General features: G+C 52.4%; 94 protein-coding genes. 31 read left to right on the forward strand and 63 right to left on the reverse strand.

Features of this window, described 5'->3' with window-relative positions; translation table 11 throughout:
- From ON16_RS15765 to ON16_RS07310, 10 genes are all read right to left on the reverse strand, one after another.
- On the reverse strand, window positions 1–499 hold a 499-nt coding region (locus ON16_RS15765), incomplete at its 3' end, for a prepilin peptidase (RefSeq protein WP_202949447.1).
- A 1-nt stretch (window position 500) separates the two neighbouring features.
- Complete coding sequence (gene hxsD / locus ON16_RS07275) at window positions 501–857, reverse strand: His-Xaa-Ser system protein HxsD (RefSeq protein WP_051131598.1); 357 nt, start codon at window positions 855–857, stop codon at window positions 501–503.
- 72 nt (window positions 858–929) lie between these two features.
- On the reverse strand, window positions 930–2,489 hold the full coding sequence (locus tag ON16_RS07280; RefSeq protein WP_040660731.1) for an AlbA family DNA-binding domain-containing protein: 1,560 nt from the start codon (window positions 2,487–2,489) through the stop codon (window positions 930–932).
- 30 nt (window positions 2,490–2,519) lie between these two features.
- Entirely contained in the window at window positions 2,520–5,234 is a 2,715-nt protein-coding gene (locus ON16_RS07285) for a UvrD-helicase domain-containing protein (RefSeq protein WP_040660733.1), read from the reverse strand.
- 50 nt (window positions 5,235–5,284) lie between these two features.
- On the reverse strand, window positions 5,285–5,491 hold the full coding sequence (locus ON16_RS15320; protein ID WP_081579618.1) for a helix-turn-helix domain-containing protein: 207 nt from the start codon (window positions 5,489–5,491) through the stop codon (window positions 5,285–5,287).
- Window positions 5,492–5,690: 199 nt separating this feature from the next.
- Complete coding sequence (locus ON16_RS07290) at window positions 5,691–6,290, reverse strand: hypothetical protein (RefSeq protein ID WP_040660735.1); 600 nt, start codon at window positions 6,288–6,290, stop codon at window positions 5,691–5,693.
- Window positions 6,291–6,360: 70 nt separating this feature from the next.
- A complete protein-coding gene (locus ON16_RS07295; RefSeq protein WP_040660737.1) occupies window positions 6,361–6,882 on the reverse strand; it encodes a hypothetical protein in 522 nt (173 codons plus the stop codon).
- 83 nt (window positions 6,883–6,965) lie between these two features.
- Window positions 6,966–7,433, reverse strand: a complete 468-nt coding sequence (locus ON16_RS07300; RefSeq protein WP_040660739.1) for a GNAT family N-acetyltransferase — start codon at window positions 7,431–7,433, stop codon at window positions 6,966–6,968.
- Between the two features lie 650 nt (window positions 7,434–8,083).
- Window positions 8,084–8,284 carry a DUF3006 domain-containing protein gene (locus ON16_RS07305; RefSeq protein ID WP_040660741.1) on the reverse strand — a complete coding sequence of 67 codons (201 nt, stop codon included), beginning with the start codon at window positions 8,282–8,284 and terminating at the stop codon, window positions 8,084–8,086.
- 291 nt (window positions 8,285–8,575) lie between these two features.
- The gene (locus ON16_RS07310) at window positions 8,576–9,343 is read right to left on the reverse strand and encodes a GmrSD restriction endonuclease domain-containing protein (RefSeq protein WP_081579619.1); all 768 of its coding nucleotides are present in this window, start codon (window positions 9,341–9,343) and stop codon (window positions 8,576–8,578) included.
- A gap of 133 nt (window positions 9,344–9,476) precedes the next feature.
- On the opposite strand from ON16_RS07310, the gene ON16_RS15555 reads away from it, so the two are divergent.
- Entirely contained in the window at window positions 9,477–9,848 is a 372-nt protein-coding gene (locus ON16_RS15555) for a hypothetical protein (protein WP_144032063.1), read from the forward strand.
- A gap of 222 nt (window positions 9,849–10,070) precedes the next feature.
- On the opposite strand, the gene ON16_RS07315 is transcribed toward ON16_RS15555, so the two are convergent.
- A complete protein-coding gene (locus ON16_RS07315; protein ID WP_243441789.1) occupies window positions 10,071–10,739 on the reverse strand; it encodes a magnesium chelatase domain-containing protein in 669 nt (222 codons plus the stop codon).
- A gap of 381 nt (window positions 10,740–11,120) precedes the next feature.
- On the opposite strand from ON16_RS07315, the gene nifJ reads away from it, so the two are divergent.
- A complete protein-coding gene (gene nifJ, locus ON16_RS07320; RefSeq protein ID WP_040660745.1) occupies window positions 11,121–14,654 on the forward strand; it encodes a pyruvate:ferredoxin (flavodoxin) oxidoreductase in 3,534 nt (1,177 codons plus the stop codon).
- Window positions 14,655–15,056: 402 nt separating this feature from the next.
- On the opposite strand, the gene ON16_RS07325 is transcribed toward nifJ, so the two are convergent.
- On the reverse strand, window positions 15,057–17,477 hold the full coding sequence (locus tag ON16_RS07325; protein ID WP_040660747.1) for an efflux RND transporter permease subunit: 2,421 nt from the start codon (window positions 17,475–17,477) through the stop codon (window positions 15,057–15,059).
- A 35-nt stretch (window positions 17,478–17,512) separates the two neighbouring features.
- Window positions 17,513–19,876, reverse strand: a complete 2,364-nt coding sequence (locus ON16_RS07330) for a YhgE/Pip domain-containing protein (protein ID WP_040660749.1) — start codon at window positions 19,874–19,876, stop codon at window positions 17,513–17,515.
- A 314-nt stretch (window positions 19,877–20,190) separates the two neighbouring features.
- Here ON16_RS07330 and ON16_RS07335 point away from each other — a divergent pair, with 314 nt between their 5' ends.
- From ON16_RS07335 to ON16_RS07355, 4 genes are all read left to right on the forward strand, one after another.
- Window positions 20,191–20,814 (forward strand): TetR/AcrR family transcriptional regulator, encoded by a 624-nt coding sequence (locus ON16_RS07335; protein WP_051131599.1) that lies wholly within the window; start codon window positions 20,191–20,193, stop codon window positions 20,812–20,814.
- 244 nt (window positions 20,815–21,058) lie between these two features.
- A complete protein-coding gene (locus ON16_RS07345) occupies window positions 21,059–21,250 on the forward strand; it encodes a DUF1540 domain-containing protein (RefSeq protein ID WP_040660753.1) in 192 nt (63 codons plus the stop codon).
- A gap of 109 nt (window positions 21,251–21,359) precedes the next feature.
- Window positions 21,360–21,710 carry a TSUP family transporter gene (locus tag ON16_RS07350; RefSeq protein WP_040660755.1) on the forward strand — a complete coding sequence of 117 codons (351 nt, stop codon included), beginning with the start codon at window positions 21,360–21,362 and terminating at the stop codon, window positions 21,708–21,710.
- Window positions 21,707–22,111: a sulfite exporter TauE/SafE family protein gene (locus ON16_RS07355; RefSeq protein ID WP_081579620.1), complete on the forward strand. Its 405-nt coding sequence runs from the start codon at window positions 21,707–21,709 to the stop codon at window positions 22,109–22,111. Before ON16_RS07350 ends, ON16_RS07355 begins: the two co-directional genes overlap by 4 nt.
- 202 nt (window positions 22,112–22,313) lie before the next feature.
- Here ON16_RS07355 and ON16_RS07360 read toward each other — a convergent pair whose 3' ends face one another.
- Both ON16_RS07360 and ON16_RS07365 read right to left on the reverse strand, forming a co-directional pair.
- Window positions 22,314–22,496: a hypothetical protein gene (locus ON16_RS07360; protein ID WP_040660756.1), complete on the reverse strand. Its 183-nt coding sequence runs from the start codon at window positions 22,494–22,496 to the stop codon at window positions 22,314–22,316.
- Entirely contained in the window at window positions 22,493–23,203 is a 711-nt protein-coding gene (locus ON16_RS07365) for a hypothetical protein (protein WP_040660758.1), read from the reverse strand. The genes ON16_RS07360 and ON16_RS07365 overlap by 4 nt, the downstream gene beginning before the upstream one ends.
- A 364-nt stretch (window positions 23,204–23,567) precedes the next feature.
- Here ON16_RS07365 and ON16_RS07370 point away from each other — a divergent pair, with 364 nt between their 5' ends.
- From ON16_RS07370 to ON16_RS07395, 6 genes are all read left to right on the forward strand, one after another.
- Window positions 23,568–24,161 carry a flavodoxin family protein gene (locus ON16_RS07370; protein ID WP_040660760.1) on the forward strand — a complete coding sequence of 198 codons (594 nt, stop codon included), beginning with the start codon at window positions 23,568–23,570 and terminating at the stop codon, window positions 24,159–24,161.
- Window positions 24,162–24,271: 110 nt separating this feature from the next.
- Window positions 24,272–24,841, forward strand: a complete 570-nt coding sequence (locus ON16_RS07375; protein WP_040660762.1) for an NADH peroxidase — start codon at window positions 24,272–24,274, stop codon at window positions 24,839–24,841.
- Window positions 24,842–24,854: 13 nt separating this feature from the next.
- Window positions 24,855–25,016 (forward strand): rubredoxin, encoded by a 162-nt coding sequence (locus ON16_RS07380; protein ID WP_040660764.1) that lies wholly within the window; start codon window positions 24,855–24,857, stop codon window positions 25,014–25,016.
- A 201-nt stretch (window positions 25,017–25,217) separates the two neighbouring features.
- Window positions 25,218–25,874 carry an HAD hydrolase-like protein gene (locus ON16_RS07385; RefSeq protein WP_040660766.1) on the forward strand — a complete coding sequence of 219 codons (657 nt, stop codon included), beginning with the start codon at window positions 25,218–25,220 and terminating at the stop codon, window positions 25,872–25,874.
- A 348-nt stretch (window positions 25,875–26,222) separates the two neighbouring features.
- Window positions 26,223–27,890, forward strand: coding sequence for a peptide ABC transporter substrate-binding protein (locus tag ON16_RS07390; RefSeq protein ID WP_040660768.1), 1,668 nt, complete (start codon window positions 26,223–26,225; stop codon window positions 27,888–27,890).
- A 159-nt stretch (window positions 27,891–28,049) separates the two neighbouring features.
- Window positions 28,050–29,156 (forward strand): M20 metallopeptidase family protein, encoded by a 1,107-nt coding sequence (locus ON16_RS07395; protein ID WP_040660770.1) that lies wholly within the window; start codon window positions 28,050–28,052, stop codon window positions 29,154–29,156.
- Between the two features lie 171 nt (window positions 29,157–29,327).
- On the opposite strand, the gene ribF is transcribed toward ON16_RS07395, so the two are convergent.
- From ribF to ON16_RS07470, 14 genes are all read right to left on the reverse strand, one after another.
- Window positions 29,328–30,224, reverse strand: coding sequence for a riboflavin biosynthesis protein RibF (ribF, locus tag ON16_RS07400; protein ID WP_040660772.1), 897 nt, complete (start codon window positions 30,222–30,224; stop codon window positions 29,328–29,330).
- A 3-nt stretch (window positions 30,225–30,227) separates the two neighbouring features.
- The gene (gene truB, locus ON16_RS07405) at window positions 30,228–31,094 is read right to left on the reverse strand and encodes a tRNA pseudouridine(55) synthase TruB (protein WP_040660774.1); all 867 of its coding nucleotides are present in this window, start codon (window positions 31,092–31,094) and stop codon (window positions 30,228–30,230) included.
- Window positions 31,095–31,187: 93 nt separating this feature from the next.
- A complete protein-coding gene (locus tag ON16_RS07410) occupies window positions 31,188–32,150 on the reverse strand; it encodes a DHH family phosphoesterase (protein ID WP_040660776.1) in 963 nt (320 codons plus the stop codon).
- Entirely contained in the window at window positions 32,147–32,527 is a 381-nt protein-coding gene (gene rbfA, locus ON16_RS07415; protein ID WP_040660778.1) for a 30S ribosome-binding factor RbfA, read from the reverse strand. Before rbfA ends, ON16_RS07410 begins: the two co-directional genes overlap by 4 nt.
- A 137-nt stretch (window positions 32,528–32,664) precedes the next feature.
- Window positions 32,665–35,127 (reverse strand): translation initiation factor IF-2, encoded by a 2,463-nt coding sequence (gene infB / locus ON16_RS07420; protein ID WP_051131600.1) that lies wholly within the window; start codon window positions 35,125–35,127, stop codon window positions 32,665–32,667.
- A gap of 180 nt (window positions 35,128–35,307) precedes the next feature.
- A complete protein-coding gene (locus tag ON16_RS15990; protein WP_051131601.1) occupies window positions 35,308–36,705 on the reverse strand; it encodes a hypothetical protein in 1,398 nt (465 codons plus the stop codon).
- Window positions 36,702–36,974 carry an RNase P modulator RnpM gene (gene rnpM, locus ON16_RS07435; protein WP_040660780.1) on the reverse strand — a complete coding sequence of 91 codons (273 nt, stop codon included), beginning with the start codon at window positions 36,972–36,974 and terminating at the stop codon, window positions 36,702–36,704. The genes ON16_RS15990 and rnpM overlap by 4 nt, the downstream gene beginning before the upstream one ends.
- 24 nt (window positions 36,975–36,998) lie before the next feature.
- A complete protein-coding gene (gene nusA / locus ON16_RS07440; RefSeq protein ID WP_040660781.1) occupies window positions 36,999–38,171 on the reverse strand; it encodes a transcription termination factor NusA in 1,173 nt (390 codons plus the stop codon).
- 58 nt (window positions 38,172–38,229) lie between these two features.
- Window positions 38,230–38,694, reverse strand: a complete 465-nt coding sequence (gene rimP, locus ON16_RS07445; protein WP_051131602.1) for a ribosome maturation factor RimP — start codon at window positions 38,692–38,694, stop codon at window positions 38,230–38,232.
- Between the two features lie 250 nt (window positions 38,695–38,944).
- On the reverse strand, window positions 38,945–39,913 hold the full coding sequence (locus tag ON16_RS07450) for a DUF3298 and DUF4163 domain-containing protein (RefSeq protein WP_051131603.1): 969 nt from the start codon (window positions 39,911–39,913) through the stop codon (window positions 38,945–38,947).
- A complete protein-coding gene (locus ON16_RS07455; RefSeq protein ID WP_040660783.1) occupies window positions 39,910–40,398 on the reverse strand; it encodes an RNA polymerase sigma factor in 489 nt (162 codons plus the stop codon). The genes ON16_RS07450 and ON16_RS07455 overlap by 4 nt, the downstream gene beginning before the upstream one ends.
- 197 nt (window positions 40,399–40,595) lie before the next feature.
- Entirely contained in the window at window positions 40,596–41,414 is an 819-nt protein-coding gene (locus ON16_RS07460) for a metal ABC transporter permease (protein ID WP_040660785.1), read from the reverse strand.
- Window positions 41,414–42,127: a metal ABC transporter ATP-binding protein gene (locus ON16_RS07465; protein WP_051131604.1), complete on the reverse strand. Its 714-nt coding sequence runs from the start codon at window positions 42,125–42,127 to the stop codon at window positions 41,414–41,416. The genes ON16_RS07460 and ON16_RS07465 overlap by 1 nt, the downstream gene beginning before the upstream one ends.
- Window positions 42,114–42,536, reverse strand: a complete 423-nt coding sequence (locus tag ON16_RS07470) for a Fur family transcriptional regulator (RefSeq protein ID WP_040660787.1) — start codon at window positions 42,534–42,536, stop codon at window positions 42,114–42,116. The genes ON16_RS07465 and ON16_RS07470 overlap by 14 nt, the downstream gene beginning before the upstream one ends.
- A gap of 207 nt (window positions 42,537–42,743) precedes the next feature.
- Here ON16_RS07470 and ON16_RS07475 point away from each other — a divergent pair, with 207 nt between their 5' ends.
- The 10 genes from ON16_RS07475 (at window position 42,744) to ON16_RS07520 (ending at window position 58,490) form a co-directional block, all read left to right on the forward strand.
- Window positions 42,744–43,661, forward strand: coding sequence for a nucleotidyltransferase family protein (locus tag ON16_RS07475; protein WP_040660789.1), 918 nt, complete (start codon window positions 42,744–42,746; stop codon window positions 43,659–43,661).
- A 171-nt stretch (window positions 43,662–43,832) separates the two neighbouring features.
- Window positions 43,833–45,440 (forward strand): sensor histidine kinase, encoded by a 1,608-nt coding sequence (locus tag ON16_RS07480; protein ID WP_040660791.1) that lies wholly within the window; start codon window positions 43,833–43,835, stop codon window positions 45,438–45,440.
- Complete coding sequence (locus tag ON16_RS07485; RefSeq protein ID WP_040660794.1) at window positions 45,440–46,117, forward strand: response regulator; 678 nt, start codon at window positions 45,440–45,442, stop codon at window positions 46,115–46,117. The genes ON16_RS07480 and ON16_RS07485 overlap by 1 nt, the downstream gene beginning before the upstream one ends.
- A gap of 193 nt (window positions 46,118–46,310) precedes the next feature.
- Window positions 46,311–47,561: a sodium/glutamate symporter gene (locus ON16_RS07490; protein WP_040660796.1), complete on the forward strand. Its 1,251-nt coding sequence runs from the start codon at window positions 46,311–46,313 to the stop codon at window positions 47,559–47,561.
- Window positions 47,562–47,864: 303 nt separating this feature from the next.
- Window positions 47,865–48,863 (forward strand): TAXI family TRAP transporter solute-binding subunit, encoded by a 999-nt coding sequence (locus tag ON16_RS07495; protein ID WP_040660798.1) that lies wholly within the window; start codon window positions 47,865–47,867, stop codon window positions 48,861–48,863.
- Between the two features lie 175 nt (window positions 48,864–49,038).
- Window positions 49,039–51,048: a 5'-nucleotidase C-terminal domain-containing protein gene (locus tag ON16_RS07500; RefSeq protein ID WP_040660800.1), complete on the forward strand. Its 2,010-nt coding sequence runs from the start codon at window positions 49,039–49,041 to the stop codon at window positions 51,046–51,048.
- A gap of 180 nt (window positions 51,049–51,228) precedes the next feature.
- A complete protein-coding gene (locus ON16_RS07505; protein ID WP_051131605.1) occupies window positions 51,229–52,416 on the forward strand; it encodes a M20 family metallopeptidase in 1,188 nt (395 codons plus the stop codon).
- A 17-nt stretch (window positions 52,417–52,433) separates the two neighbouring features.
- A complete protein-coding gene (locus tag ON16_RS07510) occupies window positions 52,434–53,282 on the forward strand; it encodes a patatin-like phospholipase family protein (RefSeq protein WP_040660802.1) in 849 nt (282 codons plus the stop codon).
- A gap of 170 nt (window positions 53,283–53,452) precedes the next feature.
- The gene (locus ON16_RS07515; protein ID WP_040660804.1) at window positions 53,453–55,201 is read left to right on the forward strand and encodes a Na/Pi cotransporter family protein; all 1,749 of its coding nucleotides are present in this window, start codon (window positions 53,453–53,455) and stop codon (window positions 55,199–55,201) included.
- A gap of 520 nt (window positions 55,202–55,721) precedes the next feature.
- Window positions 55,722–58,490, forward strand: coding sequence for an S-layer homology domain-containing protein (locus tag ON16_RS07520; RefSeq protein ID WP_040660806.1), 2,769 nt, complete (start codon window positions 55,722–55,724; stop codon window positions 58,488–58,490).
- Between the two features lie 462 nt (window positions 58,491–58,952).
- Here ON16_RS07520 and ON16_RS07525 read toward each other — a convergent pair whose 3' ends face one another.
- Complete coding sequence (locus tag ON16_RS07525) at window positions 58,953–61,370, reverse strand: O-antigen ligase family protein (protein ID WP_040660808.1); 2,418 nt, start codon at window positions 61,368–61,370, stop codon at window positions 58,953–58,955.
- A gap of 325 nt (window positions 61,371–61,695) precedes the next feature.
- Window positions 61,696–63,075 (reverse strand): undecaprenyl-phosphate glucose phosphotransferase, encoded by a 1,380-nt coding sequence (locus ON16_RS07530; protein WP_040660810.1) that lies wholly within the window; start codon window positions 63,073–63,075, stop codon window positions 61,696–61,698.
- Between the two features lie 152 nt (window positions 63,076–63,227).
- On the opposite strand from ON16_RS07530, the gene ON16_RS07535 reads away from it, so the two are divergent.
- From ON16_RS07535 to ON16_RS07555, 5 genes are all read left to right on the forward strand, one after another.
- A complete protein-coding gene (locus ON16_RS07535; protein ID WP_051131606.1) occupies window positions 63,228–64,373 on the forward strand; it encodes a glycosyltransferase in 1,146 nt (381 codons plus the stop codon).
- A 128-nt stretch (window positions 64,374–64,501) separates the two neighbouring features.
- On the forward strand, window positions 64,502–65,539 hold the full coding sequence (locus ON16_RS07540) for a LacI family DNA-binding transcriptional regulator (protein ID WP_040660812.1): 1,038 nt from the start codon (window positions 64,502–64,504) through the stop codon (window positions 65,537–65,539).
- 162 nt (window positions 65,540–65,701) lie between these two features.
- On the forward strand, window positions 65,702–66,988 hold the full coding sequence (locus ON16_RS07545) for a galactokinase (protein ID WP_040660814.1): 1,287 nt from the start codon (window positions 65,702–65,704) through the stop codon (window positions 66,986–66,988).
- Between the two features lie 40 nt (window positions 66,989–67,028).
- Window positions 67,029–68,018: a UDP-glucose 4-epimerase GalE gene (galE, locus tag ON16_RS07550; RefSeq protein WP_040660816.1), complete on the forward strand. Its 990-nt coding sequence runs from the start codon at window positions 67,029–67,031 to the stop codon at window positions 68,016–68,018.
- 14 nt (window positions 68,019–68,032) lie between these two features.
- A complete protein-coding gene (locus ON16_RS07555; protein ID WP_144032064.1) occupies window positions 68,033–69,517 on the forward strand; it encodes a UDP-glucose--hexose-1-phosphate uridylyltransferase in 1,485 nt (494 codons plus the stop codon).
- Window positions 69,518–69,720: 203 nt separating this feature from the next.
- Here the strand turns inward: ON16_RS07555 and ON16_RS07560 are convergent, their stop codons facing one another.
- The 7 genes from ON16_RS07560 to ON16_RS16140 form a co-directional block, all read right to left on the reverse strand.
- The gene (locus ON16_RS07560; RefSeq protein ID WP_040660820.1) at window positions 69,721–70,344 is read right to left on the reverse strand and encodes an InlB B-repeat-containing protein; all 624 of its coding nucleotides are present in this window, start codon (window positions 70,342–70,344) and stop codon (window positions 69,721–69,723) included.
- Window position 70,345: 1 nt separating this feature from the next.
- Entirely contained in the window at window positions 70,346–71,434 is a 1,089-nt protein-coding gene (locus ON16_RS07565) for a galactose/methyl galactoside ABC transporter permease MglC (protein ID WP_051131607.1), read from the reverse strand.
- 14 nt (window positions 71,435–71,448) lie between these two features.
- The gene (locus tag ON16_RS07570) at window positions 71,449–72,948 is read right to left on the reverse strand and encodes a sugar ABC transporter ATP-binding protein (protein ID WP_040660822.1); all 1,500 of its coding nucleotides are present in this window, start codon (window positions 72,946–72,948) and stop codon (window positions 71,449–71,451) included.
- A gap of 94 nt (window positions 72,949–73,042) precedes the next feature.
- Window positions 73,043–74,191: a galactose ABC transporter substrate-binding protein gene (locus ON16_RS07575; protein WP_040660824.1), complete on the reverse strand. Its 1,149-nt coding sequence runs from the start codon at window positions 74,189–74,191 to the stop codon at window positions 73,043–73,045.
- A gap of 181 nt (window positions 74,192–74,372) precedes the next feature.
- Window positions 74,373–75,341: a substrate-binding domain-containing protein gene (locus ON16_RS07580; RefSeq protein WP_040660826.1), complete on the reverse strand. Its 969-nt coding sequence runs from the start codon at window positions 75,339–75,341 to the stop codon at window positions 74,373–74,375.
- The gene (locus ON16_RS07585) at window positions 75,328–77,031 is read right to left on the reverse strand and encodes a sensor histidine kinase (RefSeq protein WP_040660828.1); all 1,704 of its coding nucleotides are present in this window, start codon (window positions 77,029–77,031) and stop codon (window positions 75,328–75,330) included. Before ON16_RS07585 ends, ON16_RS07580 begins: the two co-directional genes overlap by 14 nt.
- Window positions 77,028–78,644: a response regulator gene (locus ON16_RS16140; RefSeq protein WP_051131608.1), complete on the reverse strand. Its 1,617-nt coding sequence runs from the start codon at window positions 78,642–78,644 to the stop codon at window positions 77,028–77,030. Before ON16_RS16140 ends, ON16_RS07585 begins: the two co-directional genes overlap by 4 nt.
- 434 nt (window positions 78,645–79,078) lie before the next feature.
- Between ON16_RS16140 and ON16_RS07595 the strand changes: the two genes are divergently transcribed.
- Both ON16_RS07595 and ON16_RS07600 read left to right on the forward strand, forming a co-directional pair.
- Complete coding sequence (locus ON16_RS07595; protein WP_051131609.1) at window positions 79,079–81,178, forward strand: methyl-accepting chemotaxis protein; 2,100 nt, start codon at window positions 79,079–79,081, stop codon at window positions 81,176–81,178.
- Between the two features lie 306 nt (window positions 81,179–81,484).
- Window positions 81,485–83,002, forward strand: a complete 1,518-nt coding sequence (locus ON16_RS07600) for a glutamate synthase-related protein (RefSeq protein ID WP_040660830.1) — start codon at window positions 81,485–81,487, stop codon at window positions 83,000–83,002.
- 505 nt (window positions 83,003–83,507) lie between these two features.
- On the opposite strand, the gene ON16_RS07605 is transcribed toward ON16_RS07600, so the two are convergent.
- The 20 genes from ON16_RS07605 to ON16_RS07695 form a co-directional block, all read right to left on the reverse strand.
- Complete coding sequence (locus ON16_RS07605; RefSeq protein ID WP_051131610.1) at window positions 83,508–84,242, reverse strand: M48 family metallopeptidase; 735 nt, start codon at window positions 84,240–84,242, stop codon at window positions 83,508–83,510.
- Between the two features lie 2 nt (window positions 84,243–84,244).
- Window positions 84,245–87,346, reverse strand: a complete 3,102-nt coding sequence (locus ON16_RS07610) for a type I restriction endonuclease subunit R (protein ID WP_040660832.1) — start codon at window positions 87,344–87,346, stop codon at window positions 84,245–84,247.
- Between the two features lie 13 nt (window positions 87,347–87,359).
- A complete protein-coding gene (locus ON16_RS07615) occupies window positions 87,360–88,364 on the reverse strand; it encodes an HAD family hydrolase (RefSeq protein WP_051131611.1) in 1,005 nt (334 codons plus the stop codon).
- Window positions 88,365–88,440: 76 nt separating this feature from the next.
- Complete coding sequence (locus tag ON16_RS07620; protein WP_040660835.1) at window positions 88,441–88,677, reverse strand: DUF2188 domain-containing protein; 237 nt, start codon at window positions 88,675–88,677, stop codon at window positions 88,441–88,443.
- Window positions 88,678–88,688: 11 nt separating this feature from the next.
- Complete coding sequence (locus ON16_RS07625; protein WP_040660836.1) at window positions 88,689–89,072, reverse strand: DUF2513 domain-containing protein; 384 nt, start codon at window positions 89,070–89,072, stop codon at window positions 88,689–88,691.
- Window positions 89,069–90,337, reverse strand: coding sequence for a restriction endonuclease subunit S (locus tag ON16_RS15000; RefSeq protein ID WP_051131612.1), 1,269 nt, complete (start codon window positions 90,335–90,337; stop codon window positions 89,069–89,071). The genes ON16_RS07625 and ON16_RS15000 overlap by 4 nt, the downstream gene beginning before the upstream one ends.
- On the reverse strand, window positions 90,309–90,707 hold the full coding sequence (locus tag ON16_RS07635; RefSeq protein WP_040660839.1) for a hypothetical protein: 399 nt from the start codon (window positions 90,705–90,707) through the stop codon (window positions 90,309–90,311). Before ON16_RS07635 ends, ON16_RS15000 begins: the two co-directional genes overlap by 29 nt.
- Window positions 90,679–91,158, reverse strand: a complete 480-nt coding sequence (locus ON16_RS15565; RefSeq protein WP_144032065.1) for a type II CBASS E2 protein — start codon at window positions 91,156–91,158, stop codon at window positions 90,679–90,681. Before ON16_RS15565 ends, ON16_RS07635 begins: the two co-directional genes overlap by 29 nt.
- The gene (locus ON16_RS07640) at window positions 91,151–92,293 is read right to left on the reverse strand and encodes a nucleotidyltransferase domain-containing protein (protein ID WP_051131613.1); all 1,143 of its coding nucleotides are present in this window, start codon (window positions 92,291–92,293) and stop codon (window positions 91,151–91,153) included. The genes ON16_RS15565 and ON16_RS07640 overlap by 8 nt, the downstream gene beginning before the upstream one ends.
- A complete protein-coding gene (locus ON16_RS07645) occupies window positions 92,283–93,434 on the reverse strand; it encodes an HNH endonuclease (RefSeq protein ID WP_040660841.1) in 1,152 nt (383 codons plus the stop codon). The genes ON16_RS07640 and ON16_RS07645 overlap by 11 nt, the downstream gene beginning before the upstream one ends.
- A complete protein-coding gene (locus ON16_RS07650) occupies window positions 93,434–94,969 on the reverse strand; it encodes a type I restriction-modification system subunit M (protein WP_040660843.1) in 1,536 nt (511 codons plus the stop codon). The genes ON16_RS07645 and ON16_RS07650 overlap by 1 nt, the downstream gene beginning before the upstream one ends.
- Complete coding sequence (locus ON16_RS07655) at window positions 94,959–95,576, reverse strand: restriction endonuclease subunit S (protein WP_243441790.1); 618 nt, start codon at window positions 95,574–95,576, stop codon at window positions 94,959–94,961. Before ON16_RS07655 ends, ON16_RS07650 begins: the two co-directional genes overlap by 11 nt.
- A 166-nt stretch (window positions 95,577–95,742) precedes the next feature.
- Window positions 95,743–95,988 (reverse strand): DUF6061 family protein, encoded by a 246-nt coding sequence (locus ON16_RS07660; protein WP_439645732.1) that lies wholly within the window; start codon window positions 95,986–95,988, stop codon window positions 95,743–95,745.
- A complete protein-coding gene (locus ON16_RS07665) occupies window positions 95,985–96,278 on the reverse strand; it encodes a hypothetical protein (protein ID WP_040660847.1) in 294 nt (97 codons plus the stop codon). Before ON16_RS07665 ends, ON16_RS07660 begins: the two co-directional genes overlap by 4 nt.
- Window positions 96,279–96,424: 146 nt before the next feature.
- Complete coding sequence (locus tag ON16_RS07670) at window positions 96,425–97,687, reverse strand: plasmid recombination protein (protein WP_040660849.1); 1,263 nt, start codon at window positions 97,685–97,687, stop codon at window positions 96,425–96,427.
- Window positions 97,688–98,086: 399 nt separating this feature from the next.
- Window positions 98,087–98,341 (reverse strand): hypothetical protein, encoded by a 255-nt coding sequence (locus tag ON16_RS07675; protein ID WP_040660852.1) that lies wholly within the window; start codon window positions 98,339–98,341, stop codon window positions 98,087–98,089.
- Between the two features lie 105 nt (window positions 98,342–98,446).
- A complete protein-coding gene (locus ON16_RS07680; RefSeq protein ID WP_040660854.1) occupies window positions 98,447–99,622 on the reverse strand; it encodes an AAA family ATPase in 1,176 nt (391 codons plus the stop codon).
- A complete protein-coding gene (locus tag ON16_RS07685; RefSeq protein ID WP_040660856.1) occupies window positions 99,612–99,947 on the reverse strand; it encodes a plasmid mobilization protein in 336 nt (111 codons plus the stop codon). The genes ON16_RS07680 and ON16_RS07685 overlap by 11 nt, the downstream gene beginning before the upstream one ends.
- Window positions 99,948–99,951: 4 nt before the next feature.
- Entirely contained in the window at window positions 99,952–101,034 is a 1,083-nt protein-coding gene (locus ON16_RS07690) for a site-specific integrase (protein ID WP_040660858.1), read from the reverse strand.
- Window positions 101,021–101,239: a helix-turn-helix transcriptional regulator gene (locus tag ON16_RS07695; RefSeq protein WP_040660860.1), complete on the reverse strand. Its 219-nt coding sequence runs from the start codon at window positions 101,237–101,239 to the stop codon at window positions 101,021–101,023. The genes ON16_RS07690 and ON16_RS07695 overlap by 14 nt, the downstream gene beginning before the upstream one ends.
- A 206-nt stretch (window positions 101,240–101,445) precedes the next feature.
- Here ON16_RS07695 and ON16_RS07700 point away from each other — a divergent pair, with 206 nt between their 5' ends.
- Window positions 101,446–101,967, forward strand: a complete 522-nt coding sequence (locus tag ON16_RS07700; RefSeq protein ID WP_040660861.1) for a helix-turn-helix domain-containing protein — start codon at window positions 101,446–101,448, stop codon at window positions 101,965–101,967.
- A gap of 217 nt (window positions 101,968–102,184) precedes the next feature.
- Here ON16_RS07700 and guaA read toward each other — a convergent pair whose 3' ends face one another.
- Both guaA and ON16_RS07710 read right to left on the reverse strand, forming a co-directional pair.
- A complete protein-coding gene (guaA, locus tag ON16_RS07705) occupies window positions 102,185–103,720 on the reverse strand; it encodes a glutamine-hydrolyzing GMP synthase (RefSeq protein ID WP_040660863.1) in 1,536 nt (511 codons plus the stop codon).
- Window position 103,721: 1 nt separating this feature from the next.
- A complete protein-coding gene (locus ON16_RS07710; RefSeq protein ID WP_040660866.1) occupies window positions 103,722–104,300 on the reverse strand; it encodes a xanthine phosphoribosyltransferase in 579 nt (192 codons plus the stop codon).
- Window positions 104,301–104,480: 180 nt separating this feature from the next.
- On the opposite strand from ON16_RS07710, the gene ON16_RS07715 reads away from it, so the two are divergent.
- Entirely contained in the window at window positions 104,481–104,669 is a 189-nt protein-coding gene (locus ON16_RS07715; protein WP_040660868.1) for a hypothetical protein, read from the forward strand.
- Window positions 104,670–104,693: 24 nt separating this feature from the next.
- Here the strand turns inward: ON16_RS07715 and ON16_RS07720 are convergent, their stop codons facing one another.
- The 3 genes from ON16_RS07720 to ON16_RS16060 all read right to left on the reverse strand — a co-directional run.
- Window positions 104,694–105,515, reverse strand: coding sequence for an Mrp/NBP35 family ATP-binding protein (locus tag ON16_RS07720; RefSeq protein WP_040660870.1), 822 nt, complete (start codon window positions 105,513–105,515; stop codon window positions 104,694–104,696).
- A gap of 68 nt (window positions 105,516–105,583) precedes the next feature.
- Window positions 105,584–107,824: an ATP-binding protein gene (locus tag ON16_RS07725; RefSeq protein ID WP_243441791.1), complete on the reverse strand. Its 2,241-nt coding sequence runs from the start codon at window positions 107,822–107,824 to the stop codon at window positions 105,584–105,586.
- Window positions 107,825–107,914: 90 nt separating this feature from the next.
- Window positions 107,915–108,150: hypothetical protein (locus ON16_RS16060; protein WP_207643785.1), on the reverse strand; the 236-nt coding region annotated here is incomplete at its 5' end.

The raw sequence follows: 108,150 nt of genomic DNA on the forward strand, positions 1-108,150 counted from the left end.
GGTCGAATATGGTAACTAGGCATGTGCACTTGATATACTGTTTAACCATCAACTTAATATCTGCTTTTATTACACTCATTTTAAAGAAGTTTTTTTCTTTTATACCCAAATAAATTGACTCTCCAATGATATAGATATAAGCAATCGAAAATATAATTATCATGATGATTACAGTTGCTGTTACGTTATTACCTGCATAATAAATCCGTGCTGGAATTAAGAAAACAGTTAACATTAATAACTTGCTATCTCCAGCAGCCCAGATATGTAGAGCATAAAATGCAATGGATATAGCCATCATTACAGCAAGATTCAAGGCAAAAGCTATAACATAAACTTTGGCAAATATCGTGTAATATATGAGATTTCCTATCAGTCCTAACATAGCTGTAACAAAAAGCACTTTGTTTTGTATTAATCCATGCCTAATGTCTGTAACTGTGACAAAAATACAAGTGTAAATTAATAACGTTATAAGAAAAGCTTCATTGATGACCATACTATTTATCATACTTATCAAACCAATTAAATAAGATGTCCTCTGACTTTATAGTTTCATCGTCAATAAACCCTGTGTCAGAATCATCAACAATGGTAGAAGCAAGGGCTCTACCGATTATTAACTCTCTAATATTTTTTGTTTGTTGCATTACACCATACCTTGCAGTTTGTGTAATAACCTCGTTTATAAATTCTTTTTCTACGTTATTTTCTACATTATCCTCTTTTGCCCCAATATCTATGTAATAATATTTTTCATCAGTATCTAATGACATATAGTACTTTTCTGTGAAAAAATATGATGCCTTTACGATGGCTTCTTTTGGATATATTTCTTTTGTAAGTTTAATTCGCACAATTTTTCTCCCATCCTCATTTACGGTTAAGCCGGTTTATTTTTACTGTCTATTATCTACTACTCCAATTTCCTAAAATATAATTGGGTCTATATCATACTTAGTTAAAACCTGTATTCTTCTTTCTACCTCTTCTCCTTCTGGAGGGGCAGCAAAGGTTCCCTTTACCTTCTTGGTAGTACCATCTGAATATTTCATAATAAATTCCCAATTATACTCACTACGAACTTTTACTGTATAATCGGTTTTCCACTCTGTTGTAATAGGTTCAAGGAAATTCAAAAAACCCCTAATCCAATACTTATCAACTTTATACTTGAATACTTGCTCTGACTTTTTATCACTCTTGTTGAATAGCGAATGCCTAACTGTTCCATTTTCATGTATATCTATCTGTTCTTTAGCTACATTTTCTCTGCCTAAAATCGTCGCGGAGCTACTAGTGACCTTAACAGATATAATCCTTTTTACCTCAATACCTTGCCGCCTTCTACGATAATCAAATAGAAATCTATTGAAAGCAAATCCCGTAATGAGTTTATTGGTAACGTCCTTTATTTCTAACTTGTTATTTGAACTGATAGGGTAGCTCCTCAATTTCGCATCATCTATATATTGGTTAACTATTTCAGGGTTACACTCTATAGTCTGATGGAAATTCTCTTGGTCTGTTTTATTATCAAAATAAAGCACTACTTCATCAAATCTATATCTTGCCATCCTTTCTTCTTGATTTTCTTCATCATACAGAAACTGTTGTATGGCAAAATCTATGCTATCTTTTAACATATACCTATAATCAAATAACGTTTGTGTCTTGTAAACCGAGTCATGTATAAATCCCCATTCTGGGGCAGGTGTACTATACTTACCACTGTCCAATGTCACTATTTCAAATTGTTTTAAGACTGTTTCTCTGCACATTATTTTCAACGTAGCAAAACTGGTACTCTCATTACATTGATTATAAGAATAGAAAGGTCTATTGTCATGTCGCCTATCATCATCGTCCCATTCTTTAACCAGCTTGAAGTCAGGATTATATATGTTATAGTACGTGTCCTCAACTTGTTCCCACTCAATCTTATTCTTCAGCCTGTTGACAATTTGCTGCAAAGGGGGATTCAAAAGGCCAAGTCTTTTCTTCCAAAGCAATTCAATTTGACCCATAGGGCTATTCTCAGTGATTGGAGTGTTTCTATCGCCAGTTCTAGAATAGATATAACCGAATTGAAGCTCATTACTTCTCTTAGGTGTAGACTTTAAGTAATATGGAACATCAAAAGAATTATGTATTGTTAAAACATCGACCTCTTTACCAGTTATTTTAATTGTTTCTAAAGAGATGCTTGGGGTCAAATCCCCTGCAAAGACTGTGCTATGTAATAGTGTTAAGATATTTTCCTGATTCTTTCGATTAGGGCTATCATCAGAAAGTCCTATAATCTCGCCATTATCTGCAACACCTATAATGATATAACAGTCTTCATTATGAACTGTGTTTGCAAAACAGAGAATATCATGCAGCAATTTACCGTTATTACTATGCCATTCCTGCTTATAGTCCCAATAGTCACCTTCGGATTTTTTCTCAATAAGTCTGCAAATCTTATAATAAGTATCTCTGTTTATTTAAAACACCCCCTAATTGAGAAACGTTTTTTATTCAATCTTTAAAGTATTCTTACAACTTGGAAAATTGGTGCATCCATAGAAAGGACCATATGGTCCTTTTCTTTTCGTCATATACCCTCCACACACTGGACACACTATTTGGTCATTCAGAATCTTAATATCACTTAAAGTACAATCACAAGCAGGAAAGTTGCTGCAACCTAAGAAACTGTTTCCTGCAGTCTCATTTGTTCGTACCACTAAATGTCCCTTTTTGCATTTAGGGCAATTAGGATTATCAGTTACCGTCTGTTGTTCTGATAGTGTTTCATACTTAATTCCAAAATCTTTTATCAATTCTTCTACGAAAACAGATTTTTTCTCGTCTGGTGCAAGGAGGTATGTTGTATTTTTGGTTCTGGTTAATGCAACATAAAATAATCTTCGCTCTTCTGCAAAAGCAAATGTATCCAAATCAGTAAGCACCAAAGATAATATAGGGTCATCTGATATTTTGTTTGGAAAACCAACAAGTTTATTCTCCAAATTGATTATTATGACATTATCTGCTTCCAATCCCTTAGACCTATGCGCAGTCAAATAAGTTATCTTCAGCTCTGGATATGCCAAATATTTAATCACCTTTTGACTTTTTGTTTTCTTAAGTTCAAACTCCTGACTCTCCTCAAGGAAGTCTATATCGAAGTTGTTCCTACCCAAAATGGTTAACTCGGCATCCTCTCCAAAATTATACACAATTTCATCAATGGCCTTCATTATTGCAGGGCATAAGTCCTTATTGTACCCTATGACCCTTATTGGATTGCTATGGTGCTTATCTGATTTCAAATCCTTTTTAAGTTGCTTTGGATTCTTCATAACAAGTTTACCTGCTATGTTTATCAATTCTTGAGAGTTTCTATAAGTCTTTTCAATCTTCAACAGTTCATAATAGCCGACAGCCTGTCCAAAGTTGGTAAATAGGTCAATATCACTTCCAGCAAATCTATATATCGATTGCCAATCATCTCCCACACAAACTAGCTTGGCATCGGTCCTTTTCTTTATCTCTCTAATTAAATTAAACCTGCTCAATGAGATGTCTTGGTACTCGTCAATAATAATATACTTATAGCTGAACTCACCTTTTCCGTCTTTTACGACTTCTGTTGCTAGATTTATCATATCATTAAAATCTATTCTTTCAGATTGCTGTAACTTTTCCTGATATAGCTTATAAATCGGTTCTACAATATCTAAAAAAATTAAGCTCCTATCTCTAAGAAACAAGTTGTTAATACCAATGACTTGCTTATGTAAGCTATCAAAAGCCTGCAAACTATAGCCATTTGATTTATAAAGGTTTATAAAAGAACTTATTAGTTTCTTAAATTCAGTCAGATATTTGTTTTTCTTTTGAAAAAATATTTGTTTATATATTTCAAAGAAATCTACTTCCTTAAATTCCACATTGACTGCTTTTAGCTTTTCTTCGAGTTCTGATAACAGCCTGCCCTCCCGATTGTAGTAAGAGTAAGTTTCAATGAGAGTAGTGTTATTTTGCTTATGAAACCCTTGTTTCCACCTCATATCATCAATATATTTCTCTTCTTCAATTTTTGATAACCAGGGGGTTTTATTATCTTTTGTAATTCCAAAATGCTCTATGTAAATATCAAAATCAGGTAAGTAGAAATCTGGTCTGTAGCTTTTTCTGTATTTGTCTGGTGATTCATATGGATATTTGGCCTCATATTCATAATTAATACCATTAAGAAATAGAAAATTAGCTATAATTACTTCTTCCAGGCTTTTTACAGTTTCACCATGCAATGTCTGCCGATTAACTTTGAGTGAATCAGCAAGACTTTCAACTTCTTCTTTATTATTTTCTAGCTTACCTTTTATAGTTTCAAAATCTACCGTTCGGTAATAATCATAACAATCACCTAAGCTATCAAACTCTTCCCAATCTTTAGGTATGTTTAGGTAGTACCCAAAGAAGTTAATAATGTTTTGAATTTGCTTTTTATCGCCCATTAAATGTTCACTAAAATACTTATCAATTAACTGTGAAAGAAAATCATCTTCAACTACATCATACCTTTTGCCTCTGTTTTTTGTTATTATTTCAAGACCCAGCTTGTGGAATGTCTTAGATTCTACCTGAATTTTTAGCTTCTTAGTGATTCTTTGGTTCATCTCTTCAGCTGCTTTGGCTGTGAATGATATTAGCAGTATTTCTTGAGGTAAGACCCCTTTAACATCCACTAAATACTTAACTTTGCCTGAAATTGTTAGGGTCTTACCACTTCCAGCCCCAGCTAAAACCAAGTTGTTTACTTCATCTACAACGACAGCTCGACGTTGCTGCTCATCTAATGACTTACCATCTATGTTGTCTAATAAAGCTTTGTTTTTGTCCAATTCGTTTTCAATGTAGAGCTCATTCCATTTCTTCACATAGCTTGATAAACTCAAGAATGTTTCTTTGAATTCGTCTAATCTCGAAAGCTTTAATTTTGTACGTGGTGACGTGCTAAAAAAGTCAAAGGTTTCTTTATATGTCTTTAAAAGCTCTTCTTCCGCTGGCTTTGTAAAATAATCCTTTTTCAATATGTCAATCTTATTAAAAAAACTTTCTATTCGCTCTAATTCTAAAATAACAACAGGGTCTTTCTTTAGCTGATAAATTTTATAATAATAAATACAACCGCCAATGATGACCGAAGAAATGAGTAAAACAATAACAATGTCGGGCATGGTCTCAACCTTTCTATATTAAAAAGTTCCTTATCACTCGAATTCATAAATCACTTGATTTCAACTATTTGTTCAACAGAAACTCCTAAGTGTATACATAGCTTTTCTATTGTTTTTAAAGAAACTGATTCATTTTCTTCTTTTTTAGCATTTAATTTAGACATAGTGTTCGGGGATATACCCAATTTCTTTGCCAACTGTGTCACTTCGATATTTCTGTCTGCTACCAATATTCTAAATGGCCTATATGAAATCACTTGAGTACCCCCTTTGTTTCTTACAACTAAATCTTGACATCAATTTCTATAATTATATACCTTTCTCCAAAATATTACAATTATTATATTCTAAATATAGAAATTTATAGTTAAAATATATAATTTTATAGCATTGTGTTATAAAAAAGCAAAGAAGGAAGGTATCCTTACAGATAACCTTCCTTCTTTAAGTTTCGATTTATAGCAAAGGTTCTATTACCTTAGCTAAGTATAGCTCCATTGGATTCAAAACATCTTTATTCATTAACTCTAAAGTTCTAAACCACATATCCAAAATATACAGTCTGCTCGCTACTATGTTATGCGCCACTTTTATGCTTTTAATAGATTTTCTCTTATTATGCTTAATAATAATAATGTTTCTATCGCCTTTTGACCTATCAAGAGGTCTAAAGTCCATAGCATTGACAAGGCATAGGTCGTGGAGGGTCACTTTATACCCACGATAATAAACACCATCTAACTCTACATAAATCCTATCTTCTTTAATTTTGGTGTATCCAATTTTGACTTTACCCTTTTCTGTGGGTATAAGACGTTGTTTCCCGTTAATCACATCTGACTCACGATGAATGGTTGTTGTATGCACAACAACTGGTTTCGCCATGAGAATATAATTGTGGAAAGTCCTTTCACCTTGATTTTTTACCAAATCAAAAGCGCCCTGATAAAACTCAACAAACTCTTCATTAGTAGTAATAAATGTTCTATACTTTGGTGTAATTGGATAAAAGTTCGGATTTCTGCAAACCACCATAAAAAATTGCTGTTTGCTCATCACTGGGCCTCGTTTCAATAACCTGGCGTTAGTAAACAACAATTCGTTATCTCTTTAAAGCCCGAAATATCTATAATTTTTGCAAAGTAATAATATTTATATTATTGTATTTGCTGCGAATATTTTCAACATGTTTTACCTTTGGATTTTTTGCATAGTAGACTACATATCGAAAAGCCGCTAACGTATTAGAATTAACTTTTGAAGTATCTAACAGTAGCTTTCTGTTGCTATCTGGTGACGTTGATGCAAAGCACTCGCAAATGATGCTTTCATCTTCTGAAATAACATCATAACCAGATTCTGTACCAAAATTAACTATAAAACTGTGAGAGGGATGTTTTGTTAAAAGAATTTCTACTGCTGCAAGGCACGTAAGATAGGTAAAAGTCTGATTTACTTGCTCAATAAAGTTTGTGCTATGATTAAATAAAGGGTCAAACCCACATTCTTCAAATTTAATCTTTTTTAGAAAGTCTATACCATCACCAGCTTGCAATAGCTCTCCCAGCTTAGAATTAGTCGTTTCAACAATCTGTTGCCGAAGAGAATCTATTTGCTCTTGGTTTCTAAATTCAATCTGTTTCTTCACAAGTCACATCCTTTCTTGTAGAGTATCAAAAAACAAAATACATATAACGGACCAAATGGGTAGTTTTGGACTTCGTGTTATACTTATTTGGCGGGGTGCTTTTCCATGATAAAGTTTGTAAGTTCTACACCATTACGAATGGCCTTGTTTTCACGGACAACATGATAACCGTGCTTTTCAAAAAACGGTTTGGCAGTAATAGAAGCGTGTGTAGTAAAAACGAAAACATCATGTGTAGCAGCCTGTCTCTCAAGTTTAGTTATAATCGCTGTGGCAATGCCCTTGTCTTGATAATCTTTGTGAATAAATAGCCTGTCAAGATAACCACTATCATCCATATCACCAAATCCCACAACCACGTTGTTTTCTTCTGCAACAAGTGTGTTGTGTTCTAAAAAAGATTTGTCCCAAGCATGCATATCTATATTACCTGTTGCCCAAGCATCCAGTTGTTGCCTTGTATAATCTTTGGCATTAATTTCATGGACTGTGTTATAAAATAGTTTTGCAATCTCCACACAGTCTTCAGATTTGTATTTTCTTATATCCATAAGCTCTTCCTCCAAAAATATAAATAATCCCCTGTACACTATAACATAACATTACTCAACTTTTTAATATACAGAAAATACCTTATCATTATCCTTACTGTTACCTTGTCTAAAACACATTGCCTACTAACATGTATCTAGTCATTTGAGGTGCAAATGAAATCAATGTTTCCAGGTTCAAATTTGCATAAGAATTCGTCAAAAAAAGTCTGTATTTTTTTCAAATTTCAGATTTTTGGTTCTTTGTCCTTCTTGATTAGAGAGTACCACACATTTAGCTGTTTAACATGCCATTCCGAAAAACCTTGATATATCAAGGTTTTTTGCCATTTTGCAAGCATGAATTTTGCTAATCCGTGACTCAGATTTTCTAGCTATGTTGTGTTGCTACCTCATGGTTCTGTTTTGCCTTGTATTTATGCGATTTTAATGATTTCTTATACGTAAGAAGAGTGCCATATATAGACACCCCCTTATAGTAAAAATCTGAAATTCAAAATTTTTTTCTTCAGATTACTGTATCATACCTTAAACAAATTTTGAAGCAGTGTAGGAAGATTGTTGTAAAGTTGTAATAATTATAACTTACCCATTCCTCATTATTATACTATTCACTCTATACACACCTTTATAGATTATTTATACAAAACTTATTTCTTAAAAATCGAATTCATTTTCTTTTTCGTATTCTCTTGTCTATTCTCTGTTTCATTCTCATTACACGAGATAGTTATTATACTACCCTCTTTTGCATTTTCAGGTATAAGGGTCTTCAGCATATTTACCATTGTACCATCTTCTAACTCGACAACAGCATATTCACCCTCAAACCTATCAATTATCACCTTCATATTTCTCAATCTCCTTTACTTAGGCGGATTACACCTTGAACAAGGTGTTAAACCCATACTTTGTGCTTCGGATACAGTTGTTTCTATACTACTCTTTAAATAAGGACAATCAGCATTGTGATACTTTGTCCCTGTCTTTGTCCTATAAACTACAGCAGTATTATCAGTTGTAGTAGATTCTGTTTTTACATTGTTTTCTTCAACAACAGTAGGTGTAGGTGGGGCATTTGCTTGTATAAAACAACTGACTTCTTTAATCTCACTGCACCATCAACCCCAATCAAAACTATTTTAGTACAATATAGTCTCCACGTCCAAATCAAATATCTCACCAATTTGTTCACATAACCAGTTAAATCTATCTTGTACTGATTCCTCATTCCACTGTTTTTTATAAGTACTTGCCATGTAATCATTCACAATTTTTTGAGAAATTTGGTATACAGTTACTTGCCCCTGCTTGGTTACTGTCTTTTTACCGTTCTTATCTAACCCTTGATAAATAAAGATTTTCTCATTGAAAGGGAAGTTCTGTGCTGCCTTATTCTTTGTACCACTCAACAAAGTCAAATTACCTAAAGTGTTTAGATACTGACCACCCTTAGGGAACATTTTCAACCATTTACTATTCTCTGCAGGTGTTTGTGGGTATACATGCTCAACATTCAGAGACTTGTAATCAAGAGAGATAAAGGAAACCTCATCTTCATCTGTCTGATAATACTCAATTACAGCAAGGACAGCTTTTAACCAACCTTCATAGTAAACCTCACCCTTCAGCTTACTTAAAACCTGTTGTTTTGTATTCATAGCATTTAACTTATCTTCCATTATAGCTTTTAAGCTATCAACAGAATCTTTGTTTTTAATGCCAATAAGGATATTGAAAAGAGTTTGTTTTAAACTATTTAACGTAACCCCTGCTATGTAATTCAAGAAGAAGAAATTCCTTAAAGCTAACTGCAATTCTTCTTTATCGAGGTATTTTACGTGTTCTGCTGCTATTAACATAGTTGCCCAATACGAACCCCAAGGTAAATAAGGTAGGTATTTTTGCATCTCCTATATAATCTGCAAAAATATCCCTTATCAGATAGTCCAATGTGGTTGTAATCAAAGATGCTTGGTCATTTCTCACGTCACTTGTAAAAGCCCAATTATTACACAAGAATCGTAAAATCAAACTGGATTCTTGGGATATTGTGAGTTTACTTATAAGTTTAGAAACAAACTACCTGATTACTTTGCACCTGAAACTTACACTGAAAAAATCAGACATGGTAAAGTCATAAAACAAGAATCATCACCTATACATCCTTTCGATGACTCTAATTTATCAGAAGCTGAACGATATGACTTGCTTGATAAAACTACTAAGAGTCAATGGCCAACAGGTCAATCAAAATATATTTTGAACAGTAATGCTTTTTATACTCAAACAGGGGAGTTAGGTTATGTTTCTGAATTAGGTTTTGAGAACATATCAATTATGCAACAAATCAAGGACTATGCTCAGAAATTGTATGACGAGTTCTTACAAGTAAAGGAACGAAACAATTATTGAGAAAAGAGATTAAGGATTTATCCTTAATCTCTTTTCTCTCAGTCAACTAACATTTTATAAGTTTAAGTATCATCAGATACAACATCCTATTTTTACATATTTATGCGCTATAAAAAACATTGTAAATTTTTCAAATCTCAGATTTTTTGTGTTATACTATCTTTTGACAGGTCAATTTAAAGTTTTCACAACAGGCAAAAACCCCTTGAAATCAAAGGATTCCTAAACCATGAGCAAGCTAAACAACATAAGCAGATTGTGTCCGCCTGCCGCGGCGATCTCCAGCGCCCGCTTTACGTTTTCCTGTCCCATCACGTCCCGCAGGTCCGGTAAATCCTCTGCTTTCTCCTCCGGGGACCAGCTTTGGGCGGGGGAGAGGGGCAGTTCGCCCCGGAGATGGGCCACCAGCGCGCCCACGTCCGCCACGCCGTAAACCGCCAGGCCCCCGGCGAGCGTGGCCTCGGCGGCGTTTTCCGCCGGGACGAACAGGGTAGCGATCCCCGCCTCCTTTGCCGCCAGCGCCATGGGCAGCACGCCGGAGACGCCCCGAACCGCCCCGGTGAGGGACAACTCCCCCAAAAATGCCGCATCCGCCGGAATCTTCTTCAATTCCTCCGCGGCGGCCAGAATTCCAATGAAAATGGGCAGGTCATAAACCGTTCCTGCCTTTTTCTGATTGGCGGGGGCAAGGTTCACCGTAATGCGGCTGACGGGAAATTTTACCCCGCAGTTTTTCACCGCCGCCCGGACTCGCTCCCGGGCTTCCCGCACGGCGGCGTCGGGCAGTCCCACGATGTCAAAAGCGGGCAGTCCGCCGGAGAGAAAACACTCCGCGCCCACCTCGTAACCCGCAATGCCGTTCAGACCCAGAGAACGGACGGATACCACCATGAGCCCACCTCCTTAACGATTGACAGTATAGCGGCAAAACGCCTGAGAAATCGGCTTTTCTCATACCCGGTGTGCCAAAAAGGGTAGTCCGACAAGTGCAAAAAAAGCAGACAGTTCAAACCTGCCGGAAGAAGCGGAGTTATTTTACCACAGAATGACGGAGATTGGAACCCTCCCGGAAAAAAAGTGCTTAAAAAAGTGAAGTTCTTTTGGGGTTTCCGCAGAAAAATGGAGATTTGCGCAAAAAATAACAAAGTCAATATTTACAGGGCAAAACCACAGTGCTATAATGGTTCTGCACGAATATTCGTTCGGGAAAGCGGATTCGTGGTTTTGTTAAAATGCCGCAGTCAGATGCGGCAACTATTAGGAGGTAAGTTTATGGCAAGAAAGTTTAAGTCCATGGACGGTAACAACGCCGCTGCATACGTCAGCTATGCGTATACCGAAGTGGCGGGAATCTATCCGATTACCCCGTCCTCCCCCATGGCAGACCTGGTGGACCAGTGGTCCGCCGCCGGCCAGAAGAACATCTTTGGCACCAAAGTTAAGGTGTGCGAGATGCAGTCCGAGGCGGGCGCCTCCGGCACCGTCCACGGTTCTTTGACCGCCGGCGCCCTGACCACCACTTACACCGCTTCTCAGGGCCTGCTGCTGATGATCCCCAACATGTATAAGATGGCCGGCGAGCTGCTGCCCGCCGTGTTCCATGTCTCCGCTCGTACGGTGTCTACCCATGCGCTGAACATTTTCGGCGATCACTCTGACGTGATGGCCTGCCGCGCCAGCGGCTTTGCGCTGCTGTGCGAAGGCAACGTGCAGGAGGTCATGGACCTCTCTCCCGTGGCCCATCTGGCCGCCATCGAGGGCCGCGTTCCCTTCGTGAACTTCTTTGACGGTTTCCGTACCTCTCACGAGATTCAGAAGGTCGCCGTGTGGGACTACGAGGATCTGAAGGAAATGTGCGATATGGACGCTGTGACCGCGTTCCGCAAGCACGCGCTGAATCCTGAGCGCCCCAACATGCGCGGCTCTCACGAAAACGGCGATGTTTTCTTCCAGCACCGCGAAGCTTGCAACCAGTATTATGATGCTCTGCCCGCTGTGGTGGAGAAGTACATGGGCAAGATCAATGAGAAGCTGGGCACCGATTATCAGCTGTTCAACTACTATGGCGCAGCCGACGCCGACCGCGTCATCATTGCCATGGGTTCTGTGTGCGACGTGACCGAAGAGGTCATTGACTACATGAATGCACACGGCGAAAAGGTCGGCCTGCTGAAGGTCCGTCTGTATCGCCCCTTCGCTCCCGAGAAGATGCTGGCCGCTATCCCCGCCACGGCCAAGAAGATCGCTGTTCTGGACCGGACCAAGGAGCCCGGCTCTCAGGGCGAGCCTCTGTATCTGGATGTTGTCACCGCATTCGCAAACGCCGGCCGTCAGGCCACCATTATCGGCGGCCGTTATGGTCTGGGCAGCAAGGATACCCCGCCCCGGAGCATTTTTGCCGTGTATGACGAGTTGGCCAAGGCGGAACCCCGCCGTCAGTTCACCATCGGCATCGTGGACGACGTTACCAACCTGTCCCTGCCTGAGCCCAAGTCTCCCTCTACCGCTGCGGCGGGCACCATCGAGTGCAAGTTCTGGGGTCTGGGCGGCGACGGTACCGTCGGCGCAAACAAGAACTCCATTAAGATCATCGGCGACCATACCGACAAGTACATTCAGGCGTACTTCCAGTATGACTCCAAGAAGACCGGCGGCGTGACCATCAGCCATCTGCGCTTCGGTGACAAGGCGATCCGTAGCCCCTATTACATCAACAAGGCCGACTTCGTGGCCTGCCACGTTCCCGCTTACATCTCCAAGGGCTTCCCCATCGTCCGCGATGTGAAGCCGGGTGGCACCTTCCTCATCAACTGTCAGTGGGACGATGCGGAGCTGAGCGAGAAGCTGGACGCCGTTTCCAAGCGCTATATCGCTGAGAACGACATTCAGGTTTACACCATCGACGCCATCGACTTGGCTCGGAAGATCGGCATGGGCAAGCGCACCAACACCATTTTGCAGTCCGCCTTTTTCTCTCTGGCCAAGGTTCTGCCGGGCAGCGAGGCTGTGGGCTACATGAAGGATGCCGCCACCCATTCCTACCTGAAGAAGGGTCAGGACGTGGTGGATATGAACCACAAGGCCATCGACATGGGCGCCACCGCTTATAAAAAGTTCAATGTGCCCGCCGACTGGAAGGACGCGAAGGACGCCGTGGAGCCCAAGAAGGCCGTCGGTGCTCCCGCTCTTGTCAAGCAGGTGGAAGACATTTTGTGGCCCGTGGGCAAGATGGACGGCGACAGCCTGCCCGTTTCCGCATTCATGCCTCATGTGGACGGCCAGTTCGAGCTGGGCGCAGCCGCTTATGAAAAGCGCGGCGTGGCTGTCAGCGTTCCCACTTGGGACGCAACCAAGTGCATCCAGTGCAACCAGTGCGCTTATGTCTGCCCCCACGCCACCATCCGTCCCTACGCGCTGACCGAGGAGGAGGCCAAGGCCGCTCCCGCCGATGCGAAGATCGTGGACGTGAAGGCCGGCAAGGGCAAGGGCGTTTACAAGTTCACCATGGCCATCTCTCCGCTGGACTGCATGGGCTGCGGTGTGTGCGTGGGCCAGTGTCCCGTGGATGCTCTGGCCATGGTTTCTCAGGAGCAGGAAGCTCCCCAGCAGGCTGTCTTCGATTATTGTGTCTCCAAGGTTTCCGAGAAGAAGGATATGCAGGACAACACCGTCAAGGGCAGCCAGTTCAAGCAGCCCCTGCTGGAGTTCTCCGGCTCCTGCGCCGGCTGCGCCGAAACCAGCTATGGCCGTCTCGTCACCCAGCTGTTCGGCGACCATATGTATATCGCCAACGCCACCGGCTGCTCCTCCATCTGGGGTGGTCCCGCCGCTACTTCTCCTTATTGCGTGAACAAGGAAGGCCGCGGTCCCGCATGGTCCAACTCTCTGTTCGAGGATAACGCAGAGTTTGGTCTGGGTATGTTCCTGGGCCAGAACGCCATCCGCACCAGCCTGATCGAGAAGCTGGAAGTTGCCGCCAAGGTTGAAGCGAACCCCGCCGAGACCCGCGCCGCTATCCAGAAGTATTTGGATACCGTTGACAATGCCGAGGCCAATGCCGAGGCGGTCAAGGCTCTGATTCCCCAGTTGGAGAAGGGTGCTGCCGCCGGCTGCGCCGACTGCAAGGAAATCCTCGCCAACAAGGAATATCTGGCTAAGAAGTCCATGTGGATCTTCGGCGGCGACGGCTGGGCCTATGATATCGGCTTTGGCGGCGTGGATCACGTCCTTGCCTCCGGCAACGATGTGAACATCTTCGTCTTCGATACCGAGGTCTATTCCAACACCGGCGGACAGGCGTCCAAGGCTTCCAACATCGGTCAGGTCGCTCAGTTCGCAGCTGCCGGTAAGGAAGTCAAGCAGAAGTCTCTGGCTGAGATTGCCATGAGCTATGGCTACATCTATGTGGCTCAGGTCGCCATGGGCGCCAACCCCGCTCAGACTTTGAAGGCGATTCAGGAGGCCGAGGCATATCCCGGTCCGTCCCTGATCATCGGCTATTCCCCCTGCGAGATGCACAGCATCAAGGGCGGCATGATGAACGCTCAGAAGGAAATGAAGAAGGCTGTGGACTGCGGTTACTGGAACCTGTTCCGGTTTAACCCCGCCGCCGAGGGCGCAAAGTTCATTCTGGACTCCAAGGAGCCTGCCGGCGGTTATCAGGAATTCCTGATGAACGAGGCTCGCTATTCCCGTCTGACCCGCGAGTTCCCCGAGCGCGCCAACACCCTGTTCGCCAAGAGCGAAGAGGCTGCCAAGGAGCGTTTCGAGAAGCTGGTCAAGCTGAAGGCTATGTACGCCGACTGATTGAAAAGCGGCAATCCGAAAACCTGATGAAAAGTCCCGGGCGCTTTGCGCCCGGGACTTTTTTGTGTGCTTTCCGGCAGAGAGCAACAGTGGTCAAGAGAAAAAGAAAATAGATCAATGGAGAAGGGCAGAGAGCGCTACTCTGCAAAGTGGTATAGAGAGACGATTAGGCAGAGAGACAGAGCTGCGAAAGAAAACCTGCGCGGAGACAAGGCGGCCAGCCTGCATATCAGCGGTGACTTTAAAAAATCAGTGTCGGCATCTATTTTTAGATGCCAGCACTGATTTGCGGTTTCGGGCCGCTTGGGCGGTTTCTTTTGCATGATGCGTTAAATGTGGTTGCCCCGATCTTTCCTCCCGGCGTTTCCGAGGGAAAGGGTCGGATGCCGACGCATGACGCGTTTAATGCGTCTGAGCCGGTTCCTTTTCTGGCGCTTCCTCAGCGTCGGGAGAAGGGGCCTCTTCCGGGGCGGCGGGCTTTTTACCCTTGCGGTGGAAAAGTGCCTTTTTAGGTCTATCTGCGTGCTTTTCCTTTTTAAAAGCCTTTTTGCCGCTTGCGGGTTCCTCTGTTTTTTGAGAGATCATCTCCGTTTGGGAATCTAACAGCGGTACTTTTTCGTCGGAAGTAGTTCCCTGAGCCGCCGAAAAGGTTTCGTCATCGGCCGGAGGGAGGGAGATGGAATCGTTTTTCTTCCCGGTGGGAAGTTTTTCTGCGGCAGAGGACAGCGCCTTTGCAATGCGAGAGGGCTTCACCGGCGGCGTGACCCGCCAATACCGGCTGGTCTTGTTGAACACCGGCTCACACACGCTGAGAATGGAGGGCATGATGAAAATGCTCATTGCGGCGGAAATCAGTGCGCCACGGGCCAGCATGACGCAGATCGTACCGATCAGGTCGATGCTGGAAACGAAGGAAACGCCCAGCGTTGCGCAGAAGAGCACCAGAGAGCTGGTGATAATGGAGGGGTCGGAGGAGGTAGCGGCAATGTGGATGGCCTCGTCCCGGCTCTTTCCGGCCCGCAGTTCCTCCTGAAAACGTGTCGTCATTAAAATTGCGTAGTCCACCGTAGCGCCCAACTGAACACAGCCGATGATGGTGGGTGCGATGAATGGGATTTCGGTGCCGGTGAAATAGGGAACGCCCTGATTGATAAAGATCGCCAATTCGATGGAGGACACCAGCACTACCGGAACAGAGATGGACTGGAACACGATGGCGACAATCAAGAAAATCGCAGCCACAGAGATGTAGTTGGTTACGTTGAAGTCCACGGCGGAAGTTTCAATCAGGTCGTTGGTCATGGCGGCCTCGCCGGTGACCAGAGCTTGAGGGTCATACTGCTTGATAATGCTTCGCATCTGCTCCAACTGCTGGGCGACCTCGGTAGATGCGGTGGCATACTTGGAGTTTACCATCATCATCTGCCAGCCGTCCTGCTTCAGCATGGTGCGGACATCCTCCGGTACAAAGAACTCCGGGATACCCGCGCCCAGCATGGAGTGATAGGACAGAACCGAGGTGATGCCGGGCAGATTTTTAAGTGCGGTCTCCATGTCGCTCATATCTGTGGCGGAGACATCGTCCCGCAGGACCACAAAGTGAGACGTGGCCATGTCGAAGTCATCTTTCATCTTTTCGTTGGCGACGATAGAGGGCAGATCCTGCGGCAGGGACTCATCCAGCTTATAGTAGATGCCCGCGTGGTTTTGCGCATAGATGGCGGGCACGAACAGCAGCAGCGCCAAAACCACATAGCGCCAACGATGCTTGAGAATGCGGACGTTGATTTTGTCAAAGCTTGGAATCAGCGTCCGGTGCTTATGCTTGTCGATTTGTTTGTCAAAAAGCAGCACCAGAGAGGGGAGAACCAGAATCACGGTGGCAATGCCCAGCACAACGCCCTTTGCCATGACGATGCCGATGTCCCGGCCCAGCGTCAGGCGCATGAAGCACAGGGCCAAAAAGCCCGCGATAGTAGTCAGGCTGCTGCCGGAGAGGGAGCTGAATGCCGCCACGATGGCGCTTGCCATGGCGTCCCGTTTGTCCTCGTGATTTTCACGTTCCTCCTCATAGCGCCGGTAGAGGAAGATCGAATAGTCCATAGTCACGCCCAGCTGCAAAACGGCGGCAATGGCCTTGGTCAAATAGGATATCTCACCTAAAAAGATATTGGAACCGAAGTTGTAAATGATGGCAAGTCCAATGCTGGCGAGAAAGATAAAGGGCAGCACCGTGGACTCCAGCGTCACAGACATGGCCACCAGCGCCAAAATCACAGCCAGCCCCACAAAGAGGGGCAGCTCGCTGTCCATCAGGTCGCGGGTATCCTTGATGACCACCGAGAAGCCCGCCAGAAAACACTTGTCGTTGCAGACAGAGCGCACCTGATCAATGGCTTCCATCGTCTCGTCGGACGCGCCGGGGTGGTCGTACTGAATGACCATCATGGTGGCGTCTCCAGCGTAAAACATCTCTCGCAAGTCGGCGGGAATAAAGTCGGTGGGGATTTGGATGCCCACCAGACTGCTCACCCAAATAGCGTTGCTGACGCCGGGAATCTCCTGAATGTCCTGAATCAGCTGGCTGCTGTAACCTGCGGGCATTCCCTCTACGATCAGCATACTGGTGGCGGCCATCTGGAACGGCTCCTCCAGCAGCTTCTCGCCTTGGGAGGACTCTGCGTCCTGCGGCAGATACGAAAGAATATCATAGTTGATGCGAGTGGCAATAAAGCCCATCCCCGCCGGGATCAGAAGCAAAACGGCAATCAGCGCGATCAGCTTGGGCTTGCGGGTTAGGCCGTGCGCAACTTTTTGAATCACAGGGAGTCACCTTCCTTTTCCATATCGGCGCTCCCTCAGTGGAAGATTCCGGTGATGGCGGACCACAGATCCTTGAACATCTGCCCAACCCGGCTCCAGAAAGTGCCCTTGTCCGCAGCTACCGCCGCTGTTTCGGTGTCCTCCTCGTCGGGGACCTTGATCTCCTGAGAACGAATCAGGACCTGAACGCTTTGAGGCGTGGGGTTTTGCAAGGAGGTCAGAGACACCGGGCTGGCTGTGGAGTCCATGTTCAGCAAATTGTCCACGTCGCCGGTGTGCTCATGCCAAGTGTCGGTAATGATGCTGTCCAGATTTGATTTTGTGTCCTTAATGTCCTTGCTGGTGGCAAGGGCGGCGGCAGTCCGGCGCAAAGCGGAGGCCAGTCCTTCCAGCGTCTGCTTGGTTCCGGCATCCAGCTGCACACCGGAGGTCTTTGCCAGATTCTCCGTGTCGGTAATCAGCTTTTCGGCGTTTCGGATGGAGCCGGCGGCAGTGACACTCAAATCCTCCAGCGTTTTCAACGTCTCTTGCAGCTTTGGCTCATAGGCATCCACCGCATTATGCAGATTTTGTACGTCGTCCAGCAGCTGAGATGCTTTTTTGGTTACTTTTTGGCTAACTCCGGCAATACCGGATACGTCCCCCATGACATTGGCAAGACTGCCCATCTCATCGCACACCCGGGCCAGTCCGCCCGCAAGGTTGGCTGTGGAGGTCGCCACACTGCTCATGCTGTCACCCGCGGAGCTGACCGTGTCGTTCAGTCCGCCCATAGCTGCCAAAATCAGCTCCAGCGCGGCCTTGTCGCCGCGGGTGTAAACCTCCCACAAATTGTTCATCAGCGCGGCTTTTTCCGCATTTCCTGTCACCACGGTGCAAAACTGCTGAAACGTCTTGGGAGAAGTGTTGTCATAGGCTGTGCACAGTGGGTTCAGTTTGTCGTAGGCAGCCAGCAGCTTGCCGGAGGAATCGATACTGTAAATCAGGTCGCGATTGCCTGAGGCGCAAGCATTTGCCATACCGGTGGCCTGTGTGTCTGGATAGCCCTGATTGACAAAAAAGCCCTTGTAAAAAACAGTTCTATTTCCGCCCGCCGCGGTGAGTCCATCATATGTATTGTGCAGACTTACCACTGTGTTCAGCGTATCCTGATTCAGCCCACTCTGAGAGGAACCCTGTCCGCCGGAGGAATCGGTGTTGATATCCAAAAGCGCGGTTTGCAGACTTTTCAGGCTTCCTTGCAGTAAGCGCAACCGCCACATGACTTCCTGCGCATTGTCGGCGTTGTGTTCCAAGTTTTTCAGATCATTTTCAAGATCCGCCAGTTCCGTTTTCATGGAAACCGCCGTATTTACCAGCGTTTTTAGGGTTGCCTTGGAGTTTGTCAGCGTTTGGCTGGCGGCCTGAACCTGCTCCGCCATCGGATCAAGGAGAGCGGCGATGTTCTCAAAATCCATTTTGGAGGTGTCGATGCCGTCATAGATCGTGCCCTTTCCGGCGGAGATGATGCCCCGGGCCTTGTTCAACTGGTCAAGACCGCTGGCGCTGGCATAGAGACTGCCGGTCATGTTGCTTAGAGCGTCCAGCGTGGTGTCCAGACTCTTGTTCAGCTTTTCGTAATCATCTTCCAGCTCATCCTTCCGGCTGCTTAGATCAGCGATCTGATCCAGCTGGGCCAATGTGGCCGGAACCATTAAAAATGTCATGCCGCCAAAGGAGAAGTCCTCCGCGCCCACCTCAATGGTGAAGTGCTGTTCCTCGCCCGGCAGGGCCAGAAATAGAACCATCCGCAGATTGCCCACCAGCTGAACCTGTGCGCCATCCGCCTTCAGGGAGAGAATGTCGTCCTGATTAAACAGGGCCATGGCCTCCAGCGTATAGTTGTTTTTTGCATAGTCACTGGCGGCTTCATTTGGAACGATATCCAGATTAATGTCCACCACGCCGGTTTTTCCCGCCAAATCCTCTGCCTTTGTGGGAACGCCGTTGAGCAAATAGGACATGGAGATTGTCCACGGCAAAGCGGTGAAGGGAGCCGTGGTCTTTCCCTCAAAATAGAAGTGAGACGGTGTATTGCTTTCGTCAAATTGGAAGGTGGTGACGCCGTCGCGGCTGGTGGGAAGGGTGCCGTCGGTCAGGTTCACAACCTCGTCATAGACACCATAATCCGTGAGCGTCGTGACGCCGTTGAGTGCGTAGCTTTTCACCACGCTGCCCTCCGTCAGGTTGCCATAGTAGTCCAGTGTGGCATAATACGCCTCGTCATAAGTAGGGGTTACGCCGTTGCCAATCGGCTCCGCCGCCCAGACGGGAACGACGGACATCGGCACTGCTGCCGCCAACAGCAGCGCAAATGCGCGGGTAATCCGGGAGGCGCGGAAGCGGGGTTTCTGAACCATGAAAATGCTCCTCTCAATTATAGACAATTGTTCGCTAATGTATGAATGTCAATTTATTACTAGAGAGGATTATAGTCTGCGCGGTGGAAAAATGCAAGAGTGTTTCTGAAAAATAATCAACAAAAATTGATTAATAAAATTTTGTTGATTTCTGAACACAACCGGGATATAATACCCAAAGAACGGCTATAAAGGTATTTGACCGATGCACAGGTTGCTAAGGCAGTCTGAAATGCACTGCGGCGCGTCAACTTTTGTGCAAAAGTATTTGCGGTCGGATTGCGGGATTTAGCTGGAGTGAAAGGGGCAAGAAAATGACCGAAAAGCTGGAGGACCGGCGATCACGGCGTTCGCAAAAGCTGCTGAAGCAGGGATTGCTGGAGCTCATGCGGGAAAAAAAGTTTTCCGCGATTTCTGTTCGGGATGTGACGGAGCGGGCAGACATGAACCGGGGGACATTCTACCTCCATTATCCGGATACCACCGCACTGCTTCAAAGTGTGGAAGCGGACATGCTGGCAGAGGCGCAGATGCTGATCGATGCGCATATGGCAGAGTTTGAAATGGACGGCTCCCTGCGGCCGGTGTTCAAACCGATTCTGGACTACATCGTGGAGCACCGCCCGGAGTTTGAGGCACTGTTTGCCAACAATTCCACCAGTAATTTTACGGACAGTCTACAGGAGTTGATACACCGGAACGGTGTCAGTCTGGTGCAGGCGAAGTTCCACGGGGTATCTCCTACCCGAATGGATTATTTGATCAGTTTTGTTGGGTACGGGTTGATCGGTCTGATTAAAACATGGTTTGATCAGGATATGGTTTTACCCCGGGAGGAGTTGGTTCAACAGGCGGACCGATTGGTGAACGGTGCGGCGAAAGAAGCGCTTTTTGCCGCGGACGAAAAAAGGACGACGTCTGAAAACGCCGCTTTATAGGAAAAGGGGGGACGGCATGAACGTCTCCCTTTTTTGCAGTTAAATTTCAAATTTTTGTGGCAAGGCGGCGATTATCTGAAAATCTGCGGTTGGGGAGCGCAAAAACCTTGATTTTTTCTTTTTGCATAAAATGTGCGCCTCGGCACAGACTATCTGCGGCGAAAGCCAAAGGATTGCCGATTTTACCGACAAACCGATCAAACCGGCAGTCCTTCAAAACTCTTTTCATTAGGAGGCCTTTTTTATGACGAAGGATTGCACCAATGGCGGCTGCGAATGCACCCCCAATACCAGCGTGAAATGCACGGTCAATAACTGCGCCCATCACTGTCAGGACAATCAGTTCTGCGGACTGAACACCATCACCGTGGGCACTCACGAGGCGAATCCCACCGAGTGCAAGTGCACCGACTGCGAGAGCTTCAAGCTGAAGTAAGGTAACCCTCCTCCGAACACGATCCAAAATCCTGCGGTCCAACCGCGAAATTCCCGGAGGCATTGTCTCCGGGAATACATATAATTTCTGAGGGACAGGAGGAATCGGAATGAATGAAAAGTGGCAGGCGCGAATTGCCGGGGCGGGCGCGGGACTGGCAAACGGGTTGTTCGGCGGCGGCGGAGGCATGGTGTTTATTCCGGTGATGAGCCGGTCCAAGTTGAGACAGCAAAAGCTGTATGCCACCTGCGTGGGTGTAATTTTTCCCATCTGCGCGGTATCGGCGGCCATTTATTTCTGGAGAGCGGAGTTGTCAATCCAAACGGCGCTGCCTTATTTACTGGGAGGCTTGGCCGGGGGGCTTGTGGGCGGAAAGCTGTATGGAAAAGTGTCCGCCAAGTGGCTGAAATGGATTTTCGCCGCATTTCTCTTTTATGGGGGAGTGAAGTACCTATTGTGAATTGGTTGCTGCCGTTTCTCTGCGGACTGGGTACCAGCATCCTCTCTGCTTGGGGCGTGGGGGGAGGAACGCTGCTGTTGTTGGTAATGACGCTGTTTCTCGGCGTGGATCAGCGAACGGCGCAGGGGATTAACCTGTTGTTTTTTTTACCCACCGCAGCCGCGGCGCTGGTATTTCACTGGAAAAACGGTTTTTTGGACAAGCCCACATTGAAAAGTGCAGTTCCCTGGGCGCTGATTTTTGCGTTGGCGGGGGCATGGGTTGCCACAGCGGTGGACGTGGAGCTTTTGCGCAAACCCTTTGGCATCTATCTGCTGGCATCCGGCATTATGATGCTGTGGCCGAAAAAGAAAAAACCGGATTCGGCCTCATCTGACGAAGATTCCAAGCCGGACGAATAATACCAGCCTGAAAAAAGTTGCAAAAAAAACAAATGGCTTTGCCATGCGTGCCGCGCCATAGAACGGCTGCTGTTGAAACCACGCTGTCTGATATTGCTGGTGTGGCTAAGGCTTGCGTATCATCCTTATCAAAAACAAGTTTACCCGTTAAGACAGTAAAAATCCCCGCTCTTTTTTGAGCGGGGATTCTTGCATTCGTATTTTATTGTGTAGAAGTCTCGCTGTCAGGCTTTGTTCCTGATGCCGCCTCGCCGCCAGCGGTGGCCGTCTCGTCGGCTGCGCTCTGCCCGCCGTCCTGCGGGACGGCGAAATAATCATCAGGAACTTCGCGGCTCTCCAGCGTCTGAGTGCCGTTTGCTAAAATGTTCAATACGGTAATGGTCATGCTCTCACCCCCAGAATATCAATTTTGCAGCCTGCCGCCAGACCATACTGGCTGATAAAATTCATAGTGGTGAAGCTGCTGCGCAGCTGGTCGGTGTTGCAACTGGTCAGAGTGTTAAAGAAATATTGATATCCATTTAAGATGTTCATGCCGTTCCACAGGGCGCTAATGCCCCGGTTACCGCGTGGAATTTGACAGGAAAACGACACGCCGACGCGGTCAACCAGCAGCGTTATCAGCGCTGTTCCCGCGGTTCCGCCGGAGGTATACACGCTGCCGGAATTGTTGTTCAGCCGCACCGGAATATACTGATAATTGTAGTTGACACCGGCGGGAGGCGCTGTAAGCGTCAGGCGCATGTAGATCAGAATATCGCCATAGTTTTCCCAGTCAATTCCCGCAAGACTCAAATCAATTTGATTTGCGTCCACGGAGGTCGTGACGCTGCGCAGCAGCACCAGCGGACAAGCGTCCCGCGCCGCCTGCACCGCCGCCGTGCGCGCGGCAATTTCTGCATCGTCTGCCGCTGTGCGCGCGGCAACTTCTGCGGCGTCCGCTGCTGCCCGCGCCGCCGCCTCTGCTGCCACCGCATCTGCGCTGGCTTTCAGAGCCGCGTCCACTTTGCTGTTGTCGCCGTTAAAATCCGCCATGAGGATGCGATCGGTTTTCTCCCATTGGTTTAATTGATAATTTGTTGTTTGCTGCAAAAGAGATCCCTCTTTTCATTTTATTTTGTTTTGTGTCTTGCCGTAAATGACGGCAGGCGCGGGTTTGACTGCCGCAGGCTGAAATGTGACGCTATCCTTACCTGAATTTTGATGGAAAGATGTACGGAAGCATACACCTCCAAAATTTTTTTGCTGGTTGTGTGAGGGAAGAGGCCGTAGAAACACGTACCGTCACGATGGGGTTGGCCTCTGCATGTAGGCAAAGTCCACAGAAGGGGGACAGTCGAAAAAAACAGCCCGCAAAGTTTGTGGAAAACCCATATGTGCTTTTTGCTTTTTTATGCTATAATGTAGAAGAACAGTCTAAAAAGTGGAAAATGAAAGAAAAAACAGGGGGCGGAATATGAAAATCTGCATTTTGCAGGGGAGCCCGCGGGAAAACGGAAATACCGCCGCTGTGCTGAAGCCATTTACGCGGCGGATGGAGGAACGGGGACATACCTGCGAAACGATTCGATTGCACGGCAAGGTGCTGAACCCGTGTCTGGCCTGTCGGGCGTGCCAAAAGGACTGGACGATTTTTGGCTGTGTGCAGAAAGATGATATGCAGGAGATTTTTGACGCCGTCCGCGCCGCAGATCTTTTGGTTCTGGCAACGCCCATCTACGCTTGGTACTGCACCCCGCCCATGAAGTCGGCTTTGGATCGGCTGGTGTACGGCATGAACAAGTATTACGGCGAAGAAAAAGGGCCGTCGCTGTGGGCGGGAAAGCCGCTGGCACTGGTGACGACCTGCGGCTATCCGCCGGAAAAGGGGGCCGACCTGTGGGAGACAGGAATGCGCCGCTATTGCAGGCACTCTCAGCTTGAATATCTGGGGATGCTGGCGGAGCGGCATTTGGGTTATGATACGGTGTTTATGGATCAGGATAAGGAAGTCCGGGCTGTTGCGTTTGCTGACGAGCTTTGCGATCAAATCGAAAAGAATTCTCGATAAGTTGCATATGCAACTTGCAGCATGCGCGTATTCGTATATACTCATATCATAAACAAAAGGCAACACAATCTAATTCGGATTGAAAATAAAATTAACAGGAGGAAATAATTATGAAAAAGTGGGTTTGCTCTGTTTGCGGTTATGTTTGGGAAGGCGAAAATCCCCCTGAGAAGTGTCCTCAGTGCGGCGTCCCCGGCTCCAAGTTTACCGAGCAGAAGGGTGAGATGCTCTGGGCTGCCGAGCATGTGATCGGCGTTGGCAAGTCCTTCGGTGCGGATGTTCCCGAGGATGTGCAGAAGGAGATCATTGACGGGCTGCGTGCAAACTTCTCCGGCGAGTGCACCGAGGTTGGCATGTATCTGGCCATGTCCCGCGCCGCTTATCGCGAGGGCTATCCCGAGATCGGTGATTACTGGCACAAGGCCGGCCTTGAAGAGGCGGAGCACGCCGCCAAGTTCGCGGAGCTTCTGGGCGAGGTTGTGAGCGATTCCTCCAAGAAGAATCTGGAGGCACGTGTCGAGGCCGAAAATGGCGCCACCATGGGCAAGTTTGAGCTGGCGAAGCTGGCCAAGAAGTATAATCTGGACGCCATCCACGACACCGTTCACGAGATGGCCCGCGACGAGGCCCGCCACGGCAAGGCCTTCGCCGGTCTGCTGGCCCGTTATTTCGGTAAGTAAGAGAGGAGCGCGTATGAAAAAGTACGTCTGTGATCTTTGCGGCTGGGAATACGATGAGGCCGTTGGCGATTCCGAGCATGGGATTGCCCCCGGTACCAAGTGGGAAGATCTTCCCGCAGACTTTGAGTGTCCCTTGTGCGGCGCGAAGAAGGACCAATTCTCCGTTCAGGAATAATGGTTAGAACATGCGGCTTGCGAGAAATCGCAAGCCGCATGTCTGTCTTTTTATAAATTTTTAATAGACGCGCGGATAGGCGCGTGGATATGCGGCCGTGAAAAAGCGAAGGATTTTCCATGGTATTTCCGTTGAATGTGCGCTTGCGCCGAGGGACGGAACATGATAGAATTCTTCAGAATGGAAGCAAGGGGGATTTTTATGTATCACGTTATCTTATTTGATCTGGACGGAACGCTGACGGATTCCAAGGAGGGCATTTTGAACTGCCTGCGTTATGCGTTTCAAAAGTTGGGACAGCCCGTGCCGGATGAGGCGACGCTGTTAAAGTTTATCGGTCCTCCATTGCAGGATACCTTTATGGAATTGGGGGGCCTTTCGAAAGAACAGGCGATGGCGGGTGTTGAGGCGTTCCGGGAACGCTATGAGCCGATTGGAAAATTGGAGAACGCGGCCGCGCCGGGACTGCCGGAGCTGTGCGCCCGGCTCAAAGAGGCGGGGTATACGCTGGCGCTGTCTTCTTCTAAACCGGAGCATCTTTGTCTGGACATCTGCGAGCGTTTTGGCTACGCGCCCTCCCTGACGGCCATTGTGGGAAGTCCGCTTCATGGCGATCACACAAAAGCCGACGTGATCCGCGATACGCTTGGCCGCCTCGGGCTGACCGACGCGGATAAGCCTTCCATCTTGATGGTGGGCGACCGCAAATATGACGTGCTGGGCGCGAAAGAGTGCGGCATCGACTGCGTTGGCGTGGAGTTCTTTGGCTATGCATCCCCCGGCGAACTGTGGGATGCCGGTGCGGTGGCGGTGGTGCAGACCGCAGTGGAACTGGAGAGCTACATACGCAGTCATTGAGTAATTCCGGCACGGAAGTGCGGAATACGGTCCAAACTTAATTTTTCAGGCGCGGCAGGCCGTTATTGGCCCGCCGCGCCTGTTTTTTAAGAAACTGCCGCGTTTTTTGCAAAGCTGCCTTAAAATGGAGTCTTGTTTAATTGCCATTAAATTGGGTAAAATGTTAACAATTTCTTAATTTTGTAATTATTTGTTACTTTTTAACACCTTTGTCTTTACAATTGAACTTCCTATCACGTATAATAAAACCGAATGTTTTCCGCGCCTATGGAAATTCTTTTGCGCCGCAGCGCGGCGAAAGCGGCAGAAACGCGCTCCTTGCGCTGTATTCTATAAGGAGAATCACATATGAAACGAATCAAGCGATGGACGGCGCTGGCGCTGTCCGCAGCGCTGAGCGCCGGGGTGCTGGCCGGATGCGGCCAGACGGAGACGGTATCGGTTCTGCCGGTGTGTGCCGGGAGCGATGTTACCACCTTTGACCCCGCCTATCTCTCCACAAATGCGGACAATACCGTGGCCGGCAGCCTGTATGAGGGCCTGATGCGTCTGACTTGCAGTACCAGCGGCGATACCACCGTGGTGGAAGGCATGGCCAAATCCGTGGATATGGATGAGAACTTTGACGGCACTGTGACGTATACCTTTCACCTGCGCAACGCCCGTTGGTCAGATGGGCAGGAGGTCACGGCGGATGATTTCGTATATGCGTGGCAGCGTCTGGTCAATCCGCTGACTTATTCACCCAATGCAGCACTGCTCTCGTCGGTGAAGGGGTACAGCGCGGTCCGCGCCGGAGGTGAGCCTGATCAGCTTGCAGTCACCGCAAAGAACGATTCCACACTGGAAGTGGTTCTCACCGGCAAATATGATTGGTTTTTGACCGAGGTCTGCACATCTCCCGCCACCAGCCCCCTGCGGCAGGATGTGGTGCAGTCTTTAAAAGAAAATGCGCAGGCTGCGGAGCGGTCTGCCGGGGAAAACGCCCAGCCCTTGAAATGGTGGTATGATCCCACGCAGCTAGTGACCAACGGGGCTTATCTGGTGTCCGACTATCAGCCCGGCGAGGCAATGGACTTGGCCCGAAGCGATTCTTACCATGGCCGGGTAGGGAACGACGGCCTTCGCTTCCTTTTTGCGGACAGCGTGGAAGATGCGTGGGCCTTGTACGACGCGGGAACGGTGGATTTTACCTATGCGCTGCCTCAGGCCCAGATGGAGATGCTGGTTTCCGAAGGGCAGACGCTCACACCGCAGCTTTCCACCTATACGGTTTTGTTCAATGGGGAGCAGCAGCCCTTTGACGACCCCGCGGTCCGGCGGGCGCTGACTCTGGCGGTGGACCGGCAGGCGCTGGCGGCCTTGGCGGGCGGCACTGCGCAGGCGGCCGAGGGACTGGTGCCCTATGGCGTTCCCGGAGACGGGGAGCAGGACTTTCGCACTACCGGCGGCGATCTTCTGTATTCATCGGCAGAGGATTATCAGAATAACTGTGCGCAGGCAAAGGGTCTGCTGGCCGAGAGCAACTATGACGACCGCTACCAGCTGGAGTATTTGTACGTGGACGAAGGCCCGGCGGCGGAAATTGCCAAAGCGCTGACAGGGCAGTGGAAAACCGTGCTGGGCGTGCGGGTTCAGACGCGGGCAGTGACGGAGAAGGAGATGTCCACTGCGCTGAAAACCGGAGATTATGCTTTGGCAGGTGTCTGCAAAACCGCGCTGATGAATGATGCGGAGGCGTTTCTCTGCCCGTTTACCAGCAAATCCTCCGAGAACGTGGTGGGATATGCAAACGGTGCGTACGATACCCTTCTAAACATTATCGACAGCGCGTCGGATCCGGTGGCGCGGCTGGCCTGTCTCCACGACGCGGAGGCGCTTTTATTGCAGGATGCCGCGGTCTGCCCCCTCTATACGAACAGCACGGCTTGGAAGCTGCGGGAGGGCTGGTCCGGTCTGTGCCGCGACGCACGGGGCTGGTTCAGCTTTACAGGCGTGTGCGCAGTCTCGGGATAAGATGGAAAATACCCGCCGTATTTAGCGGCGGGTATTTTTGTCGGTTTTTTCAGACTTTTCTGCTGTTTGACTCTCGTTTTGTGTGTTTCGACAAAAGCGTTTCACCCTCTGTTTTTTTTCATGCCCAGATGCTATACTGTGCAAAAAGGAGGTGATGGCATGGACTCTGTTATTACGTATCGCCGCTACCTGCATCGCATTCCGGAGCTTGACAACGACCTGCCGAAGACCACGGCCTTTGTGCAAAGTAAACTGGAACCTCTGCGCTGTCAGATTTCCAATCCGATCTGCGGCAGTGTCTGTGCTTTTTTTGACGCGGGAAAGCCGGAGACAGTGGCTTTCCGAGCCGATATGGACGCATTGCCGGAAACAGAGGAGACGGGTCTGCCTTTCACCTCGGAACATCCGGGAAGGATGCACGCCTGTGGCCACGACGGACATACCGCCATGGCACTGACTCTTGCGGAATATGTCAGCCAACATCTGGAGGAACTGCCAAGAAACGTACTGTTTTTGTTCCAGCCGGCGGAAGAGACTACCGGCGGGGCTGGGCGGCTCTGCGAATCGGGAATTCTGGAGCGGCGCCGGGTCCGCCGCATCTTCGGCGTACACCTGTGGCCCGGCCTTTCGGAGGGAGCGGTCTGGGCAAAGCCCGGCCCGCAGATGGCCCGTGCCAGTCAGGTGACCATCCATGTCACCGGTAAGAGCGTCCATATTTCCAAGGCGGCTGAGGGGCGGGACGCGCTGCTGGCCGCGGTGGAGCTGGTGCAGCAGGCTATGGCGATGGAGCGGGAAGCGCTGCCGCGGGAAGAGCCTCGTGTTTTGCGGTTTGGCCAAATGACTTCGGGAGACGCCCGAAACGTGGTCAGCGGGCACACGGAGCTGCTGGGTTGTCTGCGCTCGTTCTCCGACACATCCTTTGCCTTGCTGCGCAAGCGGCTGGGGGAGGTTTGCGACCGGGTGGAGCGCACCACCGGCTGCGATGTAAAACTCCACCTCAGCGAAGGGTATCCGCCCGTTTGGAACCACGAGGGACTGTTTGCGGAGGTCTGTTCCGGACTGGGCGAGGGAGTTGTTTCTCTGCTTTCACAGCCCGCGCTGGCGGCGGAGGATTTCTCCTTTTATCAGCAGTACGTTCCGGGCGTGTTTTTCTTTCTGGGTGTGGGAGATACCCCTCAGCTCCACGCCAACACCTTTGCCTTTGACGACGAACAGGTTCTTCCAATGGGCGTGGAGTTTTTGAAAAAGCTGCTCTATCTGCCGTGATTTGGGGCTGGTGCGCGGCGATTCTGCGCGAAGCCGACGTCCAAAAAAATGGCTTTCGGCGGCATTTTACGCTAAAAAGGATTCAGAATTGGCTTTTGCCAGTTCTGAATCCTTTTTTGTTGGGTGATGGCGATCCTCGTCCTGCACGGCGGCTTTGAAAGGAGAGATACGTTACCGCTCCGCGAACAGCGCTTTCACGGCTTCCGCGTCAGCGGCAATCTGATTTTTCAGCCCCTCCAGCGAGTCAAACCGAATCTCGTCCCGCAGGTGCTGATGAAATTCCAACCGCACGGTCTGCCCGTACAGATCCCCGTCAAAGTCCAGTAAAAACGTCTCCACGGTGATGTCGTTTCCGTTGTGGACGGTGGGGCGGGTCCCCACGTTGGTGACGCCGCAGACCTCTCTGCCGTCCGGCAGGCAGGCCTTTGTGGCGTAGACCCCGCGGCAGGGAATCAGCACATGGGGCGGCACGGTGAAGTTGATCGTGGGAATGCCGATGGTCCGGCCGATGCGCCGCCCATGCTTAACCACTTGGGACAGCAGGTGGGGATGCCCCAGAAATTCCGCCGCCCGCTCCATCTGCCCCAGTTCCACAAGGCGGCGGATGTAGGTGGAGCTGACGGTAATTCCCGCATGCTCTACCTTCGGAATAATGTCGCAGCCCACTCCAAGTTCCCGGCATTTTTCCTGCAAAAGCCCCGGGGAGCCTTGATTCTTGTGACCGAAATGATGGTCGTGTCCCGCCACCAGATGAACGGCGTGATACCGCTTGATTAAAATTTCCGTTACAAACGCATCCCAAGGGGTGGTCATCATCTCGTGGTCAAAGGGAACCATGAGAACATCGTCGATGCCAAACAGCCGGTGGATCAGTTCCCGCCGATCCTCCGGTGAGTTAATCAGAGGACAGGGAATTCCGGTGACTACCTCTTTGGGGACCCGGTCAAAGGTGAATACCGCCGGGACGCAGCCGCGCCGCGCGGCCTCTTCCACCGTTCGGCGGAGGAGAGCGGCGTGTCCGAGATGAACGCCGTCAAAAAAGCCCAGCGCGATCACACGTTCTTTCATATGTTACGCTCCAAAAAAGTTTTTGATGGACGTCAACACGCCGTCCTTTGCTATGGAGAGGCAGAGAAACTCTCCATCCCGCCCGTATATGCGGTAGGTTCCGTCGGCGCAGTCGGGGGCGGACACGGGGTTTCCGTTCCGGCAGCGCCGCTCCTGCCGCTCGGCGGCAATCGTATAGGCAGGGAAGTCCTCAAAAAACCGATCTGTGGGCAGCAGCAGCGCTTCGCCCTGCGCCTGCACGTCGTCAAGACTCACCGCCTGAGAGAGCGTGAAACCCGCCGCCATGGTTCGCCGCAGAGACGCCATGCACCCGCCGCAGCCTAAGGCTGCGCCGATGTCGTGGCAGAGTGTGCGGATGTAGGTTCCCTTGGAGCAGACGCATCGCAGCGTAAAATCCGCAGGGCCGGTCTGTTCCAAAATCTCTAACTCATAGATGGTGAGGCGGCGGGGCTTGCGCTCCACTTCGCGGCCCTTTCGGGCAATGTCGCAGAGTTTTTTTCCGTTGATTTTAATGGCGGAGTACATGGGCGGAACCTGCTGGATGTCTCCCGTGAACTGGGGCAGCACCGCCGACAGAGCCTCTTTGGAGACATTCACCTCGTGGGTTTCCAAAGTGGTTCCTGTCACGTCCTGCGTGTCGGTCACCAGTCCCAGCCGAAGCCCCGCCACATACTCTTTTTTCCCGCTCTCCGCAAATTCCACCGCGCGGGTGGCCTGTCCCACAAAAACGGGCAATACACCGGTGGCCATGGGGTCCAACGTCCCGCTGTGGCCCACCCGCTTTTCCCGCAGAATGCCGCGAATCTTCGCGCACACGTCCATCGAAGTCCAGTCCGTCGGTTTGTCAATGATAATAATTCCGTTGGGCATACAGCGCCCTCCCTGATTGAGAAAGGACGGACAAGCGGCGCTGAAGGCACGCTTCATCGGTTCTCTCCCGGATTTGAAGGCGGGGACGCTCCGTCAGTCGGAAAACGGTCCCGCAATTTTTTCAACGGCTGCCAAAATGCGCCGTTTCGCTTCAACGAGAGGGGCTTCCACGGTGCAGCCCGCCGCCGCCGCGTGTCCGCCGCCGCCAAGCTCCGCGCATACGGCGCTGGCATTGACCCGCGAGCCGGTGCGGACGGAAAATTTCCAAACGTCCGGTTTCAGCTCCCGCATGGTAATGGCGCAGTCGCAGCCCTCAATCTGCCCGCCCAGAGCGCTCAGATCTTCGGCGTCGCCCTCGTCGGCCCCCACCCGCTCCATCAGGGAGATGGGGACTTTTAAAACAACCACGCGTTCATGATCGTAAAACTCCATATTGGCCATCATGTCGCCCTCCAGAGCCATGCGCTTGCGGCTCTTGGTGCGGAAAAAAACCTTGTTGACCGCGCGATAGTCGATGCCGGTGTCCAGCAGAGCCGCCGCCACAGCGTGGGTGTTGGCGGAGGTGTTGCTGTATTGGAAACAGCCCGTGTCGGTGGAGATCGCCACATACAGCGGCAGAGCCATCTCCGCCGTGACAGGTCCCAGCTCCCGCAAAATATCGTAAATCAGTTCGCCGCAGGCGGCAGCTTCGGGACGGACGATGTTATCCTTGCCAAACCGCTCAAAGGAGGGGTGGTGGTCAATGGCAAGGTCAATCTTGCTACGATAGCGCTGCGCGTTTTCCGGCAGCAGACCCAAAGATGCAATATCCGTGGACACGATCTTGGCCGGTACAAAGTCCTCGGGCGCTTCAAGGGACTGAAAATAAGGCGCGGTGGTCCGGGTTTGGCCGGAATTGTGCAGCAGATATGCCCGCTTTCCCAGCGCACGCAGACCCAGACACAGCGCTGCGGCGCAGCCTACTGTGTCCCCATCGGGACGCACATGCGTTAAAATCAGCACGTCGTCAAACCGCTGCAAAAGTGCAGCGGTTTCCGCCACGGTCAGGTCGGTCATTCGTCTTCCTCCTGCCCGCCCCGCTGGGCGTCCTTGCGCTCCACATCCCGAAGCAACTCCAAAATATGAGCGCCGTGTTCAATGGAATCATCCGCCACAAACTGCAATTCCGGGGTATAGCGCAGGCGCAAAGACGAACCCAGCTCCCGCCGCAGGAATCCGGCGGCGGATTTCAAGCCCTTAAGCACGTCCTTTTCCTGCGCCTTGTCCAAAACGCTGATAAACACCTGCGCATACCGCAGATCCGGCGTGGTGTTCACGCGGGTGACGGAAACCATGCCGGTGCCGCTGACGCGGGGGTCCTTCAAACTGCGGATCTGGGCCGCCAGCTCCCGCTGGATTTCCTCGTTGATTCTTCCAATGCGATTGCTTGCCATAGTACGCTCCTTTCGGGACAGATCGCCCCATAGGTCATGAGAAAGCAATGAACAACGGGGCGGGCGAAAAGCCCGCCCCGTTGTCAGTCTGCGGTAAAACCGCAGAAAATATGCCTGTGTTCTGTGGGGCGGCTTGCTCAGCGGGGGAGTTCCTCCATGGTAAAGCCCTCGATGATGTCGCCCTCTTTGAGGTCGTTAAATTTCTCCACGGTCAAGCCGCACTCGTAATTGGTGGTGACTTCCTTGACGGAGTCCTTGAACCTCTGCAAAGAGGCCAGTTTGCCCTCGTGGATCACGATGCCGTCCCGAACCACGCGCACGTCGCAGTCCCGGGTCAGCTTGCCGTCCTGCACATAGCAGCCCGCCACGGTTCCGATGGACGAAACCTTGTAGGTCTGGCGAATTTCCGCGTGACCAAGCACAACTTCCTTGAACTTGGGGGCCAGCATGCCCTTCATGGCGGATTCAATCTCGTCAATGCAGTCGTAAATGACGCGGTACATCCGCATATCCACGTTCTGCCGCACCGCGCCATCCCGGGCGGAAGCGTCCGGACGGACGTTGAAGCCCACGATGATTGCCCCGGTGGAGGCGGACAGCATGACGTCGGATTCGTTGATCGCGCCCACGCCGCCATGGATGACCCGGACATTGACTTCTTCGTTGCTGAGCTTTTCCAAAGAGGCGCGAACGGCCTCGACGCTGCCCTGCACGTCGGCTTTGACGATCAAAGCCAGCTCCTTGCGCTCACCGGCCTGAATCTGGTCGAACAGATTCTCCAGAGAAACCTTCTGAACCGGCGCGGCGGATTTTATCTTTTCCTCAGCCTTGCGCTGCTCCACCAGCTCTCTGGCCATGCGCTCGTCAGCCACCACATTGAAGGTGCAGCCCGCGGCGGGAGCCTCGGAAAGGCCCGCGATCTCCACGGGGACGGAAGGACCGGCCTCTTCCAGACGCTTGCCCTTGGAGCTGGTCATGGTCCGCACGCGGCCCACGCCGGTGCCGGCGATGATGGTGTCGCCCTGCTTCAAGGTGCCGTTTTGCACCAAAAGCGTTGCAATGGGGCCGCGGCCCTTATCCAGTCTTGCCTCAATGACCGTACCGGAGGCGGCGCGGTTGGGGTTGGCCTTCAGCTCTGCCATTTCGGCGGTGAGAAGCACCATTTCCAGCAGCTTGTCGATGCCCATGTGCTTCTTGGCGGAGATGGGGCAGCAGATGGTGTCGCCGCCCCAGTCCTCGGTCACAAGGCCGTATTCCGTCAGCTGCTGTTTGACCTTTTCGGGGTTGGCGCTGGGTTTGTCGATCTTGTTGATGGCCACCACAATGGGAATGTTGGCGGCCTTGGCGTGGTTGATGGATTCCACGGTCTGAGGCATAATGCCGTCGTCCGCCGCCACCACGAGGATGGCAATATCCGTAATCATGGCGCCGCGGGCACGCATAGAGGTAAATGCCTCGTGGCCCGGGGTATCCAGGAAGGTGATGGGCTTGCCGTCCAGCTGGACCTGATACGCGCCGATGTGCTGGGTGATGCCGCCGGCTTCGCCCTCGGCAACAGAGGTGTCGCGGATAGCGTCCAGCAGGGAGGTCTTGCCGTGGTCCACGTGGCCCATAACAACCACCACGGGAGCGCGGGGGGCCAGATCCTCCTCCGTGTCCGCGTGGGCGTCAATCAGTTGCTCCTCGATGGTGACGGTGACCTCGTGCTCCACCTTGCAGTTGAACTCCAGAGCCACCAGCGCGGCGGTGTCATAGTCGATGATCTGGGGCAGGGAGGCCATGATGCCGCTCTTCATCAGCACCTTGACCACTTCTGCGCCGGTCTTCTTCATGCGGGAAGCCAGCTCACCCACGCTGATCTCGTCAGGAATAGAGACTTTCAGCGGGGCCTTTTTGGCAATCTCCAGCTGGAGACGGCGCATTTTATCCTGCTCGTCCTGCCGCCGCTTGTTGGAGAAGGTCATGCCGGGGCCGGGACGGCGGTTGTTGTTGGGGCGGAACTTCTGCTTGTTTCCGGCGGGGGCCTGCATCCGGCGCGCCTTTTCGGGGGCCATCTGCTCCAGCTTTTCGTCGTACTTCGCCAGATTCACGTCGCCGCCCTTGCGGGTGTCAACCACTTTCTTCTGAGGGACGCGGGTGCTGGGCTGGGCCAACACGGGCTTTGTCTGTCCGCCGGAGGACTGCTGAGGCCGCTGCTGGGAGTGACCGGCCGGGGCGGCGGGAGATGCCTGAGGTGCCGCCTGAGGGGCGGAAACGCCTGCCTGATGGGACTGCTGCGCCGTCGGCGCGGCAGGAGAAGCCGCCGGAGCGGCCGCCTTCTGGGGCTGCGGGGCGGGCGCGGCAGACTGCTCTGCCTTCTTCGGCTCCTGATAGGTGTCGGCAAAAATCTCCTGCATGCTGGACACCGGGTGAGTCTGGGTCAGGGATTCAAACACCAGTGACAATTCCTCATCGTTCAGTGCCTGCATATTACTTTTGGGAGCCTCACCGTATTTCCCCAAAATGTCAATCACGTCCTTGTTGGGCAGACCAAAATCTTTAGCCAGCTCCCGGACTCTGTATTTATTCGTTGTACTCGTACTCAATAAAGCCACCTCCATCGTTCGCTTGCGAGGGGGGACGCCGTCTCCTCTCTGCGGCCCGTGCCGCCAGTTTCGGCGGGAGGGTCAGGGCGCTCTTTTGCGGGGATTCCGCTAAAAAAGCAATTTATCTCTCGCCGCCGCGCGGCGAAGCAAAGGGAGCGTCGCCCTCTGCCGAACCCCCGAAACGGGGGAGTGTTTTCAATTGCCCTTCTTGGGAAAAGAGCCTTTCCCGTGGGTCACGGGATGGCTGTGGCCAAAGGGCTTGGGGCCTCTGCCGCCGCCACCGGGCTTGCCATAGGGCTTGCGGTCGCCGAACTCACCGGGCTTGCCGTAGGGCTTGCGGTCGCCGAACTCACCGGGCTTGCCATAGGGCTTCCGGTCACCGGGTGTACCGGGCTTGCCGTAGGGCTTGCGGTCGCCGAACTCACCGGGCTTGCCATAGGGCTTCCGGTCACCGGGTGTACCGGGCTTTCCGTAAGGCTTCCGGTCACCGGGTGCACCGGGCTTGCCGTAGGGCTTGCGGTCGCCGGATGCACCGGGTTTGCCATAGGGCTTGCGGTCACCGAATTCTCCGGGCTTGCCGTAGGGCTTGCGGTCGCCGGATGCACCGGGTTTGCCATAGGGCTTGCGGTCACCGAATTCTCCGGGCTTGCCATAGGGTTTGCGGTCGCCGGATGCACCGGGCTTGTCGTAGGGCTTGCGGTCGCCGAATTCTCCGGGTTTGCCGTAGGGCTTCCGGTCGCCGAACTCACCGGGCTTGCCGTAGGGTTTGCGGTCGCCGAATGCACCGGGCTTGCCATAGGGCTTGCGGTCGCCGAATTCTCCGGGCTTGCCATAGGGCTTGCGACTATCGGATGCACAGGGCTTGCCGTAAGGCTTGCGGTCGCCGAATGCACCGGGCTTGCCATAGGGCTTGCGGTCGCCGAATTCTCCGGGCTTGCCGTAGGGCTTTCGGTCCCCGGATGCACCGGGCTTGCCATAAGGCTTTCGGTCGCCGAACTCACCGGGCTTGCCGTAAGGCTTTCGGTCCCCGGATGCATTGGGCTTACCGTAGGGTTTTTGGCTAAACTCCTTGCCGGCCGGCGGTTTTCCACCGCCTCGCGCCTGACGCAGGGATTTGGCGGGAGGTGTGGGCTTCGGCGGCTCCTCCGCCGCTTTACTCTCGCCGGGTTTCCGCTTTTTGCCGCGGCGGAGGTTCTTTTCGTGAAGGGCTTCCTCCGTTTTTCGCAGCGCGGCCCGCTGGGCCTTAACCGCAAGCCGGTCCGCCGTGTCGCCGTAGGTTTCCGCATTCTCGTCCGCCAGACGGCGGGCGATGGAGGCGGCAAAGCCAACATCGGTCACAGCCAAAAGCGCACAATCGCCCCGGCCAACGGCCCGGCCAAGTTCCTCTTTTGTAAAGGGAACCTGCATTTGCAGACACTGGCCCATCTCCGAAAAGTGGGCGGCCCGTCGGGCGGTGTTTTCCGCCGCGTCACAGGCCAGCAGCAGCAGCCGCACGTCCCGCGCTCTGGCGGCGGATTCCACCGACTCCTCGCCAACTTCAAGCATTCCGGCCCGTTTACACAGGCCCAGCGTGGACAGGATTTCCTTGCTCACTGGCTGCCTCCCAACTGACGCTCCATGGCGTCGTATACCTCCGGGGGGATTTGGGTCTCAAAGGCCCGCTCCAACGCCCGAGATTTGCGGGCTTTGCGCAGGCACTCCACGTCCGGACACACATACGCGCCCCGACCGGGCTTGCGGCCCTTGTCGTCCAGAGAAACTTCACCCTCCGGGGATTTAACAATCCGAATCAGCGCCTTTTTCTCTTTCATCTCCCGGCAGCCAACACACTGCCGCTGCGGAATTTTTTTCACCTTCGGCATGGCGTTTCCCCCGTTCTTCCGTGGTTATTCCGCGTCGGGTGCGGGCGTTTCGTCTGCGGCGGCGGATTCCTCCACTGCGGGCGCGCTCGCTTCCGCGGCTTCTTCGTGATAGCTCTCGGGCTTGATGTCAATCTTATAGCCGGTCAGGCGGGCTGCCAGACGGGCGTTCTGCCCCTCTTTGCCGATGGCAAGGCTCAGCTGATCGTCCGGCACCAGCACACGGCAGGCCTTGCCCTCGTCCGCCATCCAAACATCCACCACGTCGGCGGGAGCCAGTGCCGCGGCAATGAACGCGGCCGGGTCTTCGCTGAACTTTACAATGTCGATCTTCTCGCCCCGCAGCTCCGCCACAATGTTTTCCACCCGCTGGCCCTTGGGGCCGACGCAGGCGCCGATGGGGTCCACATTTTCGTCGTTGGACCAGACGGCCATCTTTGTACGGCTGCCGGCTTCCCGGGCAATGGACTTGACTTCCACCGTGCCGTCGTAAATTTCGGGGACTTCCAACTCGAATAACCGCTTGACAAGGCCCGGATGGGTCCGGGAGATCAGCACCTGAGGTCCGCGGGTGGATCGGCGGACCTCCACCACGTACACCTTGACGTGCATCCCTTCCACCAGCTCTTCGCCGGGGACCTGTTCGCCCGCCATCAGCAGTGCCTCGGTGGATTCGGTACCGGTGCCGATGCGCAGGGAGACGTTGCCGTTCCGCGTGTCGATTCGGGTGACCACGCCGGTAAGAATCTCATGCTGCTTGGAGTTAAACTCCTCATAAACCATGCCGCGCTCGGCTTCGCGCAGACCCTGAATGATGACCTGCTTGCCGTTGCCCGCGGCGATGCGGCCAAAGTCCGTGTTGTTCACGGGGACGTTAATTACGTCGCCGATTTCATACTTGGCGGAAATCTTTTTGGCCTCTTCCAAGGGCACCTCGTTGAAGGGGTCCACGTAATCCTCTTCGTCCACCACGTTTTTCTGAACGAACATCTGCAGCGTCCGGTGCTCCACATCCACGTCCACGATCACGTTGTCCACCTGATCCTTGCAGTCCCGCTTATAGGCGGTGGTCAGCGCCTGAACGATCTTATCCAGCATAAAGGATTGGGGGATATTCCGCTCTTTTTCAATCATTTCCAGCGCGGTAAAAATCTCACTGCAATTCATGCCGGCGGGTTCCTTCTGCTTCTTGCCTCTCATTGCCTGTACTCCTTTTATGATATGATACGTTTTCTTCGCCTGTTTTATTTTTCCCGGATCAGGAGAACTCCACTCGCAGACGCACCAGCGCGGTGTCCGCCTTTTCAAAAATCATTTCCTGTTCGCCCACGCGCACGGTGACGGTTCCAGTGGCCTCGTCGTATCCGGCGAGGATACCGGCGAACTCCTTTCGTCCGTCACGATTGCGATACAGCTTCACGGTAACGGGACTGCCCATGAATTTTGCAAAATCGCCGGGGCGCTTCAGCGCCCGCTCCGCGCCCGCGGAGCCGACCTCCAGCGTATAGCTGCCCTCAATGGGATCCGCCTCGTCTAAAAGATCCGACAGCGCTCTTGAAATGGCCTCGCAGTCCAGAATGTCCACGCCGCCGTCTTTGTCCAGCAGCACCCGCAGATACCAAGCGCCCGCTTCTTTCACGTATTCCACGTCCCAGAGGGCGCAGCCCCGCTCCGCAATGATGGGGGCCGCCAGATCTGCGGTCAGTTCCGTAATCTTTTTCAAGGAAATGCCTCCCTTTCACGCCGTTCAGGCCAAAAAACTTCCATTTTTTTCAAATTGTGGCCTTTGGAAAAAGGCCAACAAAAAGAGCGGACACTAGGCCCACTCCACAAAACCACCAATACTACCTTGATAACAGTATCACGATTTTTCCCGAAAAGCAAGTATTTTCTGTGAAATTTCAAAGAAAATCTGAGCGGAAAATGACAAAAACCGGAGCGCATGGCGCGCTCCGGTCCTGTTTGATAAAAAATTATTTCAGATAGCCGGGGACAGCAATGTCCGAGATGGCGTTCGTGGGAATGGTGAACTCAACCACGCCCATATACATGGGTGCCACGTCGCCCTCGTTAAATACAATGGTGAGCTGCCCGTTCTCGTTCACGTAGAACGCTGTGTTCGGGTCAAGGGCGGTGAAGTTCCAATCGGTCACCTCATCATCCAGCCAATAATATACGTTCTCGTCCGCGTCCATCTGCGTGCGCATCTGGGCTTGGATGTTTTTGGTCAGCACGTCCAGATAGCCGCTGCCCGACTGGAACAGATCGCCCAAGGTCAAAATCTTCCCCGTGGCCTTGTCCACGTTGTAGATTTTCACAGACTCGTTTCCGCTGGCCATGACCACGCTCTTGTTGAACCGCAGGGCGAACAGGGCGGCGTTGTCTGTGGCCACGGTGTAGTCCAGATTCAGTTCATAGTGATTCGTCTCCGCCGTGGGTGCGTCGGGATCGTTTGCGTATTCTTCACTCGAAGCGGCGTCTTTTTCATACTCGGCAATGATGGTGTCGGTGTATGCCTGAATGGCGTCGTTCAGCTCTCCGCCATTTTCCACCTCGGGGACGTTGATGGTGGCGGAGACGGTGTCTCCCCGCTGATCTTCATAGGTGCGGAATGTGACCACCTTGGTAATCAGGCCCAGCAGGGGAACCTGTTCCATGGCGTGAGCTACGCCTGCGCCGGAATTGGCCAGAACCACAACTGTCAGCATGGCGGCGGCGCAGGTGCCGAACACTTTTCTCAGATACCGGTGTTTCTTCGCAGGATGCGATTCCCGGGCCTGTGTGCTTTGCGTGTTCTGCGCGTTTTCTGCGTTTTCGGCATTCTTTGCCTGGGCGATGGACGAGCGGACACGGAATTCCAGACCCTCCGGGATGGGAATCGACTCGTATTCCCGCTTCAGCGTCTCCAGTTCCTTCGTCTCGTTTAAATTGTTTTCATTCATGACGCGGATGCTCCTTCCGTCAGTTGGATTTTCAACTTTTTAAGGCTTCGGTACAGGATGGTTTTGACCGTGTTCAAATTGTCACCGGTGACATCGGCAATATCCTGTAATTTCAGATCCTCGAAAAACCGGAGGACGATCACGGTCCGTTCTTTTTCGTCCAGCACATCCAGCGCCCGGAGTGTGTCCAGATCCCGGTATACGTCCTCGCGCCCCTCCTCGGGCGGGGCCTCGGACACGGTTTCCCGGGACCGCCTGCGCAGGAAATCCAGCGCAGTATTGACCACAATGCGACACAGCCAGCTTTTCAGTGCGGGTTTACTTCGCAGTTCGCCGGAAGAGGAGATTGCCTTGCAGACGCTCTCCTGCACAATGTCCATGGCGTCGTCCGGGTTCTTGACATAGGTGTAGGCCAGCCGATACATGGACGTGTAGGACTCCATAATCTGAGCTTCCACCTGTTTTCGCTGATTTTCGGGGATCATCAAAAGCCTCCTTTCAAGAGCGGCGGGGCAGTCCCGCGTACGTCGGTCCACCCGCGTGCCCTTCGTCTGTAAGACGGCGGAGCAGGGCGGGAAAGTTTGGGGCATGAAAAATTATTTAAGGAAGCATCGCGCAAGTGCGCTTTTTTTACCACAAAATTTTCCCACAAACCGTCTGCAACCAATCGCGCGGGATTGCCTCAGACTTTCTTTCGCAGCCGTTCCACAACGCAGGCCAGCAGAAATAAAATCAGATCCGCCGCCACCACGGTGGCGCCCACAGGTGTGGACCGCGCGAAGGAGAAGATCAGTCCCGCGCAGAAGCAGAGAACGGCGGTGACGCCCGCGCAGAGCACCACGCCCCGAAAGCTGCGGAACAGACGCATGGCGGTCAGCGCCGGAAAAATGACCAGAGACGAGATCAGCATGGCTCCCATCATCCGCATTCCCAGCACGATGGTCAGCGCCGTCAGGATGGAGAGGAGAGTATTGTACAGTTCCACCCGCATCCCGGTGGCCCGGGCGAAATTTTCATCAAAGGTAATGGCAAACAGCTTGTGGTAAAAGAGAACAAACAAAACCAGCACCGCGGCGGACACCACCGCAGAGAGCACCACGTCCGTCTCCGTCATGGCCAGCACGCTGCCAAACATATAGTTGTCCACGTCCGTGGTCATGCCGGTGGTCAGGGAGATTACCAGAATGCCGATGGCCAGAGCCGACGCGCTGACCACCGCGATGGCCGCGTCGCTGCCGAGGCGGCTGCCGGAGTTTGCCAGCCGCAAGAGAAAAAACGCCGCCAGAATCACCACGGGAATTGAAAAGTACAGCGGCGTGACGCCCAGTGCCACCGCCACTGCCAGCGCCCCGAAGGACACATGGCTCAGGCCGTCGCCGATCATGGAATAGCGCTTTAAAACCAGCGACACTCCCAAAAGCGCCGCGCACAGGCTCACAAGAATGCCCACCACCAATGCCCGCTGCATAAACGGCCAGGAGAACATTTGCACAAGATTCATCACTGCTCCTCCTTCCGGAACCGGCGACCCTCCGGCGACTGGAGGTATTCTTCCACCTTGCCGTAAAACCAACTCGTTTTGCCGATGTGCAGCACCGTTTGCGCGTTTTCCAGCGCGGAGCGCAGGTCGTGAGTCACCATGACCACCGCCATGCCCTCTTTTTCGTTGAGATAGCGCAGCGTCTTATAAAGGTCCTGCGCGGCGGCGGGGTCCAGCCCCGTGACCGGCTCGTCCAGAATCAGCAGCCGGCTGGCGGCGCACAGCGCCCGGGCCAGCAGCGTTCGCTGCTGCTGCCCGCCGGAGAGGTCCCGATAGCACCGATCCTTTAATTCAAGGATGCCCAGCTTGCCGATGGCTTGCAGCGCGGCGGTCTTCTGGGCTGCCGTATAAAAAAAGCGAAACCCTTTTTGATTCAAAAAGCCGGACAGCACCACCTCATATACCGTGGCGGGGAAATCCTTCTGGGCCTGTGTCTGCTGCGGAAGATATCCAATCGCGCCGTTTTTCAGCTCCGCCGCCCGGTCAATGCTGCCCGCCATGGGAGAGAGAAGGCCCAAAAGCCCCTTCATCAGCGTGGACTTTCCCGACCCGTTGTCGCCCACCACACAGAGATAATCTCCGGCGGACACGCTGAGATTCAAGCCCGTCAGCACCGCCCGGCCCTCATAGCCCAAGGCGGCGTCCCGACAGACAATCAGTTCATTGCTCTCCATCTTTTCGCTCCTTTTTCGCGCAGGCTTCGCACAGTCCGGAAAACAGGGTCCGCCGGTGGTCCACCGTAAAATGATGCTCTTGCAGCAGATGCTCGTATAGGGGCTGCAGCTGCGTGCAGTCCAGATGAAGGATGCGCCCGCAGGACTCGCATTTTAAAAGAAGGCAGTCTTGTTTCCTATCCCCCTCCGGGTGGCTGCAATACTGAAAGTAGGCCCCCTCCTCGGTATTCACCTTGTGAACCTGACCCGCTGCCTCCAGCTTTTCCATCTGGCGATACACGGTGGCAAGGCCCACGGGCTGCCCGCTCTGACGCAGTTCCGCCGCCAAATCCGCCGCGGACATCGGCATGTCCCGCCGCTGCTTCAGGCAGTTTAAAATCGCCTGCTGCTGTTTTGTGGAATAGGCCATCAACCGTCCCTCCTGTAAAAATGAAAATCATTTTCATATTATAGACACTGACGAAAAAAGTCAAGGGATTTGTTTTGCTGTTGCAAACAGCGGCGCAAAAGTGTATGGTAAGGGCAGGACGGTGAAATGCCGTTTTGAAATTACGCAAATAATACGCAACATGCGCGCCTGCCGCTGCGGGCTGCGCGGCGAACGTATGGAGGGTTTATGAAAGTTACTCTTGTCATCATGGCGGCGGGACTTGGCTCCCGATATGGCGGCAGCAAACAGGTGGACGGCATTGGTCCCAACAATGAGATTTTAATGGAGTATTCCATTTATGACGCTTTGCGGGCGGGCTTTAACAAGGTAGTCTTCATCATCAAGCCGGAGATGGAGGAGCTGATGGAGCGTATCTGCGGGAACTATCTCCGCAAGCGCACCGCGCTGGATGGAACGCCGGTAGAGGTGGCTTACGCCTTTCAGGATTTTTCCTCCGTGCCGGATTTTTATCACATTCCCGTGGAGCGGACAAAGCCTTTTGGAACGGTTCACGCCTTGCTCTGCGCGGCGCAGGCGGTCCATGAGCCGTTTTGTGTCATCAATGCCGACGATTACTATGGGATCGACGCCTACCGCACCATTTACCAAGAGTTGACGGCTCTGCCCGAAAGCGGACGGGGAACCATGGTGGGATATCTCTTGAAGAATACCGCCAGCCTGCACGGAACAGTGTCCCGGGGTGTTTGCGCCGTGGCGGACGGAAAGCTCCAGTCTGTGCGGGAGGCGCTGAAGATTCAGCTTTATCCGGACGGCACGCTGAAAGATCTGGCAGAAGACCGCACCCTCTCTCCGGATACGGTGGTGTCCATGAACTTCTGGGGGTTCACGCCCAGCATTTTTCCGGCACTGAACGCCTATTTTGAAAATTTTCTCCGCACCGAGGCGGGGGAGAACGTCAAGGCGGAGTGCCTGCTTCCGGTGATGGTGGGGCATGAACTGGATACCGGGCGGATGGAGGTATCGGTCCTCCACTCTGCGGACCGCTGGTTCGGCATGACCTATCATGAGGACCGGGACCGGGTGGCGGAGGAACTGAAAAAGCTCCACGACTCCGGCGCCTATCCCATCACACTGAAAGGCTGAGCTGGGCTTTCTGACTGCTGAGATGATTGAATAAAAGCCGTCCCGCTCCAATTGGAGCGGGACGGCTCTTGCTTGCTGAAAGCAATTCCGCTTTCCGGGCGTTGAACCGAAGAGAAAAACGGTGTATAGTGGACAAAACGGACGACGGAGCAGTCCGGCAGGAGGTGGGGCATGAGCGAGAAAAACGGGCAAAATGCGTTGGAGCGGAAACTGTACCGCTCCTTTCTTCTGCTGTCCGCACTAGTGATCCTGCTGTCCCTGGGGCTGTCGCTTTACTTGGACCTGACCCGCCAAAGAAATCAGGTGGACGCGTCCATCAGCGGCTCGGCGGCCTATGTCAGTGAACTTCCAAGCGTGATCGCCATGCTGAAGGCGGGGTATCCGTCTCCCAACGCCACCCGGAGTATGGACGCTCTGTGCGACAGCATCGCGGACATCAGCTCGGCGGTGATCTGCGACAAGAGCGGGCTGCGCTTTTATCACACAGACCGTCAGAAAACCGGAGAGTCCTATGTGGACGGGGAGGAACGTCCCATTTTAGAGGGGGCGGAACCTTATATTACCACCGGGTACAGCACCATGGGGATGCAGCGCCGGGCGTTTCACGCCGTTCGCGGAGAGGACGGGGCAATCATCGGCTTTGTGATGGTGTCTGTGTTCAGCGGCGTCCTCACCGCACGGCTGAGAAATATATTGGTGCTTCATCTGGCCATTATGGCAGTGATGCTGCTGGTGAGCTTTTTCCTGACCCACGCGATTTTGCGTTTCCTGCGCCGGACGCTGATGGGCTTTCGCCCGGAGGAACTGCTCAGCCGCTATCTCCGGCAGGACGAGGTGCTGGGCGCTGTGGCAGAGGGGCTGGTAGCGTCCGACGCGGCGGGGAAGGTGCTCTTTGCCAATCCGGCGGCTCAGGCAATTTTTGGGGAAAATACCCCGCTGGTGGGGCGGTCTGTCGGGGAGTTGTTTCCCGATTCCCGGCAGGAGGAGGTGCTGCGCACCGGCAAGGCGGAGGAGCGCCGCTCTTGGATTGTGGACGGACACTCGGTGCTGGCGGGCCAGATTCCCATTCGGGAGCGGGAAAATGACGCGCCTCAGGGAGTCTTGACCATTCTCTATGACCGGACGGAGATGCTGCACATGTCCGACGAGCTGTTTGGCGCGCGGAGCATGATCGACGCACTGCGCTCCTATAATCACGAATTTTCCAATAAGCTCCATGTGATTTTGGGCTATTTGGAAACGGGGAAAACGCAGGAGGCCATCCGGTTTATCGTCAACAGCAACCTGATCTCCGGACAGCTGATCTGCCAGACCGCGGAAGCGCTGCGGGTATCCGAGCTGTGCGCGCTGATGATCGGGAAAATGCTCCACGCGGCGGAGCGGGGGATTTTGCTGACGCTGGGGGAAAACAGCGTGTGTATCGAGCAGGACCTGCTGATCCCCGTGGAGGATATGGTGACCGTGATGGGCAACCTTTTGGAAAACGCCATCGAGGAGCTTTCCTCCGGCGAGCATCCTGTCCGGGAGATTGAGTTTGAATTGTACTGCCGTCCGGACTGCAATCTGCTGGTGTGCAGCGACACCGGGGGCGGCATTTCGCCGCAGGTGCGCCAGCACATGTTTGAAAAAGGCGTTTCCACCAAGGGCGCGTACCGGGGGACGGGACTCAACGCCGTGCAGACCGTGGTACGCCGGTACGGCGGAAAAATTGACGTGGAAACAGAACCGGGGGAGGGCACCAGCTTTACCGTGACCTTTACCAGAGAGGAGGCGGAGTGATGGTTTCCGTCATGATTATTGAGGACGATCCCATGGTGGCGGCCATTAACCGCCAGTATGTGGAGAACACGCCGGGCTTTGCTGTGGAGGCGGTGTTCCCCAGCGGCGTGGGCGCGTTGGAATATTTGAAAGGGCACGATGTGCCGTTGATTATTTTGGACTTTTACACCCCTATGATGAACGGCATGGAATTTGTGGACCGGCTCCACGGCATGGGCAAAGCTCCGGCGATCATCATGGTCACCTCCGCCAGCGACGCGCAGACTATCCGGCAGATGTTTTTGCGGGGTGTGGTGGACTATTTGGTGAAACCCTTCGAGTATAAACGATTTCAGGAGGCGTTGGAACGGTTTCGCCAGAGTCGGGAGCAATGGGAGATTCAGGAGACGGCGCTGGATCAGGCGGCCATCGACCGCATGACGGTTGGCACAGGCCAGCCTGCCGTATCAGAGCCGCTGGCCAAGGGACTGAACGCCGCCACTATGCAGATGATTCGGGAATTTTTACAGGCTCATCGGGGCGAGGGCCACACCAGCGAGGAGGTGGCGGAGCAGGTGTGTCTGTCCCGTATCACGGTGCGGCGGTATATGAACTATTTGACCGAGATCCGGGAGATCAGCAGCCGCATTGATTATCAGACCGGCGGCAGGCCCTCCATTCAATACTACCTTGAGTAAAATAAACAAAAAAAGAAGTCGAAAGCTGTACGAAAAGGCAAAAATGTCGAAAATTTTACCTACTAAACGTTTACGATAGTTACTAAAAATTGAAATTTCTTCTCTCCCCTTTATATACTGAGAGCGTGTTAGGGTTATGCTAAGGAAGGTTCCGGAGAAAAAGGGGCCGACAGTTAGGAAGGGAAGAATATCTATGGAAAACATTTTAGGTTATTTTGGGACCTATACTCCCGCCGCAGACGGAGCCATCGCTTCGTTCAAGTTTGAGTACCTCTCTGCATTGGGCTTTGCCGCCTTTGTGATTTTCTTAGGCCGGGCCATTGTAAGGCACTCCAAGCTCTTGCAGAAGTATGCGATCCCCGCGCCGGTAGTTTCCGGCCTGATTTTTTCGCTGGTCGTCTCCTTCATCAAAATGTCCGGTGCGATGGCATTTTCCTTCGACGTGACGGTGATGAAAGACCTGTGCCAGAATCTGTTCTTCCTGTGCGTGGGCTTCGGCTTCAGCTGGAAGATGATCAAGCACGCCGGCGGCAAGCTGTGCGTTCTGATTGCCGTGGGCGCCTGTCTGCTAATTACGCTGCAGGATTTGCTGGGTGTTGCCATCGGCAATCTGGTGGGTCTGCACCCGCTGCTGGCGCTTCAGTGTTCCTCCTCCGCTATGAGCGGCGGCGTGGGCACTGCCTCCGCCTTTGGCCCTATTTTTGAGAATATGGGTGCGCCGGAGGCCACCACCATCGGCGTTGCCGCCGGTACGCTGGGCAACATCATGGGCTCTTTAATTGGCGGCCCTGTGGCCGCGTTCCTCATCAGCCGTCACGGACTGAAAGCCGACCCCAACGACAAGCCGGAAGCAGTGATGTCCGGTGAAGCAACCCGTCTGGATAACGGCCGCATGATCTCTATGTTTGCAATGTGCTTGCTGCTGGCTGCGCTGGGAATGCCCATCTACATGCTGCTGGACAGCATTCCCATGATCGAGATGCCCAAGTTCATCGGCTGCCTGTTTGCCGGCGCGATTGCCCGCAACGTGATGGAAGCCTTCCACATCAAGTTCTACACCCCGGAAGTGGACGCCATTGAGCATATGTTCCTGGAGCTGTATCTGGCGCTGGTGCTGATGACCATTGATATCACTAAGCTGGCGCCTGTGGCGGGCCAGATGGGCGTGATCCTGATTGGTCAGGCGATTTTGATGGCCCTGTTCGGCATCTTTGTCTCTTACAACATGTTTGGCCGGGACTACGGTGCAGCGGTTATGGCCGCCGGCAACTGCGGTTGGGGCTGCGGCTCCGGACCCAACGCCGTGGCCAACGAAAAAGCGGTTATGGACCAGTATGGTTGGCACAATATTGCTTGGGTGCTGTATCCCTCTTTTGCAGTTATCATTGACGATATCTACAATCCCATTTTCCTCTCTCTGTTTGGCAGTTTCTTGGTGCGCTGAGAAAAACAACAATGATTGATAAGCAGAGCGGGCGTCCCACAGGGGACGCCCGCTCTGCTTATAAAAGCATGGAAAAATATCGAAGACCGTGCTATAATTAAGTACGAAGCAAATCTGATATGCGCATCTGTCCGCTTTGCAGGCGGGCTGCTTCATCAAAATATCGCACAGTGACTCCAATTCGTGCGTGTGTCCGCAAAGCGGGCGCACGTTTATTTGGGTTTTGTTGCGGATGTCCGTATGCGGTTCGCACTTGTGCGGGGTTACCTTAAAAAAGAAAACCATGAAAGGGATGGTGAGAGGATGGGAAAGAATGTTGGTCGTCTGCGGCGCCGAATTTTTGCGGGCCTTTTGGCGGCAATCTGTTTGCTGCCGGGCTGCGGCCTGAAAGGACGGCAGGGAACTCCGAAGGAGATTCGGGTTCTGACCATCGGCACCGCCGACAGCGGCGGCACCATGTACCCAGTGGGCCGGGCGGTGGCGGAAGTGCTGGATCAATACACGCCATCCCTGAAAATCAATACCAGCGCGTCCAGCGGCTCCTTTACCAATGTGGAAAGCCTGCGGGACGGACAGATCGACATGGGTTTGGTCAGCGGCGACGTGGCGTGGCGCGCTTGGCACGGCAAGGACGAATTTGAAGACAGCCCCATGCCCAGCCTGCGGGTGATTGGCGCGCTGTATGTGAGCCTGTCCAACTGGATGGTTCCGGAGTCCCTTGATATTGAGTATGTCCATGACCTTTTGGGAATGCGGGTGGCCGTTGGTCCGGAAGATTCCGCCACAGAGGTTTCCGCGCGGGCCGCGCTTTCCGCCGTGGGGCTGAGTGTTGACAACACCGTGCTTGAAAATCAAGGGCTTGGCTCCGGCGGAGAAGCGCTGCTGAACGGAGAGTTGGACGCGCTCTATGGGTTTGCCGGAATACCGGTCAAGGGCCTGAGCGATTTGGCAGAGCAAACGCCCTGCCGCCTTCTGCGGTTCACGGAGGAGGAACTGGACGCCATTTTGCAGGGAAACACCCAGTATATCCGGGGCGTGATTCCCGCCGGAACTTACCCCGGGCAGACGGAGGATATTGAAACCTTTGGCGTGAAGTGCCTGCTGTGCGTAAACGCGGACATGGACGACGATTTGGCGGGGACCATTGCCCGGATTCTCTGGGAGTCTGCCGACGGGCTGAAGGAACGGCACGCCGCCCTCTCCGCCATAAGCGAGGACGGATTCCTATACCGCAATCTTCCGGTGCCCCTCCATCCCGGAGCGGCGCAGTTCTATCGCGATCAGGGGCTTTTGCAGGGGTAACGCCGCCGTTTTTTCCATGGTTGCCGCCGATGCGCGAAAAGGTTCGCCTTTGTGCGATTTTGCCGGATGAATTCTGCGCCTGCATCAAAAATTTGTGAAAACTATTGTGAACCGGCCGGACAAGCGCTATAATGGAGCCATCTCCCGTTGGGAATATCTTGAAGGAGGCTGAAAGATGAAAAGGAAAAAACTCTCAGCATTGCTCCTGGCTCTGGTCATGGCGGTCAGTCTGGCTGTTCCTGCTTTGGCGGCGGACACCACTCAGACGGTCACCATCCTCCAGACCAGCGACCTGCACGGCATGATTAACCCCTATGACTACGCATCCAACAAGGAAAGCAAGACCAGCATGGCCCACGCGGCGGCGATCATTGCGGCGGAGCGGAAGACGGACCCAAATCTGCTCCTGATCGACACCGGCGACTCCACACAGGCCAACTACATTCAGGAATTTAAGGACGAAGTGCCCGAACCCATGATCGACGCCCTGAACTATCTGAAATATGATGCTTGGACTCTGGGCAACCACGAGTTTAACTTCGGCTTCAACTACGTAACGAAGGAAATCAAGGAATTCAACGGCGTCACTCTGGCGGGCAACATCTATCAGAAAAACGGCTCCCGCTGGCTGGACGCTTACAAAATTTTTGACGTGAACGGCGTGAAGGTGGCCGTGTTCGGTATCGACGCGCCCCACATTCCCATCTGGGAAAAATCCGACCCCACCCACTATAACAACATGACCTTTACCACGCCCATGGAGGAGACTGGCAAGATCCTCAAGGAACTGGAAGGCAAGGCGGATGTGATTATCGGTTCCATCCACTATGGTCTGGACGGCGAATACGGCACCGAGGGTATCCGTCAGGTAGCCGAGAAATACGGCGATCAGATTGACGCGCTGTTTATCGGTCATGCTCACTCCAAGGTGAACGAAACCATCAACGGCGTGCCCGTGCTGGAGCCCGGCTCCAACGCCCAATATGTTTCCAAGGTCACCTTCTCTCTGGAGAAAAAGGACGGCAAGTGGGACGTGGCCAAGACCGACGCCGGTCTGATCGACTGCTCCACCGTCACTCCGGATGCGGCTTTCCTGACAAAATTCAAGTCTCTGGATCAAAAGAGCAAGGCTTTGGCTGCCAAGCAGGTGGGTGAGGTCGGTGAGACGTTCCTAAACCCCGTGGAAGTTCTTCCCGGCATTCCCAGCGCCATTTTGGAGGACAACGCCGTTCTCGATCTCATCAACAAGGTGCAGATGGAAGAGGTGGGCGCGGATGTGTCTCTGGCCGCCCTGTTTGATTCCACCTCCAATCTGGAAAAGGGTCCCTTCCTGAATCGGGACAGCGTGAAAATCTACAAGTATGACAACACGCTGTACGGCGTGAAGGTCACCGGCAAGCAGCTCAAGGCCATCATGGAGCTGCAGGCGGGCAACTTCTTCAACCAGTACAAGGCGGGGGATGTGACCATCAGCTTCAACCCCGACATCCGGATGTACAACTACGACGAGTTTGCCGGTGTGAACTATGAGATCAACATCTCCAAGCCCGCCGGTTCCCGCATCCAGAACGTCACCTATCAGGGCAAGCCCCTCAGCGACACCCAGACGCTGGTGCTGGCGCTGAACAACTACCGCTATGGCGGCCTTGTCACCGCGGGACTTTTGAACGAGTCCGACGTGGTGTACGAGGGCGGCGCGGTTCGCGATATGATTACCAATTATGTGGCGGCGATGAAGACGCCCCTGATGCCCGAGTGCGACCACAACTGGAAGATCGTGGGCGCGGATCTCAACGATCCCCAGAAGGACTTGATCTATGAGAAGGTCCGTTCCGGCGAGATCACCGTCCCCACCTCTGAGGATGGACGCACACCCAACATCGCCTCACTGAACGGTCCCGAGCTGCGGACTGCGGGCAAGCTGCCCGCGCTGACCGGCGGAGAGACAGCCACCACCCCAACGACTCCGGCCAAGCCCACCGTGCCTGTCACGCCCACAACACCCAGCACCCCCGTGGCCGGCGGTTCCTATACCGTGAAGTCGGGTGACTGCCTGTGGAGCATCTCTCAGGAGTTCTACGGTACCGGCACCAAGTGGACCGTGATCTATCGGGCCAACACCGCGATCATCAAGAATGCCAACGACATTCAGGTTGGTCAGGTTCTGACGATTCCCGCGGCCTAACCCTACTGTGCATTGAAAACGAGAGACGCCCTTCGAGGGCGTCTCTCGTCTTTTTGGCGTCGCTCTTGCCCCAACCTGAAAAAAAGCGTATGATAAATCTATAAAATTGCGCGATTTTCAAAAACCGCGCCAAAATGGAAGCCGTCCGTACACTGCGGGCGGAAAGCAGGATGGGGGCGTATGAAGATGGAGCTGCTGGATACGCAGGCGGCGGGGTTGTACGGGGAAATGCTGGCCTTTAAAGAGGATCTGCACCGTCACCCGGAGAGCAGTTTTCAGGAACGGCGGACGACCGAGCTGCTGAAGGAAAAGCTGGCCGCACTGGGCCTTTGCCCGGTGGACATGGGGATGGACACCGGCGTGGTGGCGGTTTTGGAAGGGGAGAGGCATGGCAAGACTGCCGCTTTGCGGGCGGACATCGACGCCATCGCCCAAACGGAGAACCAGAACCACGTTGTCCGCTCAGAAACGGCGGGGTTGATGCACGGCTGCGGCCACGACTTTCATACCGCCTGTCTCTATGGCGCGGCAAAGCTGCTTTCTGCCCGAAAAGAGACGCTTTCCGGCAGGGTGGCATTTTTGTTTCAGCCCGCCGAGGAGGAGACGCAGGGCGCGCGCACGCTGCTGGACCACGGGCTTTGGGAGCGAATGGGCGGAAAGCCGGACTGCATCTTCGGTCTGCACAATCGTCCGGAGCTGCCGGCGGGACAGATTGCCGTACGGAATGGGCCGATTATGGCGGGAAAGATCAATTTTCGCGTGATACTGCGGGGAAGACCGGGCCACGGGGGATCGCCCCACAAATGCGTGGACCCGGTGGTGGCTGGGGCGGCACTGATTGACGGGGTGCAGACCATTGTCAGCCGCAGCACCGACCCGCAGGACGCGCTGGTATGTGCGGTGTACTCGGTTCACACAGATGCGCCGGACTTTTTCGTTCCGTCCTCTCTCTCCGTAACGGGCAGCATCCGCTATCTCCGGGACGCGGCGGGCCAGCGGGCGGCGCAGCGGCTGCGGGATCTGGCGGCGGGGGTGGCCGCGGCTTACGAATGTCAGGCGGAGACGCAGCTGCTTCCGCAGGTTCCGGTGACGCGGAACGCCGCCTCTTTGGCAGAGATCGCGGAATGCGCCGCAGCGGAGACTGCGGGCGCTGAAAACGTGGCCTGTCCGCCGCCGGACATGGGCAGCGAGGATTTTGCGGTGTACGGGCAGGAGGTTCCCGCCTTTTTCTACTGGCTGGGCAGTGGATTTCCGGGGCGGGAAAACGCCCCGTGGCACAGCCCGGATTTCTGCACCAACGACGCGGCACTGCCTTTGGGCGCGGCGCTGCTGGCGCGGTCGGCACTGCTGGCGCTGGAGCGCCTTTGAACGTTTGAGGTGAAGAGATGAAATCAGGAATTGTTTTAGAAGGCGGGGCACTCCGCACCATTTTTTCTACCGGTGTATGCGACGCGCTGCTGGACGCGGGACTGCTGCCGGACTATTTTATCGGCGTATCCGCCGGGGCGGCTTACGGCGTGAGCTATCTTTCGCGGCAGAAGTGGCGGAATCTGAACATCGTCTGCCATTACGCCAATGACCGGCGGTACATGGGCGTTGGAAATCTGCTGGACCGCAAAAACCGGTCTTATTTTGGGCTGAAGTTTGCCTATGAGGATATCCCAAACCAGTATATCCCCTTTGACTACAAGGCGTTTGCCGCTTATCCCGGCGAAGCGGAGGCGGTTTTGACAAATTTAAATACCGGAAAAGCGGATTATCTCCCCATTCCTCGGCAGGACGAGCATTTCACGGTTTTACAGGCCACCTGCGCCATGCCGCTGCTGTTCCCCATCTTCCATATTAACGATCAGCCCTATTTGGACGGCGGCTGCGCCGACCCGATCCCGTGGCAGCGGGCGCTGGAGCAGGGCTGTGAGCATTTGTTGGTGGTGCTGACGCGGGAGCGTTCTTACGTCCGGGGCGCGGAGAAAACCGACCGGCTTATCCAGCGGCACTACCGGAACTATCCGAATTTTCTGGATACCATGCGCCGCCGGGCGGACGATTACAACGAAAACAGGGAACGGCTGTTCCAGCTGGAACGGGAGGGCCGGGTGATGGTGATTGCACCGGAATCCACGAAGGGTTATTCCCGAACGGAAAAGGATTTGGAGAAGATCCGAGCCCTGTGGCAGGACGGATACTTTCAGGGGCGTACCGCCGCGCCGAAACTGACGGAGCTTTGGAAGTAAGTGGGGACGGCGAGGGAGATTTTACGTAGATTTAACATTGCGGGTCTTCCTATACGGACAGTTTCCCTATATAATGTCATTGTGTAAACTTTTGCAGTCCTGTTTTTGATGCGCGGTGCGCAAAACCGGCGGATGTAAATTCCGTGTAAAATACAAAGGAGAACCATTTGATGGACATTTTTTCCGTCTTTACCCTCTGCGGCGGTCTGGCCTTTTTCCTCTTTGGCATGAACACCATGTCCAAGAGTCTGGAGAAAATGGCGGGCGGCAAGCTGGAGCGCACCCTGAAGCGCATGACCTCCAACCCCATGAAGAGCCTTTTACTGGGCGCGGGCATTACCATCGCCATCCAATCTTCCTCCGCTATGACCGTGATGCTGGTGGGCCTTGTGAACTCCGGCGTGATGGAGCTGGGACAGACTATTGGCGTCATCATGGGCAGCAACATCGGCACGACCCTGACGGCGTGGATTTTGGCTCTCAGCGGAATTGAGAGTGAAAATGTCTGGGTGAATCTGCTGAAGCCGGAGAATTTTTCCCCGGTGATCGCGCTGGTCGGCATTTTGATGATTATGACATCCAAAAAGCAGAAGCGGCGGGATATTGGCCGGATTTTGATGGGCTTTTCCATTTTGATGTACGGCATGGAGCTGATGAAAGCAGCTGTCAGCCCGCTGGCGGACTCTCCGGAATTTGCCAGTATTCTGACGGCTTTCCAGAATCCGCTGCTGGGCGTGCTGGTGGGCGCGGTGTTTACCGGCGTGATCCAGTCTTCTGCCGCATCGGTGGGCATTTTGCAGGCGCTGGCCATGACCGGCTCCATCAGCTATGGCATGGCGATCCCCATTATCATGGGCCAAAATATCGGAACCTGCGTCACCGCCATACTCAGCTCCATCGGAGTGAGCCGCAATGCCAAGCGGGTGGCGGCGGTCCATATCTCCTTTAATATCATCGGTACGGTGATCTGTCTTGTTTTGTTCTATGGCGCGGGGAGCTTCCTGCCCTTTACCTTTATGAACGATCCGGCCAATGCGATGAGTGTGGCCCTCTGCCACACAATCTTCAACGTGCTGACCACCGCCATGCTGCTGCCCTTCTCCAAGCAGCTGGAAAAACTGGCCTGCGTTCTGGTCAAAACCGAAACAAAGAGTGAGCAGTTTGCGTTTCTTGATCCTCTGCTGCTCCGCACCCCCGGGGCGGCCATCAACGAGTGCATCACGATGGTAGGGAAGATGTCCGAGGTTGCGCACAAAAACTTTCTGCTTTCCATTGAACAGTTGGAGACCTATTCCACAGAGAGGGAAGCCGTGATTCTGGAGAATGAGGACAAGCTTGACACCTATGAGGACCGTCTGGGGGATTATCTGGTGCAGATTTCCCGCCACGGCCTCTCCGGCGATAACAGCCGTCAGGTGAGCCGGATGCTGCACTGTATCGGAGACTTTGAACGGATCGGCGACCACGCGCTGAACATTCAGGAATCGGCGCAGGAACTTCACGACAAGCAGCTGATGTTTTCCGACAGCGCAAAGCAGGAACTGGAAGTTTTGACGCAGGCTCTGAGCGGAATTTTAGACCGCGCGTTTGACGCTTTTGCCGCCAACGATCCGGAGGCCGCCGCCCGTGTGGAGCCGCTGGAGGAGACGATTGACCGTTTGATCGAGGAGATTCGCCTGCGGCATATTGAGCGGCTGCAAAGCGGAGTGTGCACCATCCAGCTGGGCTTTATTTTAAATGATCTGCTGACGAATTTCGAGCGCGCCTCCGATCACTGCTCTAATATCGCGGTGTGTGTGATCGAAACAAATCGCCGGGATATCGACGCCCATGTATATCTCCACAATATCAAACAGGACAGCAACTTTGTGCAGGATCTGCAGGTGGATATGAACCGCTATACGCTTCCGAATCCCTGAGGACTTTTTTGGTCTGCACCAGAGGGCGCGGCCGATTATGAAAGCAGTGTGCTTTCCTGCGGAAATAAGATGTGGGAACCCCGGGGATACCTGACAAACAGGAATTCTCGGGGTTCTCCTTTACTTTATATATTGCTTGGATCATGCTTCTGCACGTTGCTGTGACAGCGGGGAAAGCCTTTCCGACTAGAGTAACTACAAAGGGTGATGCAACAAAAGCGATCCAATGTTACGTTTATATTACAACCGCCGCAATCCCCTTGCTTTTCAAAATGACTTCTGCTAGAATCCAACATGAACAAATGAGGCGGTACCTTCAGTTCCCGGAGCAGATACGGGACCGGCTAGCCACGGTATGTGCGCCGGGCAACAAAAGTCCTCCTCGGATGTTCAAAACCAAATGCCGCGGAAGCTGCCTAACGGGTACATAAACCATAGCTCTTAGATTTTTAATGTGAGAGCATTTTGGAAAACGTCTTGTGAAACAGCGGAAACGGTAAATTTTGAAGGAGGAAAATCCATGAAAAAGTTCCTTTCCCTGGTTCTGGCTCTGGTTATGACCATGTCTTTGGTCACCATCGGCGCTGGCGCCACCGAGTACAAGGATCTCACTGACAAGAAGGAGATTCAGTACGAGGAAGCTGTCGCAGTTCTCAACAAGCTCGGTATCATCACCGGCTATGAGGACGGTTCCTTTAAGCCCACCGGGGCTCTGACCCGTGGCGCTGCTGCCAAGATCATCGTTTCTCTGATGATCGGCTCCGATGCCGCTTCTTCCCTGACGGTTGCTGCCGCTCCTTACAAGGACGTGCCCGTGACCAACACCTTTGCCGCTGTTATCAGCTACTGCAAGACCGCTGGTTACATCAACGGCTACTCTGACGGTACCTTCCGTCCCACCGCTGCCCTGACCGGCTATGCTTTTGCAAAGATGCTGCTGGGCGCTCTGGGCTACAAGGGCACTGTCGAGGGCTTCTCCGGCTCCGGCTGGACCATGAAGGTCGCTTCTGTCGGCAACACTGCTGGCCTGTACAACGACTTCAACACTCCCTTCCAGGGCAATGCCGGCATCACCCGTGAGCAGGCTTGCCAGCTGGCTCTGAACACCCTGAAGGCCACCGAGGTGGAGTATAAGGGCGACAAGGTCAACGTGACCGGCACTGGCATCAACGTTTCCATTGACGGTTCTGACCGCAAGAACGTGGAGAACACCAGCAAGACCGATGGCAACATCCAGAAGACCAATGTTAATGCTAGTGGCAAGGATGGCCTGATGCAGTTCGCTGAGGAGCACTTCACCGATCTGAAGCAGGTTGCTGGCACTTCTATTACCGATGACTTTGGTCGTCCCTCCAACAAGTGGAGCTACAAGAACGTCACTGTTGGTACCTATGCCAAGACTGCTGACTTCTCCTTCACTGCCAACGGTTCCGGCGACAGCTCTCTGGATAAGCTGAAGTCTCTGGGCATCGACGGCTACAAGATTGACAAAAACACTGCCGTGATGCTGAACAATTACAACATGGCCAGCTCCGTTACGAACACTCCCAAGCCCACGGGCGCTATTGTTGTGTTCCCCGGCACTACTGAGTCTGCTCTTAAGCTGAGCTCCAGCACCACTTGGATGGATAACCTGACCAGCTTCTTTGGCAATGGCGTCAAGGTTGAAGTCTACATGGACGATGCTACTGCTGATCTGATCAAGTCCATTGTCATTATCCGCACTGAGATGATGGAAGTCAACTCTGTCTCCAGCAAGAACGTCTCTCTGAAGGCTGCGGACGATACCGCTCCCCATCAGGCTGTCGCTACCGTGAAGGATACCGATGATGCGTTTGCCAGCCTGAAGGGTCTGAAGGCTGAGGATTACACTCTGGTCACCTATCGTCTGGACGGTGGTAACTTTGTGGTTGACTCTGTTGCTGCTCCTCAGACCGTCACTGGCGCTCTGACTGCTGTTTCCCGCAACGACAAGAGCGAAGTCAACGGCGTGACTGTTGGCGGCACCGCTTACAAGCTGGCTAAGGTTAAGGACTTCAACACCTTTAAGGATCTGACCGCTGCTAGCATCTCTGCTAGCAAGAAGGACGTCACCCTGTATCTGGATGCTTATGGCTATGCCACCTACATCAAGGATGCTGGTTCTACCTCCAACTACATGATTATTGGCGATAGCTATCAGACTCTGGTCAACGGCAAGCTGGTTAAGACTCTGACTGGCTGGGATATGAAGGGTGTGGAAACCTCCATTAACATTGGTACGGATACTAATTCCTATACCTTTGGCTCTGTGATTAAGTACACCAACACTTCCAAGAACAATGCTGACTACGAGGTTAGTACGGTTGCTAATCCTGTTAAGCCCACCAACACTGTAAAGGGCGAGAAGGGCTTTGTGAACGCTGCTATTGCTCCTGTTAACTCTTATGACAACCACATTTCCGACGGCACCAACACCTACTACTTTGCGTCCAACGTGAAGACCATTTTCCTGGACTTTAACGGTGGCACTACTGTGGATAGCATTTACGTGAAGGATGGTGTGGCCAACATTGCTGCGGATGAGATTTATAAAGCTGCAACTGCCACTACTCCCGAAATCAAGAATGCTCAGCTCTATGTCAACAGCGACGGTGCTGTGGAAGCCATTGTTGTGAAGACCACTTCTTCTGATGCAATTTCCAACAACACCATGTTTGTTGAATACGCCGCTTCCTCTACTTCTGACAACGGCACCAAGAAGTACACTTACAACGTGTGGGTGGACGGCGTTGAGAATCCCGATGGCCAGATTGTGTCTACCGATAACATTGACGGTAAGACCTTTGTGACCTACACCAAGAACGCCGATGGCACTTACAAGCTGAGCGCTGTGACTGCAACGAACACCTCTACTTCTTCCTTCCGTCTGACTCTGACTAAGGAAAACATTCGCACCGACAACAAGAACCTTGTGTACAGCATCAAGAGCGCAACTACTGGCGCTCCTGCTGTTAAAGCTTTTGCCAACCTGAGCACTATCAAGGCTAATTCTTGGGGTGCCAATGATGGTGTGCTGGCTGGTACTCCTGCTGCTACCGAGCTGAACCTCGGCACTGCCAAGTGGGCTGACCTGACCGACAACGGCTTTACTTCTCTGAAGGATCTGTACAACAGCAACTTGCTGTCTGATACTGACGTTATCTACCTGACCATCGTTTTGAATAACAAGACCAACGCAGAGAACGTGCTGAAGGTTGCTCAGGTTGTTGTGAATGGCTTTGGCACCAAAGCTCCCAGCATTGGCTAAAATTAGTGACTAGCTAAAAAGTAAGCCCTAGGTTTACAACCAGAAAGGCGACCCGCTCCAAAAGGGGCAGGTCGCCTTTTTGGGTATTACCGTACAAGTCCGAAAGCTAAGATTCAAGACATGAGCGGATAGGCGCAAACCCAAATGTTATAAAAAGAGGTGACTGCCATTTTGGCAGTCACCTCTTCGTTTTCAGCGCACCGGAGGAGCAATTTTGAAGAAGAGATTGTTGCTGTCCAACACAGGGAAACGGTTCCTAAAATAGACCCGCTGTGTCGTTGCCGTGCTAATTCCAGTCATACTGCCCGCTGTATTGTTATCAATTCGCAGATATCCACGCTATAAGCTCTTGCGTTTCGTCTATGATAAATCCATTGTCCAACGCTTTTAGACAGCCCTGATCCCATCTGAAACCCCAGAAAAGCATTTGTCATGTGGTCTGGCTGAACATCTTGCGCAATCTCAGGCCAGCGCTTCGTAATAGGCCTGCGCACGGCCATACAAGGCGATGGGCTGGAGCAGATAATTGTTGTTAGCTTCTGTCAGCTGTGCCGCAATGCCTTGAGCCAGCTGGTGAAATTCCGCGCTGCCGTCGTCCTGCTTGGCTAACAGGGTGAATGCGTACTGCCATGCGGCAGTTCGTGCGCGGTTAAAAGCTACGTGGCGGGAGAGGGAATCAAACGCACTGCTCAGTGCGTGGTTCTTGAAAAAGAATTCCGCGAGATAATCCGGATCGGTGTTGCCGGGGCGCGTGTACTCGGCGGCATACAACCCTGCCTGATTCTGAATTGCTTCGTCGTCAACTTGTCCGCTGTAATAGATATAGGCCTGTATGGAGTCATATTTGCTGAAGGGGTCGCTGTGAATCGCATTCTCCAATCGGTCAAACATGTAACCGGTTCCCACCATCACATCGTTTTGTGCGCGGAGGTTATTGAGCAGCAAACCGGACCAGATCACACAGAGCAGAACCGCGCACCAGATAAGCGACTTGCTAAATAACTGTGTCTTTGCGCCAACTGGATGCTGTGGGGTTTTTGCCTCGGCATTTTTTTCCGCCACAGCCATACCTGCCGTCTCCACTGGTTGTTCGGAACAGTGGACATCGACCACAGCGTAAAGGCAAAAAATGAGCGAGAGGAACGAGTGAAGGGAAAAAACCGCCTGATTAATGCCTTGCAGGGCGGCAAAGGCAAGCCCGGCGAACAGCGCGGGGGCTAGCGGAGCGCCCCGTTTTCTTCCGCCCCACGCAGTCCAGAGCGCCGCAGTTAGCACGCCAACAAATAGAACGAGGCCAATCACGCCCGCATCCGCCAGCGTCTGCACATAATGATTGTGGACGTATCGGCTCTGATATTCAAAGCGGGCCACGGAGTACAGTTCTGCCTCCACAGCGCCCAGTCCTTCACCCACGACGGGGGATTTTTGCCAGATGCGCAGACCGTCCTGCCAAAATTCCGTCCGCTGGACAGAGTTTTCATTGGCCCAAAGTCCTTGTAGGCGGTTTGCCATAAAACCGGGCAGAAGTTTGTAGTTCAGCTTGAGCGCTCCGCTTTCCGCCCCGGTATAGGTCACATTTTCCAGTGTGCCGCCCTGCGGGGAAGACAGGGCAAACCAGACTGCCCGGGTACCTTCGGGAACGGTGAAGACCGCGCCGTTTGCCGGACCGCTGTAAAGCGTGGTCGAGGTGTGGACGATCAGATCCGTCTCGTTTTGGCAAGTGATTGCGACTGCGGTATCCTCGCTGCCCGTGGCAGAAAGCGTGTAATCTCCGGCAGAGAGGTTCACTGCGCGATTCAGCGTCTCATTGGAAGACAACGCCGCAGGTCCGGTCAGATGGAATGCCAGAACCGCATAGCCCACGGCACAGCAGACCAGCGCCGCCAGCGCAATCAGGGGAATCACGCGGTGGGTGGAGAGAAAATCGCACACTTTGCGAGAGATCGCTTTGTCCAACACCACCAACAGGGCGGCGCCTGCAACGGTCGCCAGCAGAGGGGTCAAGGAAAATTGGCTGGTGCCGTCAAATACAGAAACGTAGACCGCCACAACGCCCACCATGGTGAAAAGCAACGCTTCAATCATCAGCACGGCTGCCAAGACCTTCTCACCCTTGGGAGTGGCCAAGAGGAACAGCAAAAAGGATACGCATATAAAGCCCATCGCGCCCAAGCTGAATGCCAGAACGAAACCCAGCGCGGAGATGTACAGGCAGACCACATGGAACGCCCGCTCTTTTCCGCGGCAGCTCAATGCCAGCCCCAGCGCCAGCAGCACGCCTAAGCCCGTCACGCCTGCAAAGGTGTTGGCTTCGGCGAGAATGGAGTTGATACGGGTGCCTACTTCCAGTCCGCTATTCACGCTGTAATCGTTGGTGAAGACTTCCACCATGCCGCGAAACGCTCCGGAGAACCAGCGGGTGGATACCAGATCAATGCTCAGAAACGAGAATACCGCTGCCACAGTGGAAACGGCCACCGCTGCATTCCGTCCAGCGCTTTTCCCGCGTCCGGCAGTCAGTACAATAAGCAGGAAGAATAAAAAGCCTGCCAAAATCTTTCCAAATTCCTTGAGCGAGAGCACCGGGTAAGGGCTTCGAAAGCAGGCGATCCCCATCCATAGGACATAAAGGGTGACGAGTAAAAAGAGGACGTGAAGTCGTCCGGCCATAGGCCGCTTACGCTGTATGACCGCTGTCAGCAGAACGCCGAAGCCCAGCAGGACGCACAGCATGCTGACGGTTTCCTGCGCAGTGAAGACCACCAGCAGGAACAGTGCGGCGCAAAACACAAGGAGACTCCGGCCTGAACAAAATTCTTCCGGCTGTACATTACCGGAGCCGAACAGGTAAAACACTGCATTTGACTTGCTTTTTTTCATCAAGTAGTCCTCCAAATATATTGATATCTATTCGTTGTTTATCAATCGTTTCTACAATGATTTCATTATATTTGACATCGCAGGCATATTCAAGTAAAATCACGAAATTACCCTGTGGTACACAGCAAAGAAGACAGAGCGGAGGGACGAAAACGATCCCTGCGGGTAAGCGGGGGGCTGCTCTCTGTTCGCTCCTACTTCTTTAACCAAAATTCATGCGCCGAAAAGGCGTTTTTATCCGCCGCAGCGACTCATGAAGAGCCACTGCGGCGGTACTTTTCGTCATGTATGATTGTTCCACAGCCGTAGTGCAGCAGAGGTCCGCTTACTTCGCCAGCTTTTCCCGGTTCACGGCCTTGAATACCGTCATCAGCAAAATCCTGATATCGAACAGCGGGTTCCAGTTTTCAATGTAATACAGGTCGTGTTCAATGCGGCCTCGGATCGAAGTGTCGCCCCGAAAGCCGTTGACCTGCGCCCAGCCGGTAATGCCGGGGCGGACCTGATGCTTGACCATGTAGCGGGGAATCTCCTCCTTGAACTGGTCCACGTAGAAGGGAACCTCCGGCCGGGGGCCTACCAGCGACATGTCCCCCTTGAGAACATTGAAAAACTGGGGCAGCTCGTCAATGGAGCATTTGCGGATGAGGGAGCCGAATTTTGTTTTCCGGTCATCTACATCGGTACTCCAGCCGGTTTGCTGGCGGGTGTTTATCCGCATGGAGCGGAATTTGTACATGGAAAAGGGCTTCTTGTCCTTGCCTACCCGCTCCTGTTTAAAAAGAACGGGACCGGGAGAACTGAGCTTTACCCCCACGGCGGCAAACAGCATCAGGGGAGAGGTGAGCGTAATCAGCGCCAGCGCTCCCACAATATCCATGGTCCGCTTCATAAAGGCATTTCCCAGATTATCCAGCGGAATGCGGCGCAGGTTGATGACAGGCAGGCCGTCGATGTTGTCCACCTGTGGATTGGAGGGCATATACGGCGCGTAAAAGGGGATCACAGAGGCCTTTGTCCCCGTCTTTTCGCAGGCGGCGATGATACCCGGAATTTTGTGCATATCCTCCGGCGGCAGGGCGATGATCACCTCGTCGGGGGAAAACGTTGCCAGCGCCTCTTTCATCTGGGCATAAGCTCCCAGCCACGGGAGCGCGTCCCAAGTTCCCACGTCGGATACGTACCCGTCCACCTGATACCCCAGATTCTGGTCGCTTTGAATACGGGCCAGATAGCTTTCCGCCACGCCGCCCCGGCCCGCCAGCACCACATGCTTTAGGTTGTAGCCCATGCGGCGATAGTGCCGCAGCACCAGCCGCAGCACAGCGCGTTTTCCAAGCAAAATCGTGCTGCTGATGAGGAAGAAAAACACCAGCGTCCAGCGGGACATGTTGTCCAGCCGCAAAACAAACAGGGAAGCGATAAGTATTAAAGTATCCAGTGCGTTGACAAGCAAAAAGCGGCTGGCCTCCCGGTGAAACCGGATGGTGCGATAGGATGCGTACAACCCTGCCACGGCAAAGCTCACAAGACACAGCACCACCGCTCCGCAGCCCAAAATGGCGTACCAAGAAAAGGGGATGCCCTCGATGCCGTGGAACAGATAGAACCGGACCCAATAGGCCAGCAGCATGGAGAGAAACACCAGAATGCCGTCGGAGAGGACGTGCAGTTGATTCAGCAGCCGCTGGTTCTCCTTAATCATTCCAATACCTCCAAAGCTCTCATAATTTCGTGGGTTTTTGCCTATCTGATTGTACCCGGAAAGCCCCCAACTGTCAAGCGAAGGCGCTTGCCAGAATGATCCGCTTGCAAAGGATTGGTTCTGCCCCTATAATGGTGAAAAGAGGTGCTTTTATGTCGAATTGCAACACCGTTTTATTTACCGCGTCTACATATTCTCATATCAAAAACTTTCACCGGCCCTATCTCCGGGCATTTCAGGACTTGGGCTGGCAGGTGCACGTAGCCTGCGGCGGCGCGCCTGCGTCCATGCCGGAGGCAGACCGGCTGATCAATCTGCCCTTTGAAAAGAAAATGACCGCTCCCGCTAACTTCCGGGCGCAGGCGCTGCTGCGCCGGGCGATGGAGGAAGAAGGGTATGCCCTCGTGTGTACCCATACGTCTCTGGCCGCGTTTTTTACCCGCCGGGCGGCCGCCGGACTTTCCAATCCGCCGCCGGTGGTCAACATGGCACACGGATATCTGTTTGACGACGGCACGCCGTTTTTAAAGCGGAAAATTTTGCTCACCGCCGAGCGGCTTACCGCCCGGTGCACGGATCTGTTGCTGACCATGAACGACTGGGATTTTCAGGCGGCCCAGCTGTATCATCTGGGCAGGCGGGTGGAGAATATCCCCGGCATCGGGGTGGATTTCACCCGGTTTGATGCAGTGACGGGCGCAGATGGAGCCACCCTGCGCCATGAACTGGGCCTTGCGCCGGAGAACGTTTTGCTGCTGTATGCCGCCGAGTTTTCCAAACGGAAAAATCAGGCCGTCCTGATTCAGGGGCTTGCGCGCCTGCCGGAACGGGTGCGTTTGGCATTGCCGGGACAGGGGGCCTTGTGGGAGGAGTGCCGCGCGCTTGCACGGCAGCTGGGCGTTGCGAATCGCGTCATCTTTCCCGGACAAATTGGGGACATGCCCCGGTGGTACCGGGCGGCGGATGCCGCCGTCTCCGCCAGCCGGTCGGAGGGATTGCCCTTCAATGTAATGGAATCCATGTACTGCGGCCTGCCCATTGTAGTCAGCGCCGTGAAGGGGCACACGGATTTGATTCAGGAAGGAGAAAGCGGCCTGCTCTACCCCTTTGGAGACAGTGGGTCCTTTGCAGCGCAGATGCTCCGCCTGCTGGACGAGCCGGGTTTGGCGGTCCGTCTGGGGGAAAACGCCAAGCAGGCCGTTTTGCCCTACGCTCTGCCTACCGTTCTGCCCCGCGTCATGGAACAATATCTCTCCGTGATCCCCAATCCGACACGGGAATTGGCAGGCAAGCGTTAACCCTTAAAACCTCCATTTCTGCGTGATGAGACGGAACGGACTCCATTTTAAAAGTTCTGCGGTTGCATCCGTCCGCGGAGTCGGCTATAATGAGAGAAACTTTTTAGTAAAAACGGAGGGTAACTGGTATGGCCACTCTGCGGGAACTGGCGGAAGAGACCGGCTTTTCCATCACCACGATCTCCCGGGTCCTGAATGACGACCCCACATTGAACGTCACAGACGCAACCCGCGCTGCCATTCTGGATGCGGCGGGCCGTCTGCATTATAAGAGCGCGGCGCGGCCCCGGCGGCCCCGCGCGGCCCAAAGCAACGGCGCGGTGTTGCGTTTTGCGGTGGCGGAGATGCTCTCTCCGGCGGAACAGCTCGCGGACCCGTATTATCTCTACCTGAAAAATTATGCGGAGCAGCGCTGCCGGGATCTTGGATACACGGTGACTCATCTGACGGAGCACGGCGGCGCCTATCTGCCGGACGCGCCGGGCAGGCTGGACGGTGTGTTGGCCATCGGCATTTTCTCCGAGCAGCAGATTGCGGGGCTGGAAAAGCTCAGTGCCAATTTGGTTTTTTTGGATTCCAGCCCAGATGAGCTGCGCTATGATTCCGTGGTGCTGGACTTCCGTTTGGGAATTGAGCAGGCGCTGGACGAGCTGACCGCTCTGGGTCATCGGTGGATTGGCTTTTTGGGGCCGGATCGGAAGCTGGACCAGAAAAAACGCCCCGCGCCGGAGGTTCGCCGCCAGCATTATATCCGATATATGCAGCGCCGGGAGCTATACGACCCGGCGTTGCTGCTGGAGACGGCCATGGAAGCCACAGCGGCGAGAGAGGCGCTCTCCCGCCGGATTGCCGCGGGAATTTCTCTGCCCACGGCGCTGCTGGCGGCCAATGAGGAAACTGCCATCGGCGCGGTGCGGGCCTTGCGGGAAAACGGGCTGGGTGTGCCCGCCGACCTGTCCATCATCAGCTTTAACGACACGGCTCTCAGCGCCCTGACAGACCCGCCGCTGACCAGCGTCTCCACACATGTGGAGGTCATGAGCGAGACGGCGGTTGGGATGCTGGCACAGCGTGCGGCTGCGGGCGGAAAGACGCTGCCGTTGAAAATCGTGGTGCCGCCCACATTGATCCGCCGGGAGAGCGTCTGCCCGCCCAAAACGGAATGATGCTGCGCAAAGACGGCTGTTTTCAAACAGCCGTCTTTTTTAATGAAAAGAGCAGGCTTTTTTTGTGTATAATTTTCAGTAAAACTGTTTGTAATTTTACTAAAACACTGGTATGCTGAGGACAAAGAATGGCAGGAGTCTGCCAGAATGGAGAGACGCGGTATGAAGACACCCTCTGCGCTGCGAAACGAGCTGAACACCGGTGCGCTGGACAGCCGCTTGCGCACGGTCTACGGCTGCGAGACGACGGCGCTTGCGCCAAAAAAGGAGCGCCTGCTGGCGCTGATTGATGAATTTTCCAAAGCCTTTCCCGGTAGCGGCTCTGTGGGGCTGTATTCCGGCCCGGGCCGCACGGAGCTGGGCGGCAACCACACGGATCACCAGCACGGGCATGTGCTGGCGGCGGCGGTGGATTTGGACGCGGTGGCCTGCGCCGGACCTAACGGCACCCGGACGGTGCGGATTCTCTCCGCCGGGTATCCCGAGGTGGTGGTGGATTTGGACTGCCTGACCCCGCAGGAGAGCGAGCGGGAGAGCTCTGCCGCGCTGGTGCGGGGGATTGCGGCCCACATCGCGGAGCTGGGCTATCAGCTGGGCGGCTTTAACGCTTGCGTTTCCTCCACGGTGCTGGGCGGATCGGGGCTTTCCTCCTCGGCGGCTTACGAGGTTTTGATCGGCGTGGTGTTCAACGATCTGTTCTGCGGGCAGAAGCTGACCATGGTGCAGATTGCCCAGATCGGGCAGTACGCGGAGAATGTGTTTTTCGGGAAACCCTGCGGACTGATGGACCAGCTGACCAGCGCCGTTGGCGGCGTGGTGTCCATTGATTTTCAGGATCCGGCCAACCCGGTGGTGGAGCAGGTGAGCTGTGATCCCACGGCGTATGGATATGAGCTGTGCATCATTGATTCCGGTGCGGATCACGCGGATTTAACGGCGGAATATGCAGCCATTCCCGGTGAAATGGGCGCAGTAGCGCGGTGCTTTGGAAAGCAACTTCTGGGGGAGGTGAACGAGGCGGACTTTTGGCAGAACTTTTCCTCCGTTCGCGCTACCGCAGGGGACCGAGCGCTACTGCGGGCCATTCACTTTTTCACCGACAATGCGCTGGCCCCACGGCAGGCGCAGGCGCTTCGAGCCGGTGATTTTGAGCTGTTTTTGCAGCTGGTGCGCCGCTCCGGGGAATCCTCCGCTCTGCACCTGCAAAACCTGAGCTGTGCAAGCCGTCCCCAGGAGCAGGCAGTGCCGCTGGCAATTGCGGCGGCGGAGCATCTGCTGGCTGGCCGAGGCGCCGTGCGAGTCCACGGCGGCGGTTTTGCCGGGACCATTCAGGCCTACGTTCCGCTGGAAGAGACGGAAACCTTCCGCGCCGGGATGGAAAGCCTGCTGGGGAAGGGCTGCTGCCACTTTTTGGCGATCCGTCCGGTGGGCGGCGCGGTGCTGGCGTGATGCAAAACAAGTAAGTGATTTTTGAATGGAGGATGCATAGATGTCGATTCTGGTTTTGGGCGGCGCAGGGTATATCGGTTCTCACACGGCGCTGGCGCTGGTGAACGCGGGTCGCGACGTGGTGGTGGCGGACAATCTGGAAACTGGTTTTCGCAAGGCGGTTCCTGAAATGGCGCGCTTTTATAAGGGCGATATCCGGGACCGTGCCTTCTGCGACGGGTTGTTTGAGCGGGAGCAGATTGACGGAGTGATTCATTTTGCCGCCAACTCTCAAGTGGGGGAGAGCATGACCAATCCCCTGAAGTATTACGCCAACAACATGGGCGGCACCCGGGTGCTGCTGGAGAGCATGGTGGCCCACGGTGTGGGCAAGATTGTCTTTTCTTCCACTGCGGCCACTTATGGCGAGCCGGAGCGGGTGCCCATTTTGGAGACGGACGCAACCGTCCCCACCAACTGCTACGGCGAGACGAAGCTGTCCATGGAGAAGATGATGAAGTGGATCTCGGTTGCCCACGGGCTGCGGTATGTGGCCCTGCGGTACTTCAACGCCTGCGGCGCGCAGCCGGACGGCTCTATCGGTGAGGCCCACAATCCCGAAACGCATTTGATTCCTGTGATTTTGCAGGTTCCGGGCGGCCAGCGGGAGAAAATCTCCATTTTTGGAGACGATTATCCCACGCCGGACGGTACATGCATCCGGGACTATATTCACGTCTGCGATTTGGCACAGGCCCATATTCTGGCGCTGGACTACCTGCTTTCCAGCGGGGAGAACAACGTGTTTAATCTGGGCAACGGCGTGGGCTTCTCCGTAAAAGAAGTCATTGAAGAAGCCCGAAAGGTCACCGGTCATGCCATTCCCACCGAGGTTCTGCCCCGCCGGGCCGGGGACCCCGCCCAGCTGATTGCCTCGTCGGAAAAGGCGAAAACGCTTCTTGGCTGGAAGCCGGAGTTTGAGGACCTGCACACCATTATCCAGACCGCATGGGACTGGCACAAGACCCATCCCCGGGGATTTGAGGACTGAGGAGGTCTGACGCGATGATCGACGCCGCTATTTCCCAGCTGGCGACTTATGCCCTGCGCACCGGCTTGATTGACGAGAGCGAATCCGTCTGGGCGGTCAACGCCATTTTAGAGGTGCTGAAGCGGGACGACTATACCGATCCCGGGCGGGAGTGGGGAGAGATCGACCTGCCCGCTGTTTTAAAAGAGCTGTTGGATGACGCCTGCGCACGGGGTGTTTTAACGGATAATTCCGTCACCGGCCGGGATTTGCTGGATACCGCGCTGATGGGGCGGCTCACGCCCCGTCCGGCTCAAGTGATTGCGCAGTTTCAGGCGCTGTACGCCCAGAGCCCGGAGCGGGCCACCGACTGGTTTTACCGTTTTTGTCAGGACGCGAATTATATCCGCCGGGACCGGATTGCCCGGGACATGAAGTGGAAGACAGCCACAGAGTACGGGGAGCTGGACATCACCATCAATCTCTCCAAACCGGAAAAGGACCCCCGGGCGATTGCGGCGGCGAGAAATGCCTCCTCCGGCTATCCAAAGTGTCAGCTGTGCGTGGAGAACGAGGGCTACGCCGGGCGGCTGGACCATCCCGCCCGGCAGAATCTGCGGATGATTCCCATTTCCATCGCGGGAAAGCCTTGGTTTTTTCAGTATTCTCCCTACGTCTACTATAACGAGCACTGCATTGCGCTGAACGCGGCCCACACGCCCATGAAGATCGACCGGGCCTGCTTTGTGAAGCTGCTGGATTTTGTGGGGCAGTTTCCTCACTATTTTCTGGGTTCCAATGCGGACCTGCCCATTGTGGGCGGCTCTATTCTGGCCCACGACCATTTTCAGGGCGGATGCTATTCCTTTGCCATGGAGAAAGCCCCGGTGGAGACGCGGCTGACCTTCCTCGGATTTTCCGATGTGGAGACGGGCATCGTGAAGTGGCCCATGTCCGTCCTCCGGCTGACTGCGCTGTCTCCGGAACGGTTGGCGGATCTGGCCGAAAAAATTCTTAACGCATGGCGGAGTTACTCCGACCCGGCGGCACAGATTTTTGCGGAAACGCACGGCACGCCCCACAATACCGTCACACCTATTGCCCGGCGGCGGGGCGCGGCCTATGAACTCGATCTGGTCCTGCGCAACAACCTGACCACCGCCGAGCATCCTTTGGGGGTCTACCATCCCCACGCGGAACTGCACCACATTAAAAAAGAAAATATCGGTCTGATCGAAGTCATGGGATTGGCGGTTCTGCCCGCCCGGCTGAAAACGGAGATGGCGGTGCTGGCGGACGCTATTCTGGCGGGCGAAAACCTGCGGGACAACCCCGCCACCGCGCTTCACGCCGACTGGGCGGAGCGGTTCGCGGCGGAGTGTACGGTCGAAAACGTGCAGGAAGTTCTGCGCAGGGAGATTGGTCTGGTATTTTCCACGGTGCTGGAACACGCCGGAGTCTATAAGCGAACCGAGGAGGGACGCGCGGCGTTTCTGCGGTTCATCGCCAGCATTTGTTAAGCGGCGAAATAGATAGCACCGAGAGATCCTTTGGCATTATGCGAGACGGCTGAATGGCTGCTGCGGATACCCCCGCCCAAAAGAAGACGGCGTAAAAATGAAAAGGCCCCGCCGCTTTGTACGGACGGCGGCAATCAAAAAGCCCGCCCGACGCGATTGCGCCGGGCGGGCTTGGTTTATCGGGGAATGTGGGGGAATGAAACTCAGTTCCAAACAGCGGTCAGAATATGCTCACCGGTCATGGAAACCTTGGTGTCCGCGGTGATCGTCTGGCCGCTGTATTCCCAGCCGCCGAAGGTATAGCCGTTCCTTTCCGGTGTGGGCAGGGTTCCGTACGGCTGCCCGTACACAACGGTCAGCGCATCCACAGAGGTGGAGCCGCCCAGCGTCCCACCGTTCAGGTCCAGCTTGACCGTGATCAAGGCGGGGGCCCAAACGGCGTACAGCGTCATGTCCGAGGACACCGTATCCACGCCGAAGTCCCAGTTTGCCGTGGCGCTCTCTGGTGCGGTGTTCCAGCCGTCCAGCGTATAGCCCGGGCGAACCGGCGTCTCCGGCTCCGTAACCAACTGACCGTAACGAATTTTCTGGTCGGCAATGGCTGTATCGGCGCCGCCGGTGTCAAAGGAAATGTAAAACCCGCCGTTGGCTGCGTTCCAGACAGTCAGACCGACTGCCAGCGCAATCAGCACCAGAATCACCCGGTCCAGAATACGGATGGGCACGTCCTTGCTGCCGTAAATGCCGCGGCCAAAGAGCTTTTTGGGCCGCTCCGGAGAGTTCTGCGGCTCGCCGCCGTCCCGGTTCAACGCATCTCTGGGTTCCATCTTACTTGCGCACCAGATACTTGCGCATATCAATGGAGCAGGCGATCAGGATAATAAGGCCCTTGATCACATACTGCATGTTGCCACTGATGGACAGGAAGTTCAGGGCCACAAAGATAATGCGCAGCAGAAGCACGCCTGTGACAATGCCGCTGATTTTGCCGGTTCCGCCAACGAAAGACACGCCGCCGATGACGCAGGCCGCGATGGCGTCGCACTCATAGTTGAGGCCCGTGTTAGCCACGTTGGAGGCAATTCGGGCGGACTCGATGAAACCGGTCAGGCCGTACATACAGCCGGCCAGCGTGTGGACCAGCACGGTGGTTTTGAACACATTCACGCCGGAGACGTTGGCTGCTTCTATATTGGAGCCGACGGCAAACATATTCTTGCCAAAGGTGGTTTTGTTCCAGATGAACCACATCACCGCCACCATGATGATGGCATATAGCACGTACAGCGGTACCGTGACCGACTGGCCGCTTCCGGTGGGGATGGCAAACCATTTGCCCGTGACGAAATCAGAAAAGCGCTTGTCAAGGCCCGATAAAGGCTGACCGTTGTTTCCATTAGCCATGTAGAACATCAGGATCACGCCGTAGACAATCAGCTGTGTGGCCAGTGTCACGATGAAGGGGTGCAGTTGAAACTTTGCCACAAAAAAGCCGTTGACCACACCGACGATGCCGCCCACAACAATCACGGCAATGATAACCACGGGAATGGGAACCTCCGGAAGATTCGGGAAAATCTTGTTGCCCCAGTCGGCGGCCTGTAAAAGCGCAGCGGAGATCGCCGCCGTCAAGCCGACCACACGGCCGGCGGACAGGTCGGTACCCGTCAGCACGATGCATCCGCCGATACCCAGTGCGATGGGCATGGAGGCGGCGGACAGGCTGATGATATTGACCACTGAGCTGACAGAGATAAACTTGTGGTTGCGCATATAGGTGTAGATGACGAAAATCACCAGCAGAATATAGATGGCGTTGTTAATCAGGCTCTCGCCCACGGCGCGCTGCTTATCCTTTGCATCCAGCGCCTGAAAAGCTGCCGCGCGCTGCTGCATATTTTTCATTGGATTTGTCATGGATGGACCCTCCTTTACACATATTTGGCGGCAAGCGTCATAATTTCTTCCTGCGTAGTGGACTTTGCGTCCACCTCGCCTGCCAACCGCCCGCCGGACATGACCAAAATTCGGTCGCATACGCCCAGCAGTTCCGGCATCTCGGATGAGACCATCAAAACAGTCTTGCCCTTATTGGCCAGATCAATAATTAACTGGTAAATCTCAAATTTTGCGCCCACGTCAATGCCGCGGGTGGGTTCATCCAAAAGCAGCACCTCCGGATTGGTCAACAGCCAGCGGCCCAAAATCACCTTTTGCTGGTTGCCGCCGGAAAGACTGCGGATTTTCGTGTGCTGCGACGGCGTTTTGGTGCGCATCGCGTCAATGGACCACTGGGTATCCTGCCGCATCGTCTTATCGTTCAGGATAAAGCCTGCCCGCAGATGCTTTTTCAAACTGGAGATCACGGTGTTCTCCCGGATACTCAGAATCCCGAAAATGCCGGTGGCGCGCCGCTCCTCCGTCAACAGGGCAAAACCGTTCCGAATGGATTCCCGGGAGTTGCGGTTTTTCACTTCCCGGCCTCCAAGGCGAATGGTTCCACTCTTGCGTGTGGCAATGCCAAAAATGTTTTCCAGTGTTTCGGTCCGGCCGCTGGCATCCAGACCGGCCAGTCCCAAAATCTCGCCGCGGCGAGCGGAGAAGCTGACGTCTTCCAGCTGCGAATACTGCGCGGTCAGATGTTCAACCTCCAGATACACTTCGCCGGGGGTGTTGGTTTTGATGGGAAACTGGTTGCCCAGCTCCCGGCCCACCATCAGCTTGATAATAGTGGCGGTGTCCAGTTCACCGGCGGATTTTGTCGCCACCCAGCAGCCGTCGCGCATGATGGTGACTTCGTCAGAAATCTGGAGGATCTCCGCCATTTTATGAGAGATATAGATAATGCCAACGCCTCGATCCCGCAGCATGTTGATGATGCGGAACAGGTGCTCAACCTCCTGCTCGGTCAGCGAGGAAGTGGGCTCGTCGAACACAACAACTTTCGAATTATAAGAGACGGCCTTTGCAATTTCCACCATCTGCCGCTGAGAAACCGGAATCGTACTCATAATGCGGTGGGGATCTACGTCGATGCCAAGGTCATCAAAGATTGCTTTGGTATCCGCATACATTTTCTTTTCATTGACCATTACGCCGCCAATCGTAGGATAGCGGCCCAGCCAAATGTTATCCATGACGCTCCGTTTAAGCGCCTGATTCAGTTCCTGATGTACCATGGCGACGCCGCTTTCCATGGCCTCTTTACTGCTTTTAAAGGAAACTTCCTTCCCCTCTAGGAAAATTTTGCCCTCGTCCTTCCCGTAAATGCCAAACAGGCACTTCATCAGCGTGGACTTTCCGGCGCCGTTCTCGCCCATCAGTGCGTGAACGGTGCCGGGTTTTACAGTTAAAGAGACATGGTCCAGCGCTTTCACGCCGGGAAACTCTTTGGAAATATCCGTCATCTGCAACAGAACTTCCTGTCCCATATCATGCCCTCCTATGGAAGAAGGGCAGCTGCTGCCGAAACAACAGCTGCCCATTCGCTCTTCTAGTTTTGATCTGCCAAGTTAGTCGGCAAAATCAGCCCGAATAAGCCTGGTAAGCGATGAAGATCTTATTGTTCAGGTTATTGGCAGTATCCTTGGTATAGCTGTCGGTGCTGTCCATCAGATCCTTGCCTGCGGCGGCGTTAGAAGCCAGATAAGTGATGGCCTCTGCCATGCCGTCGGCATCCTGCTTGATGGTTCCGGTCATCTTGCCGTCAGCGATCAGCTGCTTGGCGGAATCGGTGGCGTCCACGCCGAACACGGGGATGGTCTTGCCGTCCTGCCCGCTGCCCAGATTATAACCCGCAGCGTTCAGAGCGGAAATGCAGCCCTCGGCCATGTTGTCGTTGTTGCAGATGATCAGTTCGATCATGTTGCCGTTGGCCTCGGTGTACTGGCTGAGGTTGGTGGTCATGTACTCGTTGGCGGCCTGCGCAGACCAGTTGCCCTGCAGATCCAGTTGGAAGCCGTCGGTGTTGGAAGCGTCGAAGTAAGTCAGAGCGGGCTTGCCGGCGGCTTCGATGATCGTGTTGGCATCTTCCACGCCGTACTGGGTGCGGTAAATAGCCTCCACGTTGGAAGCGTCGCCCTTGAACATGGCATAGGAGATTTTGCCGTCGCCGTTCAGATCCATGGCGTCATAGTTGTCGACGACATACTGGCCAATCATCTGGCCCTGCATGTGGCCGGCCTCGGGAGCGTCGGTGCCCACGAAAGCGATGTTATCATAAGCGCCCAGAACGGTGCCTTCCTTGCCGTCTTCCTCAACAGCTCTGTTGAAGAAAATCACGGGGATTCCAGCCGTCTTGGCCTTCTCGGCGATGGCGGCGGCGGAGTCGGAGGAACCGGAGGTGACCAGATTGACGATCAGCAAGGTGGTGCCAGAGGTGATTGCGGTGTCGATCTGCTCGTTCTGGGTGGTCTGGTTGGAGTTGCCGTCATAGTCCTGATACTTCAGGCCTGCAGCCTCCAGCTGCGCATCCAGAGCGGTGCGGACGCTGGAGATGTATGTATCGGAGAAAGAGTAATAGAAGACGCCGACGTTGGCGTCGGATACGGCGGCGCTGCCCTCAGCGCTGCCAGTGGCGCTGCCGGCGGATGCGGCGGGGGTGTTGCCGCTGCCGCAGGCAACCAGAGAGAATGCCATCATCAGGGAAAGTGCAAGTGCAAAAAACTTCTTCATGTGGTAGTCCTCCTTTTAATATTCACCGGGCGGGAAGCCCGCTACGGTTGATAATATCATTATAGAGAGGATTGTATCCATCCAACAAGGTGAAAAATCACCGCAGAAGGTTTAAATTTTTATGCTGATTGACGAAACATACAAGGTAAAACGATTACCTACTGTGCATTTTAACGAATGTCTATTCAAAGGCGAACAGCGCTTTCTGACTGTCGGCAGTGAACAGATTTTCCTGCGTCACGATAAAGGTGGAGGTATCCACGGTGGGCTGCAGAACACCGGACTGACCGGTCAGCAGCCGGTAGGCACTCTCCACGCCCAGATAGCCCATGGCATAGGAGTTTTGCACGATCAGCGCATTGACCACGCCGGTCTGAAGGTTGTCCACGGTTTCCACATTGCTGTCAAACCCAACCAGCCAGATGCGATCCTCCTGTTTCAGCTCGGTGACGGCCCGGGCTGCGCCCACGCTGACGGGTTCGTTGAAAGCAATGAGTACATTGATCTCCGGATTGGCCTTCAGCAGGGCGGCTGTGCCCGCTTGCGCAGGCTGCGCCGCGGCAGCCACATTGATGCTCTCCACCACAGTGACATTGTCCAGCGGCGCAAAGGTATCCCGAACGCCTGTCTCTCGTTCCTGACCGTTGGCGCTGTTGATATCATAGTTCACCAGACCCACGTATAGATGCGGGTATTCACATTTCAGCGCGGCAGCGGCGGCCTGCTGTCCGGCGGCGTAGTTGTCCGTGCCGATATAGGTGCTGGTGGCGTCAGAGTGCACATCGCTGTCAATGGTGACGATTTTCACCCCCGCAGCCGCAGCGTCGTTGATGGCGGAGGCGTTCTTTTCATAGTCGATGGCGGAAAAAACCAGAACCTCCGTGCCGTCCGCCACCGCCTGCGCAACCATCTGATTCTGGGTGGCGTAGTCCTCCTCCGTCTCCGGTCCGATGATAAACAGATCCAGATTATATTCGGCGGCGGCTGCCTCAGCACCGGCGAAAACGGTTTTCCAGAATTCCGTGTTGGTGGATTTGGCCACCAAAGTTACCCGGTGCTTTTCGGCGGCAGCCGGACGGTCGGCGCAGCCGGTCAGCAGTGTCAGCGCCAGCGCAAAGGCCCCCAGCGCGATTCGTTTACTTTGCCTCATAGGCGCCCTCCTTGACCTTGGGCATACGGATTTCCACGCAGGTGCCCACATCCAGTTCACTGGTGATCTTCAGACCATAGCCTTCGCCAAAATAAATCCGCAGGCGGTCGTTGACGTTTTTGATGCCGATGCCGGTGCGGTCCCCGGGTTCCTTGTGCAGCATGGCGTCGGCCTGTTCCTGCGTCATGCCCACGCCGTTATCTGCCACGGAGAACAGAATATCATCGCCATCCTGCCGCACCTGCACGTCAATGGCGCCCGCCTCCACCATCAGGTCCAGACCGTGGTAGATGGCGTTTTCAATGATGGGCTGCAAAGTGATCTTGTTGCACAGATAGTCCCGGCAGGCGGGGTCTACATCAAAGGTGTATTCAAATTGATTTTTGTAGCGGTACTTTTGAATTTGCAGGTAACTCTCCGCGTGTTCAATTTCTTTGGAAATAGGAATCAGTTCATGACCCTTGCTGATGCTGATGCGGAACAGAGTCGCCAGCGCGTGGACCATCTGCACCGCGTCGGCGCTGCGTCCCTGCTCGCACATCCAAGCGATAGAGTCCAGCGTATTATAGAGAAAGTGGGGATTGATCTGCGCCTGCAAGGCTTTTAACTCCGTTTTGCGCAGGTCCACCTCTTCCTCGCGCACTTTGGCCATCAATGCCTGAATTTTCACCACCATGTGGTCGAAGGAGGCAGACAGGTCGTGCACCTCGCGGGAACCGCGGATTGGCTGATAGGCGTAGTGGTCGGCATCCTGCTCAAAGTTCTCCATGGCGTCGGCCAATTCATGCAGCGGGCGGGAAAGAATGCTGGATACCACCAGACTGGTCAGCACGGTGATAATTAGCACGGCGATGACGATGGCCGCGGAAATGCGGATCATTCCGGCCACATTTGCAGTCACCAGCTCGTCCACATAGCTCACGCCGATAATGCGCCAGCGGCTGCCGGGAACGGAGCGAAGGGAGTAAATCACGGTGTCACTGGCATAACTGCCGTCGGGCAGAGAAACGAGCGCTGCGGTGTCCTCTGCCTTCAGGCCGGAGTAGAGCAGCTGCTGCTGGGGATGGTAAATGATGTTGCCGCTGGCATCCATAATATAGCAGTAGCCGTGGGCGCCGATGCCCACGTTGTTGATATAGCTGGAAATACTGGTAAAACTCAAATCCAGCGCCACAGACCGGGATTCTTCGTCCGGGTCCAGTGTTGCGGCCATGGTGACGACCCAAGGATAATACCCTTCAAAAATTGTCTCCACATGGGGCGCGGAGATGGAGTTTTCTGAAAATAGGGCCGGATTGTAGGAAAGATTCACCAGATAGTTTTTCCGCGCTGTGTGGCCGGTGGCCCAGCATCGGCGCAGATTGCCCGCGCCGTCATAGGTGGTCACCGCCACCACATCCGGCCTCATGTGTAAAAAGGCGTCAAAAAATTCCTCGTTGTCCACGCTGCTGTTCAGAGACTCTTTCAGCAATTCCATCACATCGTGCATATCCTGAATGTAATTTCCCACGGTGTTGGAGACTTGTGCCACAGCCTGTTCGCTACTGGTTTTGGCGTTTTGCACCGTGGCCGTCCGGTAGCGGGCGATAAACAGCCCTGCGCCGATGCACAGGCAGACCGCCACGATGGAGAGCACCATGACCACCAAAACGGTGGACATGCTGGTTCCCGAGCGTTTTTTTTGCTTCATTGGACACCGCCGTTCTGCTCCATCGCGCTTTGACGGCGTAGCGCGTTGGGAGACGCGCCGCAGTATTTTTTAAAGCAGTAGCTAAAATAGTGCTGATCGCTGTAACCGCACTGCTGGGCGATCTCCAGCACTTTCATGGGTGTGGTCAGCAGCAGTTCTTCCGCTTTGTGCATCCGCTTTTGTATCAAAATGTTGATGAAACTCTCTCCGGCATATTTTTTGATACAGCTGCTGAGATGATTGGGGCTGACGTTCAGCAGTGTGCTCAGGGATACCAGAGACAAGTCCTCCTCCTTATAATGCTGGTCAATGGCCTCCAGCGCCTGCTGGCAGAGGAGGCTGCCGCCCTTTTTCTGCTGAGAACGCACCAGCTCCATAGCGCTGGTGCAAAAGCTCAGAAGGTCCTGCCGCAGTTCTCCCGGGGTGCGGTAACGAAAACCGATGTCGGGCAGAACGCCCTGCGTGTGTAGGGCGGACAGCGCCTCGCTTCCGGCGGCGGTGTAGAGAACCCGATAGATGTCCGTAATCAGTTGCAGCGATGCCATGTCCAGCCAGTCACGGCCGTAGCGCTCCACATGCGTCAAATCAATCAGCGCGTCCAGTTCTCGGGCAAGTTCAGCGGCATTGCCGCTCTTAAAGGCACTTTCAATCCGTTCGATGAGCGCGGTCATGGATTCGGCGTGTACTTCGGCAGGGGGACGCATATCCGTGATGAAGCACAGGTTGCTGCGATCCGGCTCGGCGTAGTTCAGCGCGTCCATCGCCTCGCGGTAGGCGGTGTGCAGAGCGGACAGCGCATCGGTCCGGCGGCTGACGCCGATGTTGCACCGCTGGTGGAGTACACGCTCCGTGACCTGCAACAGCTCGCTGACCAAAATGTGCAGATACTCTTCAAAATCCGAATCGTTGGCCATCAGCAGGGTAATCACTCTGTCGCTGGAGTAAAAGCTGATCTGACGCAGGTATTTTTCCGCCACCAGTTCCACCATGTGAATGGTGGCGGGCGTGGTGCAGCTGTGTCCGTTTTCCCCGGAAAAGGCGGATACCATCACCGCATACCGGGGATGGTCGGCGGCATCGCGCAGCAGACCGCTGGCCACCGCTCGGGCGGTCAATGACTCCTCGTCCCGGGCCGCCCCGCCATACTCGTCCAGCAGCAGCGGCAGCAAAAAGTTGCTCTGGTCGGACTGCATCTGGGTTTGCTCCTGAAACGCCTGAAACTGGGCGTTCATTTTCTCACGGATGCTTGTCAGCTCCCGGGCCAGACCCTCCATGGTCAGGGGCTTGAGCATATAGCTGATGATGTTGTACTGAATGGCCTGCTTGGCGTATTCAAAATCGTCAAAGCCGCTGAGAAAGGCAATGTGCATGGCGGGGCGGATTTCCCGCACCTGTCGGGCCAGTTCAATGCCGGAGATAAATGGCATCCGAATATCCGTCAGCAGAAGATCCGGCTCTAACTGTTCCACCAGTTCCAGCGCATCCAATCCGTTGCTGGCACTGCCAACCAAACGAAATCCGAGGTCCTCCCATGGAATCATCTGGCAGACGGCTTCTCGCAGTTCATCCTCGTCATCCGCCACAACGATGGTGTACAGGGTTTTCTCCGTCATGGGTATCCCTCCGCTTTCGTGTTTTTTACCGTTTTTTCGCAAATGCTGTTTTTAAAACTTTATCATATTTTAATGAAAAAACCAACACCCATTCCGAGGGTTTGGCCAATTCACCTGTTCGGAAAAACAGGGTCAACGTGCTGCCTGCAAAATTCTAAATTGGAAAAACCGTAGTGCCGGTTGGTTCAAAGACTTTTATGCGTTGCTCCACAGGCAGCTGTTTTTGTAAAACTGATGGGGAATACATTTTTTAGAAAACGCTTTAATTATTTGTCAATTTAGCGAATTACCGCAGAATATTTTATGGAAATTTTACAAAAAAGCCTTATTATTTAATGGCTTTGGTCGAAGAAATAAATACAATCTGGCGCGGGGAGATCAGCGTCACTCAACAGGAATCAAACCGCTCCAAAAACGAGAGGAGATTTGGTGGGATGAAGAGTATTGCGGCAAAAATTATCGCCTGTATCGGCGGAATTGTCTTGGCGGCAATGGCGATCGTGTGCATCGTGACATCAACGATGGCGTCGAGGAATATGTACGCCAGCGAAGACAAGATCGTGCAGCTATCCAATGAAACCAGCGTATCCTGCGTGACAAATTATCTCCAGCGCTATGTGTCCACCATCCAGCAGATGGCTCTTGACCAGAACGTGGTCAACCTACTGCAATCCGGGGAAACCATGGCAAACAGGGAGGCGTCTCCCTATTACCGGGATGTATACGCCATGCTTGCTAATTTGACCCAAAGCGATTCGCAGAACATCATGTCGGCCTACATTGCCAGTGCCAATTCCGATCTGGCGTTTGACGGCGCAGACTGGATGCCCGAGGATTTCAATCTGAAAAGCCGCGGCTATTGGTTTTCAGATCAGGTGGATATTGATAACGGCTATCTCATTACGGAGCCGTACATGGATTCTCACACCGGAAATATCGTGACCACGGTTTCCGCGCCGGTATACGGCGCCGCCGGAAAAATCATCGGCGTTACAGCCATTGACATCCAGATCACCACGATCTGCGACATGGTGGTCAACACCGATACTTCGTTTGAAACCGGCTCCCAGATGCTGCTTTCCAGAGAGGGCGCAATTCTGGCGCATCAGAATCAGGCGCTTTTGATGCAGGGAATGGATGCCGCGGGATATTCTCAGGAGTTGCTGGATGCGCTTTCCAATCCCGACGGCGCGGTGGTTGAATACAGCGACAACGGCCAACAGGCGTATGCCGCGATCGGACAGGAGCCGATGAGCAAATTTCTCATTGTCACCTCCGTTCCTCAAAAGGAATATCAGGCGGCGGCGCTGCAGCTGGTTCTGGTGAATGTGATTACCTATTTGATCGCCATTGCCATTATTATCTTCATGATTTTGGTGGTTGCCAAAAGCATTTCGAAACCGCTCAAGCGCTTAACCGCCATTACAGATGCGCTGGCGGCGGGAAAGCTGGACGTGTCCATTGATGTGCGGTCAAGAGACGAAGTGGGCAGGCTGGCAGGGTCCATGAAATCGCTGGTTGCCCGGCTTCAGGAGTATATTGCCTATATCAACGAAACGTCGGCTCTTCTCGATCAGATCGGCCACGGAGATCTGGACCTGAAGTTCCAACAATCCTATGATGGAGATTTTGCCGCCATCAAAACCGCGCTGGCAGGAATGTCCTCCATGCTGAATCAAATGCTGACGGAGCTGTATAATGTTTCCGATCAGGTTTCCTCGAACGCCGATCAAGTATCCAGCGGTGCGCAGGCGCTGTCGCAGGGCGCAACCGAGCAGGCGTCCTCTGTTGAGGAGCTCTCCGCGACAATCGCTGAAATTTCCTCGCACATCAAGCAAAACGCCGAGAATGCAAGAAAAGCGAATGGCATGTCTGATGAGGCGGGCGCAGGTGTGATGGAAAGCAATCAAAAAATGCAGGAAATGATTGCTGCAATGAGCAACATTTCTGATAAGTCCAATGAAATCGGTAAAATTATCAAGACCATTGACGATATCGCGTTCCAGACCAATATCCTTGCACTCAACGCAGCGGTAGAGGCTGCTCGTGCGGGTGAGGCTGGTAAGGGCTTTGCAGTCGTCGCCGATGAGGTTCGCAATCTTGCGGGCAAATCTGCAGAGGCTGCGAAAAGTACAACCGCGCTCATTGAAGACACCATTCTTGCAGTTGAAAAAGGTACGGAAATTGCAGATGAAACAGCCAAATCGCTTGCAGCGGTTGTTGAAAAGGCGAATGAGGTCAGAGATGATATCCAAAAAATTGCGGATGCCTCCAACGAGCAGGCAAATGCAATTGCGCAGGTGACAACGGGCGTTGACCAGATTTCCGGCGTGGTTCAGACCAACTCGGCCACAGCGGAAGAGAGCGCCGCCGCAAGTGAGGAACTCAGCGGACAGGCACAGATGCTCAAAGACTTGGTTGGGAAGTTCAACCTGAGAAAGGACGACAGCCTTGAGGAACAAGGCGGTTCCACTGCGGAAGTCGCGGAACAGCTCGTCGAGGCGGTAAGCGCCAGCTGCGGCGGTAAATACTGAACAAGATCCTAAACCAAAAGTGCGTTGGACGTTCAAGCGGCTGACTGAGTGATTTGCGAAGATTTGGAGCCGCATTGTGGTGAAATGGCGAAAAAAACGGGCAGTAGCAAACGCTACTGCCCGTTTTTTGTGCAGCAAGATAATTTAACGGAAAGGGAGGGGAGGAATTGTGCTGTACACAACAGAGCCGTTTCGCTTGTGTTTCCCCTCACGCCCGTCTATAATTGGTAACAGAAGGGAACAAGTTGCATCCGCAGTCCCCCGTGAAAGCGCCCAAAATATAATAAAAGGTTAGGAGATGCTGTTATGTCACGCACACCACCGTTGTCCTCTGCGTTCAACGATACCCACAGTCGCGGTCAGAAGCTCTCTCCTCAGTCCGGCATGTGCTCCTTCTGCACGGCGGATTGCATCGGCACCTGCGAGATTGGGCTGTCCGCCGTGCTTGGCGCGCAGTCCGTATATCCGACAAACACGGGAAACAACCAGATCGCCTCGGAAAAGGACTATCCGCTGGATTATTCACTCTTCAATATCAATGGCAGAGTTTTTGGCGCGCAGGGCGCTGCGCCGGACGGCAATCAAGCGACGATCTTCCGCGTAAATCTGGAAAGAACCTTTGGAATGCTGCATCCCGTCAAGCTTGCGCTGCCGGTGATTCTGCCGGCCGTGGTCAAAATGAATTGGCGGGACTATTACGCCGGAGCGGCGATGGCCGGCGTGTGCTGTGTCATTGGTGAGGGAGCGCCCGGGAAAGACCCTGCCTTACAGCTCACGGACGGCAAAATCACCTCGTTTCCCCTGCTGGGGGAGATGCTGGATTCCTTCCGCCGCTATGACCGGGGATACGGACAGATCGTCTTGCAGTGCAACTGCGAGGATGATGCCATGGGCCTGCCCGAATACGCAATTCAGGAGTTTGGAGCTAAGGCCATTGAATTTAAGTTCGGGCAAGCCGCCAAGGGAACGCAGCCCGTCAATTTCGTAAAGGATCTAGAAACCGCGCTGGCCAAGCAGGCGGGCGGTGCGCTGGTCCATCCAGATCCCTCCGACCCCGCCGTGCAGAAGGCCTATGAAAAGCAGATCTGCCCCAACTTCTATACTTATGGCAGGCTTCCCATGTGGGACGAGACGAATCTTGTCCCACGAGTTCGCCAGCTGCGGGAGATGGGCCTTGAAAATGTCTATTTTAAGATGGCAGGCTACGATCCGCGGGATCTGGAGCACGTTCTGCGCATTGCGGCGCAGACACAGGTCGATATGGTCACCTTTGACGGCGCAGGCGGCGGCTCTGGATACAGTCCCTGTAAAATGATGAACGAGTGGTGTCAGCCCACTGTGTGTATGGAGACAATTTTGCTTAAAATTTGCCAGAAGCTGCACGATGAGGGCCTGATGCTGCCTGCCATCACCATTACCGGCGGATTTGCCACGGAAGATCAGGTGTATAAGGCTTTGGCGCTGGGAGATGGACGGGTGACCGCCATCGGTATGTGCCGCGCCAGTATGGCTGCGGCAAACAGCGGTGCCAAGATCGGCGAGTTAATTGCCTCCGGCCAGCTTCCGCCTGCGCTGGGTGCGCGTGGGAGCACGGTGCAGGAGGTTTTTCAGGATCTCCCGGACTTGCGGGCGCTGTATGGTGTGCAGGCCAACGAATTCTCGCCCGGTGCCATTGGCGTGTTCTCCTTTTTAAATCGGATCGCATTCGGCTTGCGCCATTTTTGTGCGCTCAATCGCAAGTTTGATATTTCCCTTGCCGGCAAAGAGGATTTGATTCCCCTGACTCAAGACGCACGGGCCTTATTGAATGGCAGCTGCCCGTAATATCCGCGCCGTTGGAGAGCAACCGCCCGATCGGTGAACTGCTCCGTAAAGAAATAAAGAGCAGATTTTGGACAACATTCCGGTTCAGGTAAAAACAATCCGCCATCCACTGCCCTGCAGTGGATGGCGGATTGCTAATATTATTCCCACTCGCCGAGTTAAATCCGTTTCTAAACTTTTCTGTATAGCGGATTTAATACGGCGTTATTTGATTTGATACAGATTATACTTATCCTATGGTCTATCCGAGATTTTGCTATCAAAAATCTATCAGCCACAGACTATCACTGGTTACACTTGATATGGCAACACGGGTGGCTTGTACGTATTATAACATATTGTTTGCTAATTTTCCAGATAGTGTCTGGGTTTTTAATTCTTAAATTTTCCAGGCCCCATCTTTCATTTTCGGAAACAAGATTCGATCTGACATCTTCTTCAAATGCTTATCCCCATATTATATTATCTGATTTTTGTTGCCACGAAATTATAATAAAATAATAATTCACAGCCAAAATTCTGCACACTTATCAAGTGCCACCTTGCGTTCCTTCCAATCAGGCATCAGCATAGCAAGAAAACCGTAAAACTGCTTTGAATGGTTTGGGTGAATAAAGTGACAAAATTCATGCATCACCACATACTCGATACAACCTCTGGGAGCTTCCAGCAATCTTTTGTTTAGTGTGATTATCCCTTTTTTTGATAGGCAGGAACCCCATCGCGTATCCATATCACGAATGCGCAGTGTCGGCTGGGCAACACCGTATTTCTGAAACAGCGGATAAATTTCCGTCATAATCTCACCAAACTGATCTCTGCATTGTTGATCTAAAAATCGCGTCACAATGCGCTCTTTATTTTTAATGTCTGTGGCATCTTTGACCTGAAGCAAAATGTACACACCGTCTGAATGGATCGCATTTTTCGAGCCTTCTACAACCTTTAGCCGCAGCCCTCGACCTAAAATGTAAAAAGTTTCTCCGCTGATATACCGTTTTGGTTGTGGACGATATTGAGCCAGTTCATGAAATCGTTGCAAAGCCGATAGAATATAGGCTCCCTTGCTGACCACAAATTCGTCCACCTTATCAACCGGAACATTATCATTTGCCGATACATAGACGCTGCCGTCTTTTCTTATTCTAAGATTTAAATTTTTGACTGGCTTTTGCTCCAAATGATAGGCGATCTCTTTACCATCGGACATTACTTTGCGTTGGGTTGAAGTTGGTGTCATCCTCAAAACCTCCGCAGAGCAACGGTTTTGACATTCTCTATGATCTTGTCGATAACATCAAATGAGAGCCTCAGTCCGCGCGTTTTCTCATATTCATAAAACAGGTCATCAATATCCTGTGAGATGCGATCATGAATGGTCTTATTGTTTGTCCAGTCCACCTGACTATGCTTTGCAATAATCTTCGTAATTTTCTCGGCTATTTCTGCAACGAAATCCGGTTCAACATTTCCAGACTTATCATCGTCGAGAATGGCAGAAAGCACACCGTAAAATGCCTGTGCATGAACATTATTCTTAATGGATTCCGGGTAACTTATAGAGCTGCGTCCGGCGTGATAATCTTCCATAATGGTACGCATCTTGGCCAGATACTCAGCCTCTGTAATTACTTGTTCTTTATACTGGTCCAACGCATCCTTTATTCTCTTGGAAAAGCTGTCATAGTAGGCGGGATTTTCATCATACTTCTCGCTGATGCTCTTTGTCATGCGGCTTGTAATTGCATCGGCTTTCGCACGGATTGATCCAAGCTCGTCCAGTTCCTTTTCAAAGTCATCCTTATTCAAAATGTTGATTGGGTTTGTGATCTGGCGGACACCGGCTACAGATAAGTGGGTATCTAAAAGATTTTGCATCAGTGGTTCGTACTCGCTGTTGTCTATGGCATCGCAATAACGGATCTTTACGCTGCGTCGCACCTTTGAAAAAAAGATAAACGTACTTTGATATTTTTTCAGTTCATCCCTCGGAACAGCCGCATAAGCTTGCTCGGAATTCAGCACCAGGTTGAGAGCCTTTCCAAAGGCACACAGAAGATTATAGAAGTCCTCGCGGATCTTGTCATCTGCAAGAAACACCTCCACTTCTTCTGCGTCCGTCTTATTCCGAACCGGTGCAAACAACTCAATCAGTCTGCTATACGAATCACGCAAGTTTCCGACCGATGACATAATATCCACAACCGCACCCTTCAAGTCTCCGCTGTCGAAGTTCTCAAGACCTGCACCACTGTACATATCCATCGCGGTATCCAGCTTTTCAATCAGCCCCCGATAATCAACGATTAGGCCGTAGTCCTTGCCTTCATGAAGCCGATTGGTGCGTGCAATAGCCTGCAAGAGGCCATGCTCTTTCAGCTCCTTGTCAATGTATAACACTTGGCAAATAGGTGCATCAAATCCAGTGAGGAGCTTGCTGCAAACGATGAGTATATCGATTTCGCCGTCGCAGAACTTGTTTTTCATAGCCTCTTCATAACGGTCTGCATCGCCATACTGCCGCATCATTTTATTCCAGTATGCCACAACCTTATCGTCAGTGCCCTCGTCCATGTCATCAACGCTTTCACGTATATCCGGCGGCGAGATAACTACGGCACAGGTCAGGTCACCGAACTGCTCAAAGCATTCAAGATAGCGAACCGCATCTCTTTTATAGTTCGTGGCAAGCATTGCTTTGAATCCGGTGTTTTTATAGCCCTCAATAAAATGAGTGTTAATATCAAGGGCAATACGCTTAATTCGCGCATCGGTGGATGTCAGGCGGCGGATACTGCTCCATTTTTTTGCCAAATCTTCTTTCTGCGCATCCGTCAGCCGCTTGGTGGTCTGCTCAAACCAAAGGTCAATGTTTTCTTCGTCAACATTTTGATCCACAAAGCGCCCCTCGTAGATTAGCGGCACAATAGCGCCATCATCCACGCCGTCTTTTATTGTGTACTTATGGATCAGTTTGCCAAACTTGGACATGGTGTTCTTTTCTTTCTTCATCAGGGGCGTTCCAGTAAAGCCGATATAACAGGCGTTGGGGAATACGCTACGCATCTTTGTTGCCATAAGGCCGTAATTTGAACGATGGCTCTCATCCACCAGAATAAACACATCTCTGGACTCATTTTTGGTTGCCATTCGTTCAGCAGTATTGAACTTATTAATGATACTCGTAATCACGTCCGCTTTGCCGCTGTTTACAAGCTCTACCAAATGTCGTCCGCTGGTGGCGCGGGCAGGGTTCAACCGTGTGTGCGCAAAGGTCGCTGCAATTTGCCCGTCCAGTTCCTTACGGTCAGTGACGATTACAACTCTGGGATGGCAGTCTGTCATCTCCATAAGGATATACTTTGCCAGCATGACCATGGTAAGGCTCTTGCCGCTGCCTTGCGTATGCCAAATGACACCGCTCTGGCGGTTGCCGCGCTCGTCGGTTTCGCCTATGGTTTTAACGATTTCCTTAATTGCAAAATATTGCTGATAGCGGCAGATTTTTTTGACATTGGCATCATAAAGAATGAAATATCGCATGAGCTCCATGACACGCTCTTTGCTGAATAGTGAAATCATGTTTTTATCTTGTTCAGTGGGCATACGGTCGTCAAGCAGCCATACAAGCTGGCGGCTCATGAATGCTTCATTCTGCTCTTTCCAGACATTCCAAAACTTTTTCGGTGTTCCGGCAGTTGCGTATTTCACAGCATTCTTGTTGGTGGCCATAACAATCTGCGCGTACTTGAAGAGCTGTGGGATATAGTCTGCCTGCTGATTGCGTACCGTCTGTTCCACCGCTTGATCGACAGAAATCTGCGGCGCTTTGCATTCGATCACCGCGAAGGGAATGCCGTTAATAAACAGCACAATATCAGGGCGAGCATTATGCTGCTTGTCCTGACTTTCAACGGCATATTCCTCCGTCACATGGTAGAGGTTGTTTTCCGGGTGATCCCAGTCGATGTATTTGAGGTTAAAACTGAGCATTTTCCCGTCACCCACGGTTTCGGGATAGCTTTTACCCAGCAGCAGTGCGTCGTAAATCTTTTCACTGGTGCGGACAAGCCCATCCGTCAGAGGCTCGTCGAGATCCTCCATAGCGCGCTCTATATTAGCGGCAGAAAACTCGTTTTCTGCGCCGGCGTAGACGTAGCGATTCAGCCGACGCAATTGGCCGCGCAAAATATCCCGGAGCAGCACATGGTACCCGCTGCCGCGCTGCATGGCACAATCCTCCGGCGATATGTAAGCATAGCCCATAGCACGCAGTAAATCAATGGCCGGCTGCTGGCTGGCGTTTTTTTCAAGATATAAATCTGGTCGAAGTATCTGATCCATATTTCTCACAACCTTAGTCAATATTGCCTTCAATCAAGCCTTTGAGCTCTTCAAGGCCTTCATCCAGCTTTTTCTTTTCCCTTGCAGGCAATTTTTCAGGAACCAGTCCGATCATTTTCTGTGTATCGGTAAGCATTTTATATGCGCTTGCTGATATGTTCATCACCGCTTGCTCCGTCTTAATTGCCTCTCGAGCCGTAATTTCATCAATAATCTGCTTCATGTATTGAGACATACTGCTTCTGGCCGAGTAATCTGCCGGGGCATAGAAGTTGATTCGGCCATCGTTGAAAAGTTGGTACACTTTTTTTCGATTATCCTTTTGCGGATCAAATACACCAATTGCATATCCGCCCTTGCTCTTCACCAAACGCATACACGGTATGTCAGTGGCGCTGTCACCAACATAGACGATATTTTCATAAGGAACATATATCTGATTTTCCGGCATACTATCGTTCACGCGCTCGTCATACTCTTCAAAAATGCCTTTGGCAATTCTAAAGATATATTGCGTTTTATTCGTGTAGTTAATTGCCTGCGTGGCCCAAACCGCTATGCCGTCAGGATCATACATATATGAGGATGCGTAAATTCTCTTGAATTTAGAGGCTATTTTGCTGCCTTCGATAATCTCCTTAAGACCGGAGGAAATAATATAATGCTCCAACACAATTCCTTTGCTGTCAGCATATTTGTTCATGCGGTCAAACCATGTGTCTACACCTTTATACAGAGGCACATGTGTACCCGCTTCTTGGAAGTATTCGCGGCGCAGCGATTTTCCCTTGAATTTTGAATATCGAATCAGTTCATACATCCACGCCAAATTGTTGTCCATCAAATTGTCTGTTGCCCGTTTGTTGGAGTCCTTCCAGAACTCATCTTTGTCGATTCCAAACGAGGGAATCAGCGTGAATGCCTGCATATCATCGGGGGAAAGAGTTTTATCAAAGTCATAACAGATTGCCATCCTGGGCTTTTTGGCTCGGATTTCTTCAATTGCTTTTTCGTACATAAGTGCCTCCTTTCACGGCGCTATATAAAAGCAGGAATAGCGGGGCGGTATAAACCGCCTCGCTTTCTGCGCTTAATCACTGCTTGTCCTTTGGTGGGCACGGATCGTTCCCATGGCTGTCAGGCTGCTGAATCGTACCGTCTTTACGATGAGGAATAAATTCAGTTCCCTGGTTTTTGCTCATCTCGCGTCCGGCCTTCATCGCTTCTTCTTTCGTGTCATAGTGTCCGCTGCTTCTCTTGGCGTTTTCACGTTTCACATCCCAACCGCCACGATCTGAGTTTGGCACTACATGGTGTTCTTTTCTTGGCATATTGTCACCTCCTATCCTTTCATTGCTTTTATGGCCCCTTCGGTCATAGATGAGATAATCGCCGTTGCGACTTCCTTTATTACATCCACAGCCATCGGTAAACCTTTTTGGGTTATCACGTCTTTGGTTTTATTCCATACTGTATCTTGTCGAATTTTATCCAGATACTCGTGCCCCTCCCACGTTAAAGCACCAACGCCAAAAGCCCAAATATGGTTATCCGCAAACTGAGCGCCATAACCGGAAATCAAGTCAGCATCGTGTAGAATTTTACAATGATACGCAACTTGCTCCATGGAGTAACCATCTATTTTGAGATCACAAATAGTGGTGTCCACGTATTCATCTTCTATGGCAAACAGAATTTTCCGACAGAGTTCCATATCTCTTTTCATGTGTTAACCCTCACAATGCCTGTCAGCAGAAGCTGCATCAGGGCTTTTTTCTTTTGTTTTTCGGTGTCGATAGATTTTTGCAGAAGGGATATCTCTTGGTCGGCAGTAGAAAGGATTTCGGCTATGGCGGTTTGTTCATTCAACGCAGGTAATAAAACCTCATACTTAAGAAAATCTTCGGGCTTTACTGCCATTCGCTCATACACTGTTCCTTCTTCGTACTTTCTAACTGCATTAATAAAATCCCAGCGCATTAAATAGTTGGATAAAAAGTCAATGTTCACAGTTGCGGTTGCTTCAAATGTAACATAGATTGGTGAAAAAATAGCATCTCCGTATGTATTAACACATATTACACCAAACTTTAGATTGGCAGGATTATAGCAAATATCTCCGAAATGCGTGATTTTGTATTCTTTATCTTCCGACTTCACAAGATGATCCCTATCATATCGATCACTTTTAGGATATATGCCAGTTGTAGAAAGCGTAACATGGGGGAACTCTGCTCCCTTTTGTGCATATTTTTTTCGTTCTTTCAACAGCTTTTTTAACTTAACCTTCTTCCACTCTCCGCCGAACCCCGGCAGACGCTTTTTACCGGTCAGAAGCTGCTGGCACAGATACTTTTTCTGGCGCTGCTTTTCGGTAAGTAGCTTTTCTTGCAGCTCAATCACCTTGTCCTGCGTGGTAAGGATTGCGGCGATTTTTTGCTGTTCGGGAAGTGCTGGGACAAGCAAATACGAATTAAAAAAGTCATCTACAGAAATATTTAACAAGCCATGATTCCGCGCGCCCTCCTGGGCAAAAGCTTTTATTTCCCTGTTCATCAATCCGCCTTCAAAGTAGTGCGTATAATACTGAGGGCACTGGTTCCGAGCTGTTTTTGAAAAGCAAATATAAAGCGGTGATACGATTCCACTCTCGTACATTTCCAGCGGTTTTAATGCGCCAAATGGATATCCGTTTGAATAGCTCTTGTTATAAGCATACTCTCCTCTGTAAAGCAGAAAATAGTTGGACTTATCTTCACTGGCAATAGCTTTGTTGAAAAAATCTCCCTGACTGATTAGGCCGTATTGCGCTGATATGGTAAGGACATTTGTGTTTCCCTCCGTGTTCTTGCGATTAAGACGCGAGAACATTTCTCTAAAATGGGTTTCTTCCCACTTATGTGGTACAACACCAACCTTTGATTTCTTATACCCCTCCGGCACTTCACCATATCGAATCTGTTCAATTCGTTTCTTTATCTGCTCGTTCATTTTCGCTCGTCCTCTTTTCCCTTACATAGCGGAGTACAATCACAAGTATCATAGCCGCCACAATGACTCCTGTTAAAGTCCACCATACCCAATGCGGTATACCTATCACAAATATATACAGCCATATACCGCCTCGTAATAAATAGGCTATGGCTACATAAATAACTAATCGAATGATCCAGTGAAGAATGGAACCCGCCGATTTACCGCTTATTATGCCTATGTCATAGGCGTCTCCAACCAGACTAAACGCAAACCGAAAGGCGATTTCACCGACGACCAGCATAATGAGGTAGTTATACAACACGTTGTCCATTACGGACACATCGCCAGTTAGTATATCAAACAGCGGCTTTAAGATTAGGCTCATGTGTTACCCCACATTTCTTTTTTTCTTCAGGATGCTTTCCGCCACCGCACCACGTGTCTGTTGCCAACCATATCTCATAAAAATATAACCATTCAATTGCCCACGGAATTATTGTATCAGCAATTAGCATACTGGAAGTAAATTCATATCGAAGATGTAAGCATAGATCAACTTGCTTATTTTCATAGTCAGTATGGAATTTATGAGGAAAATTGGGTCTATCAAGGCCTTGTATATTATCCCCGCATAGTCTTACAGCAGGACGCTTTCTCACCTTGTAGTCGATTACCACATGGTATATGCGTGAAACTGCTGTCGGCTTCATGTATCCACTCCAGTGCAACGCCCCGTTTTTGATGGTGACATCCGATTCTGGGAATCTTTGTTTTATAGCTATCAGTTGGTCAATCAGTCGATATGTTTTTGCTTTTTGATATTTCTTTTTATTCACCCCAAAATGTATGCTCCTTTACTGGATAGCCAACATGTTTAGTCGATGCAGAGAGTCCCCCAGTGAGGCCATTGATTGTAAGTTCTCCCCGCTCCCTCGCAACACGCGTTTTATCACCAACAGCATTAAATGCACGCTGAACGGGTCTCTCTCCAAGATATTTTTTATATTCTTCCGCAATGCCATCCATTCCAAAGCAAGCGAGCGGATTATCAATTAGCTCTTTTCTCGCTCTGCCAAGCCAACCCATAAACGCAGTCCGCTTATTCGGCACTGCGTTCCATTTGTCAGCAAAATTTTCTTCCGGCATGGTCGGATTCTCTACCCAATAAATGCCATCCCGACATTCAATGTGTTGTGGCATTCGTTCCAAGATATTGCAAAGTGCTTCATATACGTTCGTCTCACCGTTATAAGACCATGCTGCAAGAGTTGTGATAATAATTGATATGGGTGCATAATCCGAAGCATTTTGAAAGCAGATATCTCTATGACGTTTCAGCAACTGAATTGCCTTTTGAAGAGGAGTGCGCATCTTGTATGTTGGAACTTTGTCAATTTCAGTCTTGTTCTGTGCAGCAAAGGCTCGCTTTTCGAGCAAAAGAATATCCTTCATACGGTTATCAAACCACTTGTGGTATGCGTAAGGGTTGCTATATCTTGGCTCGTACATTCCATCACTAATTTTGTGTGTCAACTTAATCGCTGTGCTGTTAGGTTCAATAAAGTAACCGTCTTTCGGCACACATGGTAAAACATCCATATGAAATACATCGTATTGCATGGTCCAGCAGCGCTTACCTTCTTTTTCGAGCTTCTGGCCGTATGTAGCGTTTTCTTTTAACCGATCACCAACCAGATTCTTGATATCCTTCAACGGCAGGTATCGCCCGTTTTTAAGCAAGCAAACAAGGTCCATATCATAATCGTCTCGGTCATCAATAGGCTTAATGACCGTTCCCAAATTCATGGAGCCCTGTGGCATTATTTTCACATCATAGTCCACCCCATCACCGATCCACTTGCCAACAGCAGTATAGCTGCTAACAGCTTTGTCCTGCATTGTCGGTGTGATATTTATCTCGTCTGCAATGCTACTAAGCAGCGTTCCCAAAATTTTTTCTTTATCTGTCATTTTGACCTCCTATTGTTAGTGCCTTAAAAAAACCATCTGCTTGATTTGCTTGCTCATAAATAACAACTGGCAGATCCGCCTTAGGCATATAGTCCATTCCGGCGCGTACTGCCAAAGAATTCGGCATAACAGGAAAAATATGAATACATTCTGGCGCAGGGCGCAAATTTTTTAGAGTTTCCATTGCGGCACGGAACACTTTTACAAACTCTTCCTGAATGATTTCTCCGGATACAAAAGTCCTTGATGGTTCATCTATCGTTATATGGTAAATTGTAGCATCATCGCCAAGCACAAATGTGATTCTATCATCACATACAGGAGCGCTGAGATCAATTACCAAAGCCAGCGCATCTGTTTTTCCTTCCTTTGTATTCGAGAATTGAAATTCAACTGATGCTACCGCTTTCGGCCAAGCCCATTTATGTCCACTTCTATGGCACTGGAATGCAACCGTATTGTATTGATCGTTAATAAGCGTACCAAGCTTAAATAATAGTGGTTGTGGAGCAAGCGCGAAAATACCGATACTATCCTTGCTTTTTATCACAGCATCAAACCAATTTTTAAAATCTCGCTCCAATTCTTGAGATTTTTGTTGAAAAACAGTTTCACTCGCCGTATATCTCGTACAAGAGTCAGCACTTAGATTGATTATTGGCTCTTGCATTGGAACACGCCCAGAAAGCAGGACAGCTTCACGAAGAAGTCTTTCTGAACTAAACTCTGCCTGATTATCAATATTTGAGAAATATGTTATGATTCTGCAGCTCTGCTCACTTGGGATTCCTGTGACCTCACGAATTCTTGCTTCGTGGGCTATCTTTTTCCTAATTAATAACCCTTCCTTAAAATCTTCAGAGTGCGTATCTATCATGTGATGATGTTCTTCGCATAGCAACATTAAATTGTCAATATTATTCTTTTCGCCGATGGTCATGCCATATTTGTGGCGGGGGCCACCTTCACTGACAGCATGAATATGCGCCATTTCTCCAAAATTTCCATCGTAACCGAAAACAAGATCCTGGTACAACAATCTATTGCATAGCTCGCATCGTCCACCTGAGATAGCCCATAACTTCATTCGCACTTTTTCATCGATTGCTGTCCGACCAATTTCTGAATTTACTTTTGCCATCACAGCCCCAGTTCCTCCAAATATTTCTTCATCTGCGCCTGCACCTTAGCCAGCTCTACCTCAATATTGGCAATGTTCTGCTTCACCTCGTCAATGTCCACCAGTTCTTCTTCCTCAAAGGTATCCACGTAGCGGGGAATATTCAGGTTGAAGTCATTCTCCTTGATTTCGTCGAAGGATGCCACATAGGCATACTTGTCCATATTCTGCCGGGCTTCATAGGTGCTGACGATTTTGGCGATGTCCTCATTACGCAGGATATTCTGGTTTTTGCCTTTTTCATAGTTTCCATCGCCGGAAGCGTCGATGAAGAGCACATCCCGGCGGGCGCGGTTTTTCTTGAATACCAGAATGCAGGCAGGAATACCGGTGCCGTAGAACAGGTTAGCCGGCAGACCGATGACTGCATCAAGCAGATTGAATTCCACGATCTGTTTGCGGATTTTTCCCTCGCTGGCGCCACGGAACAGCACACCATGCGGCAGCACGATCGCCATGCGTCCGTTTTCAGCATCCAGACTTGCCAGCATATGAAGCACAAACGCATAGTCGCCCTTGGAGGACGGCGGTACACCCCAGTCAAACCGCTTCCACGGGTCAAGGGAAGCCGTCATTTTCTCCTGCTTTTTTCCTTTGGCATCCACCGGTGCGTTGGAGAGAAACCCGCTGTCCCATTTATCCAGACTGAACGGAGGATTCGCGACAACACACTGGAACTTCATGAGCTTGTCATCTTCAATGTTCTGTGGGTTCGCCAGCGTGTCGCCCTGCCATATGCGGGCGTCATCCACACCGTGGAGGAACATATTCATGGTGCAGAGTGCCCAGGTCTGGGCGTTCAGCTCCTGTCCGTAGATTGCCACCTTGCCGCTGCGTACTTTTTTATACGCCTTGAGCAAAAGACCGCCGCTTCCGCAGGTGGGGTCATATATGCGGTCATTTTCCCTTGGTTTTACGAGGGATGCTACCAGCTCTGAAACCTGACTGGGGGTAAAAAATTCTCCGCCCTTTTTGCCTGCATCTGAGGCAAAGTTTGCGATCATATATTCATAGGCGTCGCCAATGATATCGGCGGAGCCAAGCTGCCCGGGACGAAGGTCAACGCCACTAAAATCCTCCAGCAGATTGCGCAAAGTTGCATTCTTTTCCTTTACGTCACCGAAGTCCACCTGAGAATTAAAGTCAATGGCACGGAATACATTTCGGAGCTTGCCGCTGTTGTGTTCCTCAATGTGGGAAAGCGCAACATTGATTTTTTGACCGATCTCGGAATCGTTGCGGTTTTCGTACAGATAGTCAAATGTGGAGTCCTCGTCCAAGGTAAAACGCTCGCGGCTCATAGCTCGAGCCACACGGCGCTCATCACTATTGTACTGCTTCATATATTCGTCGTGTTTTTCCTTAGAAACATCGCTTAGATATTTTACAAAAAGCATGGATAGTATATAGTCTTTATAGCGAGAGCTGTCAATCTTTCCACGGAAGCTGTCGCAGGCGCTCCAGAGAACGCGCTCAATATCACTTTTAGTCGTCATGACGGTAACCTCTTCTCATCTGTTTTTGTATCTCATTAATTGTGTAGGAATAGTATTTTTCTTTTTCCATTGTCAGCTCATTCAAAAGCTGACGTTCCTTGTGCGCTAAAAGGTTCAGTGCCGCAATCGTCTCCTGATTTTCCATTGATAGAAGACTTACCTCAAAATCAGCAAAATATCGTGGCTTAATAGCACCAAGCATGTTGCTCGAAGTGTTTTCATATATCTGGCGTTTTACCTTAGGCGTATTCAAAAGCCAGTATAGGTACTCAGGCAAAATCTGGCTTGCATCCGCACGAATCACAACCAAGTTCGATGAGATGACCATTCCCGATGTAGTGTCATCAATCAACACGGCAGTGTATGGTGCTGTCAGTCGGATAACAACATCCCCTGTATGAGTCAGATACTCAGAACTCAGCGGTTCTGTCGCGTCATATAAATCGACATTCTCAGTCTCAATATAGCCAGCCTGATTGATAGAGCGTAAATTAATAAGTTGATATCGATATTTCGTAGGCGTTTTTGATAGCTTCCGTGATAATACCAAGCCGCTCCTAACAGAAGCAATATCTCCGAGTTTCAGCCTCACCATCTCCTTTGTCATGATAAAAAAATAACTTTAACATTGCAAAAATTTCACCCTTAAGAAGAGCTCAACTATATTATATGCAAACCCACCGCAAAAGTCAAGAATAATTTTTGTCATGTGAGATAAATAACCTTTGTTAGAGATGTCGCCCGTTTCTTTTTTCCAACGGGCGACGGTGTGGTCATTCATCAAATAGCTTATACCTGATAATTGCTTTCAGATACTTTGCTGGGTCTCCATTCAAGATTATATCTGCGTATTCAAGCGGCTTGTTGTAGATTAGCCAGTCCAGCTCTGAACGCTGGTACATATTCTCCGCGATTTCGTTTTCCACGGCAATGGTATCAATTGTAATCAGCGTCCCATCTTCCAACCTTAGCTCCACACAGGCTGTGTCTATATTAAACTCACAGGATATAACTTTCATGATCCGTTCCTCTTTAGATTTTCTTTCTTTGCCAACTGACCAGCAGCCTTGCGGCGTTCTTGGCTGTACGGAGCTGTTAGCTTGAAGCCAAAGCGTCCTTTATTGATTTCAAAAGTCCGGCAGCCGTTTTCGTCATCATCAATCAGCCTGCACTCACCGGGATATTGCCCAGCATATTTGGTGAGCCTGTTTTTGAGATTAGTGTTGTAAGTACAGATCTCAATTATCGAGCTGTCCTCATTAAAATAGATGTTTGTTGCCTTTTGTTTCTTGGAAAGACCTGTTTTCATAAACACCTCCATTTTTAATGCAATTTTGTCGGCTCAACAGCCGTAAAACCTGACGGATTTTCCATCGGAGAGGGCCCAAATGATGCAGTGCTCATTCGGACCAACTCCAACGGATAAAAGTCGTTTTTTTCAGCTATACACGAGAATTATCGAGCATCGTCCCTTGTGCGTGCTTTCACCCTATTTCTTCCAAATAAATGCCAAAGGCTATTCCGTTCAATGACCGATTCATAGGCGCGTAGTTTGCCGCGGAGCGCTTCATTTTCCTGTTCCAGCCCCGCTGTATTGAGTTTATTTCGGACGGACTTATATTCGGACAACTCCTTAGTAAGCGCCACAACCTTAGCTTCGAGGCTTGCGATCACCTTATGCGCTGCATCCAGCGCCTTTTGCAATATGGATTCTTTCTTTTCCTGAGCGACATATTTTTTCGCTGCTACCGCAAGACTTTCGTACTCAGATCGTTCCAGTATGACCTTTGAACTTAAGGGCAAGGTTTTTACTTCGATCTGATCGACCGCATCAATAGCTGTCTGCTGCTTTTGGATTTTTGCAATCTTTTTGTCCAGGGCTGCCGCCTGCTGCTCCTTTTGGTCAGAACGTTCCGCCAACTCGGCAAGCCGTACCTGTTCTTGCTCGACCTTGAACTGTGTTACGGTCAAATGTTCCTCTGAGCTGCCACGCTCACCGCGTTCCACATCATCATATCCAGAGTTTTTCATAGCGTTATAGAAATCGTCTTGCAGGACAGAGTAGGATTTTCTCAGAACCAGCTTGCCGCTTTTCGTAAGTAGTGGAGCGCCTGTATCATCGACCGCCGGTTTGGATAACCACTTTTTGCTGGAGCTAACCTGCATAATGGTTTCCTTGACTGTGCCGACCAGCGATTTATCTTTGCACCGGGTTGACCACTTGATTTGTTTTTCCACGACAGGGACATATACAACATGCAGATGGTAGTGATATACATCCTGCCCCAGTGCCTCTGACATAGCCCGGTTACGTTCATCGGCATGCATGACCGCCGACAAAATATATTGCTCCCCACCTACAATTTCGATTGCAGCTTTGTAGGCATCGGTGTAAAATTGTTTTGCAAACTCATAGCCGCCGTGGTTGTGGAAGTAGGCTGAGTTTACATCAAAAATTAGTTCTCCGTAAAGATTGGCATCTGCCTTCAACCCACGGGTGGAAATCACGCCGTCAGCTGCCATCTGTTCAAACATTTCCGCATAACTGCCGGTCGGCGTCTTGAAGTGGACGTTCATGCTGGTGCGGTCAGGTACAATATCTTGATTCGTGTAGGATTCCTTTTCGCGCTCATTATGGCGCTGCGCGTTGCTAATGTCTTTAGCTGTCATATTCATATTTCTTGCGCTGGTACGATTCACACCATCGCCTCTTGCCATAAGCAAAATACCTCCGATTTTCAATTTGTATGGACACTGTAAGCCACGGGAACGCACTTCTGTGGAAGTGTAATAACCCACTATGACACTTTCATCCTGCGGCTGCAAAGTGCCGTGGGCTCTCCGAGGGGGAACGTGGTGTGCGGCTTCTGCGGAAGCCTCTGCCACAGCTTGCATGTGGTACCCACATCACAATTCCGCGGCATGGACACCGTCTGCTTTCACAATATAAAATTGTTCAAACATTTGCCGTCCACAGTCAGGGAGAATCACTGAATCTCCCTGACCGTCCGTCTCCAATTCTGCGGATTTTTCGACGGGGACGAGGGGTGCGGGTGGCACACTAACAACCACTTCTGTTGCCTTGTCTGCCAAGCACAGGAGCGTGGCACGCTCCTGTCATAGCTCCCAAGGAGGAGTAGTCCATCGGTAGCTTTGCGGAACTCCACGGCGGTCAAGATATTCCTGCCTTGCCCGCTCCCGCTGCTCATCGGTGGGGGCGGTCTTGTACTGTGAGTAGAGCTGCCTGTTCAACATGGCGTCCAGTTTTTGCTCCAAGCCATGCCGGATGTCCTCGTCAAAATCACCTTCGCCTCTCAAGTGGTACAATACTAAATCCACGAACAGCTCATACGGAATCTGCACATTTTTCATATCGTTTCCTATCCAATCCTTTCCGCGACGGTCGCGACGATAGCGACGGTTGTTTTAGCGGTATCATTTTCACCGTTGCGACCGTCGCAACCGTCGCGCCTGAGTTTACGAGATCACTTCGTAGCGGGCGGCGTCGATCACCATATAAGCGAGCTTGACCTGCCGCCCGGTGTGCTTGGCCTTGTTCTCATAGCTGACGTGGTATTCGTCCAACAATCTGCCGGACTTGACATTTAGATATTTTGTAAGTGTGTTTGCCGCCATGCCCACATTGGCAGCATCGGCAAGTTCGGACGGAGAGCCTGTCCATTCGCGCTGATTGGTTGAAACGAGCGTAGATACAGCTTCAAGCACTCTGTCGGGTGGCTCCTTGTGCAGCTCATTTTCCGTTTTCTCCAACTGCCAGATTTGCGTTTCTGGGACTTTCCTTAAGTAGAGAATTTGATCCTGCTGGTCACGCCCCACCACATCGATGGTGGCCTCAATATCTGTGCGCTTTTTCTTCTGCATAAGCAGCGAGCCATCCGCACAGCCCAGCAAGCCGGTCGTGCCAGAGATCATTTCAAAGCTGTCCCCGGCAGGCTGCTTTCGGGTATGGTGAACGGTCAGCACGCAAATACAATATTTATCCGCAAACTGTTTCAGCTTCCCGATGATTTCATAGTCGCTGGCATAGCTGTATGCCTCGCCGCCTGCCTCACGAATTTTCTGCATGGTATCGATGATAATGAGCTTGGTGTCAGGATGCTCACGCATGAAGTTTTCAAGCTGCTCGTCCAGCCCATTGCCAATTTTTCCGGCAACGGTAGCAAAGTATAGCTTGTCCGTGTCCTCAACGCCGTACATCATGAACATTCGGTTTTGGATACGTCCGAAATCATCCTCGAGGGCAAGGTATAGCACCGTCCCTTGGTGGATGTCATATTCCCAGAGCTTTTGCCCTGTGCTGACATGATAGGCGAGCTGCGCCACAAGAAATGATTTGCCAATCTTAGGTGCTCCGGCGAGGATATATACCCCGGCGTAGAGCAAGCCGTCAACAATGGGCGGCCTGCTCTTGTAGGAAGTCTGGTATAGTTCAGTCATGGAGACCGTATGCAGATAATTGGGGTCGGCCATGCGCCGCATCCTGCGGTACATTTCCTCTAAATCTTCCTCCGGGGGATTGATTTCAGCGTTTTCGTCTGGTATACTTTGCTCAGTTGAATTGCGAAGCGGCTGCCCTCCATCTGCGCCAACAGATGGTACGAGGGCGGTCGTTTTTTCTGTTTCATTCATCATAGGCACTGTCCTCCTTCATTCCGTCCATGATGGAAGCGATCATCTGAATTGTATCCATCAACTCATCATCCACGCTGCTACCAACTTCGATGCGCCACAGCTCATCCAGAACAGCGACAAGTTGGTCGCGGAGCGCCTTGTATACTCTCGGATTGCCCTGAACAACTACATCCTTGCACAGTAGCCGCCGGGTGATGTAGTCCTGTTTGGTCAGCCCGGATAGCTTTACGAAAACTTCAAGCTGTTCATCTTCCTCCGGCGATATCCGAAATGCAACTGTTTTGTTCCTCCAACGATTGTGTTCATCGCGATTTTTCAGTGACATAATTTCAAGCCCCTTTCTCAGTCTTTAGTGCATCCAATTTGCTTGCCATCTCGATCTGTCTTGTTGGGAATAGGTGGGCGTAACGATAAGTAATATCGATGCTCTCGTGTCCAACACGGTCAGCGATTGCCAGAGCTGTGAAGCCCATGTCAATCAAAAGTGAAATGTGCGAATGTCTCAAATCGTGTATTCTAATGCGCTTTACTCCAGTTTCCTTGCATCCTCTGTCCATTTCTCGATGAAGATAACTTTTGGTAATCGGGAATATGCGGCTGTCATTTTCCACTCCATAGAGCTGCTTCAAATAATCCTGCATTTCTGCACATAGGAACTCTGGCATCTGAATTGTGCGAATACTCTTTGACGTCTTAGGCGTGGTGATGACATCTTGCTTATTCAGTCTCTGATAAGATTTGTTGATACGCAGTGTCTGCTTCTGGAAGTCAAAATCTGCCGGGGTAAGAGCCAGCAGTTCACCCTCACGGATGCCACACCAGTAGAGCATTTCAAAGGCGTAGAAGGAAATTGGTTTGTCCATCATTGCTTCGGAGAATTTCGTGTATTCTTCCCGTGTCCAGAACAACATTTCTCGCCGTTCCTCCGTCCCCATATTTCCTGCCCGCTGTGCCGGGTTAACTTGCAGCCCATAATATCGGATAGCGTGGTTAAAAATAGCACTGAGCTGATTGTGGACGGTTTTCAAATAGGTGGTGGACAGGGGCTTGCCATGGCAGTCCGTCAATCCTCGAATTTCGTTCTGCCAGTCGATAATATCCTTTGCGCTGATTTCCGAGAGCTTTCTTTTTTTGAAATACGGTAGGATTTTCTTTTGGATAATGCTGTCCTTTGTCAGCCATGTGTTGAGCTTGAGTTTGGGCTTGATGTCTTTTTCATACAGTGCCACAAAGCTCTCAAAGGTCATGTTCACATCGGCCTGTTTCTCCATCAGAAATTCTCGCTCCCACGCCTGTGCGTCCTTTTTAGTGGCGAAACCTCGCTTGAGCTTCTGCTGCCGTTCGCCCCGCCAGTCGGTATAGCGGAACTGCACATACCATGTACCGTTGTCCTTGTTCTTAAATGCTGCCATCTTGGATTTCCTTCCTCTCAGAGTAGTTTCTTGTTCCGTAGAACTTTTCGTAGAAAAACTTGCGATCAATCCTGCCGGAAATTGTGATGCACCCGGTCTGCTTCAACTCCTCATTCATCTTTTTAATGAGCTTGTAGGCGTAGGGCTTGGAGACCCCCAGCTCTGCGGCAACCTCATCCACGCGCATGAAAATTTGTCCTGCCATAGGCAAAATACCATCCTTTCCTCTTTCATTATGATTATCTGGAGCTAAGCTTATTAGCTTAGTTTATTTCATTATACTAAACCTATTTGTTTGTGTCAAGCGGCTTGCGAGAAAATGTTAAACAAATTTATTTAATTTAGCTTGACTGCATTAAACAAATCTGCTATGCTATGAATAATCAGTACACATGATAGGAGTTGGCTATAATGGCGATTGGCGAGAGAATCAGCTTTTTCCGCAACTTGCGGGGTATGACACAGAAATATCTTGGTATGCAGGTGGGCTTTCCTGAAAAGTCTGCCGATGTGCGTCTGGCACAATATGAAACCGGGACAAGAACTCCCAAGGCTGATATGACCGCCGCTTTGGCCAATATGCTTGACGTGTCTCCTTCGGCTCTGTCTGTACCGGATATAGACTCCTATATCGGACTAATGCACACGCTCTTTACCTTGGAGGACAGATACGGCTTAAAGGTCGTTGAATGTGATGGTGAAGTCCACCTCCGAGTGGATGTTTGCAAAGGCAAGTACGCTGACGAACTGAGCCGTTCCATGATTGCTTGGCGGGAACAGGCGGCAAAACTGGAGGCCGGGAAGATCACCCAAGAGGAATATGATCGCTGGCGTTATCGCTACCCGGAGTACGATACCACCCGCATTTGGGCAAAGGTGCCACCACAGCAGTTGAGCGATTGGCTGGTGGATGAGCTAAAAAAAGACAAATGAAAAAAGGTCTTACCGACTTGCAAAAATCGGTAAGACCTTTTCTTTATAGATAAGTTATTCTGCACACCTGCAAACCACCCGTTACTCTGAAATAAAATCAGTAAGCATGGTTTTGACAAGTGCTATCAATCTGCTATCAAACAGGGTGGGAATTCTCCTTAAAACGTCACTTTTCCGGCTGTAGAGCCGTATTTTGAGCTACTAAGATAAAAGTTCCTTATTCCCACTCGATGGTGGCGGGGGGTTTAGAGGTAATGTCGTAAACGATGCGGTTGATGTGGGGAACCTCGTTGACGATGCGAACGCTGACGCGATCCAGCACATCATAGGGAATCCGGGTCCAGTCGGCAGTCATAAAGTCCGTCGTCGTCACGCTGCGCAGAGCCAGCGTATAGTCATACGTCCGCCCGTCGCCCATCACGCCCACGGAGCGCATGTTGGTCAGCACCGCAAAATACTGGTTCATACTGCTCTCCAGCTTGGCTTTGGCAACTTCATCCCGGAAAATAAAATCCGCCAGACGCAGAGTATCCAGCTTTTCCTTTGTGATTTCTCCGATGACCCGGATGGCAAGGCCCGGGCCGGGGAAGGGCTGACGCATCACCAGATATTCCGGCAGCCCCAGCTCACGGCCAAGGCTGCGAACCTCGTCCTTAAACAGCATCCGCAAAGGCTCGATAATTTCTTTGAAATCCACGTAGTCGGGAAGGCCCCCCACATTGTGGTGGCTCTTGATGGTGGCGGAGGCGCCGAGACCCGATTCGATTACGTCCGGATAAATAGTGCCCTGCACCAGATAATCCACGCGGCCGATCTTCTTGGCTTCCGCCTCAAAGACGCGGATGAACTCCTCGCCGATAATCTTGCGCTTGCGCTCCGGGTCCGTTACGCCCGCCAGCTTTCCGAGGAACAAATCCTCGGCGTTGGCGCGGACGAAGTTAATGTCCCACTTCTTGAAGGCTTCCTCCACCTCGTCGCCCTCGTTCAGGCGCATCAGGCCGTGGTCCACGAACACGCAGGTCAACTGACTGCCAACGGCCTCGGCCACCAGTGCCGCCGCCACGGAGGAATCCACGCCGCCGGACAGAGCCAGCAGAACCTTGCCGTCGCCAACCTTTTCGCGAATCTCGCGAATGGCGGTGTCCTTATAATCACCCATGGTCCAGTCGCCCTTGGCGCCGCAGACCTCATAGAGGAAGTTGTGAATCATATCAGGCCCGTGCTGGGTGTGATTCACCTCGGGGTGGAACTGAACGCCGTAAAAACCCCGCTTTTCGTCGCAGATGGCAACCGTGGGGCAGGCGTCGGAATGGGCGGCCAGAGAGAAGCCCTCGGGCACCTTTTCCATATAGTCGCCGTGGCTCATCCAAGTGACGCCCTCCCGCGGAAGACCCTTGAAGAGCTTGCAGTCCGTGTTGAAATAGGTTTCGGTCTTGCCGTATTCCCGGGTGGTGTCCTCCGTCCCGGCGGTGACCTTGCCGCCCAGATGGTGGGCCAGCAGCTGGCAGCCGTAGCAAATGCCAAGAACCGGAATCCCCAGTTCAAAGATGGCGGGGTCTACCTGCGGAGAGGCGGGATCATACACGCTGTTTGGCCCACCGGTAAAGATAATGCCGATGGGCGCTTCCGCCTTCAGCTTGTCCAGCGCAGTGGTATAGGGCTTGACTTCGCAGTACACATTGCACTCGCGGACGCGGCGGGCGATGAGCTGATTGTACTGTCCGCCAAAGTCCAGTACGATGACTTTTTGCATATTAGTCGTCCTCCCGGAAAACAATATTGCCCGGCTCGGCGGATTCGATAATGGCCAGAGACTTCAGATTCATGCCCGCGGCGCGAAGCCGGTCGCCGCCGCCCTGAAAGCCCTTTTCCACGGCGCAGCCGATACCGACCAAAGAGGCCCCGGCCGCTTTTACAATGTCAATCAGGCCGCGCATGGCCTCGCCGTTGGCCATGAAGTCGTCGACAATGAGAACCTTATCGTCGGCGGAAAGCCATTCCTTGCTGACCAGCAGGGTCACCTTCTTTTTATAGGTGTAAGAGAAAATGTCGCTCTGATAAAGGCCGCCCTCAATGTTGTCGCTCTTGGCCTTCTTGGCAAAGATCATGGGCTTGCGGAAATGCTGGGCGCAGACCGCCGCCAAAGCGATGCCGCTAGCCTCAGCGGTAAGAATCATCGTGACCTGATCCATGTCAAAATGACGGCCAAATTCCTCGGCAATATGATCCATCAGGACGGTGTCGATCCGGTGATTCAAAAAGCCGTCCACCTTGATGATATTGCCGGGCAGAACTTTGCCCTCCTTGACAATGCGGTCCTTCAATTCCTGCATAAACTGTGTCCCCCTCTGTTTATTTCGTTCCCCCAACGAGGGGGACGCGCGTTTTTTCGATCAATTCTATTATTATGGATAGGGCGACATTTTGCAACTGTTTTTACAAACAAAAAGTAGAATTTGTGGCGACAATGCTTGTGAATTTTGTCTTTACATGGAAGATCGGGACGCAATTCGATGCTTTCTGATCTGCCAACGGTGCAGAAGACGGCAAAAGTGCAGTTTTTGGGAAACAGAAAACCGCTGCCTGATGCTAGGATACCCCAAAAAGAGGCGGATTGCTTTAATCAGAATGCAATTGAAAATTTTATTGCCGCGCTGCTGCAAAAAACCGGCGGACGCTCTTCGTCCGCCGGTTTTTTATAAGCGCTGAAAGTTGGCGCTGGAAGGTTACTTACCCTCAACAGCGTTGGCGGCGGCATTCAGCCAGTCGCCCTGAAAGTCCTCAATGCTGCCTGCGTCGGTGAGTGCGGCCAGCGCCGGGTCGATGGGCATCTGCGCCAGCAGCTTCAAATTGTGCCGCGCGGCGGCCTGAGCGGTCTTGCCCTCGCCGAACAGATAGATCTTTTTGCCGCAGTCCGGGCAGGCCACATAGCTCATGTTCTCCACCAGACCCAGAATGGGAACCTCCATCATCTCCGCCATCTTAACCGCCTTTTCCACCACCATGCCAACCAGCTCCTGCGGAGAGGCAACGATGATGATGCCGTCCAGTGGAATGGACTGGAAGACGGAGAGGGACACGTCGCCGGTGCCGGGAGGCATATCCACAAACAGATAGTCCACATTCCAGATCACGTCGGTCCAAAATTGCTGGACCACGCCGGAGATAACCGGGCCGCGCCAGATCACCGGGTCGGTTTCGTGCTCCAGCAGCAGGTTGGTGGACATGATTTCAATGCCGGTTTTCGTGACGGCGGGGAGGAGGGCCTGCCCGTCGCTCTCAGCGCGTTCATGAATACCGAAAGCCTTGGGGATGGAGGGGCCGGTAATATCAGCGTCCAGAATACCGGCTCGAAAGCCCCGCCGCTGCATCGTCACCGCCAGCTGGCTGGTGACCATGGATTTGCCGACGCCGCCCTTGCCGGAGACAATGCCGTAGACCTTCCCGATGTGGCTGTCGGAATGGGCTTCTTTCAGCAGGGACTGGGGTTCCTGCCGTTCTTGGCAGCTCTCGCCGCAGGTGGAACAATCGTGCGTACACTCGCTCATGTCAAAACTCCTTTTGCCGTATTTATAATGTGTCGCGGAAAATCATTGCTTTACAACCGGAGAATATCTTATACCCCAGACGGGCTGTTCGTCAACCGTTGAACGGAGACTGCCGGGTCGTTTGCAAAAAAGGCGGCCTCTCGGCTGTGGCAGGTGAAGAGAAGAATCTGGCGCTTTTTTCCCTCCTCCTTTAAGAGCCGGAGGGCGGCTTTGCAGCGCTCGTCGTCAAAATTTGTCAGTGCATCATCCAGCACCAGCGGAGGCGCATCCTGCTCCGGCAGGACCAGTTCGCAGATTGCCAGCCGCGCCGCCAGATACAGCTGATCGCCCGCTCCGGCGGAGAGCAGCTGCGCGTCCCGCCAAACCGTGTCTCCCGCCGGTTCGGCGGAGAGATGAAAGCTGCGATCCAGTACCACGTCGGTGTAGACCCCGTCGGTGAGCGCAGAAAAAATCTGCGCCGTCCGCCGCCCCAGCTCCGGGGAAAAGCGGTTTTGCAGCTCTGTGTTAGCACCCTCCAACGTTTCCATCGCAAGATAGATGGAACGGTACTCCGCTTCCAGTGTCTCGATTTGACCGGAGAGCTGTTCTATCTGTGCCTCCAGCGCGGCCCGACCGCCCAGAGCGGCGATCTGCCCGGAGAGCCGGTCGGCGGCAGACTGCGCGGCGGAAAGCTGGGCTTTCACGTCTACAAGCGCGGCGTTTAAATCCTCTCGGCTCTGCTCCGGCGGGGCGGCGGGGGCGTTCTCAGGGAGATCGCTCTCGGGAAGCTGACGGCGCATTGTCTCGTATCGCAAACGGGCGCTCTCAGCGGCGGACAGGGCTGCGTTCAGTTCCCTGCGCCGGACGGCGCACTCCCGCAGCGCGGCGTCTGCGGCGGCAATGTCAAACGCGGCGGGGGCGAACCGGCGGACCTCCAGCAAAATGCCCTGCTGGTTGGAGGTGAGGGAGGCGTACAGCGCGTCGTAGGTGGCGGCGGCCTTCACCACCGCACTCTGGGACTCGTCCCGGGCTTGACAGAGTGCGGCGTAGGTTTCCACCAGAGCGGTAATTTCCGCTGGGTCGGCGGTGCCATAGCGCTTCAGCAAGACCGCATTCTTGGCTTGTGCCGCACTCTGCGAGCGGAGCTTCCAAAGAATGGGAACGCAGCCCGCACCCAATGCAACGAGAATACCGGGCACAAAGCCCTGAATCGTAAAACTTCGACTCCAGACAAGGGCGATAATGCCCAGCGCAATGCAAAGGACTCCAAAAATCGCCAATAGCACGCTGCCAAACGACAGGGGTGCGCGGACATTGGGCGATGCGGCCGCTTCCCGTCTTGCCTCCTCTACCGATTTTCCGGCGAAGGGGCTGTCGCTGACGGCGGTTTCGGCACGGACGCTGGCCTTCATGGCCGCGTCCTTTTCTGCCATGGCCTTGTCCACGGACTTGCGCACAGTCTCTAGATTCACAATCGCTCCCCGCAGGCGGGCAATTGTCTCGTTTTCCGGAAGACGGGATTCCTCTGCCTGCTGCCGGAGATTGGAGATTGTTCGTTCGGCCTCAATAGAGGCGGTTTCCGCCTCGGTAAGGACCCGACGCTTTTGTGCTGCATCCCAGCCGTCGTGGAGCGCTAAAAGGGAAGAGAGGTCCGCTTCCTGCTGGGCAAGCCGGGTGATTTCCCGGCGCGCCTCCGCCAGTTGACCTTCCGAGCCGGATAGAGTGTCCAGCTGCCGCTGGGCTTCTGCCAGTTCCAGTTCCAACGCGGGAATCTGACCGGTTTTGTTGTGACGGCGGCGGTTCAATTGCTTTTTCAGCGCGTCCGCGGCCTCGGAATAGGAAGTGTCTTCCTCGCCGGTGGTGATCAGGGCGGCAATTCTCTTTTCAAGGCCCGCGTCCTGACTGATGGCAAGGCCCGCTTGGCGGATAAAGGCGCTGCGCTCATAGACCTCCCGACTGACGCCAAGCAGCGTCTCACCGCAGCTTTGTCCGGTAAGCCCGGGAAACTCGTCGCCGGTTCCGGCGTAAACCGCTTTGAAATCACCCAAGGGGGCGGTCTGCCGTTTTGTCTCCCGGAGAAGGGTCAGCTCGTTGTCCCCAATGCGGCAGTCCAGACGGCCGGACATGGCCGCGCCGCTCCAAGGAGCGTATCGGTTTTTATCCGCGATAAAGCCGACCCGATCCCGCTCGCGGCTATTGATGCCGTACAGCATGGAAAGAAGAAAGGCGCACCAAGTGGATTTTCCGGTTTCGTTGGGGGCTTGTAAAATGTTCAGGCCGTCGGATAAATCCAGCGTTTCCTGATTCAGTTTGCCAAATGTGGCGCTCATACGATGAATGCGCAGAGAGATCACCTCTGTTTAATGGATTTTATATTGAGCCTATCATACCATATAAATAAAGAAAAACACAGAGTCATTTTAAAATGCCTGAAAAAGGCGCATATAAGCCGAAATTATGGGCAATATCAAAAAAAGTGAAAAAGATGCAAAAAACCTATTGACAATTAGGGCCAAGGCTGGTATTCTAACAAAGCTGTCGGCGAGAGCTGCGGCGGAACTGAAAAGAGGAAGTTGAGTTCTTGAAAAAAGTGCTTGACAAACCACCGGAAACTGTGGTAACCTAATCAGGCTGTTCCGAAAGAGACGGACGACGA

The organism is Oscillibacter ruminantium GH1 (assembly GCF_000307265.1).
Taxonomy (GTDB): domain Bacteria; phylum Bacillota; class Clostridia; order Oscillospirales; family Oscillospiraceae; genus Oscillibacter; species Oscillibacter ruminantium.

Excerpts from the sequence above, each read along its gene's own strand:
- ON16_RS07545 (WP_040660814.1), top strand. The coding sequence starts at position 65,702 with ATGAAGACACCCTCTGCGCTGCGAAACGAGCTGAACACCGGTGCGCTG.
- ON16_RS07285 (WP_040660733.1), bottom strand. The coding sequence starts at position 5,234 with ATGCCCGACATTGTTATTGTTTTACTCATTTCTTCGGTCATCATTGGC.
- ON16_RS07640 (WP_051131613.1), bottom strand. The coding sequence starts at position 92,293 with ATGACAGATAAAGAAAAAATTTTGGGAACGCTGCTTAGTAGCATTGCA.
- ON16_RS07605 (WP_051131610.1), bottom strand. The coding sequence starts at position 84,242 with ATGACACCAACTTCAACCCAACGCAAAGTAATGTCCGATGGTAAAGAG.
- ON16_RS07490 (WP_040660796.1), top strand. The coding sequence starts at position 46,311 with ATGGAAAACATTTTAGGTTATTTTGGGACCTATACTCCCGCCGCAGAC.
- ON16_RS07390 (WP_040660768.1), top strand. The coding sequence starts at position 26,223 with ATGAAACGAATCAAGCGATGGACGGCGCTGGCGCTGTCCGCAGCGCTG.
- ON16_RS15000 (WP_051131612.1), bottom strand. The coding sequence starts at position 90,337 with ATGAACGAGCAGATAAAGAAACGAATTGAACAGATTCGATATGGTGAA.
- ON16_RS07360 (WP_040660756.1), bottom strand. The coding sequence starts at position 22,496 with ATGACCATTACCGTATTGAACATTTTAGCAAACGGCACTCAGACGCTG.
- ON16_RS07315 (WP_243441789.1), bottom strand. The coding sequence starts at position 10,739 with ATGGTGGTATCCGTCCGTTCTCTGGGTCTGAACGGCATTGCGGGTTAC.
- ON16_RS07700 (WP_040660861.1), top strand. The coding sequence starts at position 101,446 with ATGGCGATTGGCGAGAGAATCAGCTTTTTCCGCAACTTGCGGGGTATG.
- truB (WP_040660774.1), bottom strand. The coding sequence starts at position 31,094 with ATGCCCAACGGAATTATTATCATTGACAAACCGACGGACTGGACTTCG.
- ON16_RS07610 (WP_040660832.1), bottom strand. The coding sequence starts at position 87,346 with ATGGATCAGATACTTCGACCAGATTTATATCTTGAAAAAAACGCCAGC.
- ON16_RS07335 (WP_051131599.1), top strand. The coding sequence starts at position 20,191 with ATGACCGAAAAGCTGGAGGACCGGCGATCACGGCGTTCGCAAAAGCTG.
- ON16_RS07520 (WP_040660806.1), top strand. The coding sequence starts at position 55,722 with ATGAAAAAGTTCCTTTCCCTGGTTCTGGCTCTGGTTATGACCATGTCT.
- ON16_RS07310 (WP_081579619.1), bottom strand. The coding sequence starts at position 9,343 with ATGCAAAAATACCTACCTTATTTACCTTGGGGTTCGTATTGGGCAACT.
- ON16_RS07560 (WP_040660820.1), bottom strand. The coding sequence starts at position 70,344 with ATGGAACCCAGAGATGCGTTGAACCGGGACGGCGGCGAGCCGCAGAAC.
- ON16_RS07665 (WP_040660847.1), bottom strand. The coding sequence starts at position 96,278 with ATGAAAACAGGTCTTTCCAAGAAACAAAAGGCAACAAACATCTATTTT.
- ON16_RS07530 (WP_040660810.1), bottom strand. The coding sequence starts at position 63,075 with ATGATTAAGGAGAACCAGCGGCTGCTGAATCAACTGCACGTCCTCTCC.
- ON16_RS07570 (WP_040660822.1), bottom strand. The coding sequence starts at position 72,948 with ATGGGACAGGAAGTTCTGTTGCAGATGACGGATATTTCCAAAGAGTTT.
- ON16_RS07600 (WP_040660830.1), top strand. The coding sequence starts at position 81,485 with ATGTCACGCACACCACCGTTGTCCTCTGCGTTCAACGATACCCACAGT.
- ON16_RS07625 (WP_040660836.1), bottom strand. The coding sequence starts at position 89,072 with ATGAAAAGAGATATGGAACTCTGTCGGAAAATTCTGTTTGCCATAGAA.
- ON16_RS07725 (WP_243441791.1), bottom strand. The coding sequence starts at position 107,824 with ATGAGCGCCACATTTGGCAAACTGAATCAGGAAACGCTGGATTTATCC.
- ON16_RS07505 (WP_051131605.1), top strand. The coding sequence starts at position 51,229 with ATGAAGATGGAGCTGCTGGATACGCAGGCGGCGGGGTTGTACGGGGAA.
- ON16_RS07455 (WP_040660783.1), bottom strand. The coding sequence starts at position 40,398 with ATGATCCCCGAAAATCAGCGAAAACAGGTGGAAGCTCAGATTATGGAG.
- ON16_RS07655 (WP_243441790.1), bottom strand. The coding sequence starts at position 95,576 with ATGACAAAGGAGATGGTGAGGCTGAAACTCGGAGATATTGCTTCTGTT.
- rnpM (WP_040660780.1), bottom strand. The coding sequence starts at position 36,974 with ATGCCGAAGGTGAAAAAAATTCCGCAGCGGCAGTGTGTTGGCTGCCGG.
- ON16_RS07495 (WP_040660798.1), top strand. The coding sequence starts at position 47,865 with ATGGGAAAGAATGTTGGTCGTCTGCGGCGCCGAATTTTTGCGGGCCTT.
- ON16_RS07690 (WP_040660858.1), bottom strand. The coding sequence starts at position 101,034 with ATGGCAGCATTTAAGAACAAGGACAACGGTACATGGTATGTGCAGTTC.
- ON16_RS07515 (WP_040660804.1), top strand. The coding sequence starts at position 53,453 with ATGGACATTTTTTCCGTCTTTACCCTCTGCGGCGGTCTGGCCTTTTTC.
- ON16_RS07685 (WP_040660856.1), bottom strand. The coding sequence starts at position 99,947 with ATGTCACTGAAAAATCGCGATGAACACAATCGTTGGAGGAACAAAACA.
- ON16_RS07380 (WP_040660764.1), top strand. The coding sequence starts at position 24,855 with ATGAAAAAGTACGTCTGTGATCTTTGCGGCTGGGAATACGATGAGGCC.
- ON16_RS07525 (WP_040660808.1), bottom strand. The coding sequence starts at position 61,370 with ATGAAAAAAAGCAAGTCAAATGCAGTGTTTTACCTGTTCGGCTCCGGT.
- ON16_RS07715 (WP_040660868.1), top strand. The coding sequence starts at position 104,481 with ATGCTTTCTGATCTGCCAACGGTGCAGAAGACGGCAAAAGTGCAGTTT.
- ON16_RS07650 (WP_040660843.1), bottom strand. The coding sequence starts at position 94,969 with ATGACGACTAAAAGTGATATTGAGCGCGTTCTCTGGAGCGCCTGCGAC.
- ON16_RS07675 (WP_040660852.1), bottom strand. The coding sequence starts at position 98,341 with ATGAAAAATGTGCAGATTCCGTATGAGCTGTTCGTGGATTTAGTATTG.
- ON16_RS07565 (WP_051131607.1), bottom strand. The coding sequence starts at position 71,434 with ATGACAAATCCAATGAAAAATATGCAGCAGCGCGCGGCAGCTTTTCAG.
- ON16_RS07410 (WP_040660776.1), bottom strand. The coding sequence starts at position 32,150 with ATGACCGACCTGACCGTGGCGGAAACCGCTGCACTTTTGCAGCGGTTT.
- ON16_RS07395 (WP_040660770.1), top strand. The coding sequence starts at position 28,050 with ATGGACTCTGTTATTACGTATCGCCGCTACCTGCATCGCATTCCGGAG.
- ON16_RS07595 (WP_051131609.1), top strand. The coding sequence starts at position 79,079 with ATGAAGAGTATTGCGGCAAAAATTATCGCCTGTATCGGCGGAATTGTC.
- ON16_RS07660 (WP_439645732.1), bottom strand. The coding sequence starts at position 95,988 with ATGAAAGTTATATCCTGTGAGTTTAATATAGACACAGCCTGTGTGGAG.
- ON16_RS07710 (WP_040660866.1), bottom strand. The coding sequence starts at position 104,300 with ATGCAGGAATTGAAGGACCGCATTGTCAAGGAGGGCAAAGTTCTGCCC.
- ON16_RS07370 (WP_040660760.1), top strand. The coding sequence starts at position 23,568 with ATGAAAATCTGCATTTTGCAGGGGAGCCCGCGGGAAAACGGAAATACC.
- ON16_RS07645 (WP_040660841.1), bottom strand. The coding sequence starts at position 93,434 with ATGGCAAAAGTAAATTCAGAAATTGGTCGGACAGCAATCGATGAAAAA.
- nusA (WP_040660781.1), bottom strand. The coding sequence starts at position 38,171 with ATGAGAGGCAAGAAGCAGAAGGAACCCGCCGGCATGAATTGCAGTGAG.
- ON16_RS07385 (WP_040660766.1), top strand. The coding sequence starts at position 25,218 with ATGTATCACGTTATCTTATTTGATCTGGACGGAACGCTGACGGATTCC.
- ON16_RS07585 (WP_040660828.1), bottom strand. The coding sequence starts at position 77,031 with ATGAAGCAAAAAAAACGCTCGGGAACCAGCATGTCCACCGTTTTGGTG.
- guaA (WP_040660863.1), bottom strand. The coding sequence starts at position 103,720 with ATGCAAAAAGTCATCGTACTGGACTTTGGCGGACAGTACAATCAGCTC.
- ON16_RS07670 (WP_040660849.1), bottom strand. The coding sequence starts at position 97,687 with ATGGCAAGAGGCGATGGTGTGAATCGTACCAGCGCAAGAAATATGAAT.
- ON16_RS07460 (WP_040660785.1), bottom strand. The coding sequence starts at position 41,414 with ATGAATCTTGTGCAAATGTTCTCCTGGCCGTTTATGCAGCGGGCATTG.
- ON16_RS07635 (WP_040660839.1), bottom strand. The coding sequence starts at position 90,707 with ATGAGCCTAATCTTAAAGCCGCTGTTTGATATACTAACTGGCGATGTG.
- ON16_RS07300 (WP_040660739.1), bottom strand. The coding sequence starts at position 7,433 with ATGGATATAAGAAAATACAAATCTGAAGACTGTGTGGAGATTGCAAAA.
- ON16_RS07475 (WP_040660789.1), top strand. The coding sequence starts at position 42,744 with ATGAAAGTTACTCTTGTCATCATGGCGGCGGGACTTGGCTCCCGATAT.
- ON16_RS07485 (WP_040660794.1), top strand. The coding sequence starts at position 45,440 with ATGGTTTCCGTCATGATTATTGAGGACGATCCCATGGTGGCGGCCATT.
- nifJ (WP_040660745.1), top strand. The coding sequence starts at position 11,121 with ATGGCAAGAAAGTTTAAGTCCATGGACGGTAACAACGCCGCTGCATAC.
- ON16_RS07510 (WP_040660802.1), top strand. The coding sequence starts at position 52,434 with ATGAAATCAGGAATTGTTTTAGAAGGCGGGGCACTCCGCACCATTTTT.
- ON16_RS16140 (WP_051131608.1), bottom strand. The coding sequence starts at position 78,644 with ATGACGGAGAAAACCCTGTACACCATCGTTGTGGCGGATGACGAGGAT.
- ON16_RS07555 (WP_144032064.1), top strand. The coding sequence starts at position 68,033 with ATGATCGACGCCGCTATTTCCCAGCTGGCGACTTATGCCCTGCGCACC.
- ON16_RS07500 (WP_040660800.1), top strand. The coding sequence starts at position 49,039 with ATGAAAAGGAAAAAACTCTCAGCATTGCTCCTGGCTCTGGTCATGGCG.
- ON16_RS07695 (WP_040660860.1), bottom strand. The coding sequence starts at position 101,239 with ATGGCAGGACAAATTTTCATGCGCGTGGATGAGGTTGCCGCAGAGCTG.
- ON16_RS07615 (WP_051131611.1), bottom strand. The coding sequence starts at position 88,364 with ATGTACGAAAAAGCAATTGAAGAAATCCGAGCCAAAAAGCCCAGGATG.
- ON16_RS07450 (WP_051131603.1), bottom strand. The coding sequence starts at position 39,913 with ATGAATGAAAACAATTTAAACGAGACGAAGGAACTGGAGACGCTGAAG.
- ON16_RS07350 (WP_040660755.1), top strand. The coding sequence starts at position 21,360 with ATGAATGAAAAGTGGCAGGCGCGAATTGCCGGGGCGGGCGCGGGACTG.
- galE (WP_040660816.1), top strand. The coding sequence starts at position 67,029 with ATGTCGATTCTGGTTTTGGGCGGCGCAGGGTATATCGGTTCTCACACG.
- ON16_RS07540 (WP_040660812.1), top strand. The coding sequence starts at position 64,502 with ATGGCCACTCTGCGGGAACTGGCGGAAGAGACCGGCTTTTCCATCACC.
- ON16_RS07580 (WP_040660826.1), bottom strand. The coding sequence starts at position 75,341 with ATGAGGCAAAGTAAACGAATCGCGCTGGGGGCCTTTGCGCTGGCGCTG.
- ON16_RS07680 (WP_040660854.1), bottom strand. The coding sequence starts at position 99,622 with ATGATGAATGAAACAGAAAAAACGACCGCCCTCGTACCATCTGTTGGC.
- ribF (WP_040660772.1), bottom strand. The coding sequence starts at position 30,224 with ATGAAAGAACGTGTGATCGCGCTGGGCTTTTTTGACGGCGTTCATCTC.
- ON16_RS07575 (WP_040660824.1), bottom strand. The coding sequence starts at position 74,191 with ATGAAGAAGTTTTTTGCACTTGCACTTTCCCTGATGATGGCATTCTCT.
- ON16_RS07330 (WP_040660749.1), bottom strand. The coding sequence starts at position 19,876 with ATGGTTCAGAAACCCCGCTTCCGCGCCTCCCGGATTACCCGCGCATTT.
- ON16_RS07465 (WP_051131604.1), bottom strand. The coding sequence starts at position 42,127 with ATGGAGAGCAATGAACTGATTGTCTGTCGGGACGCCGCCTTGGGCTAT.
- ON16_RS07470 (WP_040660787.1), bottom strand. The coding sequence starts at position 42,536 with ATGGCCTATTCCACAAAACAGCAGCAGGCGATTTTAAACTGCCTGAAG.
- ON16_RS07720 (WP_040660870.1), bottom strand. The coding sequence starts at position 105,515 with ATGAGCGAGTGTACGCACGATTGTTCCACCTGCGGCGAGAGCTGCCAA.
- ON16_RS07375 (WP_040660762.1), top strand. The coding sequence starts at position 24,272 with ATGAAAAAGTGGGTTTGCTCTGTTTGCGGTTATGTTTGGGAAGGCGAA.
- rbfA (WP_040660778.1), bottom strand. The coding sequence starts at position 32,527 with ATGGCAAGCAATCGCATTGGAAGAATCAACGAGGAAATCCAGCGGGAG.
- ON16_RS07305 (WP_040660741.1), bottom strand. The coding sequence starts at position 8,284 with ATGAAGGTGATAATTGATAGGTTTGAGGGTGAATATGCTGTTGTCGAG.
- ON16_RS07290 (WP_040660735.1), bottom strand. The coding sequence starts at position 6,290 with ATGAGCAAACAGCAATTTTTTATGGTGGTTTGCAGAAATCCGAACTTT.
- ON16_RS07480 (WP_040660791.1), top strand. The coding sequence starts at position 43,833 with ATGAGCGAGAAAAACGGGCAAAATGCGTTGGAGCGGAAACTGTACCGC.
- ON16_RS07620 (WP_040660835.1), bottom strand. The coding sequence starts at position 88,677 with ATGCCAAGAAAAGAACACCATGTAGTGCCAAACTCAGATCGTGGCGGT.
- ON16_RS07345 (WP_040660753.1), top strand. The coding sequence starts at position 21,059 with ATGACGAAGGATTGCACCAATGGCGGCTGCGAATGCACCCCCAATACC.
- infB (WP_051131600.1), bottom strand. The coding sequence starts at position 35,127 with ATGGAGGTGGCTTTATTGAGTACGAGTACAACGAATAAATACAGAGTC.
- ON16_RS07535 (WP_051131606.1), top strand. The coding sequence starts at position 63,228 with ATGTCGAATTGCAACACCGTTTTATTTACCGCGTCTACATATTCTCAT.